Origin of the sequence: Flavobacterium sp. DG1-102-2 (assembly GCF_033042555.1) — a bacterium.
Taxonomy (GTDB): domain Bacteria; phylum Bacteroidota; class Bacteroidia; order Flavobacteriales; family Flavobacteriaceae; genus Flavobacterium.
Window position 1 is genome coordinate 1 of sequence record NZ_JAWLIK010000011.1, and the last position, 115,343, is coordinate 115,343.

Here is a 115,343-nt window from a genome sequence, read left to right on the forward strand (position 1 = left end):
CGATCCTGTTGCATTGCCAAAACAAAATACATCGACCTGAGAAGTATTTGGCGTTAAAGCCAATGGTGCGACAGGCTCTGTAATAATGAAGCTGTGCGATAATGTACATCCGTTAGCATCTGTTACACCAACAGTATATGTACCTGCCGTAACATTTGTAATTGAAGCTGTAGTCGATCCATTGTTCCAAACGTAAGTATATGGAGCAGTACCGCCATTTACAGCAACCGTTGCCGATCCCGTAGCATTACCATTACATAATACATTAACCTGCGTTGTATTTGGCGTTGTAGCCAATGGTGCTATAGGCTGCGTAATCGTGAAAGAATGTGGCAGTACACATGCGTTGGCATCGGTTACATCAACCGTATATGTACCTGCTGCAAGACCTGTGATTGAATTTGTAGTTGCTCCATTGTTCCAAAGATAAGTGTACGGGGCAGTACCGCCATTTACAGCGATTGTAGCTGATCCGGTTGTATTACCAAAACATAAAACGTTAACCTGGGTTGTATTTGGTGTTGTAGCTAAAGGCTGGGCAGGCTGTGTAATCGTAAAGTTTTTAATAAGCTCACACCCATTGCCATCTTTAATGGTTACACTATAAGTTCCCGCAGTAACGTTTGTTATTGCATCTGTAGTCTGGCCATTGCTCCACAGGTAAGTATAGGTTCCAATACCGGTACCTCCCGTAGCCAGAACTGAAGCCGCTCCCGTGGCACTACCGTTACACAGTACATCAGTTTGTGCAGTTGTTGCAGAAAGATCTGCATTGCGTGTAACCGTAAATGAACAGGTTGCAGTATTACCCGAAGCATCTGTTACTAAAAATGTGTTCAGGGTCTGCCCTATCGGGAAAACAGATCCTGAAGCCAGTCCTGCAGTTTGTGTAAGTACTGATGACGGACAGTTGTCGCTGAATACAGGCGCTGTAAACGTAAAAGTTCCATCGCAGTTTGTAGTCGTTGCATCTGGAATGCAAGTAATTACCGGATTCTCAGTATCGTTCACAATAACATCAAAAGAGAAAGTATGAACAACATTATTACTGTCTGTATACTCAAATGTATTTGTTGTTGTACCAACAGGAAATACAGATCCAGCCGGTAAGCCTGCTACCTGAACAGGTATACGTTTTGCCGACCATTTAAGCGCGTTAGCCATTATTTGAGCACCCTGCGTAGCCTGACCCCATCCGGCGGAAGTAACTGTCGTTGAAGGTGGAAAGAAGTTAAGGCTCACCCTTTTTGCAGCCGAAAGTCCTGTGTTTTCTTTTGCGATGATTAAAGGAAGGCTATTATCGTAACTCGCTATTATGTATGATGACGGCGATATTGTTGTAGAAGTAGATACATAACTCTCAGGACCGGCATTAAATGCTGTAATGCCTGCAATTATCGGGTGAGTAGGAAGCTGAACAGAACCCAATGACCTTACGGTTCCACTCGCCTGCGGTGCAGGCATTAAAACCCTATAAGCAGGGGTATTGAACCTTCCAAGAAAATTATCTGCTGCATTGTCAAATATGGCGTCTGTCAGTCCTCCGCCCAAATCAATATAATCTGCAAGAAGATCGCCAACTGCTGCCGGGTTACTGCTTACATTATTGTTCCACGCGAGGATAGCATCATATTGTTTTAGTTGAGCAATTGTTGGTGTAGTAACCGATAAATCTAAAATATCAACTGCATCAAATTGTGCTGAGGCCGTTAACTTAGCTTTTACGTCATTTGCCTCACCCGGTATTATTGTATCGTGAAAAAGTAGCAAAAGTTTAGGTTTTACTACATTGAATGTAGGCGTTGCATAATTTACAATCGTCCCGCACTGCCCTGTAGTATTGCTTACTGTTATATTGTCATAATCTGACGGAAGCACAGTAACAATAGCTGTTGTAATTGCGGTATTGCCGCTTGCGTCAGTAGCTGTAAGCGTAACTAAATTTGAACCGATATTTGTCTGGTCAAACGATGTTTTGTTAAGCGATAGAGTTGGCGTACCGCAATTGTCTGTAGAGCCATTATCAACATTAGCAGGAGCTACTGTAACTGTTCCTGCCGGGCTAAGTGTAACAGTAATATTTTTTGAAATGGCTACAGGTACCTGGGTATCTTTTACTACAACGTCAAAAGAACAAGTTTGCTGTACATTGCTGCTATCATAATACGTATAGGTATTTGTAGTTGTACCTACAGGAAAAATACTGCCACTTGGTAGCCCTGCAGTCTGAGTATAGGGGTTTGCAACCCATTTTAAAGCATTAGCCATAATTTTAGCACCATCAGTTGAACTGTTCCAAGAGTTATTAAGAACGTCCTTAGACGGAGGGCTAAAACAAAGTAATGCTCTTTTAGCTTTTGCCGGCCCCACATTTTCCATTGCAACCGCTAATCTGTAACTACTATAGGTGTAAGATGCTACCAAATAAGCTGTAGGAACTAATGAATAACTACTATGCACTGCTCCTGTATTTGTAAAACTATTAACATTATCCATTATTGGATGAGAAGGCAGTGCAATTGCTCCTAACGTTGCTGTTAGATAAGTATATCCGGCCGGAGCTGAACTAAAAAAATTATACCCGGCAGGAAGATTTACCGCTAAGGCATTGCTGTATGCGCCCTCTACTACACCACCTCCGTTATCTATATAGGATTTTATAACAGTTCCTATACTTGCAGAACCTGAATAAAAATTGTTTCCCCAAAACAAAATAGCATTATATCCGTTTAATTGAGCCAAAGTAGGAATCCCCTGCGTATTCAAATTGTGAGTATCAACAACTCCAAATTGATTAGTAGCCACAAGTTTTGCCTTAACATCATTAATATTAATATCTTGATCATGTGCTAATAATAATACTTTTGGTAATATTGGAGCAAAGTTTGTAGTTGGCAATGTATAATTAACTACCGCACCGCACTGCCCTGTTACGGGAATCTGTACATAAGGGATTCCAGATACAGCCATAATACTAATATGGTTGGGAAAATTGCTATCAGCAGTAAAAGTAACGCTGGCAACTAATTTTGTTTGATTGGCTGCCGAAATATCCAATGTTACTTTGTGCATATTAACAGCAGTAGTATACGAAACATAATCCGGCGATCTTAAGCTTCGTCCAAAACCTGATAATATAAAATCCGGAGCAACGTAATAATCCCAGTCAGGAAAATTAAATCCTGTTACAGTTTGAGAAGTTCCATCAGTAAAATTTACTACAGAAGTAAAACCTTTTGTACCATTAGAGCCGAAACCCACCACATTAAGCGTTGTATAAGCTTTTGGAGTATTAAAAGTTAGTGTACCGCTTTGGCTTCCCCCTAAGTAAAGAACATTATTCTGGTTATAAGGCGCAAATTGATAACTGTCAAAACACCTGTTTACAATTCCGTTGTCAGGCAGTCCGCCAGACATACCACCGCCGGTAGCGTATGATTTCGTGTAAACACAGTTATTGCTACCATCAAGTCCTGAATTGGTAGAACCCGCTGCAGGAGCGGTTTCAGCTACACCGTCAACGTTGAAACCGGCCACGGGCACAGGCTCAAAATACTGGCTATAGCCTACTGTTGAAAATAGCAAGAGTAAGGCTATGCTAAATTTAGATAAGTAGTTTTTCTTCATATTGGTAGTGGTTTATTTTTGGAAATGAAATATTGCGCGAATATATGCAGATTAATGCATATATTTTACTGTTAAATAAAATATAATTATTTGTTAAACTCAATCATAATCGATTGAATAGAAACCCATTGAAAAATAACCGAAAATAGCGCAAATATATTCATTAGTATGCTTTAAAAACCACGTAAAAACACCCGATTTTAACGTAGAGTTATATTTTCCCCAACTCAATATTCATTTTTTAAATAAAAAAAAAGCCTCTAAAAAGTGGCTTTATTATGGCATTTAGATTATTTTAAGCCGGTATGGCAGAGATTTGATGGATAAGCGTATCTATATCGAAATTAGAGTTGGCTTTAACAATGGTGCCTTCTTCAAGATAATACACATCACAAAAACCTATTTCAACCCAAGTGCCCTCAGCAATTATATCTTCATCCAGGCTCTCAAGAAAGCCTTTGTAAGTGCCTTTTTCTACACCCTGTACGATTACAAAATTATCATGGGCTATCAGGTTTTTAATTTCAAAGGCGGCATCAGGAAACATATTGAACCTATTTTGCCATGAGATCATCACAGATGTTTCACCTGTAACGGTTATATTAAACGGAATATCCAGCCATTCGCTCTTAGCACTGCTTAGAGCATTAAGGTATTCAAAGTTTCTTTCGTTAACGGCATTATACAATCCTTGTATAATTGCAGCATTTTGTTCGTTTTTCATAGTGCCTTGTTTAATGGTTAGACTCACTTTTTAACGATACAAAATTACTGGCTATTAAACACGGAATTATTGTACAAAACAAAGTATTGATTACAAAATACAAACAATTTTTTAAAAAAACAGCCGCTGTAAAAGCGGCTGTAAGTAGTATCGTAATTTTTATTTCTTCAGAAGTTCATCTACCGCTTTTTTAAGCTGCTGGTCTTCCCCGTTATTTGTTTTACCCGGTTCATTCTTAACCTTAACATCCGGCTCCAGCTGGAAGTTTTCCATAAGCCTGTTTTCTTTTACGGTACGCATACCTATTTGCGGAATCCCGAAAATAGTCTTGCCGTCAATCATTTTTTCCCACCATACAGCCGTTCCTGTACCCGGCACCGGCATACCTATAAGCTTGCCAATATCAAGCGCTTTGTAGGTGTAAGGAAACATATGTGCATCGGAATAATTCCCCTCACTTATCAGCACCGCCGACGGTTTCTGCCATTTAAACAATGGTTCAGAGCCCATCTTCTGCCCTCTTGGCTCAAAGCTCATGTAAGGCTTACCGCTTAAAAATGTTGCAAGGTCGTCGTGAAGCCATCCTCCGCCATTAAATCGGGTATCTACAATAAGCGCTTCCCGGTCGTTATATTTACCTAACGCTTTCTCAAATACCTGACGAAAACTTTCAGAATTCATACCGGTTACGTGAACATAACCAAGGCGCCCATTAGATAATCGCTCAACATCTTTTTCCCTGTTTTTAACCCAGCGCTCATAAGCAAGTTTGTTTTCCTTCGTAAGCGTTATAGGCTCTATAACTTCATTCCAGCGTTTGCCTGATTTTGGGTCATGTACAGCAATAAGTGTTTTTTTGTCAGCTCTTCTGTTTAATAAAGCATAGTAATTTTGTGCCGAAGTTATTTTCATATCTTCTATGGCTTCTATTATAAAGCCTGCTTGTATTTTTTGCTTTGCCTTTAATAGCGGACTTTTATCCATTACCTCAGCAATCTTTACTCCTTCGCCGTTATAATTATTATCAATATAAATTCCTAATGAAGCAGTTGCATCATTAGCTTTGTTTGGCTCAGGACGGTAACGCCCGCCTGTGTGGGAAGCATTGGCCTCTCCCAGCATTTCACCCAGCAAATCGGCAAAATCTACCGAGTTGTTAATGTACGGAAGGAATTTAGCATATTCTTTTTTGTAGTAATCCCAGTCGGTTCCGTGCAGGTCCTGCAGGTAAAATTTCTTTTTAAACTGTCTCCAGGCATGCTCAAACATATAGCTGCGTTCGGCAGTTTCGTTCAGGTTCATCTCGCTGGAAAAGTTTACCGTCTCTTTCTTGGCATCTTTAAGACTGATCTTTACTATTTTACCTTCTTTATCTATAAGGAAAAGATTCTCTTCTTTTTTATCAAGGGCGATCTTGGAGTCTTCACTATTAAGGTTCACAAACAGTTTGGTTTCTTTTTCCCTGAATTTTGTACGCCAAAGGTTTGTACCTTCTTCAAAACGGGTTAAATAATAAATATTCTCGCCGTCTTTGTCTACCACAAAGTCTGAGAGCCTTGACGAATGTATGGTCAATTTCTCTTTTCGATCCTGAAGCCCTTCAAAATCAATTTTAACAGGTCTTACAGGTTCTGCCTTGTCGTCGTCTTTTTTATCTTTTTCCTTGTCTTTTTTGTCCGATGATCTGTCTTTATCCTTATCCTCTTTTTTAGCTTCTTCCTGCTCTTTCCACAGTGCATATTCTGCTTTGTTAAGCTGGAATTTTTTATGCGCTGCCTCGGTTAGGAAAATGGCATAAACATCGCTTTCAGATCCCCAGCTTCCGTGAGAGCGGAAACCTTCCTTGTCAGACGCCCAATAAACCATCTCCCCATCCATACCAAATTTAGGCTGCTGGTTGTTATACCCGCTTTCGCTAAGGTTAACAGGCATTTTACCATCGTTAACGTTTAGAAGTCCAATATCTGTGTTCCAACGATCGTAAGCAAAATAGTTAACTAAAAGCCATTTACTATCCGGAGACCAGGTATAGTACTGGTCGCCATCGCTATATGAATAATTATATTTTCCGGCCAATACAGTCCTTACTTTTCCAGACGCTCTGTTGAGTATATTTATTGTTGTACGTTCTTCAAGGAAAGCTATTTCTTTTCCATCAGGTGAATACTGTGCCTGAAACGATTCTTTCCCTGAACTCACCACTGTCGTCTCTTTAAGCTGGGTAGCGTCAAAAAAGTATTTTTCCTCTTTGTTTACGAGCGCAGCCTCATAAATATTCCAGCAGCCATCACGCTCGCCGGCATACAACAGTTTTCTTCCGTCAGGGCTAAACTGCACGTCACGTTCCTGATCAGGCGTATTGGTAATCCTCTTGGTCTGGCCAAATTCAACCGAAGTAACAAATACTTCTCCATGTACCACAAAAGCAACTTCCTTACCATTAGGCGAAACAGAAAATTCAGTTGCATCCTCACGAACAGGCTGCATAACTTTTTCATTATACCTTTCATCGCTTTGCAGCACTATAGCCACTTTTTGAGGCTGACCTCCATCTATTTGGGTATAAATTTCCCCATCCCAGGTATAGCAAAGAATACCATTGTCAGCACGGCTTAAAAAACGTACCGGATTCTTAGCAAAATTGGTTACCTGCTGTGCATCGCCTTCTTTGTTATTGGCAAGGTTTGCCTTCCATACATTAAAGGTGCCATTCCTTTCACTTAAGAAAAAGTAAGTGCCGTTTGTACCGAAAACAGGGTTCCGTTCTTCAACATTACTTTCGGTTACAGGATAATATTGTTTTTCTTTTGTATTGTAAAGCCAGAGGTCCCGCGTTACCGATGATGTATGGTGTTTTCTCCATGGGTCTTCATATCCTTTTTTATCGTGAAAGAAAAGCCAGGTGCCGTCAGGGCTGTAATTTGCCATTTCTGCCGGGGTAGATAGTATGCGTTTCTCCTGCCCTCCTGCCGTACTAATTTCATACAGTTCAGACAGTACAGCTGTAGGGAATATAGACGAAGCTACATCGTCAAGCCTTGAGGAACTGAATAATACCTTGTCGCCCGATGGCGAGAAATCGGTTGGGATATCATCTGCCGAATGGTAAGTAAGCCTTTTTGCCACTCCACCTGTCGACGGAATTAAAAATACATCTTTGTTTCCATAACGCATAGATGAGAAAGCCAGCTGCTTTCCGTCGTTGCTCCATACAGGATCGGCATCATAGGCTTCATGAATGGTGAGCCTTACTGCTTCTCCACCTGCTGCGGGTACTTTAAAAATATCCCCCTGATAGGAAAATGCTATTTGGGCACCATCCGGAGATATGGCCGCGTTACGAAGCCATTTTGGGGCGGTATTAAGATTAGACTGGGCATATATGCTGCCTACAGTCATTAATGCGAAGTAAAATATGTTTTTACACATAGAAAAGATATTGATGATTGTATCACAAATATAAACCTTTTCTAAAAAGCTGTAAGCAAATGCTTTATTTTAAGACCAACTGTACATTACACCGTTTTAACTTCGGTAAAATGTTTGATGCCAAAATGAAGCAGCTGTAATGCAAGATTAGCCAGCAGGTAATCCTTGTATATATAAGTTGTGTTGATGTGCAGTGCTATCTTGTCAAAAAGGCATTTAAGATCGCATTGCTGAACCTCCTGCAACGGAAAAGGCCCATAGCCATTCTGATAAAATATAGGGAATTTTTTAAGGCTGTTTTTTACCTTTTTCGGGATTTGGTCCTCTTTGACAGAAAAAATAAGTCCGTCATCAATCCCGGCCGGAATTTGAGACGACGAAGGATCAAGCAGTAGAAGCGAGCTTTCGTTCTCTCTTGTAAAAAGGCAGAATGTATACCAGCCCGAATTGTGGATAGCAGCATGCTGTGGCATCCTGTATATTTGGTAATGAAGATTATACATAACACATAGTCCTAACAATTATTTTCATATCACATAATTTTGCTATAAGCCAAACTTATAGTACAAAAGTAGTACAGCATTACCTCAAAGCGTTTACCAACATCAAACTATTGATTACGGTATTCAAACAATTGTTTCGGTTTGAAGCAAGAGAATTGTTTGAATTATACAATCTTTCCTTTGCATTTTACATACCTTTATACTAACTATGAGCGTAATTTTGTAAAACGAAAAATAAATCCAACCCTTTCATAAATTATTATAAATCATGGGAAAGACAGAAACACTCGAAGATTTATACAAAGACAAATTTAACTGGATGCCTGAAGGCCTTCAAAAAGATTTGGGACACTTTAATGTTTTCAGGCATGAAGACTGCATGGGTCCCGGCAAAGAACCTGTAAAATATACAAGAAGAGATTATTATAAGATAGCGCTTATACGAGGTCATTATATTTACCATTATGCTGATAAAAGCTTAGAGGTAAATGGCAGCACATTGCTGTTCTTTAACCCTACCGTGCCTTACACCTTTGAAGCGCTTACACAAGATACCACAGGTTTCTTCTGTATCTTTAAAGAAGCTTTTTTTAGCGAACATATGCGCAGCAGCCTTAAAGACCTGCCTATGTATACTCCGGGAGCAAGCCCTGCTTATGTACTCGACGTTACACAGGATGAATACATAACAAATGTATTTACAAAAATGGCAGATGAAATGAAAGGCGATTATCAGTTTAAATTTGACCTGATACGTAACTATGTCATGGAAATGATTCATTATTCTATTAAAATGCGCCCAAGCGAAACGCTGTATACGCACATTGATGCTAACTCACGCATTACCTCTGTATTTACAGAGCTTTTAGAACGTCAGTTCCCTATAGAATCACCAGCCCAGCAATTTGCACTGCGCAGTGCAAAAGATTTTGCCAGCCAGCTCAATGTGCATGTTAACCACCTTAACCGTGCCATAAAGCTTACCACCGGCAAAACAACATCAGACCACATTTTTGAAAGGCTTCTTAGCGAAGCAAAGGCACTTCTACGCCATACCGACTGGAATATCTCTGAAATAAGTTATGCCCTTGGCTTTGATGAGTCGGCACATTTTAACCATTTTTTTAAGAAGTTTACCGATGCAACGCCATCTTCATTCAGAAGCTAACACGAATACAATTACAAAAAAAAAGGACGGCTCCATAACAGAGTCGTCCTTTTCCATTAAATACTGGTTGTCCTGCTTATGGCACCTGTGTGCCTGCAGGATTTTCTTTAGAGTCGCTTGCGCCTCCTGTATCTATAATCGTATCGTTATCTTTTACAACAGTATCAATCGGGCTTTCGCGGGTTTCTTCTGTTGTATCAATGGTTTCGGTATCTGTAGTTGTTTCTTCTTTATGCTTACATGACGTAAGGCTCAGCGAAGCCAGTAGCACCGAAGCCATAATTGTATTTCTTAGCAATGAAGTTTTCATAAGCCCTTTAATTTAAGTTAGTTATTCCTTTCAGGTAAAGTTAGGGCTTAATATGTTGCTGTTTTCTTAGCGCTATATTAAAAAAAGCATAATTATAGGCATTAAAAAAGGCAGCCTTAGCTGCCTTATACTTATGGTTTTTTAACCGTCACTGTATCTGTTTCAACAGAAATGGTGTCTTTTGCTCCATTTTCGTCAACCTGAGTTTCAGTTGTAGTGACCGTGTCACCGTCTACAGCAGTAGTTTCTGTTTCAGTAGTTGTTTCTGTTTCTTTTTTGCAAGATGTCATAGTAAGACCTCCTACAAGCACAGCTGCTAAAAGCAGGCTTTTCAGCGTAATTTTCATATCATTTGTTTTACTTGGTTACTCTTTATAAAAAAAGGCAGCTAAAAGCTGCCTTATTCATTATTGTACTTTCTTAACAGTATCTGTTACAGTAGTATCGTTTGCTGTTCCAGGAGCATCTACTTCAGTTTCAGTAGTTGTAGTAGCAGTATCGCCTTCAACTGTAGTTTCTGTTTCAGTAGTTGTTTCTGTTTCTTTGTCTTTACAAGATGTCATAGTAAGACCTCCTACAAGTACAGCTGCCATAAGGAAGCTTCTCAATGTGATTTTCATGATGTTTCTCTATTAAGTGATTAGTGATAATGGTCAAATATAGGTATTTAACACTTTAAAAATCTTAATGTTTTATTAAAAATTAACTATAACGTATGAAACTACCTCATAAACTCAAATTTATCTTTATTGCTATTATGTTCTCTTGCAAGGGTGTCTTTCATCCTCTTTAAATGATAATCTGATATCACCCAGCTCATTGGGAACGACATATCTTCTTTTTCACCTTTTTTTACAGCAGTTTTATAAAGACTATAATTTATATAGGACCGCAATGTGTCACTATTAAAATTTTCGCTGAAATATTCCCTTAGTACCTCGTCGCCAAATCCTGTACCTGTGTCAGATGTTTTTAATACCGTTAACAGCGGTGACGCAAGGTCGTTGGTTAAGGGGTGTATTCTTCCTGATGCCTTTTTCTTGGTATCAGAATTTGTAAGATGCAGGATGTGGAATGTAAACCTGTCATAAGCAGGATTGCCCTTTTTTAATGCCAGGTAAGCTTTTAGCTGCTTAAGGAACTCCAGCGTGGTACCTGCCCCGGAATTGTCATAGTAGCCGCCATCTACAAAATACCTGTCGTGTATCTTGCCGGCAGGTGATACAAACGGGAAACGCGAACTAAGCACCGCAGCTGTGCTGAATCTTATATCTGTCCTGCTATCCTTTTTTTTCAGGCTGTCAACGAGAGACAACACATCTGTCCTGTACCATTTCAGCTTGTCTTTTTTAGGGATTACAGGGCTTATCACTCCGGGATAGCTGTTATCTACCTGTGTTGTATTTATAAACAGGAGCGGCAGCCTGCCCGAAAAGTCATATACTTTAGATAATGGCCTGCCGTAATAATGCGGAATTACAGTATCATATTCGGGCGTTATATTATCCTCGGCGGGACTTTCAGAAAAGCTTCTTTCTAATACATCTGCCCTGTTATCCAAACCAAGCGGAATGATATACTGAAAAATATCGGGGCCTAAAAGCCTGCCAAGCGTAAAGGTTAAAAAGTCCTTTTGAAAAAAGCTGTCGCTGTATTTTCTATACTTTTTAATACCTTTTTCGTCATCGGCTTTAAGCAAGGCATAAAACGCCGTATTGCCTACACTCCCGCCGGAAGCCCCTGCAAGGCAAAGTATATGTTCCTTGAAAGAATTATTCGGATCTTTTGCCACGCTCTTATCCTGGAGGTCGCACATAACACTGCTTGACCACTGACCTGCCCTTGAGGCACCACCATCTGATAAAACAATATAGATATCAAATTTCTTATCAGGATTCTTTATATAAGTTCTGTTGGTTTTCATAAGATCCATGCGCCGCAGGAACCAGTCATTAAGATATTTATCGGTAGACGGGCGGTCTTTCATATAACTGAAGTCAGGGCTGGCGGCAATCGTTCGTACGCAGTATGGATCGTTTATGCCTCCCATAATAAATGCCCATATATACAGGAAAAGGAAAAAATTAATCCGCGTCCTGATATTAATCATGGTAATTATGTTAGACAGGCCGATGATGATTCCCATGGCAAGCAGTGCAAATGCCAGTGCCCCCATGAAGGCCGATACGTAAATAGAAAATATTCCGCTCAGGTACATGAAAATTGCTACCATAGCAAAACCGGTAAATAGCTTAAACCCCCACTGCTCAGCACCTATAAAATCTTCCCTGATCTTAAGGAAAGTCATGATTTTAGTTATGCTGTTTTGAGGGTAGCTGTCATCTTTAGCCCTCGACCTGTCTATACTTTCTCTTCTTTTAACGAAAAAGATAACAGCAAAGCATTGCAGCATAAAAAACACTAGCATATAGATGTTAAGCCAAAATATATGCCTGTTTGTGCCTACCTCAATATTGCCATCCTGCCATCGCACAATAAAAGTAATTATCGTTATGCTGTAAAGTGCAGCAAAGCCGATTGCAACAATACGCTTCCATAATTCAACATCCTTTTTAATGGCAGCATTCAAAAAGAAATAAAAACAGTTGTGCAGGGAAATAAACAATACCAGCCACCATCCGTCAAGCGTAGGCGATGCCGTGGGCAGGCTTATTATCGCTGCCTGGAGGCATACAAAACAGTTGTAGGCAATAAGCCTGGGCATGTGCTTTTGCAGTTGCGTGGTGTACATGATAAGCGCCCTTTGCTTTTGATCGACAGCATTCATGTCTACCGGGTTCTTGTCGTGTTTCTTTTGCTGTTTTATATAGCTCAGCATCCTGCCGCTATACCATAAGATTACCGCCCAAAGCACACAACCCGTAATTGTACAGAATGCAGGGAACAGGTTCTCCCCTGCCTGTATTACAACATCTATACCCTGGTCTACCACGATAAGCAGATAATATATGGCAATTACAGAAAGTATACTGCCTATATTAAGCCAGATGGATTTAAAGAGAATAGAAAGGTGTTTCATAATACTGTAGGTTGGGTTGGATAAGCCAAAAATAACCATTCTGTAAGAAAAAATAGTACGGGATAACCGTAAAATTACATTGCAACAAATCAAAAAAAGTCTTAGAATGGAACTATGTTGGGATTTATCTTTTTACAAGAACACGATTTTATAAAATCCCGGTTCTAAAACGAAATAGTTACATGGATTTAACGCTTACCTTTATAACATACTTATAACATATATGTGGTGTTATAGGGATTTATTGGTTATTAAGATCCCCCCATTTCCCGTGGGGGGATTTTTATTATATCACAATTAGTCCAATTACATGCCCTTGTTATGTAAAATTCAGTATCTTAGTAGAATCATTCAAATTAAAAAACAGATTATGACTATTGAAAACGTAATTGGCCTTGTCATCAGCGCTGCTGTAGTTATCGGTTCTATTCCTTTCTTACTTAGAAAAAAAGCGGGCAACTGTAACGAACGTAAGCTACAGCCTATTAAAGTTAAAAGCAAAGAGTAACAACGCTCATTTTATAAAACAAGAATCCTTCTGAAAAGAAGGATTTTTTTGTTACTACGCGAAGCATCTGAACCTGATTTTAAGAAAATTCTAACACAGGGATATTTACAATAAGCTTCACCGCACAAATTACCCTGTTTACCTCAATTTATTTTTTTTGTAGTTTTAGGGAAATACATTTGGGTATAACAATTTATAAAAAGGAAATGCCCATGAAAAATGCCCCCCACGCTATTTCGTTCAGGAGAAGCCTTAGTTTAGGATTTTCTACCATCGTGTATGCTATTTCGCACCTGGAAGAAATTATAAGGTTTTGAGCTGCATAAGGCAGGTACAACTAAGAAATGCCTGCCTTGATGTTTTTTTATTTTTTTAAATACAGAGTCTTCATTCCGCATAGCTCTGTTCAAAATGACGGCTATGTAAAGCTACGGCTTTACCGGCTTGAGTGTCTTTACAATAGCATCTGTATGATCCTGTAAAAGCAGGTCGCCATCTTTACACAGCAAATGGTAGTGCCCGTAACCTTCCACAAACTCAAAACGGTTTGTGTTGCCTTCAACCGCTTTAATTTCACGTAGTGTAAAACCAGGATAGTTTTCAATTTGTTTTATTAGATACATACTACCGTTATAAAGGCTGATGCTAAAAGTAGTTTTGGTATCGTGCTGTACAATTTCCCACTTCCCTATCTCAACTTTCATCTGTCTCTTTTGCTTTTCAAGCTTTAGCGCATCTTCGGTTAATTTTTTCAGCTCAGAAAGATCTATTTCATGCCTTCGCTCCTCCAGGCGGTACAAAAACCTACTTACCGGCGACACTCCATTGGTATGAAAATCCATATCATATACCATGTCAAGTCCGTAAATATGCAGCAGCAAACCGCTTACAAAATAGTCAGGGAAAAACCCTTCAGGTAATTGCTGCATATCCCTGCCCTTTAAAATAATGGGAAAAGCATACTGTGCCAATGCCGTTGACGGACAATGTACCCAAACCACCCACGGTGTAGTGTAAGCAGGATAACCATAAGCAGCATTTGTTGGGTAACCGTGATAATGCTCCATAAGCACCATAGTATAAAAGTTGATTATATCTGCTTCGGCGTTAAATTTTCCTTCTTCACGCAATTGCTGGTCGGCTTTATGCAGGGCAGTCCAGTATTTTTCGATATTGTCGCCTTTGAGGTTTTTGATGTTTTTTTCAATCTTTTTAAAATCCTGTCCCAGCATGGCAGCCGAAAAAAATATAAAAAAAGCAGTTGTAATTTGTCGCGGCATAATATTGTTTATTGGCTGTAAATTTAATACAAATCTTACAATACTATTAATGTGCCAAAGCTTTAAAGATCATATTTTTTTGAAAAACATAAAGCGTAACATTAATTTTTAGTTTTTTGATTTACAGCTATTTAGCACTTGGTAATTTTACACACAGAAACGACGTTTTGAGAACCAAATGCGTAATATTAAATTGCTGTTTTTAATCGGGTAAAATAGGTATCTTTACATTTATAAAAAGCTGAAAAAGCCTGTAAAATATGGAGAATGTACCCCATCTGCGTACGGTAAACGTTACGCGATACCTCACCCCTCTTCGCGAAGGCGGCTCATTGCCTGCCCTGGCCGAAGCTGATGACGATTATAAGTACGTATTAAAATTTAAAGGTGCCGGCCACGGAACCAAAGCACTCATAGCAGAACTCATTGGCGGAGAGATAGCCCGTGTACTTGGCCTTCCCGTACCTGAACTGGTCTTTGCCAATCTTGATGAGGCTTTTGGCCGCACTGAAGCCGATGAAGAGATTCAGGACTTATTGCAGCATTCACAAGGGCTTAACCTGGCATTGCATTACCTTTCGGGAGCTATAAATTTTGATCCTGTGGTTACTGCAGTTGACGCAAAAATGGCCTCGCAAATTGTTTGGTTAGATGCTTTTATTACCAATGTGGACAGGACTTTCCGTAATACCAACATGCTTATCTGGCACAAGGAATTATGGCTTATAGACCACGGTGCAAGCCTTTACTTTCATCATTCATTCAGCGATCCTATTGGCCATGCCAAGAGTCCGTTTGCATTGATAAAGGACCACGTATTGCTTCCTCAGGCCTCACTCCTTGACGAAACTGATGCCGAGTACAAAGCCATGCTTACCGAAGAAAAGATACGTGCTATCGTGGCGCTTATCCCTGACGAGTGGCTGCACTGGGAAGAACTGGAGAAAGAACCAGCAGAAATCAAAGATATATACGTTAGCTTCCTGCTGACCCGTTTAGAGAATTCAGAACTATTTGTAAATCAAGCTAAAGATGCAAGAAAAGCACTTATATGAGTATGCCGTGATTCGCGTAGTGCCAAGGGTAGAACGCGAAGAGTTTGTTAATGCAGGTGTAGTGGTGTTTTGCAAAAGAAAGCGTTATGTAAAAGTATTGTTTACTATAAACCAAGCCAAGTTAATCGCCATTGATCCTGAGATTGATGTGGATCAGATACGCCTGAATCTTGAATCATTTCAAAAAATAGGTGAAGGTGCAAAAAACGGCGGCCCTATTGCAACACTTGAAGCACCGGAGCGTTTTAGGTGGTTAACGGCAATAAGAAGTTCTGTGATACAAACATCAAGGCCTCACCCCGGCTTATGCGATGATATAGAAAATCTCGCACAAAAATTGTTTGACGATTATGTAGCTTAGAAGAAAATTGTCCTGAAACGCCCGTATTATTGTCGCATCTGCACATTGCGGCATCGTTGTTATCACTGTACTTTTGACATATAACATTAAACAACCAGACGATGACAGCTATTAAACAAATCTTTGTGAACCTGCCGGTTAAAAACCTTGACACAACAGTAAAGTTCTTTACGAAACTGGGTTTTACCTTTAATCCTGATTTTACAGATGAGAACGCAACCTGCATGATTATAGGTGAAAATATATTTGCCATGCTGCTGAAAGAAAACTTCTTTAGCACTTTTACAAAGAAGCCGCTTGCAGATGCTAAAACCACTACCGAAGTTATCAACGCCTTTTCATTAGGCAGCAGGCAGGAAGTGGATGATATGATTGAAAAAGCTATTGCCGCAGGCGCAAAGCAATACAAAGAAACTGAAGACCACGGATGGATGTACGGACGCAATTTTGAAGATCCGGATGGACATCAATGGGAATTTTTCTTTATGGATATGAATGCCATACCAAAGGAATAAAAGTTAAAAGATAAAGCCCGCATCAATTAAATGTTGCGGGTTTCTTATTTATAAGATAGATATACTGGAACATGCAAAAGGCAGCCACAGCGCCAAAGGTATGCCACAAGAAGTGTGTACCAAAGCTGGTTATATGCCAGGCATCTACTACTCTGGATGTAAGCGCAATTATGAAGGCAACCAATGCAAACCCAACCCACCTTCCATTAGAGAATTTCGTACTGATAAGAAATGCCAGTACAGGAAAAAGCACCATCCCGGCAAGTACAGCATAATTTATATTAATAAAGAGTTGCATATTGTCATCTTCAGCCATCTGCTGCCTTGCAAAAAGCTGGAAACATAAATACAGCACCACAAATAAAACTGCAAAATACCATCTGGTAACACGCCCTAAAAAATAGACTCCTGCGGCGACACATAGTAGCATTATAGGCAGCCAGTCCATCATTATGAAAAATCGCCATTGGCGGAGTCCGTGGTAAATGGTACCGCCAATACCTCCTATATACAGAAGTAATATGGCCGCCGATAAAAAAGAATGTTCCTTGTAGCAAGTACGAAGTTTTATCGTCCAGTAAACAGCAATGGCAAGAAAAAAAAAAGATGTAATGGCATTAAGGGGCTCAGGAAACAGATGCTGCATGTTTGTCTCTGCATAAAGCATCCCTCCATCGGGCGGATTTTGGTACAATAACATAAATGAAGGATTTCTGAGATTAAAATTATGGAAAATATTTTTTTACTCATAAACCTTTAATAAACAATTAGATATTCTATTTATATAGCATCATACTGTAATTTTTGTATTACATTTAAAAACACATATGTTACAATTTACTGCACACCCTGCCAAATGTTAAAAAAAATACTTTATTTTTACTCACTTTTTAGCAAGCACACTACATGGAGCTTTACATAAAATACAACATAGACATGATGTGCAAGGTCCTGCTGCAACAACAGCTGGATAAATATAATATTGATTGCAGGGTTACAGAACCGGGTTATGTTAAGTTTAGGGAAAATATCCCTATGGAAACCTATCACAAACTGGTTAAGTCGTTGAGTGAATTTGGCATTGAGATTGTTGACAACCAAAAAAGCATATTAGTACAAAAAATAAAAAATGCAATTATAGAAATGCTCTATGCAGATAAAGGCGTTCAGTCGCTTAAAATATCTACTTTTCTTTCTGAAAAACTTGGAGAAAGCTACCGAACGCTGTCACAGGTCTTTTCAGAGGTAACTTTTATTTCTATAGAAAATTTTATCATTTTGCATAAGATCGAAAGGGTAAAACAGTTATTGCTTACCGAAAATCTTTCGCTTACCGAAATCTCATTTATGATGAACTACAGCAGCGTAGCTTATCTTTCACAACAGTTTAAAAACATTACAGGTATAACACCCACAGCGTTTCAGAAGATAATGAAGCAGAAACGATACGCTTAAACATATAACAATAACTTAAGAACAAAATAAAATAGATGCGACCTACTAAATTGCACATAATGCTGGCCGATGACGACGAAGATGATCGTTTGTTCTTTAAAGAGGCTTTTGAAGAAGTGAAAATTGACTACACCATCTCTACTTTTAATGATGGTGAGCAGTTAATGGAACATCTTTATGATACCTCAAACCCACTACCGGATATTGTTTTCCTGGATCTTAACATGCCAAGGAAATCAGGTATAGAATGCCTTAAGGAAATAAGGGCTAATGAACGCCTACAGAGAATATCTGTCGCCATTTATTCCACTTCTTCGTCTGAACAGGATATAGAAGACACTTTTGTATCTGGTGCTAATGTATATATCAAAAAGCCTAACGATTTCAATATGCTTAAAAAGATATTGAGCGACGTTGTACATATCAACTGGCAGTATATTACTGACGGTTTAAACAAAGACAGTTTTATTTTAAGTCTATAAGACGAAAGTTTACAGCATAAAAAAAGGTATCTGCCCCCCAGCTCGATACCTTTTTTATTTTGTTTAAGCATTATTCAAAATCCTTGACGAATATGTTTAACGCTTCAGAAATACCATTGCCATTATTAATTTCTGAATAACAATGACAACACTACAAAAATAGCAGATTGACAAAGGACTTAGTTATATAATTTTACACATCCTGTTATACTTTAATACAATGCATTTGCAACATTATGCGAACACAGGAATTTATCATTCTGAAATTCAGTATATTCTTAAATTAGTCTTAAAAACATTATACAAGGGCTTTTGAAATCCTTATATTTGTTACACTGCATACTATGTGGTTTATTATATACCAATTTGAAATAATAATGGAAACAATTTCTACCCCATCGTTCTTAGAAAACCTTCGTAACGTAACTGCAAAATCTCACATTGCTCTTGAAGAGCTGCCAATATCAAAATCTATAGTAAATCCTGAAATCACAAAAGACGAGTATATATTGTATCTGGATTTAATGAAAGATGTTATCAACGATGCTGAAAATAATATTTTTCCACTTACAGCTAATATAATTACAGACAGTGCCGACAGGCTTAGAGATCATTTACTTGATAACGATTTTAAAGCACTTGGGCATACTAAAACCTATACAGATTCAAAACCTCTCAGCGCAGGCATCTCTAATCTGACTCCTGCTTTTGCATTAGGTATCTTTTATGTACTTGAAGGGTCTAACCTGGGCGGAAGGGTTATATTCAAAAATATCAACACTGCACTGGGATATGACGTAGAGAGCGGCGCATCTTATTTTTCCGGTTATGGCGGCACAACAGGCAGCCATTGGAGAACTTTCATTGAAATGCTCACAAAATATGAAGCTGCAAATGATAATGCTGACGAAATTATTGCAGGCGCAGATTATTGTTATAATGCCATAAGCAAGCATCTTGTAGAGAACAGCTCTAAATAAAAAGAGAATCACCCCTAATTAATTTTATGCAGATAAAAGATATTGTAAATCGTGACATAGTTAACCTTACTAACTGCGAACAGGAACCTATACACATACCCGGCAGCATACAGCCGCATGGTTTCCTGATTGGATTAAAAGAGAATTCATTTATTATAGACTATTGCAGTGCAAACACCCTTGAGTATATAGGCATAAGCCATACATCTCTTTTAGGGAAAAGCATGCAGGATGTTTTTGGAAGTACAGCTACAACTTGCTTACAGGAGTATATAGCAAACGAACAAATGCTTTCTTCATCGTTATTAAAACTTACGCTGGAAGGAAAAGATTATCTGTGCACCGTTCACAATAGCAGTAACATTTATATACTGGAGGCAGAGCCGGTAAACACAGACAATAAAAAGGTAAGTGACGTTTATAATCAAACGTCGCAGTTCCTTCTTTATATGCACGACACCCATACCCTAAAGCAATTATGCCAGCTGGTCGCAAACGGTGTTCGTGAAATTACCGGTTATGACAGGGTAATGGTATACCGCTTTGATAAGGACTACAATGGCGAGGTATTTGCCGAAGCTGTACGCGACGACCTTGAACCATTTTTAGGCCTTCATTATCCGCATACCGATATTCCGCCGCAGGCAAGAGAACTCTACATGAAAAACCTGCTTAGGCTTATTACAGATATTGATTATACTCCGGTACCCTTGTATACCGTAGACGATACTCAGGATAAAAACCTTGACCTTAGCCTTTCAATACTGCGAAGCACATCGCCTATCCATGTGCAATACCTGCACAATATGGGTGTTGGCGCAACACTTACCATATCGCTTATTTATAAAAAGAAATTATGGGGGCTTATAGCCTGTCACCATTATTCACCCAAGAACCTTACTCCCGAAATAAGGCTTGCGGCGCAATTGCAAGGTCATTTTATTACTTCTCAAATAGACTTGAGACAGGCTACGGAAGAATATGATGTAGCACGTAAAACCAATGAAGAACTTAAAAAGTTAGATACTTTTATACTTACCGGCAAAGAGTCAGGGACATTTAAAGATCTTTTAAAAACTGACGGATTACTTGAACTATGCAATGCTGCAGGAGCAGCAATTGTATATGGAGGTGCGGTGTACAGCCACGGAATTACGCCTACAGAAGACGAAATCCAGGATCTGGCCAACTGGCTCGCCACCCATACCAACAACGGTAGTTTTCATACCGATAAACTGTTAGACTACCTGCCCAACAGGCTTGAAATGTGCGGGCAGACATCGGGACTTATATATCATTCTCTTGACACCGAAAGCAATAACTGTATTATATGGTTCAGGCCGGAAACAAAAACAGAGGTTAACTGGGCAGGAGATCCTAATAAGGCGATTGTTAAAGATAAAAATGGGCTATATCCGCGTAACTCATTTAAACTCTGGAAAGAAATTGTAAGCTGCACCAGCAAACCATGGATTCAGCCTGAAATAACTACGGCTGCCAGCTACGCAAACAGCCTGCAACGCCAGATAAACCTGTTAATAATAAGCGAGGAAGAAGAAAAATACCGTAAACTAAGTGAACTGCTTAAAGAGACAAACTCTGAACTGCAAAACATAAACTGGATAAGCACGCACGATCTTCAGGAGCCGCTAAGAAAAATACAAATTATCTCGTCCAGAATATTAAGTAAGGAGAAAGACATCTCAGAAAATGTACAGGATTCTATAAATAGAATGAATCACTCAGCAGGCAGGATGCAGACGCTTCTTGCCGATATATTAAAGTATACCAAATTAAGAAATACAGATGGCGCTTTTGAACCAGTAGACGTGAACAAACTGATTGAGGAACTAAGGGACGAAATGGCAGAAACCCTTAACGAAAAAGGGACTGTTATTTATGATGAAGAACTGCCAAAAGTAAAAGGTGTACCATTCCTGTTAAAGCAGCTGCTATCTAACCTAATAGCAAATTCTATAAAATATGCCGCCTCCGACAGAAGCCCTGAGATTAAAATTACAGCCAGCCCTGTCCCTATGACATATAACGGTGTTGACAATGAATTTTATAACGTGATACACGTAACAGATAATGGCATTGGCTTTGAGCCGCAATTTGCAGAATCTATATTCAATATATTTACAAAACTCCATGCTTCGTCAGAATATAAAGGATCGGGCGTAGGCTTGGCGCTTTGCAAAAAAATAATGCAAAACCATAAAGGCTACATAACTGCAGTAAGCGAGTTTGGGAAAAGCACAACTATAAGCATGTATTTTCCTGTAAACAACGAGTAGGGAGTGCATTAAACATAAAAAAGCCCTGATAGTAATTATCAGGGCTTTTTTATGTAGAAGAAATACTACTATTCTTTATCTTTCTTGTTTGCTTTTCTTTCTTTATAAAGTTCGATAGCACCACCGGTTACCCAGTACATTACAAAAGGCACAAGGAACATCATTAACCAAAAACCTATAGAGATTATGGTTAGGAAAGCAAGAAAACCAAGGTATTGTGTAAATTCCATTTTTTTAGTATTTGAATTCAGCCCCAAATATAGGGCGAATATTTATTTTTACCAACAACTGCCCTTTAAAATCATTATAAATTATTTACGAAATCATTTTTTAAACCTGTGCATAATCCGTATTTTTGGCAGGCTTATAAACTACCGTAACACACGGTCAGGCACTTAGGCATCATTACTATCAACAAACAAATACAACAATAAAACATTCTGAAAATGGAATACAGGATTGAAAAAGACACCATGGGTGAAGTAAAAGTACCTGCAGACAAATACTGGGGTGCACAAACTGAACGTTCAAGAAACAACTTTAAGATAGGCCCATCAGGTTCTATGCCAAAAGAGATCGTTCAGGGTTTTGCTTACCTTAAAAAGGCTGCTGCTTACGCTAATCACGATCTTGGTGTGCTTTCTGCAGAAAAACGTGATGCTATCGCACAGGTTTGTGAAGAAATTCTTGAAGGTAAACTTGACAGCGAATTTCCGCTTGTAATATGGCAAACGGGTTCCGGAACACAGAGCAACATGAACGTAAACGAAGTTGTAGCTAACAGGGCTCAGGTGCTTGCCGGAGGTAAAATTGGTGAAGGCGAACCTGTTCTTAAAGCAAACGACGATGTAAATAAATCACAGTCTTCTAACGACACATACCCTACAGGCATGCACATTGCTGCTTACAAAGCTGTGGTAGAGGTTACTATCCCCGGAGTTGAAAAACTGCGCGATACGCTTAAAGCAAAATCTCAGGAGTTTATGAATGTGGTAAAAATAGGCCGCACACACCTTATGGATGCTACTCCCCTAACGCTTGGGCAGGAACTTTCAGGATATGTTGCACAGCTTAATTATGGCCTTAAAGCGGTTAAAAATACGCTTGCCCACCTTTCAGAAGTTGCCCTTGGCGGTACTGCTGTAGGTACAGGTCTTAACACACCGGATGGATATGATGTAAAAGTAGCAGAGTACATCGCTAAATTTACAGGACACCCATTTGTTACAGCAGAAAACAAATTTGAGGCACTTGCTGCCCACGATGCAATCGTAGAAACACACGGTGCGCTTAAACAGCTTGCAGTATCACTTAACAAGATAGCTAACGATATCCGTATGCTGGCTTCGGGTCCGCGTTCAGGAATTGGTGAGATATTTATCCCCGAGAATGAGCCTGGCTCATCTATTATGCCAGGTAAAGTAAATCCTACGCAATGTGAGGCACTTACTATGGTTTGCGCACAGGTTATGGGTAACGATGTGGCTATCACTATCGGAGGTACACAAGGCCACTACGAACTTAATGTATTCAAACCGTTAATGGCGGCTAACTTCCTTCAGTCGGCAAGGCTTCTTGGTGATGCATGTGTATCGTTTGACGAGCATTGCGCACAGGGAATTGAACCTAACCACACGCGTATTAACGAGCTTGTAAACAACTCGCTAATGCTTGTTACTGCACTTAATACGAAAATTGGGTATTACAAAGCTGCTGAAATCGCTCAGACAGCACACAAGAACGGAACAACGCTTAAAGACGAAGCTGTTCGCCTTGGCTATGTAACCCCTGAAGATTTTGACGCATGGGTTAAACCTGAAGAAATGGTAGGAAAAATTAATTAATTTTTTTCGATATATTTTAAAGGCCATCTGAAAAGGTGGCTTTTTTTATTTTCGGTCGTTTTTAACATAGCGCAGCGAAGTCGAAAAATCCATATTTATTATCCTGATATTTCTTCTTCGTCAAAGGGACAAAAAATGCATAAACTATTATCTTTGCTTTACAAAAATACATTATGCAAATAACGATACGCCCTGCTGAAACAAAAGACCTACCGGGAATACTGGAAATAATGAACCATAACATACTGCACAGTACCGCAGTATATGATTATGTACCTAAATCATTAGATGAAATCCAGGGTTGGTTTAACGAAAGGCAGCAGGATGGTTTCAAATTGATTGCAGCTGAATATAATGGCAGTGTAGCAGGATATGCTGGCTACGGAATTTTTAAGCCTAAAGCGGGCTACCGATTTACAGTAGAACATTCCGTTTATGTATCGGAAGAATTTCACGGAAAAGGTATCGGTAAGTTGTTGATGGCAGAACTTATTGCCATTGCAAAAAAAGAAGGAATACATAGCATGATAGGCGTAATTGATGCCGATAACGCGGCAAGCATAGCATTCCACAAACAGTTTGGATTTACCGAAACCGGCTTTCTTAAGCAGGCAGGCTTTAAATTTGGGCGCTGGCTAGATGTAACTTTTATGCAGCTACTATTTGATTAAACTTTCTTCTCGATTTTTTGAAGGATATCGTTCATCATCTCGGTCTGTATCTTTTGGATCTCTATAAGCGATTGCTCCTGGTGCATCACTAAGTGGTCTATCTTCTCGTGCAGCATACGTATTTCCAGCTCCGACTTAAGGTTTATCATATAGTCATTCTGTGCTTTTTCACGGTCTTTTTCGCCCTGGCGGTTCTGGCTCATCATAATAACCGGAGCCTGTAAAGCAGCCACACACGAAAGAATAAGGTTAAGCAATATGAACGGGTACGGATCAAAACCTTTGTTAGAAAGCAAAAATACATTTCCTGCAATCCAGCCTGCCAATATTGCTACAAAAATTATGATAAAGGTCCAGCTTCCGCCAAAAGAAGCGACCCTGTCGGCAACGCGCTGGCCAAAAGTACTTTTTGCATCATCATCCTCAGGATCATCTGCGAGCAGGGTTTTATTCTTAAGCGATTCGACAACCTTAGCTTCCGTTTCAGAGAGTTCGCCAAGTTCACGCTGTAAAAATTCGGTAATATACTTTTCACGGTATTGATTAAGTTCAGTTACAGAAAGATGGCAGCTATCGTCAAAATCAGGGTTATCCTGTTTTATAACCTCATAAATAGGCTGGCGCACCATTGTTGCCGCTACCTTTTCGTTACCCGGAAATTCTTTACCTGATATATCGCTCTTAAACTTTTCCATACAATTAAAACCAGTCTTTCTTTTTAAAATATATTGTCATACAGATGGCCGTAAAAACCATAACACCCAACACCCAATAATAGCCGTTTTGCGTATGGAGTTCGGGCATGTTATCAAAGTTCATCCCGTATACACCTACAATAAACGTTAACGGCATAAAGATAACCGAAAAAATGGTAAGGGTTTTCATGATCTGGTTCATTCGCTGGCTTTGCGACGAAAAATGAAAGTTTGAAGCACTCTCAAGCGAAGTGAGGTCATACTCCACCTGATCCAGCATTTCAAGGCATTTTTGATGCAGGCGGGCAAAGTAGGTGTGAGAAGATTTTCCTATAGTTTCATACTCATCATCCTCATCTTTGGAACTTTTAAGATTATAAAGCGCATCTCGCAGCGGGTTGATGGCACGCTTAATATAATTAAGTTCGTCACGGCTTTTTTCTATATCGTTTATAAAATCAGCTTTGCCGCTAATCTTCCCGTCATGAAGTTCCTCTACCCTGTCTTCAAAACGCTCAATGGTTATAAAGAAATTTTCCATGATGGCATCAAGCAGCAGGTACAGCAGGTAATCGTTCTTCTTTTTGCGCACTACGCCGCCGCCGGTACGAATGCGTTCACGGATATGCTCAAAATAATCACTTTTCTTTTCCTGAAACGAAACGATTACGTTATCTTTTAAAAGAAAGCTTATCTGCTCCGTTTTTATATTGCCATCTTTTTCTTCCGGCAGTACCGACTTTATGCTGAAAAACAAGACATCACCAAGTTCTTCAATACGGGTACGCCTTGAGGTATTTAGTACGTCTCCTGTAATAAAAGGTTCAACATGAAATAAGCCCGTAACTTTTTGTATAAGTTCCACGTCGTGCAAACCATGTATATTCAGCCATTTAACATCATTTACCTGAAGTTCATCTTTGCACTCAGCAACTACCCTGTCCAGCGACACATTCTTATACTCCTCGTAGCCTTCTTCGTCAAAAACAAAAAGTTGCATTGCTACCGGTTCGGTTTTATATTCGCCCGTATACTCAAAATTAAAAGGCTGTACCTTGCGTACCTTACTATATTTAATTCTTTTCACATTATCATTTTTCTACCTATAAATATAGGCGTTTTTTAAAAATCCATTCTATTTTTACAAAAAGTTTAATTCATGCAAACGCTCATCATAAATATAAAGGAACTGCTTCAGGTACGCGAAGCAGGAATAAATAAGGTATCCGGAAAGGAAATGGCGCATCTGCCGCTGCTTAATCATGCCTGGCTGCTTATTGAAGACAACCTTATAGCCGATTTTGGCACTATGGATACCTGCCCTGACACTGATGGCTTAACAATTATAGATGCTGCGGGAAAAGCGGTTTTACCTGCATGGTGCGACAGCCATACGCACATAGTATATGCAGGCAATCGGGTACAGGAGTTTGTAGACAGAATAAACGGGCTTACCTACGAAGAGATCTTTAACCGTGGCGGCGGCATACTGAATTCAGCTAGAAAACTTAATGAAACCAGCGAGGATGATATCTACGAACAATCAAAAAATCGCCTTGAAGAAGTTATGCAGCAGGGAACCGGTGCCGTGGAGATAAAATCGGGCTATGGCCTAACTGTAGAAGGCGAACTTAAGATGCTTCGCGTTATCAAACGCCTGAAAGAAGAATACCCTACTGCCATAAAAGCTACATTTCTGGGAGCGCACGCTTTTCCATCAGAATATAAAGAAAACCACAGCGGCTACATTGATGTTATTGTTAAGGAAATGCTGCCAAAGATTGCCGAAGAACAGCTTGCTGATTATATAGATGCCTTTTTGGAAACAGGCTATTTTTCTGTTGAAGAGACCGAGCGCATTATGGAAGCCGGGAGAAAATATGATATGCCGGCTAAAATACACGTAAACCAGTTTACTGCCATTAGCGGTATTGAAGCCTGCGTAAAGCACAACGCCATCAGCGTAGATCATCTTGAGATCGTTACCGATGAAGATATTGAAGCGCTGAAAAAAAGTGACACCATGCCGGTTGCACTGCCTACCTGTTCATTTTTCATAAGCATTCCCTACACACCTGCCCGCAAAATGATGGATGCAGGACTACCGTTAGCCCTTGCCACCGATTTTAATCCCGGTACTACCCCATCAGGTAACATGAACCTTGTAGTAGCTACAGCCTGTATTAAAATGAAAATGACACCGGAAGAAGCTATAAACGCTGCCACTATAAACGGTGCTTACGCAATGGGATTGAGTGAAACCCATGGAAGTATAACCAAGGGTAAACGAGCAAATCTTATCATTACAAAACCGGTAGCCTCTTATTATCAGCTACCTTATGCTTTTGGCACTAATCTTATAGAAAGTGTTATTATAGAAGGCAAAACGATATAAATCAAAAAAGGCTGTCTTTGTGGAGACAGCCTTTTTCTTACCTTATATTTTTTCCTTATTTAATCGTCTTATTTCAGATTAAATGTTGTTGATGCAGCCATCTGGCCTTTATCGAAAACATTTACATGATAAAGACCTTTAGCAAAATCCTGACCTGAAATGGTCTCGTTTACTTCCATTGTTTTGTTTTCGTAAATAGCGTTAGTTATAAAGCTGTATGTTAACGACTGATCGCCAAAAGCTTCGGTAGCCTTATCGCCAATTACATTGTTATTTGGGTCAATAACCTGTACGTAATACATTTTGTTACCTGCTTTAGCCACTTCATTAGCAGCAATGTTAAAGGTAACCCTTACTACATCTACACGTTTTGCTTTTTCTGTCTGAACAAGTTTACCAGAACTTTTCTCTTTATAAGGCTGTATGTGCAGGTTCAGGATCTGAAGTTTAGCTGCTTTTTCTACAGTTTTAGAAAGGTTTGCATTTTGGTTTACAAGGGTATCATTATACCTCTTCGTTTCTCCAAGCGCAGTCATGGTACTGTCCCTCTGTGTTGTAAGTGTACCGTTCTCTTCCTTAAGCCTTACGTTTTCAGCTAATAAAGCATCGTGCTCACGCTTAAGTTTACGGTAATCATTTTTGTAGCGCGATAAAGCAGCAACATCACCTTTAGATTTTTTTACTTCAGCAAGAAGTTCCTCAATCTTTGCACGCTCAGCTTCAAGGTCACCCTTAATGGCAGAGTTGTCGGCGATAGCAGCATCATAGCTTGCTTTAGTTTCTTCAAGCTCATGAATAAGCTTGTCTCTTTCAGACATTAATGTCTTCTCCGTTGTTTCGCTGTCTGTACTCATTTTGTACATGTACGCTAAACTTCCCACTAGTAATATCGATAATATTACTATGATAGCTTTTAAGCTAGAGTTACTTTTTTGGTTTTCCATTGTTAAAATATTTTTTTCAAATTTATATTAATTTTAATTTGCCGATATGATTTTAACGAAAAATTAGCGGAAAATAGTATTTTTGACCACAACAAAAACATCATGGAAAACATTATTAAGTTTACAGTAAACGATTTAACAAAGTATACTGCACAACGAAGCGGAGAGATAAAATTTGGCGAAAGGATACTAACTGTTCCCAAGGATGTTAGTATTACAGATTACCTTAAAACCTGCGAAGCAAAATTTGTTCTTTTAGGAATTCCCGAAGACATAGGGGTTCGCGCCAATTTTGGCCGCCCTGGTACGGCTTCTGCATGGGAGTCGGCCATCAAGAGCATCGTTAACCTTCAGCATAACAAATTTAACAAGGGCAGCAACCTGCTTATCCTTGGAAAAATTGATGTGACCGAAGCCATGAAGCAGGCTGATACCATTGATGCAAAAACGATAGAAGGACGTAAAGCCCTGTCTGAACTGGTTGAAAAAATAGATAAAGATGTTGCCCATATCGTATGCCTTATCATACAGGCCGGTAAATTCCCGATAATTATTGGCGGCGGTCATAACAATGCTTACGGCAATATAAAAGGAACTGCATTGGCAAAAGCTAAACCGGTAAATGTCATTAATTTTGATGCACATACCGACTTCAGGCAGCTCGAAGGACGCCATAGCGGTAATGGTTTTTCGTATGCTTTTGAAGAAGGTTTCCTTAAAAAATATTTCATTTTCGGACTCCATGAAAACTATACCTCAAAAGGTGTGATGGAAAACATAAAGAAACACAGCGATACCATTAAATTCAACACGTACGAACAAATATCGGTAAGGAAAGAAAAGAGTTTTTCTGAAGAGAAGGTATTTGCGTTATCATTTATAAGCGATGACCCTTTTGGTATCGAGATTGACCTTGATGCATTGCCAAATGTTGCGAGCAGCGCCATCACGCCAAGTGGTTTCAGCATTGAAAAAGCGAGGCAGTTTATCCACTATTTTGGCCAGCATAAACACGCAGCCTACCTGCATTTGTGCGAAGGTGCTCCCGAACTTGATAATGAAAAAACAAATCACGTTACCGGTAAGCTTATAGCTTATTTATTAAGCGATTTTATGAAAGCCAAAACAGAACATCATCATTGATAAAAGCATACGTATGAAGTCAATACTTACCATAACAATATTACTATCAACACTAATGCTTTTTTCACAAGAGGAAGCAAGATTTCGTATTATTAAAAATAATAAGGTTGGTTATATTGATAGTTGCGGAAAAACTGTTATTGAAGCCGAATTTGCCGGAGGAAATGATTTTTCTGAGGGTTTAGCATCTGTTAGAAAAGATGGTTTATATGGTTTTATTGATAGTAAAGGAAAGTACATCATTGAACCCCAATACGAATATGCTACAAGTTTTCAGAATGGCTATGCTGTAGTATTTAAGGAACGAAAAAAAAAGTTAATTAACCTAAAAGGAGATTTGATTAACAATGATCCTAATAAAGATTTGTCAAATCATTCTGAAAATTTGGTGCAGTCTGCTTTTTATGGGGCATCTACAGAATATAAAGATGGAAAGTGGGGTATTGTAGACAGTTTAGGTAAGTATCTCATTCCTGCTAAATTTGATACAATTAATGATTTTGACAGAAATGGCTTTACTAATGACTTACTTAAAATTGTAATTAGGAAAAAACTAACTTACATTAATCAAAAAGGTGATATTATCTGGCAGGAAACAAAACCAGATAAAAACAGTATTATACCTTTAAACATTGACTTTATGAACCGGGGATATTGCTACGCCTATTCAAATACTGAAGAGCGTAATGGCTGGGGAATATCTGACAATTATCCGAAAAAAATAGGGTCAAAGAAATTTCCGAAAAAACAATTATCTCTTTTTATAGATCAGAGTGATAAAGCAACCTTTGAAGGAAATTTTAAAGGCTGCAAACTTTATTTAGCAAACACAAGCGATAAAAAAATAACACTTAATGCAAGTGACAGCAGGCTTAATATTCTCCTGCAGGCAATGGATAGTAATGGTAAATGGCAATATATAGAATATGCCCCTTCAAGCTGGTGTGGGAATAGCTACCATAATTTATACTTAGAAACGGGAGAATATTGGGATTTTACAATACCTGAATATGAAGGATGCGTAAAAACAAAAATACGTGCTGTATTAGCTTACAGTGAAGGAAAAAAAGAAACATTTGTCTATAGTAACACTATTGTTGGAAGCATTAATCCGGCTCAATTCTTTAATAAAAGACATTATACAAGCACTGGCCTAATGGATCCTTATAACGATTAGGTTACACCTGATAATGCCCGTCAGGCTCAATATGTATCATTACCTCGATAAACTGGGGTAATGTCTCCTGTATATGGTCTTTAACAGCATGCGATATCGTATGCCCGTCAGTCACTGACAGGTTTCCATCAACCCATATATGCAGGTCGGCATGATTATGTACGCCCATTTTACGGGTATGGCATTTTTCTACATTGGTAACCCCTGTCACTTCGGCGGCAAGTTCGCGCACCCTTTCATTAAGTGACGGATCAAGGTCTTCGTCCAGCAGTTCGCCAATTGCAGGCCTTACGATATGATATACATTAATCAGTATGATTACACCTGCAAACAAGGCCGCATAGTCATCAGCTGCTTCATAGCCCTTACCTCCCAGTAACGAAATGCTTATCCCTATAAATGCGGCAGCTGATGTAATGGCATCGCTCCTGTGGTGAAAGGCATCGGCCTTGATGGCTTGGCTATTTAGCTCAACACCTGTTTTTTTCACATAGCGGTACAAGATCTCTTTAGTCGCTATAACCACAAGTAAGATAATCAGTGTATAGGCAGCAGGGCTTTTATGGGGCGTTATAATATTGTGGATACTTTCTTTGCCTATAACAACGGCAGCAATAGTAAGAGCCGCCCCGATTCCAATAGCAATTAAGGCTTCCGCCTTTCCATGCCCGTACGGGTGGTCTTCATCGGCAGGCCTGGATGCCCATTTTAGTCCGAGCCACAGCATACTTGACGTAAATATATCAGCAGTAGATTCTATGGCATCGGCGATAAGCGCATAGGAGTTCCCAAAGATACCCCCGGCGGCTTTGAGCACCGCAAGTATGGCACTTACCACAATCCCGACAAATGTAGATTTTAAGCCTTTATTTTGTGAAGCTGCCATAGGTGATCGTGATAAAGATAGATGATTTTTTGAGGCTGTAAAAATACGTATTTTAAAAGCCCGACGCCCAAAACAAACACTTAATTTTTTTAGACTATCTTTGTAGCCGAAAGCGTTTAACAGTGAACGCTTACTATATATTATTTATGACATTTCAGGATCTTAATTTACTAAAAAATATACAACAGGCCCTTGCCGATGAAGGGTACGAAAACCCTACTCCTATCCAGGAACAGGCCATACCCATCATTCTTGAGGGGACTGACCTTGTGGGCTGTGCACAAACAGGTACAGGTAAAACCGCTGCCTTTGCTATCCCTATACTTAACGCGCTGCACCACATCGTAGGTTCGGCTAAAAAGGTAAAGTACATTCGCACGCTGGTGATAACACCAACACGAGAACTTGCCCTGCAGATAGGCGAAAGCTTTGAGACGTATGGAAAATACACTAACATTCGCCAGCTTACAATTTTTGGTGGAGTAAACCAGGTATCGCAAACAGACCAGCTTAAAAAAGGTGTAGATATACTTATCGCGACGCCGGGAAGGCTGCTTGACCTGCACAAACAGGGATTCATTAACCTGGATCACCTGCATACGCTTGTTCTTGACGAGGCTGACCAGATGCTTGACATGGGTTTCATTAACGATGTAAAGAAAATCATCAAGCTTACACCTGATAACAGGCAGACGCTTTTATTCTCTGCCACTATGCCGATCGCCATCCGCGAATTGGCTGATACCTTCCTGACCAAGGCAAAGTATGTTTCGGTTGCCCCTATCTCATCAACTGCCGAGAGGGTTAAGCAACAGTTATACTATGTAGATAAAGGCGATAAGCGTAAACTGCTGTATCACCTTATCCGCAACGAGAACTTAAACAATGTACTTGTCTTTACCCGTACTAAACACGGTGCAGACAATGTTGTAAAAGCGCTTAAGAAAAACGGCGTTGAAGCCGGCGCCATCCACGGTGATAAATCGCAGGGTGCAAGACAACGTGTTTTGGAACAGTTCAAGAATAAAGAAATAGGCGTACTTGTTGCTACCGATATCGCAGCCCGTGGTATTGATATAGAAAGTCTGCCGTATGTGGTTAACTTTGACCTTCCTAACATCCCTGAGACGTATGTACACCGCATAGGCCGTACAGGGCGTGCAGGAAAAGAAGGTTTATCTATCTCATTTTGCAGTAAAGACGAACTTCCTTATCTTAAAGATATAGAAAAGCTAATACGCCTTCAGCTAAAAGTGATAGACGGGCATCCTTATCCTTACCCGGATGCATCTGAAGCAAAACCTGACGAACAGAAAAAACCTGATCTGAGGAACAAGAACAAGCAGGCTAACAATTCAAGAAAATCTGAAGCCTCTAAAAAAAATAAAAAGCGTTGGTACTAGCGCTAAATCATTAGTCGGGAGAGAAATCTTCCGACTTTTTTTATTCAGGATTCTTCATGACGTTAAATAAATCTCGTCTCATTTATATTTAAACGGCATTATTTGAGCTTATGGTACTGTCCTGTGAATATCCGTTAAACGAAAAAAGACAGCCTTGCGGGCTGTCTTCATCATAAGATACTAACGTTTTAATTATCCTTTAAAACCACCGTCTATATTAAGGCTTGCACCGGTAATAAATCCGGCATCAGGGCCTGCAAGGTATGCGACAAAACTTCCAATTTCATCTACATGGGCATAACGGCCTACAGGCATCTGTGTCCTTAAGAAATCGGCAAATGGGCCATCTTCAGGGTTAAGGTCGGTGTTTACAGGGCCGGGCTGTACGTTATTTATGGTAATACCCAGAGGGCCAAGATCTCGCGATAAACCTAACGTAAGTCCCTGTACTGCCGCTTTGCTGGCTGCATAAACACCACCGCCTTCAAACGGCATACGGGTAGCATTAGTACTGCCTATGGTAATTATCCTGCCGCCTGTCCCCATGTGTTTTACAGCTGCCTGGATTGCCACAAAAACCGACCTTACATTAATATCAAAAGTTTTGTCGAAATCTTCAAGCGGATAGGTATCTAATGGGCCAAAAGTTCCTACACCTGCATTGTTTACCAGTATATCTATTTTTCCAAACTGTGCTGCTGTAGTTTCTACCGATGCTATTACCGATGCGGCATTGGCGCTGTCTGCCTGAATGGCCACGGCCTTACGCCCCAAAGCTTCAATTTCTTTTACAAGATTTTCGGCGGCTTCTTTGCCCGATACATAGGTAAAGGCAACATCAGCACCTTCTTTTGCTAATTTCCTTACGATTCCTGCTCCTATTCCACGGCTTCCGCCTGTTACGAATGCTGTTTTATTTTCTAAAGTTGACATAATACTGAATATTAAAATTATTTATAAATTTTGTTTTTTAGAAGAACCATTTGGTTGGTTTTTCTGTTACAAAGTTGCAACAGAAGCACTTCTCAAAACATTGACCCATGTCAGAAAAAACTATTGACTTGGATCAATAAAATTTAGCGCATAAAAAAACTCCTTAGCATTTCAGGAGTTTTATATATAATTAAGAATTACTTTTTAGCGGAATGATTTCGAACCCTGCTCAGTGTTTCGGGCGAAAGCCCAAGAAAACCGGCTATCATGTGCTGGGGTATGCGGTTCAGGATATCAGGGTACATTTTAATGAACTCATTGTACTTTTCTTCGGCAGTATAACTATTACCCATATGGACACGGTTTTGAAAAACTACAATACTACGTTCCAATAAATTACGATGAAAGGTATTGTAGGCAGGTATTTCTTCAAGAAGGTTCTCAAAATCCCCTTTTGGAATCAGGATCACTTCACTGTCTTCCAGCGCCTCAATATTGAATTTGGCCGGTTCTTCAAATATATAACTATTACGGTCGCCTGCCCACCAGTTTTCAGGCGAAAACTGGATGATATGCTCCTGTCCTTTATCATCTACCCTAAAGGTACGCACAAGCCCTTTAGAAATAAAAGCATTATCCCGCCACATATCGCCTTCCTGAAGCAAATATTGTTTCCTGCGCAATTTCTTAAGACGGCATACGCTTTCCAGCCGCTCTATATCATGAGGCGTAAGCGTAATCTTGGCGGAAAGATACTTTATTAGGTTGTCAAACATATAGGATCATTATTTATGTAAAAATAGTAAATGTAAGTATACAGAGGTAACCTAACACAAATTGACGAAATATCGTAACCTCAATACTACCCAAATCAGCTTACAGGAACACAGGGGCTATTTCGACTATAAAGGAACAGTAATTGCAAATTGTCTGGCAGCTTTGTTTTCTTGTCCCAGTTCAATGCACAGGATAACGTATCAAAGTAATTTTACAGTATCAAATTAAAACATATATAACCATGGAAAATACAATTTTAGGCATCCACCATATTACTGCAATAGCAGGCGATGCAAAACGCAACTTTAATTTTTATTCCAATATCTTAGGATTACGCTTCATTAAAAAAACAGTGAACTTTGATGATCCGGGAACATACCACTTTTATTTTGGCGACGAGATAGGCAGCGCCGGCACCATACTTACATTCTTCCCGTGGGGCGATGGCATACCACAGGGCAGAAGAGGATCTGGCATGGCAACAGAAATTGGGTACTCCGTACCAAAAGGAAGCCTTGAATTCTGGATAGAGCGTTTCGAGAAATATAATGTTATCTATAATAAACCGGCTGAGAAATTTGGTGAACGATACCTTACCTTCCTTGACCCTGACGGATTGAAACTGGAACTTATTGAGCAAAATACGCCTGATATCCGCGAACCTTGGGAAACCGACGAAATTAAAGCAGAACACGCAACAAGAGGATTTCACAATGTTACCATTACTCTTAACGATATAAAAGGCACAGCAGGTGTATTGACAGATATATTTGGCTACAAGCTGATCTCTAAGGAGAGCAACCGCTACCGCTATGCTACCGACACTGTAGACCAGGCTGCAATTGTAGATTTAGTAGAACTGCCATCAGAAAAATTAGGACATGTAGCAAACGGCACTGTACACCACGTAGCTTTCAGGGTTAAAAACGATGAGATACTTATGCATTTCCGTGCTAAAGTTGCTGCTGCAGGATTAAGCATTACACCACAGATAGACAGGCAGTATTTCCACTCACTATACTTTAGGGAACCTGGAGGCGTATTGTTTGAAATTGCAACCGATAACCCTGGTTTTATGATTGATGAACCGCTTGAAGATCTTGGTAAAGGCCTTAAACTACCTGCACAATATGAATCACGCCGTTCCGAAATTGAAGCGCATTTAGTACCGATAAATTAATTTAAGATTATGGAATTTCAACCTTTAAAATATATTTATAAAGCATCGGGTGTTCCCGGTGCTTATACCCTGCTGCTGCTGCACGGCACAGGGGGCGATGAGAACGACCTTATTCCGCTGGCACAAAACTTTGGAGACAAGCTAAACATATTGAGTGTAAGGGGTAATGTCAGCGAAAATGGCATGCCGCGTTTCTTTAAGCGATTAGGTATGGGTGTTTTTGACGAAAAAGATCTTGATTTCAGGACTGATGAGCTAGTGGCTTTTATAAAAGCAGCAGCTGTTCAGGAAGGGTTTGACAGTACTAAAGTGATTGCGCTCGGCTACTCTAACGGTGCTAATATTGCAGGCGCGGCGCTAGTTAAATATCCCGACTTCTTAGCCGGAGCCATCCTGTACCGCCCAATGCAGCCCTTTACAGCTATTGGAGAGACAGAAAAAGCACAGATGTGCAAACCGGTATTTTTCAGTTCGGGCAAGGCAGATCCTACTATACAGCCACATGCAACACCTGTATACGTACAGCTGCTTAAAGACAGGGGCTACAAAGTAGACTTTCATAACCTGCCTACAGGCCACAACCTCATTAAAGACGATTTGGAGCTATCGGTAGCGTGGCTTGCAGAAAATTTTAAGTAATGGAAACATTTAATGTTACAAGGGTCTATGCCGATGCAAACGGAGAAAGCCACTTTGAGGATATAAAAATTCCGCTTAACAATGCTGGAGAGATAGGTTTTCTTTCTGAGGCCCAAAATGCTGGAACTGTAGTCTTCAGGAAGGTAGTTAGCCAGTATGATTACGATTTTCATAATGCTCCGGCTCGTCAGTATATAATACTTACAGATGGCATTATAGAGATAGAAACATCGCTGGGTGAAATACGCAGGTTTAATGCAGGAGAGGTATTACTCGTAGAAGATACTACAGGCAAAGGCCACAAGACAAAGAACATTACAACACAAATGCGTTCTTCAATATTTATAACGCTTTGATTATTATTTCTTTTTACGGGAAAAGGACAGTTGCAAAGCTGCCCTTTTTTTGATGATAAAAATCACTAACTTTAGCTATCAAAAAACTAACTAATATGTCAAACATTGGCCAGATAATAGAAGAACGCCCAAGCGATATAGGTAATTTTCTTGTGGGCAGGCTGCTTCCCTTCAGGGAAAGGCGCACAGTAGGCCCTTTTGCCTTTATAGACCATATGGGTCCTGTACAGCTTAATGACCACGAGAACCTGGATGTAGGTGTGCATCCTCACATAGGGCTTTCTACCCTTACCTATTTATTTGAGGGTAGCATAATGCACCGCGACAGCCTGGGTACAGAAATAGAAATTAAACCCGGACAGGTAAACTGGATGACCTCAGGTAAGGGGATCGTGCATTCTGAACGCACACCTGACTACCTGCGCCATTCGGAAAAATCACTTCACGGACTACAGATATGGGTGGCACTGCCAAAGCATTTAGAACAGATGGAACCGTCATTTGCCCACATTGAAGAAGATGGAATGCCGACATGGACCATCGGCAACGTCGAGGCTAAACTAATTGCCGGAGAGGCTTTCGGGAAAAAATCAGATGTACCTGTATACAGCCCATTATATTTTATTGAATTGAAAAGCACAGGCAAAGAAACACTTAAAATAGGTAATGACCTATATGGCGAAAGTGGCCTTTATATTCTTGAAGGCAGTATAGAAAACGATGGCAATACCTTTGAACCTAAACAATTACTTGTTGCCAAAGATGCCTCATTATGCGAGTTTACTATGAATGGAAATACTACAGTATACATTTTTGGCGGAGAGGCTTTTCCTGAACCAAGGCATATCTACTGGAACTTTGTTGCCACATCAACCGAACTTATAGAAGACGCAAAGCAACGATGGATTGACCAAACCTTTCCTAAAATAGAAGGAGAAACAGGCTTTGTGCCGCTGCCTCCGCAAAATCCTAACTTCAAAGTTAAAAACAATAATTCTTAAAACGCAATTATGAAATTTTTACCCATTACCGATGAAAATGACAATAAAATCGCAATCAATGTTGATCAGATAGTTACTTTAAAAGAATATGATGATAAAACTACTCTCATTGTGACAACTAACGATGCATATTATTATAATTATCCAATTGATGAAACGTTAGAGTTCCTCTCTAAACATTTTTAATAAACTAACAATCAAAAAAATGGAAATAAAACATTCTGACGACGGCGCTAAAGGCTATTTCAGCGCTAAGGAAGGCGATATAAAAGCAGGATTAATGACGTATGTATGGGCCGGAGAAGATAAATTTATTATAGACCACACCGAAGGCAACCCTGATTTTAAAGGCATTGGTAAAAAATTATTAGATGCTGCCGTGGCGTATGCCCGCGAAAACAACAAGACTATCATTCCGCTTTGTCCATTCGCTAAAAAAATGTTCGACAGGACACCGGAGATACATGATGTACTGGCGGCATAAGCATTTTGCTTTAGGTTTTAAATAACAGTACTTTAGTATATTATTACAAAAATCATCAGCGTGATTGGCTACCTTTAGGTCTAAACCAAATCCTGATGATTTTTTTAATACTTATAAACACTGTTATTTTTATAATGCTTTCTTTTGTCCACGTATACTGGACCATGATAGGCAATCGCGACCTTACCGCCGTATTGCCTACAAACAGCAAAGGAGAACAATTAAACCCCACTATAATAGGCACTTTTTTAGTGGCAGCGTTATTTGGCATTTTCGCTTTTATAACCGTAGGAAACCTTGGCCTTTACGATGACTTTGTTCCGCATAGCATTATAAAGTATGCCACTATTGCAATTGGTATAGTGTTTATTTTAAGGGCGATAGGAAATTTTTCTTCTGTAGGTTTTTTCAAGAAACCTAATGGAACTGTGTTTGCAGCACGCGATACACGTTATTACTCACCGCTTTGTGTCTTCCTAGGATTAAGCAGTATTGCAATTGCTTTATTGCATTAAAAAAGGGCAACCGAAACGATTGCCCTTCTTAAAAGGAGTCAGGAAGGTATATAACCTTTGAGATAACCCTTCCGTCTGCCTTTTAGTTTTTTAGCGAAGCTATGTCTATTACAAACCTGTACTTAACATCACTTTTGTTCATCCTGTCGTAAGCGGTATTGATATAATCCATATCGATAACTTCTACATCAGATGTTATGTTGTGTTCTGCACAGTAATCAAGCATTTCCTGTGTTTCTTTAATCCCTCCTATAAGGCTTCCCATAATGGCTCTTCGTTTGAAGATCAATGTAAATGCCTGTAATGGTTCTCCCGCCGGTGGTGCACCTACAATAACCATAGTACCGTTTTTCCTCAATAAGTTAAGGAAAGTATTGTAGTCATGTTTAGCCGATACCGTGTTTATTATAAAATCGAAGCTATTAGCAAGGGAAGCCATCTGGTCTGCATCTGTAATAAGTGCAAAGTTATGTGCTCCAAGATCTTTAGCGTCTTTTTCCTTAGATGGTGATGTACTTAGCATAGTAACTTCTGCACCAAAAGAAGCGGCAAATTTAACAGCCATGTGGCCTAATCCGCCAAGTCCAAGTACCGCCACTTTATGTCCTTTACCTACTTTCAGGTAGCGTAACGGCGAGTATGTAGTAATACCCGCGCATAATAACGGAGCAACTCCTTTAAGGTCAAGTTTTTCAGATACATGAAGTACGTAATCCTGGTCTACTGTGATGGTAGTAGAATAGCCTCCGTAAGTAGGTGTTGTAGTACCACGCTCATAGCTGTTGTAAGTACCTGTCATTCCTTCTTCGCAGAATTGCTCTTCGCCTTCAAGGCAGCTTGAGCATTTACGGCATGAGTCTACAAAACACCCAACACCTGCAAGTTCTCCTTCTTTGAACTTAGTAACATTTTCTCCTTTTTTTACAATTCTTCCCACAATTTCGTGCCCCGGAACAAGCGGGTATATAGCAGGTCCCCAGTCACCTTTAGCAGTGTGGATATCAGAGTGGCAAACGCCGCTGTATAATATCTCTATCTGCACCTGGTTAGGTCCTACTTCTTTACGTTCAAATTCAAACGGTTTTAATGGCGTCTCAGCATCATAGGCTGCAAAAGCTTTTACTGGAATCATTTCTAGTTGTTTTTGGTTATTTATTTAGTTTTTAATCAGGTGCTTTAATTTTTCCGCCAGCTCGCGGCGGTAAGTAATCCCTATAGGGATTGGGTTGCGTTTTATAACTACGTGGTCTTTCATCACTTCATCTACCTTATCCAGAGCCACGATATACGATTTATGCGCCCTCATAAAGTGTGATGACGGAAGCATCTTTTCGAGATCGTTTGTAGTTATGGTAGCAAGATAATTTTTCTTAACCGTAAATATCTTTACGTAGTTGCCATAACTCTGGGCATATAATATGCTGTTTACTTCTATGGGAATCGTATCGCTGTCTACCTTAACGTATATGGTGTCGGTTACCTCCTCGACTATAGCTTCAGTCTGTAAGTGTGTTGCCTCAAGTTCGAGAAAACGGTCTATTGCCTTAACAAACCGCGGATGATATATCGGCTTAAGCAAATAGTCCAGTACGCCATACTCATAGCTTTCTAACGCGAACTCGCTATAAGCTGTAGTAAGTATGGTACGCGGCGGGTTATCCAGTTTCTGGAGCATCTCTATGCCTGATATTTCGGGCATGTCGATATCAAGGAACATAAGGTCTACTTTATTATCCTTAAGATAATCCATAGCTTCCAGTCCGTTATATCCCTGAAAAACAAGTTCAAGCGACGGACTCTGCTCAATATACTTTGCAAGCACATAGTGAGCAGCAGGTTCATCATCTATGATGATACATTTTTTAACGCGCTGGCTCATATCGTTTTAACTGCAATTGTAAATTTACGCTATAAATATCAGTTTCCTCAATGTCAAGCGAATAATTGCTTCCGTATTGAAGCTTTAAACGCTCTGTAGTGTTCTTGATGCCTATTTTTGTAGATACGATCTCGGTTTTCTTTTCCGGCAGCGAATTGCGTACAATCATTTCGAGTTTGCCATCGGTTACCGTTACATCTACGTCAACAAAACATTTCTCTATGGTACAGGTACCGTGCTTAAAAGCATTTTCGATAAAGCATATCAGCAGCATTGGCGGTATCTTGTAGGCATTGGCATTGTCAATCTCGCTGTTAAAGCTGATGTTGCAGCGATAGCCTACGCGCTCTTTTTCAAGCTCTATGTAACTGCTTATAAAGCTCAGTTCATCTTCAAGCGCTACACACTGCCTTTCGTTGCTTTCCAGCTGATAACGCATCAGCTGAGAAACGTGCATGATAAGCTCTGGCGTACGTTCAGGATACTGAAGACTTATACCATATAGTGTGTTGAATGTATTAAAAAGGAAATGCGGGTTAAGCTGCTCCCTTAGCGAATTAAGCTGTGCCTGGTTGTACAGTAGTTTTTCCTGGTCAAGGTTTTTCCTGTCGCGGTAAAACTTGAGTATAAGCAGTACCGATAGAATGCAAATAAGCGTTGCCACCAGCGTTGCCGCCTGAAATACATAACTTTTTTGCTCAGACGATTTATAAAGAAAACAATTCTTGTAGATCCATAAAGTAGTAACCTCATACATTATTACAGAGAATACGGCTACCAGGAGTGTGCTTAGCATGATGTACAACAGTACTTTATGCTTTTTAAAAAGTATGGGCAGCAGGAAAAATCGGTTAAGCTGCGCGTGGCCATACAGCATAAGAAAATAGGCACAGCCCGACCATATGCCGCGCCATGACTTGATAAGTATCCAGTCGTTAAGGGTAAAAAGTATAAAAGAGAATGCCAGTATAAAAAACTCCTGCCACCATTTATTCTCAATTACGCTTTTAAAAAATTTATTCATTCAATCAATTTCATTTATTACTGCAAAGTAAGCACATATAACAGTAACTGTAATAAAATGTATGACGAATTCAATTCATCATTAAAAACCTACATTGCATGAATTGAGTAGTAAATTTGTATTCGATTTTTAAAATCATCTTACTCCATAAACTCACTCATTACAAATGCACTTAAAAAAAGTAACGCTGCTCTTATTGTTTAGTACACTGGGCGGTTTTAGCCAAACGCACCTCTCGCTTAAAGAAGCGGTAGAAACAGGTGCCGCCAATTATGGTGTGGTTAAAGCCAAAAACAGCTATGCTAAAGCAGCACAGGAAACTGTAAAACAGGCAAGGCGCGATTATCTGCCTAACCTGAACCTTTCTGCACAGCAGGATTACGGTACCGTAAACGGACAAAATGGCCCGCTGTACGGTTTTGGCGGCCTTGGGGTTGCCTCATCTGGGCTTCCGCTGGCAGAACAAAACTGGAATGCAGCCTTTGGCGCGCTGTACCTGGTTAACATGAACTGGGATTTCTTTACCTTCGGGAGGATGCAGCAGCGTATAAACATTGCTAAAGCCGATGCAGAACGACAACAAAAAGATTTTGAACAGGAACAATTCCAGCAAAAAGTAAAAATTGCCGGGGCTTACTTAAACCTGTTGGCAAGCCAGAGGCTGCAAATCTCGCAATTAAAAAACCTTAACCGATCGCAGGTAGTGCTTAACAATGCAGCCGTAAGGGTTAAGAACGGATTACTGCCAGGTGTGGACTCCACATTGGCATCGGCAGAAGTATCTCGCGCAAAAATTGCCCTTAACCAGATAAAAGAACAGGTTAAAGTTCAAAACAACAGGCTTGTAGAGCTTATGGGTGTTGAACCTAAAGATTATGTCGTCGACACCACGTTTGTGGCATCGGTGCCTAAAGCAATGGTTGCCGGAGAGCTTCAGGCCGACAGCATTAACAATCCTATACGCCAGTTCTACAAAAGCCGTATTGAGCTGAGCAAAAGCCAGCTTAGCCTTTATAAAAAAGAGTACTACCCTACTTTTAGCCTTTTTGGTGTTTACCAAACAAGAGGATCTGGGTTTAACAGCGACTATGCTACCAACCAGAATTCGTTTACCAAAAGTTATGCTGACGGTGTAGACCCTACGAGAAAAAACTATCTTTTAGGTGTAGGTATGACCTGGAACCTTACCACCATAGCGCGTTCATCTAAAAAAGTTAGCGCCCAAAAACTAATAGGGCAGGGATTAGAAGAGGAATATAAGGCTGTAGACCTTCAGCTTAAGTCACAGGAAGATGCCGCTAACGCCCGCCTTGGTTTTGCCATGGAAAATTACTCCGAAGCGCCGAGACAGGTACGTGCAGCGCAACAGGCTTACCTGCAGCGCACAACACTTTATAACAACGGGCTTACCACACTTGTAGATGTAACGCAGGCACTCTATACACTTAACCGTGCAGAAACCGACCGCGATATTATTTATACCAATGTATGGCAGGCACTGCTTATGAAGGCCGCTGCTACAGGCGACTTTAACCTTTTTATCAACGAATTTTAATACCTGTTAAATAATGAATTTAATACGTTTTGCACTCCGCAAGCCTATTTCGATATTGGTATTGGTAGCAGGTTTGTTCTTTTTCGGTATAGGTGCCGTAAAAGACATCAAGGTAGATATCCTGCCTAAAATGAACCTGCCGGTAATATACCTGGCACACCCTTTTGGAGGTTACACTCCTGATCAGATGGAATCTTACTTCGCCAAAAACTACATTAACATCATGTTGTTTGCCAACGGCGTAAAATCTATAGAAACAAAAAACATACAGGGGCTTACCCTGATGAAGGTTACCTATTATGAAGACACGAACATGGCTCAGGCCGCTGCCGAGCTGAGTGCACTTTCTAACAGGATACAGGCAGCATTCCCTCCGGGTTCACAACCGCCGTTCATTATCCGTTTTGATGCTTCTTCACTCCCGGTAGGACAGCTTGTATTAAGCAGTAAGACCCGTAACAATAATGAGCTTCAGGATTTGGCAAACGTTTATGTGCGTGCCTCCTTCACCTCTATTCCCGGACTGCTTTCGCCTCCGCCTTTTGGAGGAAGCCCGAGAACTATCGAAGTAAATGTAGATCCTGCACAGTTGCGTGCGCACAACCTTACGCCAGATCAGATCGTTGAGGCAATAAGGATAAACAACCAGACTGCACCATCGGGTAATGTTAGGATAGGCGATAAAAACTACCTTACCCCTACAAACAATACCGTTAAGGAAATTAAAGAATTTGAGAACATCCCTATCTTCAAGGGCGGTGTTCAGAACCTTTCTTTAAGAGATGTAGCCACTGTAAAAGATGGTGCCGACATTACTAACGGTTATGCACTTATCAACGGAAAACGTTCGGTATACGTAAGTATTGCCAAGGCAGGAGACGCATCTACTTGGGACGTTGTAAAAAATCTGAAAGCAAGCCTGCCAAAGATACAGAGCACACTTCCTGACGACGTTAAGATCTCTTATGAATTTGACCAGTCAGTTTATGTAATCAACTCGGTAAAAAGCCTTATTACAGAGGGTATAATTGGAGCGGTGTTAACCGGACTTATGGTTATACTTTTCTTAGGTGACAAAAGGGCTGCATTAATTGTAATCCTTACTATCCCTATCTCAATCATATCGGGCGTGCTGTTCCTTAAATTATTTGGGCAGACCATTAACTTAATGTCCCTGAGCGGACTGGCGCTTGCTATTGGTATCCTTGTAGATGAGAGTACTGTAACCATAGAAAATATTCACCAGCACCTTGATATGGGTAAACCCAAGGCGCTCGCCATTTGGGAAGCCTGTAAAGAGATCGCGTTGCCTAAGCTATTGATCTTATTATGTATCCTTGCCGTATTTGCACCTGCATTTACAATGGGCGGTATACCGGGGGCGTTATTCCTTCCGTTAGCACTGGCAATCGGTTTCTCAATGGTTATATCGTTCCTGCTTTCGCAGACGTTCGTACCGGTAATGGCTAACTGGCTGATGAAAAGTCATGCTTCTCACGATCATGCACATGCTACCCACGACAGGAAAGAATTCTCTGAAAGAGAAGATGCCGACGATGATGGTAAACTAAGCCGTTTTGAAAAATTCAGGGTTAAATTCATTAAAATGATAGACAGCCTTATGCCGAAGCGAAAGTTTGTTGGTTTACTATACCTGTTCGGAATTACTGCACTTGCTTTTGTGATGCTAAATGTTATTGGGCAGGATGTATTCCCTAAAGTAAACTCAAGCCAGTTCCAGGTAAGGATGCGCCTTGCCGATGGTACACGTTTAGAACGTACCGAAGAAAAGGCCCATGCTGTTCTTAGCGAGATAGAAAATATGGTAGGCAAGGAACACATAGGCATATCATCGGTTTATGTGGGTACACACCCGTCGCTGTTCTCGGTATCGCCTATCTATATGTTTATGGCAGGACCTCACGAAGCGGTGTTCCAGATAGCGCTTAAGGATTACCATAACGAAGACATGGACGAGTTTAAAGATAACCTTAGGGCAAGGGTAAAAAAAAGTGTTCCAGGCGTAAATATTTCGTTTGAGCCTATAGAACTTACCGACAAAGTATTAAGCCAGGGGTCTCCAACACCGGTTGAGATAAGGATTGCCGGTAAAAATAAAAAGCTGAACGAAGAATATGGCAACAAGATCATAGCGCAGCTTAAAAAGAAAGATTATTTTAGGGATGTGCAAATTGCACAGTCTATCCACTACCCAGCACTTAGCATAAATATAGACCGTACAAGGGCTGCACAGTTAGGCGTAGATATGAACGATATATCGCGTTCACTTGTTGCTGCAACATCGTCATCACGTTATACAGATAAAAACACCTGGATAGATGAAAAAGCAGGATTATCCTATAACGTTCAGGTTCAGGTACCGCTGGATAAGATGATGACTAGAAATGACATTGCTGAAATTCCGTTGCTAAAGAATTCTACAAGGCCGGTATTAGGTGATGTGGCTACTATAACACTTTCTGAAACACACGGCGAGAATGATAACCTTGGCGCCATGCCGTACATATCGGTTACAGCTAATATAGACCATACTGATCTTGGCTCGGCAACTAAAGATGTACAACATATTATTGCAGGACTGGGTGAACTGCCAAGAGGACTGTTTATAGAGCCTATAGGATTGAGCAAAGTACTTGTTGAAACCATGAAAAGCCTTGAAGTAGGATTATTGGTAGCCATTGTGGTTATTTTCCTTATGCTTTCGGCTAACTTCCAGTCGTTCAAGGTATCGCTTGTAGTACTGACTACCGTACCAGCGGTTGTACTTGGTGCGCTCCTTATGCTGCTGGCAACAGGCTCTACACTAAACCTTCAGTCATATATGGGTATCATCATGTCGGTAGGGGTTTCTATTGCTAATGCCGTGCTGCTCGTCACCAACGCAGAACAGCTGCGAAAGGTAAATGGCAATGCACTGGAGTCGGCCAGGGAAGCAGCATCACTGCGCCTTCGCCCTATCATCATGACATCTGTAGCGATGATTGCCGGTATGTTACCAATGGCTATAGGCCACGGCGAAGCAGGCGAACAGACCTCTCCGTTAGGAAGAGCGGTTATAGGCGGACTGCTGTTCTCAACATTTGCCGTACTTATTATCCTGCCGCTTATCTTTGCGTGGGCACAGGGCAAAGCCACTACACAATCGGTATCACTTGACCCGGAAGACGAAGAAAGTAAATTTTATGTACCTACTATAGAACACCAATAAAATGAAAAAGACATTAATCACATCAGCACTACTCCTGTCGGCACTTGTATTCAACAGCTGTGGCGAAGAAAAGAAAGAAGAGGCTCCTGTAGACGATACCCCGGCTATTGAAACATTTGACCTTACTAAAGAAAAACTTTCATCGCAGGTAAGCCTTCCGGCAGAATTATCAGGTTTCCGCCAGGTAGACCTTTATGCCAAAGTTTCGAGCTATGTAAAAGAGCTTAAGGTAGATATAGGCTCTAAAGTAACCGAAGGCCAAATCCTTATACAGCTTGAGGCACCAGAGATCAGTTCACAGCTAGCTGCGGCGCAGTCTAGGCTGCATTCTGTTGAGGCAGTATATACCGGCAGCAATGCCAACTATAACCGCATACTTGAAACAAGTAAGGTAGAAGGTACAATTTCTAAAAACGACCTTGATCAGGCATTGGCGCGCAAAAGCTCTGACTATGCACAGCTTCAGGCTGCAAGGGCAACAGTTCGTGAAATACAGGTAAACCAGGGTTATTTACAAATACGTGCGCCGTTTACAGGTATTGTAACTGCACGTAACATAAACACAGGTGCATATGTAGGCCCGCAGGGAAAAGGGTCTGACCTGCCATTGCTAACAGTTCAGGATCAGAAAAAACTGAGGCTTGCGGTATCTGTCCCTGAAATGTACACAGGCTATCTTAAAGATGGCGACGAAATGAGCTTTACGGTACGCTCAATGCTTAACGAAACGTTCAAGGCAAAAATTCAGCGTATGTCAGGGGCATTAGATTTAAGGCTACGCTCTGAGCGAGTAGAGATGGATGTTATCAATACAGATAACAAACTGCTTCCCGGAATGGTTGCCGAAGTATTGCTGCCGTTAAATTCTAAAGACAGTACGTTTGTAGTGTCAAAATCGGCTATTGTAAATACAGCAGAAGGTATATTTGTTATTCGCGTAAAAGATAACAAAACAGAGCGTGTAGCCATTAAAAAAGGCCGAGATGCCGAAGATAAGACAGAGATATTTGGTGATCTTTCCCCTAACGAAAAACTGGTTAAGAATGCCAGCGAAGAATTAAGGGACGGAACCCCTGTAAAAAACTAAAGAAGATTTTATTCTTAGTAATTTTGTTTGGTTAGAGCTCCCGGGAAACCTTATGGTCCCGGGAGTTCTTTTTTTATTTAAATACTATTTAGAAGCCGGCTTTTTCAAGAACTGCAATACGCCCACTTTCTTCGTCCATAAGGTTAAACTGGATCCAGACTTCCTTATCTTTTGTCCTGATAATATAGGTTTTAATATCGTCCAGCAAATTTACATCTATAGACTTTCCGTAACCGTTTTTAATAAGTTCTTCGTCTCCTACCCTTTTCCATTCTTCATTAGATACAGGAACGTTATTTACCTGAACACCGCCCAAAGCTTTAATATCCTTATCAAGGCTGTTAAGTACAGCCAGCCTGCTGAATCTTTTATTATCAGCATCCCTGTTCTTTTCTATCGTAACCTTATAGGTTTTCCCTTCAACAGGAATTAGTTTACCGTTTACTGCAAAGTATTCTTTATCAGTATCCTTAATGTCTTTTTCATTAGGCTTGCCGCTCCAGGATGAACAATATCCAAAACAATAATCTTTTGGCAGCTTCACAAACGGGAAATCACCTAAATCTGCTTCAGATACAGGAATTGCTGTTATATCAAATGTACCACCTGCAACGACGGGAATCGCCGGTTTAGCTTCCGTAGTAACAGGATCTGCCGGTTCAGAGCGCTGTTCCAGCCTCGTTTCTTTAGAGTTACAGGCAGTAAGCATAATACTTAAAGCTGCAAATGCAATAATCTTATTTTTCATATTTGTATATTGGTTGAATTTGGATTAAAACTATGTAAAATGTTGGCACAAGACATTTACAACAGTAATACTTAACAAATTTTTATAATCTTTTACCTTCACAAAAAAGGATAACGCTTCCGTTATCCTTTTCAACTTAACTAACTTTATTATTTATCTATATAAATTTATATCCTAATCCAAACGTCCATATTTGTTTGTCCTTATTGTCGTAGCCATAATAGGGCGTTATGAACATCCAATTATTATATTCAATGATTGGTGACACAGCTAAACGCGGTACGGCTTTATCATCTGCAATAATCAGTGATGGAAAAGCCCCAACCCCTACCTTAAACTTTTTAGTGAACTTATATTTAAGGCTTGGCCCTCCAACGTTTATGCCGAATGTACTACTGCCGTAAGACATGGCAAGCATCCCGTCAAAACCTGCCTCAACATTCTTAACCTTTTTAGGTGCAGCGTCTGGTTGTTGTGTAGTTTCCTGTGCAAAAGAACTCACTACGCTGAGCACTATGGCTGCCAGCGTAATCTTAAAAGTATCCATATAAACGTACTATTTTTTTATGATAAGCAGCGATGGCGTATTGTTAAGCCATATACTGCGTGATTCTATAAGTTTTTTCCAGCTGTCTACACTTATTATCATAAGGTCCTGCTCCTGAAGAAATTCTTTCTCGATAGTACGCTGGCTAAGCAGTTTTATATGGTTTGGCACATTATGCTCAATGCTCCTGATCGTTTCTTTTATCTCGGCGTTATTCTTAACAGAACCGTCAGCATCTAAAATAGTAACCTGAGAACCCACGCTGCTGATAAGCTTTTGCGCATATTCTATAAGGAAACTGTCTGCCGGGTCAAAGATGGTAACAAACACCCTGTCGGCATTTGTAAATTCTTTGTCTACCAATATACCTACAGGCGCCTCACTTTTAGAAAGGATATGCTGTGTACGCTCGTCAAACGGGGAGTTTTCAAATAGTTTCTCTTTACCGGTAAGCGTATTTACCAGGCTTTCAGGATTAATTATCCTTGTCGTAAATCCAAGTATTTTTCCCAGAAGTGTCCCTTCAAAAATGCTTTGTCCTATGGCTACCAGTACAAGGTCAAATTCGCCCTTATTGGCAACAGTAGCAATGTCGCTGTCAATATCGGTAGATGCTTTAAATAATGTGGTTACCTTTTGCCCAAGTTCATCGGCTTCAGCCAAAACAGGCTTAAAACTCTCTTTTTCGTATTCTTCAAGGTTAAAGGTATGTATCTCGCTGCTTGGTAAAATATGCATTGCCGTTACCATAGCATTGCTCTTCATCTTTTTAACGAAAGCGTTAGCCAGCTTTAGCAGCGATTTTCCGTTATCAGGACTGTCAAAAGACACCAATATCTTGAATTTGCTTTCCTGCCTTATCTCTGCCGGAATGTAGTTTTTCTTTCGGTTGTATATATACCCGATAAGGTCAAGTGCTGGCCCAGTCATGAATGTGGTGGCTAATGCCATGATAACCATCATAGAGAAGATCTCAGCAGAAAGTACTCCCAGATCAAAACCTATATTCAGTACAATAAGCTCCATCAGTCCGCGGGTATTCATAAGAGCCCCAATGGTAAAGCTGTCCCTCCAGTTTTGGCCTACAAAGCGTGCCGTAATTGTACTTCCTGCAAATTTACCTATTACAGCCACGGCTATAATAAGGCCGCATATCTGCCATGACTGCGCATCATTTAAAAGACCTATTTGCGTACGGAGGCCTGTAAAAACGAAGAACAGCGGTAATAGCATAACTTGCGATACGTCTTCTACCTTTTCGATAAAGATATTCCTGAAACGCATACTTTCCGGCATGATAGCACCAGCCATAAACGCTCCGAACAGGGCGTGGATGCCAATGATCTCTGTTGTATAAGAAGATATTAATAATGTAAGAAAAAATATTGCAATTACAGGTTTAGAGATTGTGTCTTTGTTGCTGTAAAGTTCGCCGATGCGTTTAAGGAATGGTTTTACTACCCAAAGCATAAGGAATACATAGGCAATTGAAAGGCCTATAACATACAGTGAACTTACAAAAGAACCTGCCTTAACAATTGCGATAACGGCAGCAAGTATACACCATGCGGTGATGTCATCAGCGGCTGCACAGGTAATTACCAAAGCGCCAATACGTGTACGGTGCAATCCGCGTTCCTGAACGATACGTGCCAATACCGGGAATGCCGTGATGCTCATTGCAATACCCATAAACAGTCCGAACGAAGCAAAAGCAACACCTTGGGGCGCCAAATCTTGGTATACAAAGTACGCTAATATTATTCCGAGTGTAAATGGTATTATGATACTTGCGTGGCTTATAACTACTGCATCTTTTGCCTTATTTTTAAGCACGGTAAGGTCGAGTTCCATACCTACTACATACATAAACAATATAAGCCCTATCTGGCTAAGAAACTGAAGGTTGCCTAACGAAGCCGCCGGGAAAAGCAGCGCAGAATATTCCGGGAAATAAGTACCTACTAATGATGGGCCTAATACAATACCCGCAATCATTTCGCCAATTACTGTTGGCTGGCCGATTTTACGGCATATCCACCCAAAGAAACGGGCAACAAATATGATCGTAATGATCTGAACCAGTAAAAGCGCTAAAGGATGCGTAAGGTTGTGGAAAAGCGAATCAAGAAAATCCTGCCACTGACCTTTACCGGATGCTTTTTCTACTATATTTTGTCCTGCCTCAAGGGTTTTTCCATTTTGAAGTGCCCAATAGATTATTGCCGAAAAAAAGACGATAACACCTATATAAAAGGCACTTGTTTTAAATTGTTTAATCATGTGTTTACCTGGCCTGTAGTTAATTTGGCGCAAAACTACAAGAAATTACCATGTAATCACCACATGAACAGTTACGTTACAGGGGTTTTGTAATAAAAGGGATTAATTATGTAATGAAAACGAGTAGTGAGAAGATGATGTATATAATACAAAAGATTTCACTCACTTCGTAATTACGAATTAGTGATTTTTTAGTTCTTTACCCTCTTCATAAAGTCGTTCCTGTATATTTCGCTTAGCGGAAAAGTATACGGTTTGCCATCGGTATAAATAAGGTCAGCCGTAATCTCATCATGGCTGTAAAACTGTACGTGCTTAAGAGCAATTATAGCTTTTTTGTTGATTCGGCTGAATTCATTTTCCGGCAATAGCTCAAGCAGTTTCTCAAATGAGCTGTTCTTAACCGTGATTTTCACGCCATCATTTAAAAACAGAATCTTATCACGGCTGTCTATGTTAGAAGTGACTGCGGCAAATATTTTTGCAGCGCTAATGAGTGCCTTGCCTTTGTCGGTATTCAGCTGTATTTGTTTTACAGGAGCTTCGGCTTTGGCCATGTGTGCGCTCACCTTCTCTATGGCGTGTTTAAGACGTTCCGGCTTTATAGGTTTTACCACATAGTCTATGGCATCCTTATCAAAAGCATCTACGGCAAAATTTTTATATGCAGTCGTAAAAATAATAGCCTTTCCTTTTATGGCATCGGCCACCTGAAGCCCATTTATTCCCGGCATTTCAATATCAGTAATAAGCAGGTCAAAATCCATACCTTCCCATTCCGCAAGCAGTTTTTCAGGGCTGTTATAAGCCTTAACCACTTCCAGCTCATCAATCTGTTCGCAAACCATTTTAAGAAATGTCAGTCCGGGAAGCTCATCATCAAGGAGTAAGCATTTGATTTTTGTATTCAAGCAGGTCTATTTTTAGTTTGGCAATATAAATATCTTCTTCCACATAGCGTTCCAGCTTAAAGCAGGATTTGTAAATAATCTTAAGGCGCTGCTCTAAGGTTGCAGAACCTATGCCGCTATGCTCTTTAAGAAATGTAGATTTTGGCGACATTTTGTTAGATACCATCATTGAGAAATGATTGTCCTTAAACTCTATAACCACTGTAATAAAAGCGTCGGCACTCTGCAGGTCGGCATGCTTAAAGGCATTTTCAATAAGGTCTATGGAGATGAGGGGCGCTACTATTTTTTGATCGTACAGTTCATCCAGCTCGTCTATCTTCTTTTTAACGGTAATAGAGAAAAGCGGACTTATCTTTATCTTGTTGATCTCGATAAGGTTTAGCGCAAACTCTATTTCCTCGCGCGGACTCACAAAACGGTTTTGGCTTTCATAAAGAATGTAATCCAATACATTAGACAGCTTATCCATCGCAAAATAAGTTTGGTAAGCGTGTGATTGTATCGAATTAAGTATGTTCTTAAAAAGATGCGGATTCAACCTCGCTTCCAGCGTTTGCAACTGTAACGTATTGGTTTTGTTCTCCATCTCTACAAAACGCGTTTCCAGCTCCTTTTTAACCTTCTCTGCCTTACGCATCCTTGTTATAACCGACATTAGTATTACGAAGAATACCGCAAGGATTATGATGAGTATTATATTTAAAGGAGTGATCATTTTTAGTGAGATGTGAGAATTTTTGACTTGAGATAACAGACTAAGGCACCTTATTATTGTGACATTATGACTTTCGATTTAACACTCAGCAGGTTATTGCTTAAGCGGTTTACCAGCTTCTGTCCAGGCATCTGTACCTCCATCAAGCTCAACAATATGCTGAAATCCGTTAAGTTTTAGCGACTCTACAGCATCGGCACTTCGGCCTCCAGCTTTGCAATACACATAAACTGTCTTTTTCTTATCAAGCTTATTGATTCGCTCGTTAAAATCCTGATCGTATAAATGTATATTAGCCGCGCCTTCAAGGTGGCCTGCATTATATTCTTTTGGCGTACGAACATCAATCAGCTGGCCTTTATCTTTAGCCATCGCTTCAGAGAATTGTTTTGGAGAAACAAGTTCTGTTCCTCTCTGCTGTGCTTCGCAGGAAATGATGGTCAAAGTAAGTAATAAGAGGCAGATCAGCTTTTTCATTGCATAAAAATTTATGTAAAAATAAGGGTTTTTACGCAACATGATTAAAAACAGGGCAGACAAACATTCAGAAATTTATTTCTTAATCGTAAATGTTTCTTTTACCACACCAAGTTGTGAAGCAGTAAGTTTAGATGTCTTTTTAAGCTTTGCAGTAAACTCAGCCACTTCTTCGGGAGTCGAAGGACAGCCCAGGTTTTCGCCTTTAGCATTATACGAATCAGCAAGCACATTACCTTTTGGGTCAAGTATTACCCAAAACGGAAGCCCGGCTTGCTCACCACCTTTAAATTTTTTAAGTATATCTTCGCCACCCGGATTTTCAAGAGCTTCATTTTTAGGCGATTCCATAACTGTAAGATGTGCTGTAACATAATTATCGCCAAACAATTTAGCACAGGCGTCACCCGTCATATTCTTATCCATTTTTTTGCACCAGCCGCACCATGAAGCATGAAACATTACAAAAACATTCTTTTTTTCTTTAGCAGCCTGCGTAGATGCCTTCTGTAAAATAACAGAAGCCTGCTCCTGAGCATTGGCAGTCACAATAGAAACTAAAAGAAAGAAACCGGCAATTATAGCTTTTGTCTTCATAATTGATGAGATTTATAGTTAGTGAAAGAAGCACAAATTTAAGGAAATTACTTATATAAAATAAAAACGGATAAAAAATATCTATTGCGAACCATAAAATTTTACGGAAAAACCGTAAGCAACATTCGCAAAAAGATGCTAATTTGCAACGAAATTAAAATTTGTCTGCCACCAAAATTTTATGTTATGAAAATGCACAGGGATATACTCATCATTGAAGATGATGAGGACGACAGGGATATGTTACAGGACATATTCAAGGATCTTGGCTATAAAAATAAAATTGTATTTTTTTCTGACAGCACCCAGGCGCTTGATTACATACGTCAGCCGGAGGTTACCCCTTTCATTATAATTTCCGATATCAATATGCCTAAACTCGGCGGCTTTGAACTCCGTAACATAATATTGGAAGAAGAAGTACTTGCCGATAAGGATATTCCTTATATATTTATTTCTAATGCGCAGGATGAGTATTCTATTAAGCAGGCCAACAAGCTATCAATACAGGGCTACATCCAAAAGGGCAACGATTATAACAAATACAAGGAAAAGATAAAGAACCTTGTTGATTACTGGAAAGAAAACATTAACACCTTCTCATCAAAAAAATAGTTTCTTACATCTGAATAAGCTGCCATTAGCCTGATAATCCTGAATAGTTTACGCAGGATTCTTTATATTTGGCTAAACAACTATTTTTATCATGAAACATCTTGCCGTACTCCTGTTTATCATTACAGGTTTTACATCTTTTGCCCAAAAAGCAGACTACACTACCGAAAACAACATTAAATACTATCCTGAAGCCGTTTACAAAAACGATGCTTATGCTGCCGAACGCTGTGTGCTTGACATATATTACCCAAAAAACGTAAAGAACTTTGCTACCATACTGTGGTTTCACGGCGGGGGACTTACAGGCGGAAGCAAAGAAATTCCGCAGGAGCTTAAAGATAAAGGCTATTGCATAATAGGTGTTGGCTACAGGCTAAGCCCGAAAGTAAAGGTTACCAACTGTATTGAAGACAGCTCAGCTGCCATTGCGTGGGTATTTAATAACATTGATAAATATGGTGGAAGTACCGATAAAATATTCATTTCGGGCCACTCTGCAGGAGGTTACTTAGGGCTGATGACTGTGCTCGATAAAAAATACCTTGCCAAATATAACATCGACGCTAATAAGGTTTCCGGGCTTATTCCTTTCAGCGGACAATGTATTACACATTTTACAGCACGCCAGGAAAAAGGCATACGCGAGGCCCAGCCTACAATAGATGACCTTGCCCCGCTTTACCACGTTCGCGGCGATGCTCCCCCCTTATTGCTTATTACTGGTGACAGGGAACTGGAAATGCTGGGCCGATACGACGAAAACGCCTATCTGGCCCGTATGATGAAACTTAACGGTCATAAAGAAACCAAGCTGTTTGAAATTGATGGCTACGGTCATAATATGGCATATCCTGCCTATCCATTATTACTTAACGAAGTAAAAAGGATAATGGAGAAGAAGTAATTTTTTAGTTCGTTGCAGCTTGTAGTTCACGCGCAAACAGCGCAGCTGAGTTCAAATGAACATTAAGGCTTAAATAAAAAATCGATTAGTAAATGAAAAATAACCTTATACTATTATTGTTAGCGATATTTTTTTGCAGCTGCCAAAGGAAGGAAAGCGCTTTTATTGCCAAAGATTTGCAAAATGGCGACCTGATCTTCCAGACGTCGCAATCGGCGCAAAGTCAGGCAATACAGCTCGCTACAAAGTCGAAGTATTCGCATTGTGGCATCATATACAAGGAAAATGGTAAATACTTTGTTTTTGAAGCGATACAGCCTGTACAAAAGACACCTCTTTACGACTGGATTGCACGTGGTAAAGACCATCGTTATGTAGTGAAACGCCTCAAAAATGCTGATGAAGTGCTTACCGAATCCAACCTGGCAAAGATGAAAGCCGTGGCACAAAGTATGGGTGGTAAAGATTATGACCTGTATTTTGAGTGGAGCGACGACAGGATTTATTGCTCTGAACTGATATGGAAAATATACAGAGAAGGTATCGGAATTGAAATAGGAAAACTTCAGGAATTAAAGGATTTTGACCTGACCAATCCTGCTGTAAAAGCCAAACTGAAAGAACGTTACGGCAACAATATACCACAACATGAAAAGGTAATATCGCCTGCAGCGATGTTTGATAGCGATTTATTAATTACTATAGAAAGCAATTAAAATGATACGAATTATTATATTCATCCTTATTGGATTTTTGTTGTTAACGTTTGCATTAATGACTGTTAGTTACGACACCTTTACGTCCATTCTTCCGGGTTGGCATACTACAGTACGAGATACAACAATCGTTAAACTATTATTTTATGCATGGATAGCCTTCATAGCCGCCTTATATTATACCTTGTACAAAAGAAAGATTTCTATATCTAAATCATTATTTACTTTGTTTATATTATGCACATTGCCAATACTAACAATAGCCATTACAATGAGCATTTCACAGTTTAATCAAAACAATATAGGGCAACTTATCAGCCTTACAAAATATTTATCTTTATCAATACCATTGTATTTCATAGGTCAGTTGTTATTTTTTATATCAATTGATTGAAATATTTAAAAAGCAAAAAGCCCAACTCAGATAGTTGGGCTTTTTACTTATAAACTCAAAGCTTCCTGCTTAGCTTTTTCAAAATCAGAGATAATCTCTTTTACTATATCGCCTGCGGGTTTAATGTCGTGGATTAGCCCTGCAATCTGGCCTATTTCAAGTTCACCTTCTTCAAGGTCGCCTTCAAACATACCTTTTTTAGCACGTGCACGGCCCAATAACGTCTTTAGGTCATCTACGGATGGCGTAGTAGCATAAAGTGCTACCACATCATGAAAGAACTTATTTTTAATAAGTCTTACCGGAGCCAGTTCTTTTAACGTTACATGTGTATCACCGTCCTGGGCATCTACTATAGCCTGTTTAAATTTCTCGTGTGAAGACGACTCCACCGAAGCTGCAAAACGGCTGCCTATCTGTACACCATCTGCACCAAGTACCATAGCGGCAAGCATGCCACGCCCCGTAGCAATACCACCTGCAGCTATTAGAGGTATGGTAAGCTGTTCCTTAACCATAGGGATAAGCGTTAAAGTTGTGGTCTCTTCACGACCGTTATGCCCTCCGGCTTCAAAGCCTTCTGCTACTACGGCATCTACTCCTGCTTCCTGCGACTTCAGGGCAAACTTAACGCTGCTTACCACGTGTACTACTGTAATGCCTTTTCCTTTTAAGAAGCCCGTCCATGTCTTAGGATTCCCCGCAGAAGTGAAGACGATCTTCACACCCTCTTCTACGATTATGTTCATAATCTCTCCAATATTCGGGTACAGCATGGGTACGTTTACAGCAAAAGGTTTGTCGGTTGCTTTTTTGCATTTCTGGATATGCTCACGAAGTACCTCAGGGTACATAGACCCTGCGCCTATCATGCCGAGTCCGCCTGCATTACTCACGGCACTTGCCAGTTTGTAGCCGCTCGCCCATATCATACCTGCCTGTATTACAGGGTACTGAATATTAAAAAGTTTAGTTATTCTGTTCATCATTTAATTCTTTGTTGTTTTCGTTTGCTGTTAAAAAATCGAATCCTATATCAATCGTATGCGTGGTACCATCTTTCAGATAGAATTTATAGTTACGTCCATCTGTTTTTACTTTTTCTACGAGTTTGTTGTAGTAATACATCTCATATTTTTCTTCAAAATTTTCATCAACTTCTCTACCCATTTCAAATAAGTAATAAAGATACTTAGCCTGATTACCTCCAGATAAAGGCTTAAATCGTGAAATGAAACACGGGGATGTTTCATTTCAAGATATACTTTTTGTTTAAATCTCTTTAGTTCAATCTGTTGTTCAAAATACTGCAACGGCCTGTAAGCCCAAACAAATTCCTTTGGGGCGGTGCCATCATCCTTAACAGTTTTTAAGATTTTTCCATTTTTAACAAACGTTAGAAATGTACTGGAGCCATGGGGGTATTTTAGAGGGTATTCTGATTTTAGATTAGAATAGTCTGCTTGTCTGAATCTCAATGAAAGCTTGTTGAAAGCTTCATTAGAAATTTTACCTTTATAAAGTCCTTTATTTTTAACATGATAGTATCCATCAAACAGAACGTTACCACCTCTGTCTATAACAATATCATTTCCCGGACAAGGACCAAAACAGCCTCCTGTAGATAAAATTACCGTATCAAAATCTGGAGATTCATCATCCGGATATCGCTTCTTTACAAATGCCGTTTTAAGTGTATCATCAATAAATAGAGAATCTGAAGTTAGTTTTTTAATCTTATATTGATCCCATTTCTTTTTTGAAGGGTTATATATTTTTAATATTTTATGCTCAAGCTTATATTTTGTTGCTGTACCCAGATATGGTACTACCCTATTCCATGTTTTGACAGTATCGTTCATGTAAGCTTCATGATCAAAATAAGCTAATTTAAAATCACACATACCGTTAGATTTAAACTCATAAGCAAGAGTGTCCTCGTCTGTAGGAATATAGATTTCGCCTTTTAAATGTTTCGGCACAACCTGAACCCAATTCCCCAATAGCATTTCCTGCGGCGTTTGAGATTTCTTTTCGCAGGAAACAGATAGCAAAACAACTAAAATAACTAAAAGATTTCGTATCATATTACTGCTTAATTATTTTACCCTTCTGGTCTTTACCAAATCCTTCCAGCCTATAATTGTAAATACCCGCAGCTAATTCGGATATCCAAAAAACAGGACTGCCCAGCATAACCTGCAGTTCTTTTACGCATTGCCCCAGGCTGTTAAAAATTGTAACAGTAACACTCGGTGTATCTTTAGGAAATTTAAGGTGTACAATATCATTTGCCGGATTAGGATATACTATAAATTTTTCATCTGTAAGGTTCATGCCTGTCTGCATAGCTTTGTAAAAATCAGGGATACCATATCCATACTGCGGTGTAGGCGCTGTATAACGATCGGCTGACTCTTTAATGAGTTTACGAAGTTCGGCGTTGGTCTTATCAGGCAGTGCCTGCCATAAACAGGCTACAAGCCCAGCAGTTATGGGGCTGGCAAAAGAGGTACCGCTTCCAGTAGTGATCTCACCATTCACATTAGAATTTGACGACTGGCTCCCCTTTGCCATGACATCGGGTTTTATCCTGTTATCCGCGGTCGGCCCTATAGAACTGAAACCTGCATAGTTTCGGTTTTGATCAACGGCGCCAACGGTAAGTACATCAAAAGCATCGGCAGGAACGCCTATATTTGGCGTTGTTGTGCTACCTGAATTTCCTGCAGAAACTACACAAAAAATACCTTTTGAAACGGCAATATCTGTACCCCTGCTTATAAATGCTCTCTTACCATTAATATCATCATACGAATAACTGTAACGAGAATCATCATACCTAAAATAGCCCAACGAAGTATTTATAACATCTACCCCCAGGCTGTCAGCGGCTTCGGCAGCTTCCACCCAATACGACTCTTCAACAGGATTTTCGCTACCGGTATCTTCTGTAACAAACAAATAATATGACGCATCGGGTGAGGTCCCTGTAAACAGCCCTTCTACATATCCGCCCATAGTAGACAGAACAAGCGTTCCATGAGTCCCCCCTGTGTAAAAATCGTCAGATCGGGTAACATAGTTGTAGCCACCCTTAATTTGTTTATTTGCTCTTAGTCGTTCAAACGGCAGGATAGTATTTACATTAGGAAAGCCGGCATCAAGCACAGCAATTGTAATTCCCTGTCCCGTAAAATGCTGCTGGTGCAGCAAATGCCCGTTAAGCATCTCAATCTGGTTTGCCGAAGCAGTAAAATCAAGCGATCCTTCCGATTCCAATACCTTATTTACAGCCTCATTCCTTTTAGGTTTAGCAGCCTTGCCTGCTGTATTAAGTGACCTGTCAGCAAAGTCAACATGATCTATAAACGCAAAGTTGGTAAGTGCCTGTATATCCTGCTGCGCCCCTCTTATGTGGAGCGCATTAAACCATTTAGATTTAGCCATAACGGTAATGCCTGCTGCATCGGTTATGCCCTGAATATAAGTTTGGGATATTGGCACGTCCCTGTCATCCACAGTAATGCCTTGTTTATTACGCCTGTCGAGTGCTTTCTGGCTGAGCATTTCTGTTGGGTTTGCAAGGTAATATGAGGCATCAGGCTTATCTTTAAAATATACCCATGCGTCTTCCTGGGCAAAGCCAAAAGCTGCCGTTAGCATAAAAAGAACAACCAGGATATTTTTCATTACTCTTCTGTTTTCTGTGCTAATTTAATCAGGTTGCTTATTTATTCCCACAAATAAGGATTTATCTATATCAAATATACAAAACAACTGCATAAATGTTAATTGGGAGTACAACAAAACACTATTTTTGTAAAGCCAAAATACTACACAGATGTTATTTTTACTACTAAGTATATGCTGCAGTGTAACTGTAGGAATAATTTTTAAATTATCCCGAAAATACAACGTTTGTCTGTCGCAGGTGGTGATGTGGAACTACGTAATAGCGCTAACGCTATGCTACCAGTTTTTTTCGCCCGACCTAAGTACAGTAAACAGTACAGCACCGTGGGCAATATACCTGCCATTAATGCTGTTACTGCCTTCTATATTTATGCTGCTGGCAATATCAATAAAACGTATGGGTATCGTAAAAACAGATGCAGCCCAGCGCCTGTCGCTTTTTATACCGATCCTGGCTGCATGGTTTATTTTTAAAGAAGATTTCAACGTCTTAAAACTTTGCGGGCTTGCGGTAGGATTTCCTGCCGTACTAATGATACTATCAAAAAAGGACAGTAATAAAAACAATAGTTGGCTCTATCCCGCGCTGGTGCTTTTAGGATTTGGTATTGTAGACATTTTATTTAAACAGATAGCCCTTAATACGACGCTTCCTTACACTACATCGCTATTTGTGGTTTTTGGGGGTGCGCTGGTAATGATTACACTCTTTGTTTTTTACGAGATGATTTTCAGGAAACAGAAATTCGGACTTATCAACTTAGCATTTGGCATAATGGTGGGCATATTTAACTTTGGCAACATTCTTTTTTACCTTAAAGCGCATAAGGCATTTGCTGAAAATCCATCAACTGTTTTTGCAGCAATGAACATTGGTGTAATCGTATTGGGAAGCCTTGCCGGAATAGTCATCTTTAAAGAAAAGCTTTCGAAGCTAAATTATTTCGGACTCTTTTTGGCATTGGGAGCGGTGATTCTGATCACACTTTCGCAGATTTACAAATAAAAAACCAGTAACGAAACCGTTGTAAATAAACGATTTAAAAAAAATGTAAATTTTTATTTGGAAATTACATTTCTTCTGCCATACCTTTGCTGCAAGTTCTTTAAAAAATTATTCTTATCCAGAAAGACTGAGGGAATTGACCCATTGACGTCTTGGCAACCTGTTACATATCGTGTAATAAGGTGCCACATTCAACCCCTGCTTTGCAGCGGAAAGATAAGCTTAGAAAATGTACATAATACTTCAAAATATTATATGCTCTTCTGACTTATCGGGGGAGCATTTTTTTATTTATGCTCTTTCGATAACTGGTTTTAGGATTTTTTTTAACTGACAGAAAAATTAACAAACTAAAATTAAAACAAGATGAAAGAGCAGACTTCAATTTTACACAGCATTCCGGTAGACCCATTAACAGGTTCAATCTCTACCCCAATTTACCAGACATCAACATTTGTACAAGACGCACCGGGCGTTCATAAAGGTTACGATTATGCAAGAAGCAATAATCCTACACGTAAGGTGCTTGAAGACCTTATCGCAAAACTTGAGAACGGTACTAACGGTTATGCTTTTGCCAGTGGACTTGCAGCTATAGATGCGGTTATTAAACTTCTTGAAGCAGGCGACGAGGTTATTGCAGTAGATGATATTTACGGAGGTGCATTCAGGTTATTTACACACATCTACCAGAAATTTGGCATCAGCATTAAATATGTGGACTCTACAAATGCACAAAACATTGCCGATGCCGTTACCGATAAAACAAAACTTATCTGGATAGAGTCACCTACAAACCCTACGCTTAAAATTTCTGACATAAGGGCTATTGCAGCTACTGCAAAAGCAAACAACATACTGCTTTGTGTAGATAATACCTTTGCATCGCCGGCAGCACAGAAACCTATTGACCTTGGTGCAGATATTGTTGTACACAGCGCTACAAAATACCTTTCAGGACACAGCGACATTATAGCAGGTTTAGTAGTTACTTCTACTCAGGAACTTGGCGACAAGATCAAATTTATCCAAAATGCATCTGGTGCTATCTTAGGCCCATTTGACAGCTGGTTAGCTATCCGTGGTATTGAAACACTTACGCTTCGTATCAAACAGCACGCTGAAAACGCACAAAAAATTGCAGAATTCCTTCTTGAGGAAAAACTGATCAAAAACGTATACTATCCGGGACTTCCATCGCACCACAACCATGAGATTGCAAAAAGCCAGCAGAAATACTTTGGCGGTGTAATTGCTTTTGACCTTGTGATAGATGATAAAGAAATCGCGACAGCAATCGTAAGCAATACAAAACTATTCAAGCTTGCAGAGAGCCTTGGAGGCGTTAAGAGTTTATGCTGCCTTCCATGCGAAATGACACATAAATCTATCCCGGCAGAAAAGAGATACAGCTCTGGAGTGACTGACAGCCTTATACGTCTGTCAGTTGGTTTAGAAGACGCTGATGATCTTATTGAAGACCTTAAACAGGCGATTGCAACAGCTGTTGCGCAAAGTACTAACAAAAATACTGCTGCTACAGTTTAATACTTTTTAAGTAATGTCAAGAAAAACTTTAAATATAGGCCTTTATGGTTTTGGCTGTGTAGGATTTGGGTTGTATGAAGTACTTCAGAAAACTCCGGGTCTTAAAGCCAATATCAAGAATATATGCGTGAAGGATAAGAACAAGCCAAGAGAAATTGGAATCGAAAATTTTACCTTCGATCAAAATGATATATTGAATGACGACGAGATAAATGTTGTTGTTGAACTTATTGACGATGCCGATGCAGCTTTCGAGATTGTATCTGCAGCATTAAAAAAAGGAAAGGCAGTAGTTTCTGCCAACAAAAAAATGATCGCCGAGCATTTTACAGAGTTGCTTGAGTTACAGGAAAAATACAATGTACCGCTTTTGTATGAAGCAGCAGCGTGTGCGAGTATGCCTATCATAAGAAACCTTGAAGAGTATTACGACAACGACCTTTTAGAATCTATAGAAGGCATCGTGAACGGCTCTACCAATTATATTCTTACAAAGACCTTTGCAGAAAATCTGTCGTATGACCAGGCACTGAAACAGGCACAGGATCTTGGCTTTGCCGAGAGCAACCCTATACTTGATACAGGCGGGTTTGACGCCAAATATAAACTGCTTATATTATTAGCACATGCTTTTGGCCACATTGCAAAACCGGCAGAACTTTACAATGTTGGCATAGACAACATTGGTACGCTTGAGCTTAAATATGCTAAGGAAAAAGGACTTAAGATAAAACTTATCGCCCAGGCGTTTAAAACAGAAGACGGAAAACTTTCGGCTTTTGTAATACCAAAGTTCGTTTCACCTGAAGAACGCCTGTATACAGTAGATGATGTATTTAATGGTGTACTTACCAAAACAAGCTTTGCAGATACGCAATTCTTTGTAGGTAAAGGTGCAGGAGCGCACCCTACGGCATCGGCAGTATTGTCTGATATTTCAGCCCTTAGCTATAATTACCGATACGAGTACAAGAAAATTAAACAACAGGAAGACCTTGTACTTTCTGACGATGTGAACCTTAATGTATTGCTGAGGCATAAAAAAGAGGACGCAGAAACATTTAAAGCCAAATTCCTTACTATAGATGAGGCGTATACAAACAATGAGTCAGGCTATATAACAGGAACCATTACATTGCAAAACCTGAAAGAAATACAGGATGGCAATACCGGCGACCGATCGTTTGTACTACAACACATTGTTACCGCAAAAGAAGCAGTACCATCAGAACCTGTTCTTACCGCTTAACATAAACCACTATTTTTCCGGCAAACTGCTATGAAAGACAAACCCCAGAGATGAAATATGCTTTGGGGTTTTGTTTTTTGGCCTCACAACTGATATCTCTCCAAAGAGAGGGGAACTTGGAGCTTGGAATTATTTTTTTGAAATTTGAATAGGTTAATGTTTATACTCCTTTACCCCCGCTTTTATTTCTACTTTAAGATCGTTTTGGGCAGGCGGTATTGGACATGAATAATCATGATTGTATGCGCAGTACGGATTATATGCCGTATTAAAGTCGATGGTCATTGTAGTGCCTTTAGGCTGTTTCAGGTCAACATACCTTCCTCCGCCATAACTTCCGTTACCCGATGTATAATCTGTAAAAGGCAGAAAAAGCGCGTCCTTATACTCTGCCTGTTTTATCAGATCCAGACTCTGAAAAACGTCAAGCCTGCACTCTTTGCCATTAACCTTAAAACTAACCTCGCCGTACTTAATATACATAGGTTTCCTTTCGGTTGTAGTTTTCATCTGGAATGGCTTTTCCTTTGGTGTACGCACAAATTTTGCCTCCACGCAATACGCCATATCTATAGGATAAAAATCAAGCGCCTTAAAGGCTTTGAGGTCTTTCTTAGTAAGTGGTGATTCTTTAGGATTAGCATATTCCTTGTTAAGCTGCTGCTGGTATTTAAGCGAATTTTCCTTGCTGCACTCCTGGGCAGCAAGTGTACATAATGACAGTAGTGCAGCAATTGTATAGATAAATTTCATTAAGATGTGTTTTCACAAAAATACTTATTTAAGCGAAATAAACAGCATACGTTTTTTCAGTACTTATTACATGCATGAGTACAATCCTTGTAAAAAGCTACCAATCATAAGAATGTCGCTATTGTTTTTCAAAAGCGACATTTATCACAAATAACGTATTAACATAGTAAGTGAACTATCGTGTTTTGTAATAGTTATCTAATCTACCACAATCATTTAACAATTAGTTTTTTTGAAACTATAAAGGCTTTAGAACTGACTGTTACGATATACACTCCTGCACTCAAATTATGGTCTATTTTTGCAGATCCTTTATGTTTGCTTACCAAAACTTCCCTGCCATTAATATCGGTTATCGTTACTGTAGCCGTATCGCCCGATTGTAATTCAGGTATAATAATATTGAATTCGTTATTTACAGAAGGGTTGGGATAAATAGTAACCAATAAATTATCTTCGCCTGTTATTTCTGCGTAACCCTGGATATTGCTTTTTGCGGCGACAGTTGTCTGAAACAGCCATTGTGCGCTTTCCCAACTGTTTTGCGCCCCTGCATATTGCGCCGATCCGTTCAGGTTTTCAATATGAATCATGTTAGCTGTCTGCCATCTATTCCTGATTCGTACCCATGTGCCATCCACATTTTCGTTAGACCATTGCGCACTCCACCATGTAGTTAATCCTGCCGTACACTGCACTGCTCCTGTAAGGTTTTCAATATGCATGATATCTCCTGTACCCACATTTTTTATAACATAGTATGTAGCATCAATGGCTACTTTTTCCCATCTGTAATTATTGTTTGCAACAGTAGATCCATACCCTACATTAGCACCTGCATCGTATAAATAATTATTAGTCCATCTGTTTTTAATGGTAAAGTAGTTACCTGTTGCAGCACTAACTGTAACTGCACAACTACTCGTTTTACCACCATTTACAGTCGTTACGGTAATTGTAGTATTCCCGGCAGCTATAGCAGTAACTAAACCTGTTGAATTTACTGTTGCTACGGTGGTATTATTTGAGGCATAGGTTATGGATTTGTTGGTTGCATTGGACGGAAGAACTGTTGGCGTTAATTGTAAAGTTGCGCCAACATTCAGTGAGGCTGTAGCCGGTGAAAGCGTCACTCCGGTAACAGCAACGGAACCTCCGCCTGAACAGCTCGCATTTTGTGTCCATGAAAATGTACCCATCCCGCTGGTATTTTCGTTAGTAGTGGCATTACCACCCCTGTTAGAATAATTCATGCTGCAATATGTTGCGTTACCATTAGGAGAACCTGCAATCAGCACAAAATAGCCTCTGCCCCAATCCCTGTTTAGTGCATTGTTATTTGGATATTCTTTACCCGTGCCGTTAACAGTTATATTATTAAAGCTAAGGTTATAAATTCCGTCTCCTGCTCTCTTGTTTATAGAAATAGCATCATTTCTTGAATCCAATATATCTATGTTATACAACTGTACGTTTTTAACTTGTGTCCCGGCATTACTGGCACTGAAAATATCCACTGCTGCAACAGGATTATTATAGGTATCATTAAAAGTACCACATGCGGTTACTGTAATATCATGTATTTCATGGACGCCGTCATTACTGAATGGCGCTCCGTCAAAATTATTACTGATACGGATTCCTGCTTCAAGATTATCCTTTATAATTAAGTTGTAAGCTTTGTTATTTCTTCCGCCATAAATAGCCAAACCTGAAGCACGCCAACAGTTTTCTGACGTGTTGTACCTAAACGTATTATTTATGCATTCCTGTCCGTTAGCAGGCCATATTGCCTGGTCATCATCGCCATTATTCCTGAAATTACAATGCTCCACAATTGCATTTGAAGTCCCTTTACAAAGATTGATACCATCTGCATAATTATTTCTAAAGCGACAGTGGGACAGTGTAAAACCATCGGCGATTGCCGGACCTCCAACATTATATTGCGCAATCCAGGCACCGCATTCAAAATGTTCTGCCCAGATATTTTTTACAATTGATGTAGATGTAAACACACCGTTTATAGCCTTATAAGAATTACTCCTTGAAGCTGAATTTGTTGTCAGGTAAAGATCACTGAATGAAATATTAGTGGCGTTAGCCCTTAATCCTCCATTACCGCTACTGGTATTCGTAAAATTGATCTGGGTATACCACATCCCGGCCCCCAATAGCGAAGTATTGGACGAACCGAAGTACAATTCCCTGTTTACGTTATACACGCCGCCAGGAATAAATATTTTTTTTCCGCTATTTTGATCAATAAATGTTTGAAGGTCACTGCCGTTCCCCGTATAGGTGACTGCTCCGGAAGGTGCTGTAAGGGCTGTGGAAACCGGTTCCATCTCTGCAAAATCCAAATGAATGTTACCTGTTTCCCTAACTAATTTCAACGTTCCTGATACAGCTATTTTATTAGGAAATTTATAACGCACTTCATCAAAGCGCATCCTTGGATTTTGGTTTGTTATACCATTATTGTTAGGATTTCCATTGTTCCAAAGATATTCCCAGGACCAGGCAGAAGTAAGGGTAAGCGTCGTAATTTTTGTATTGCCGTTATATATGCCTAAAGTTGCCGTTTGTCCGTCTGGGACGCTGTAACGGATTACAAGGCCATCAGCAGCTTCTGATACCGTCCATTGCACCGTAGCGTTGCTGGCAGACATATTTACACATTGCTGATCTGAAGCTTCTGACTGGAGGTCAGATTGGGTGTAGGATTTTGAAGTCACTGCAGCGCCGTTAGATAATTGCCCTGCGCTTGCTTCATATCTTTTGTATGCCGCATCATAATAGCCGCGTTGTGCATACAAATTAGATGTCAATAGAAAGGCTACAATAACTGCATGGCAATGTATCAGCCTTTTTAAATTTGCTACCTGTAATTGTTTAGTCATAAATTTACTTTTTTAGTTGGTTTTTTGTGGCTATAAAGTTTCTCACTAAACTAATCCTAAAAAAAAGTCTTTAAAAAATATGCACAAAAAATCAAGCAAACTACAACGATATAGATAAATTAACAACCTAAAAATCAATAATTTAAAAAACAAAGAGAAATCAAAAAATCAAGAAAAGATATAGTATGATATGCACTATATTTTATAAATGCAGTGCTCATTTTGTTCAAGTATAGTACTCCCTGACAGTACTTTTGAGTTTTGAGGCAACTCTATTTTAATTTCAGATCCAAAATTTATCATTACCGTAATGCTTTTACCTTCAAATTCCCTTGTAAAAATTATCATATCGCCTTTACGCTCTAGGCGTTTATATTTACCGTATTGAAGCACGGGTTCATTATTTCTTAACGCAATGAGTTTTTGATAAACGGAAAGGATTGAATTCTTCTGTTGTTTTAAAACAGCAGCGTTGTTTAACTTATAATCAGGATTTATTTTTATCCAGCTTTTCCTGGTTGAAAATCCCGAATTGGCTTCTGCATTCCACTGCATAGGGCTTCGCGATTTGTCGCGATTGTTATCATTCGCGATCTTTAAGGCTTCCACAGCGGTATTACCTTGTTCTAATGCAAGCCTGTAATGGGTTTTACCCTGTATGTCCTTAATTTCTTCCGGTATTTGCGCTATAATATTATGCATTCCTATTTCCTCACCATAATAGATAAAAGGTACGCCTTTAGCCGTAAGCAATAATACAGCAAGAGCTTCAGCCCTCTTAGTATCTCCATTGGCAAGCCTGTCTATCATTCTTGGCATATCATGGCTCCCAAAGAACAATGTAGGGTAATTGCTCATGTTCTTTTCCATGCTTTCCAATTCATTAAAAATACGCTCTGTTGAAAAAGCAGGAATACTTCCAAAATTAAAATTGAAAACCACGTCAAGCAGTTCGTTTGACTCGTATTGTTTCAGCACTTCAATTTTATCACTCCCTATTTCCCCAACTATAAACCTGTCATTATATTCATTGACGGTAGCACGTATAATTTTCATGGCATTCTTTATACCTTCCTGGTCAATGTCATTTATATGCTCCTGCTTTCCATCTTTTATAGGGTTATCGGCTGTAATACCATCGGTAGTAAGAAAGTTGATAACATCCAGCCTAAAACCATCAACACCCTTGTCCAGCCAAAACCTTAGTATTCTTTGTACCTCATCAACAACTTTGGGATTAGACCAATTAAGGTCGGCCATCCTTTCGTCAAACTTATGGTAGTAATATTGTTTCGTCTGCTTATCATACTGCCAGGCACTGCCACCAAAGAAAGACTCCCAGTTGTTAGGTTTATCTTTCCATATATAATAATCGCGGTATGGATTTTTTTTTGACTTTTTTGATTCCTGAAACCATTTGCAATCGGTGGAAGTATGGTTTAGCACCATATCCATAATTACTTTTATTCCCCTTTTGTGCGCTTCCTTAAGAAAGACATCAAAATCTGCATTGGTTCCATAAGTTGGGTCTACAGTGTAGTAGTCAGCAACATCATATCCGTTATCTACTTTTGGCGAAGTTAAAAATGGGGTTAGCCATATTCCTCTAACCCCCATTTCCTGCAAATATTCTAATTTACCGGCTATTCCCCCAAAGTCGCCGTAGCCATCGCCATTGCTGTCCGCATAGCTTGGCATATAAATTTGATAAAATACAGTTTCCTTCCACCATCTTTTTGAATCTGACGCGTTTTGAGCAAGCGCAGGAAAACAAATAAAAAGGCAGATGCTTTTTATAAAAGTTAACTTTGTTTTAATTGCCAACCGACTTATTTTTTCTGAAAGTTATAATCTACAACAACATCGTTGATAAGCATTTTAGAACCTGAATAAGATACTTTTCCTTTTACAGGAACCATAACCAGCACCGCCGAATTTTTAGCGCTAAGTTTTACTTTGGCCGATGAAATATTTTTAGCAACAAACGTTCCTGACACTATATCGTAAACATCTACTTTTTTTCCTTTTTGTGCATTTACGGTAATTATTTTACTTTCGTTAAAAGGATTATAGTATAAAAAAGAAGGGTATGCCCTGTCATGAAAGAAATCGGTCGCCAGCAGGTCTAACTGTAAAATACCTTCAATATTTGTTTTTTTTATGATACTGCCAAATATCCCCACGTGCCCGCTGCCATAAACGCTTAGCTGCGATTCCTGAGGATTTTTTCCAGGAACCCAAAGCGGTCCGTCACCCTGCGCGACGGGAGCCTCTACTTTTTGGTACTGGTCGTGATTAGACTTTTTGATTATCCCTTCGTAAGCGATTACATTTTTGCCTTCATCAGCAAGGTCTGGAATAACCTCATGTTCATCCGGCATATATTGAGGATAAAAAAATCGTGAAGCATTTGCGGCATTAAGCATCCATTTACCTATGCCATTAGCATACGATTGATTGTATCGTACCATTGGCACTAAGGGCCATGCAGCATCGTAGGTATTCATAAGGAATCCATAACCGCCGTGATCTACCGTACTGCCAACGATGCCTGATATGTCGTAACCATTCCAGTTTCCTACTAACACACCCCATCCTTCACGGCATATAGGTGTACCGTCAAAACTCCAGTGCAGCATCTTGTCCAAATCGTACGTTTTACCCTGCTCTGCATTTATACGTGCAGCCAGGTAAGCGCCAAAAGGCATAAGAAGTTCGTAGGTAGGATTTGTAGTTTGCGATTCCAAAGCTGATAGCGCCGATGCAGCGCCGTCAAGATACTTTTTATCGCCAAATTTCTTGTATGCCGAATACAATATCCATGCATGACCCGCTGCAGCGTCAGGCTGTGAGCAGATATTGTTTTTCATTGGCTTCATTTTGCCATAATCAAAATAAGAATAGTCATAATTGCCTTTTAGTATAACATCGGCTTCATAAAACTTATCTGCTATCTTTCTTGCTATCTCTTCAAATCCCGGTTCGTTAGGATATTTGTCATATATGGCATAAAACAAAAGATTAGGATATACATCATACCACCAGTCCCTGCCGTAGCCACCTCCTAAAAGGGCTACTTCAGGGCAGGTATTGTTCATCATTATGTCCCAGCCGGTTTCGCTATTAAAATAGTTTTTAAGCATAGCCACATAATTGCGGTGCTGCTGATCGGCTTTGTCTATCCCAACAAGCGTTGCACCTAACGTGGCGCCCATTGTAGCAAGCGCCTCATGAAACATGCCTTTATTGTTAGCCGGTCCCTGTCGCACATCGCCTATCGCGGTATACATACCTACAACATCCTGTGGATAGTTCTTTTGTGATGTATCAACCCATACCAATGGCCAAAATTTACCCTTCGCATTGAAATCATAAACTGTAGTGTCAAAATTATGCGCCAGCTTATAATAATCTATTATCTCAAAAGGTTTTGGCATATCTGCCATCTTATCTACACGGGGTATAGCCTGCTGCTTAACCTGTGCATTGATTGAAATTCCGGTAATTAAAAAACCAAACAGTAAGAATCTATAAAAAATATTCATGAATTATTGATTGTCGTGTTAAACTAAATTTGCTGCAGTCTCTTCCATTGCTTTTTCCTGTGGTATCTCTTTCATTTCAGGAGCAATCCTATTACCATGAGTGATAATTTTTTTGCTAATAAAAATAGAACATAGCTGAAGGACAGCAATAATACCTATCGCATAACGCAGGGCAAAATCTTCAGAAACCATAAAATAGAGTACCAAAAATGTTCCTGCTCCTAAAAGCCTGCCCAGATATAAGCCCGACTCGTGATTTAGTATATAGGTAAACTCACCCCTCTTTTCAATGCGGGATACTATATCTATAACACGCAGCTGTATTGGGTAATAAGCAAGATCCATTAAAGGTTTTGCTATCAACAACAGCAAAAGAAAAACAATTACCCCTGTCTGGTTATACAATAACCCGTTGAGACAGGCGCCAATGGCAAACAATATCAAACCGGCAGAAAATGTCTTGATCCTGTCAGAGGGTTTAGAAAAACGTCCTATAAAATAAATGATAACCGCCGCAAGTATAGCACCTACAGACAATGCATTACCCAGCGCTCCTTCTTCGCCCAATATCTTAAAAATAAGCATTGCGGGTGCAGTAACTAAAAAGCCCTGTGCCAACCCCTTAAACATTGCCAGCGAAAGCAACTTATACCATAGCGGATGAAACTTAAAAAAGATATACTTTTTTTGCACAGGATTTTCAAATCTGCCTCGAAAGCATACAACCGAAGCTAAAAAGGTAATCACAAATACAATACCTGTAATCACTACATAGGCACCGTGTTTTTGGTCATCTCCCGATTTAGATTGTATAAACCAGCCAATCGCTGCAGGCACCACAATAGCTATAATAGTGTAGATAAATGTTTCAAGCCCATAGTAATAGTTCCTGTTCTCATCGTTTGTAACTGATACCGCAAGATAATCCCTGTTAGACCAGTATAACCCAAATGAAAGCCCCATGGTAATCCCTGCAATCCCTATACCTATTAGATCGAGGTTTTTTAGCGACATCATGATAATCATAGATATTCCGCTAAGCATCATTCCTATAGAATACAGTTTTCTTATGTTGAAATACTTCAGTAGAAAACCATTTATTAAAAATGTAAGCGGAATCCCTGTATATATAGCCAGCTGATAAATTACCACTTTTGAGGTATCATTAGAGTTCCTCATAATATAAGCCGCAACAAAAATATCTATTACCGGTTGTACTAATGCGTAAACGAGATTAGTCCAAATCAGTATCTTAAAGTTATGTGTCTGACTTTTAAAATGGTTAACTTCAGATGTAAGTTTCTTTAGCATTAGTTATATTTTAAAAGTGAAAGTATTTCCTCAATAGAAAATTTAGCCCCGCAAACAAACTCATCTGATGCGCCATAATAAACTGTTACCGTATCGCCACCCGGCTCAACAATATGCCCGTTGGTAAATACAACGTTACCAAAGAAGCCGCTTATTTCATATTCGGCTGTTGGTATCATGATAGCTTCCTCTGTTCGCGCAAGCACTTTAGAAGGGTCATTAAGATCCAGAAGAAAAGCCCCTAAGCAATATTGATGATTTTCATTTGCACCGTGATAAATTTCAAGCCAGCCTTTTTTGGTCTTAATAGGAGCAGCTCCTGCTCCTACCCTTTTACTATCCCAGTGCCCTTTTCTTGTTTTTACAATACACTTATGATTTCCCCAGTGTACACCATCAGGAGATGATGCAATCCAGATGTAGTTACCGCCAATATCTACACTGCTCGGACGATGCAGAGCATAGTAAAGCCCATTTATTTTTTCTTCAAAAATGGCACAGTCCTTATTATGTGCAGGCAGTATCATGCCGTGTTTCTCAAAAGTTTTCCAGTCGGTTGTGGTACGAAGACCTACGCCTACGCCATTATCTGACACAGAAGTAAAGGTCAGGTAATATTTTCCATCAATTAGCGCGACCCTGCAATCTTCAATCCCAAAGGTTTCAAGTTCACCCTCTCCCATTAAGAGCGGGTAGCCTTCAGGCTCATAAAAATGTATACCGTCATCGCTGCATAACAATCGCAGGTGAGATAATGTGGTTAGATAATCACTTCCCTTATAATTAATCACCCTTGCATCTGTAGCAATCAGCTCAGGATGATTATTGTCAATTTCCATTATAGAAATTCCACCTGCATCTGTAAGTATCGGGAAAGAGATAATATCATCTTTTTGTTCAGGCCTTTCGGCAACACGTACAATAAGCCAGGTTTTATCCTGAAAGGTAAAAACGCCGGGATTAAGCAGGCAGGTAATTTCCAGCCCGGCAATACTTGCGGGCAGGTCTTTTGGAGATAATAACGGATTTTGTGAAAAGCGTTTTGCAATGTCTTTCATCAGTAGAATGTTTTTTTGGAAAGAAGTGGGTTCACCCGGGCCCGCGATAGCAGGTCCCGGATCAAACCCAAATTTAAATTTTAGTAACCTGAATTTTGTGTAAGCGTTCCTGCAGAAGCATCAATCTCTGCCTGAGGTATAGGATATAGCATGTGTCTGTCCTGGAAGTTCTTACCATGAGCCGTCATAACTTCTTTGGCAATACCCCACCTTTTGAGGTCAAGCATTCTTTGATTTTCAAAACCAAGTTCGGCCCTTCTTTCAGAAATAATCCATCCCTTCACGGTTGCTTTATCAGCAGATGCAGGCCTGTCTTCCAGTGTTCCGGCAGGTGGCATAGTTCCATCTACGTTAGGTGTAGTCCTGGCTCTCTCCCTTATCTGATTGATTATAGTAACTGCACCGCCCAGATCGCCTGTTTCCATAAAAGCCTCAGCTTTCCACAAAAGAGCGTCGGCATAACGCATGTATATTTTATTCGTTGGCGCATCGTCGTTACCTTTATTAGTGCCGTCTGTACTGCCAAGCATCTTATTAACGTTTTGTCCGTCTACATTAACTGTGTAAAGTTTTCTTGGATCATTAGCTTCAAAAGAGTCGAGAAAATCTGTGCTTGGAGCAAAGAATCCCCAGCCTAATGGCGCACAAATACCATTACCTCTTCTTGGAGTGGCGTTTGTTTGATGGTCAAAGGCAAAAATCACTTCATTATCGGTAAATTCAGTCCTGAAACTATCAAAATAATGACTGTTAAGGCTAAAGCCCAGTCCGGCAAGTTCATCTACCAATGCAGGAACTGCACTCCAGTTTTGTGTATACAGGTTAGATTTTGCCATTAACGCTACAACAGCACCTCTTGATACCCGCCATTTTTCAGTTTCAGAAGAATATTTGCTAACCGGAAGTAAATCTTTTGCAAGGGCAAGATCTTTCATAATCTGCGCCCAAACCTCTGCTTTGTCTTTTCTCACTGCAAAATCAAAAGCTTCCTGATACGTTTTTACCGGTGCAAGGATAAGCGGTACGTCTCCAAAATTTGTTACCAGTGCGAAATAGTAATATGATCTAAGGAAGTAGCCTTCACCCAAAAGCTGGTTTTTTCTTTCGGTTGTAATACCCGTTATAGTTTCTATATCAGGCTTTGTAAGTAGCTCAATAGCTATGTTTATCCTCTTAATACCTTCATAATTGTATTTCCATAATCCGTTAGGGCCTCCGTTTGTAGATGTAAATGTATAGTTGTTAATATCATCTATCCAGGGTTGGTCACCATCACCAACCCATTTTTTCTCCATATCGTCTGATGCTATATCCTGAAGGATGTAATCATTCTGGAATACCAAACCGCCCGGCCAATCCCATGTTGCCAAAATATTTAATCTGTTTGACAAAAGATCATATGATGATTTGACCGACGTTTCTATCGTGGCCAGTGTAGGGGTAGTGTTAGCCTGATCCTGCGTTGTTAATCCCACTGGATCCTGGTTAAGATCGTCCTCACAAGCCGTCAAGGATACTACACCAATTAATAAAGCTATGTTGAAATATTTTTTCATGTTAATTTTTTTAAAGTTGTATTCTTGCGCCCAGCATAAATGCTTTTGATTGCGGATAAGTGCCCTGATCTATAAGCGAAGTTGACTCAGGATCCAGGCCATTATATTTAGTGAAGGTTAAAAGGTTTTGGGCAGACACGTATATACGCGTACCAGACAATCCTTTTACCTGCTCACTAAAAGTATACCCTATTTCAATGTTCTTTAGCCTTAAATAAGAAGCGTCTTCAACGAACTTGCTTGAAATTTGAGACCCCCCATTATTATTAAATGTTAGTCTTGGAGTTGAATTGCTTGTGCCCTCCCCATTCCAGCTGTTCAACACAGCTGTTGTTGAGTTAAACGGCCTTGTATCGTAATCAAGAATCTGTTTCATATCGTTGTAGGTATCAACTCCTGAAACTCCCTGGAAAAGGAAAGAAAAGTCGACATTCTTATACGAAGCACGGAAGTTAAAACCGTAAGTAACCTTTGGTATATTATTACCTAAAAAAGTACGGTCATCAGCATTAATTTGCCCATCATTATTAAGATCTTTAAATTTCATATCTCCAGGCTGTGCACCATTAGCATTGGTATACAGGTATGAGTTTACTTCAGACTGGTTTTGATATATACCATCAAAAACATATCCGTAGTAAGAGCTTATCGCCTGCCCTACCTGAGTTCTCGTGCGTGTTGCATCATCGGGAATATTTTGTACATATTCCTGAAGTTTATTAACCTGATTTTTAAGCGTTGCCACATTGGCACTTATGCTGTACTTAAAATCATGGTCATCATTCCTGAAATTAAGGCCAAATTCAAAACCTTTATTTTCAACTTCGCCGGCATTTACAAAAGTTCTTTGTATTACCCCAACCGTTGTAGCTGGTAATGCCACGCTAAGTAATATATCCTCAGTAGTTTTTTGAAAATAGTCTACCGTAAGGTTTAATTTATCATTAAAAAAGCCAAGGTCAACACCAAAGTTTGTTTGGGTCGTGGTTTCCCATTTAAGATCAGGGTTACCATAACGAACAATATTTACAACGCCTCCGGTAGTAGATACAAGCGTTTCGTAAGCATTGTTAGGTATTTCCTGATTTCCTGCCTGCCCCCAGCTTGCTCTTAATTTTGCAAAAGACACCCATTTAGAATCGCGCATAAACCCTTCATTTGAAATTATCCAGTTACCGCTGACAGACGGGAAGTATCCCCATTTGTTGTTTGGTCCGAAACGCGACGAAGCATCTGCCCTTAAAGTAGCCGTAGCATAATATTTGTCATTGTATCCATAAGTACCCGACCCAAAGAATGACAGAAGGCTCCATTGTGTCATTCCCCCTGAACTGTAAGGATATGGGGTTGTATCACTTCCAAGGCCTCCAAAATCAAGGTAGCGGAAAGGATCGCTGGTATTGTCATAATTTGACCTTGCCCCACCTACAGCGGATGTCTTATTTTTGATAAATTCAGATCCGGCTAATAAATTAAGGCTGTGCAAGTCATTAAATGTCTTTACATAATTTAATGTGTTAGACCATGTAAACGTTACATCCTGTCCTCTGTTCTCGTTAAGGCTGTTAGGCCTGTTATTTCTTCCTAATCCGTAGTACACGTTAGTTGCATCGCTGATATTTGCATCTCCATAGTTTTGTGCAAAATTTTTATTATGCGAAAACTTAAGGTCTACACCAAGGTTTGTCTTGAATTTTAAAGAATGGTCGCTTAGAAATGCATATTCTCCAAACACATTTCCAAAGTTTTGGAATGTATTTCTTTTATCATCGGTATAATGAACTATTGCTAATGGGTTTGAAGTATATTCATAATTTTTACTCCATCCGTCATTAGGGCCTGTGTAGAAAGGAAGGTCGGTATACGGATCATTTTGGCTATAAGTAGGATCGGTTATACTTTTGTATACAGGAATTACAGGCGGACGTATCAGTACATGGCGTATTACTCCCGGTGCATCACCGCTTGACGACAGCTTATCCTGCGTTTGATAACTGATAAGAAAATTTGTGCCTACCTTAAACCTGTCTGAAACATCAGCAGTAAGGTTTGTCCTGAAATTAACACGCTTATACTGGTCATTGTTTTCGGTGACAATACCATTCATGCCATAATACCCACCTGACATATAATAGCGAACCTTATCTGTAGCGCCACTCGCAGATACGTGTAAATTTTGAGAAAATCCTGTTGTAAATAACTGATCCAGCCAGTCTGTGTTCGCAAGATCTGTTCTTGTCCTTCTGTCAAATGCATATGGGCTTTCGGCGCCTGCGGCGTTGCCAATTGTATTGTGCCATGCCCTGTCTTTTACAGTAAGATACTGATCAGAGTTTAAAAGATCAGGAAGGTTCGTTGCATTGTAAACACCAGTAAACATATTTGCCTCAAAAGTAGGCTTGCCTTCTTTACCAAGTTTTGTCGTTATAACTACAACACCTCCTGCAGCTCTGGATCCATATATTGCAGCAGAGGCAGCATCTTTTAAAACGGATATTGACTGTACATCACCCGGGTTAAGAGAAGTTACATCTCGCGTAGGGTTTCCATCTACCACATATAAAACATCGTTGTTACCAAGTGTACCCTCTCCACGTATCCTTATTTTTATACCATCTCCTGGAGCTCCTGTGTTTGCAGCTACAAAAACCCCTGCTATCTGCCCCTGCAGTGCTTGTGATACATCAGCTACCCTTGTTCTTTCCATGTTGGCGATACTGACTATCCCTACCGCTCCGGAAATAGAGTTTTTCTTTTGGCCTACGTAGCCTACAACCACTACCTCGCCAAGTTCACTTTTATCTTCTTCCAGTACAACATTTAATGTGCTGCCAGTAACAGTAACCTCTTTGCTTAGATAGCCGATGTAACTAAATACCAAAACCGAATTTGGCGCTACGCCTTCAAAGGTGTATTCTCCATTAATATCGGTAACGGTACTATTAGTTGTTCCTTTAATAAGAATCGTTGCCTGTGGTAAAGGTCCGGTTGCATCAGAAACTACACCTTTTACAGTTTGCGCATAAATGATATGGCCAAAAAACAGCGTACATATCAACAGTAAATTGAAAGTAATTTTTTGTCTCATGAGGTTAGTTCAGATTGATTAATAATTAGTTTGTTTTTTTTCATGTGTGTAAAATTTGGTTTAGTTTATTGCGATATTAATTACTATATCGTTTGCGTTATAAAATTAGCTAACGGCATAAAAAAACAGTGTACACTATTTCGTCAATAGTGTACACTGTAATTTAAAGCATTGATAATTAATTATTTGAAAAGTGTACACTTTTTACCCGGTACTGCAATTGGTAGTTTTTTGGAGTAGTGTCGTATACTTTTTTAAATTCCCTGTAAAAATAGGACCTATTATTAAAACCCGATTTATAGCATACTTCAGATACGGTGAACTTATCTTTTCGTAAAAGCTCTGCCGAATATTTAAGCTTTATTGTGCGTATCAGGTCGCCCGGAGATAAGCCAAAAACTTCTTTAGTCTTTCTGTAAAGCGTAGAGTTACTGATACCTAATTCTTTTTCGATAAGGGCACTATTAAGATTTTCATTTTCTATATTCAGGCGTATAATATCGATGACATTACGTATAAACGCCCTGTCTGTATTGTTAACAGGAATGTCTTTAGTATCGTTTATAACAGTATCCTGGGTAAAATGCTGAAGAATAAGTTCTTTTTCCTCAAGCAGCTTTTGTATGCGTATCAGTAAGTGTTCAGGATAAAACGGTTTTGGTATGTATGAATTGGCTCCTTTTTCAAGCCCTTCTATCCTGTGAAGCACCGAATTTTTAGCGGTAAGCATTATAAAAGGTATATGGCATGATCTTACATCAGTTTTTACCTTTGCACATAATTCTACGCCGTCCATTTGTGGCATCATCACGTCGCTTACAATAATATCGGGCAATTCGGTTTCCATAGTCTCTAAAGCTTCAATACCGTTGTAAGCAGATATAACCTTGTATTTCTCTGAAAGGAGGTCATTAAGAAAAAGATGGATCTCTTTTTCATCTTCGACGATCAAGACGCTTTTCTTAGCTGCCTCTACAACTTCAAACGCAGATATCTTTGCAGGAATCTCTTCAGTTTCCTCCTCGCTTGTGGTAGTAAGGATATTTTTTAGATGTTGAGAAACCAGCACAGCGGCGTTTTCCCTGTCTATCTCTTTTTCCGAAAATGATGACTCGTTACACGGAATTAAAATCGTAAAGCTCGTTTCTTCATCCGGTATGCTTTTTACCAGGATTTCACCTCGTAATACAGTAACCAATTTTTTAATAAAGGCCAGGCCAATCCCTGTACGAAAAAGCTCTGTATCAGAAGTCTGGTTTGTGTCCGAAAGAAAAAACCGGTCAAAAAGCGAATCCAGTTTGTCTTTAGGAATACCCTTTCCTGTGTTTGAAATGGTAACGTTAAGCCTCGCCATTTCCTCCCGTTTCTCAAGCCTGCAGGTTATTGTAATCTTTCCGTTAACAGGTGTATACTTAAAGGCGTTTGACATTAAGTTAAATACTATTTTTTCCAGCTTATCCTTATCAAACCAGCCATGCAGTTCTGAAGGAACATCAATAGTGTAATTAATATTTTTATCAAGTGCCCAGTCATCAAACAGCTCTGCAATCTGCTCAATCAGGTTTACAAGGTCAAACTTTTTAACTGTTACATCAAGATATTCATATTCTGCTTTTCTAAATTCTAGCAACTGCTGGGTTAGAAACAACAATCTGGAAGTATTCCGCTGTATCATACTGATGAACTTTCTGTTTCTACCATTAAGATCACCGGTCTCCGACATTTTTTGTGCCGGGCCCGCTATTAGCGTAAGTGGAGTAAGGAATTCATGGGCTATATTGGTAAAAAAAGTGAGCCTGTTTTCGTGTAATTCTTCTTCGTGCTTTATGAAAAGAAGATTTTGCTGTAATGATTTTCTTTTAAGATAATAACTGCGTACAAAAAGTATAAAAAGTACTGCAAGCAATGTATAAGCAAGAAGTGCGATGTTAGATTGCCACCACACAGGCTTAACAGTAATGTTTACTGCGTGTACTGCCTTACTCCATACGCCGTCTGCGTTAGACCATTTGAGCCACAATTCATAATTACCACGGGGTACGTTAGTAAACGAAATTATTTTACGGCTGCCTATAGTATTCCAGTATTTATCAAATCCTTTCAGCTGGTAGGAATAGCTGCATTTTTCGTTATTCGTAAAAGTAAGCGCTGTGAGATGGATGTCGAAAAAGTTCTGGTCATGTTTTAAGTTAATAGATGTATAGCTTGCGGCATACGGAGAGATCACCATTCCCTGAGCATAGGGTATCGACTGATTCTGCCCGCTTATCCTGTCAATAAAAAGATTAGGTATATCAACAGACTCTTTTATTTTTTGAGGAAGAAAATAATTTAGCCCTTTAATCCCGCCCATAAATATATAACCTGATAAATCATCATAATAATATGCTCCATCTGCAAATTCATTATTCTGCAAGCCCTCATTTTTAGAATAGTTGGTAAACTTATCCGGATTAAGTGAAACGTTAGACAGTCCGAAATTTGTGCTAACCCATAAATTTGAGGCTGAAAGTGGTACAATTCCATGAATTGTGTTATTAGGGAGGCCGTCCTTTACCGTAAAATTTTTAAAAACGGCATCGCCATTATCTCTAATTTTTTGCAGAAGATTGAGCCCATAACTTGTCCCTACCCATAGCTTATTATCAACTCCCTTTACAATACACAGAATATCGTTACTGGATAAACTCCCCGGATCACCCGGTATATTCTTGTAAACCGTAAAACTTCCATTTCTTTTATCAAAAAGATTTAATCCTCCTAAGCGGGTACCAATCCACAATTTGTCGTTGCCTTCAGGTATTATAGAAAATATTACATTGCTGCTAAGCTTCTTCATTCCTGAGGCATCGGCAGCATATCGTTTGAAATCGGTAATTTTTAATCTGCCGCCATCGCGGACTATTTTGCAGCTAATCATTCCATAACCATTGGTGCCAAGCCAAATACAACCGGCTGCATCCTGATAAATGGTGTAAACAGACCTAAAATAGTCGCAGCTTACACTGCCCAAAATTTCATTCCAACCTGTAATTTTAGAATTTTTCAAATCATAGATTGTGAGGCCTTGTCCATCAGTACCTATAAAAACAAGTCCGTCGTTGCCTTTTGAGAGTGCATATACAGAATTGTTTACGGGGCTGTTATCTTCATTATATTTTGTAAATGCAAGAGAAGGATCCTGACTAAGGTAAAAATTGCCAGAAAGGCGAAAAAGTCCCTTTCCTTTTGTACCTACAAAAAAAGAATTGTTATCTGCCTTTAAAAATGACCTTACAATGCCGCCTTCAAGTTCCGGTATCTGTGATTTGGAAATAAGGCTGAAAGATTTTTTTTGCGGATGCAGTTTAAAAATACCGTCACCATCTGTACCTGTCCATAAAATATTTTCGTTCCCTTGTAGCAGGGTGGTAATCTTTTGTCCAAATATGTACTTTAGCCATGGCATTGTCATTTCATTCCCATTGCGGTCTACGGCAGCATATCCGTTTCTTGTAGATAAGATTAGGCCCCCTTCAACACGCCCGGTAATGTTATCTATCGTTTTCCCGCCGAGAATTTCGTTGTACTGATGATTATTTTTTTTAAAATACCCTGCCTTTCCTGTTGTAAATATGCTACAGATAGTCCCGCTTGGCATTACTTCAAAAGTTTTTACCTTACTCTGAATTTGTTCAATTTTTGATATTTTTTTCTCTCCATTAACCGCAGTACTTATATGCAGAGAATACAGTTCATTATCATCAAAAAGAACGAGCATCTCTGCTTTATTTAAAAACTCTATTTTTTTTACCGTTTTATCTGGAAAAAAATCCCCTTTGAATCGTTTAAAAACATTTCCGTCATAATAGCCTATACCCCATCCTTTTACAGCACAATAGATATGATTTGAAGCGTCCAGAGCCATATTGAACTGCGATTCTGAAAGAGGTGTTTTATTGTCTCCCGAAAAATAGTAACGGTAAAATGTATCGGTATACTTGTCGTAACGATTAATACCATGAAGCGTAAGTATCCATATATTTCCGTTGGAATCCTCCCGTACTTTTAAAACAACCTGATTACTTAACGAATTCTTATTGTCAGGTTCGGGTCTGAATATTTTAAAACTGTTGCCGTCGTAACGGTTCAGCCCATCCCATGTGCCTACCCAAATAAGGTTTTCAGAATCTTGAAATATGCAATTCACAGAACTGTTAGATAGGCCTTTAGTATTATCTAACTGATCTGCAGAATATTTTTGATCTAGCGGCTGGGCATCGTTTTTAGCCCGGCGATGAGTGCGGGATATTTGACTGTCAGATTCTGAATTATTGCGATTATTGCAACTAAAAACAATCACAATAATAAAGATAATTGAAAAATATCTTGCTTTAGATAGCATAGTGGCGGTCTTAATTAAGTTTGTTGGGGTACTATGCTAATGTACAAAACATTTATAGATAAACTTATCAATCGGTTACCGTATGTAAACTGCACAGTATATGAACATTTAGATTAACAAATAAAAAATTCATGCAGCTTAACAGAAATGTATTTGAAAAGTAAATGCATTGAGATATTCTATTTCGAAAAAGGTTTGATAATGATGGAAGTGGTAAGGATAAAATTATGACATTTATAAGCGATTCCATGTGTTATAGCATAACTTTCCATAGAATACCAAGACATAAAAAATATAATGGGATTAACAGATAATAAAGACCTATTTTCAAACTATTTTTTACTCGGGCAGAAATAACGCAAAAAAAATGCATATATACTGTAGAGAATTAAAGGCGCTTTTATAATTCCATAACAAAAAATAAACCTGACCTGGATTATGTTTTCGATCTCAAATACAAATTTACGTATGCTAACAAAGCTCTACTTACAGTGTGGGGCAAAAGCACAGAAGATACACGCGATATTACCAATTTAAAACGTATTTAATAAAGATTACAGCACAGTGAAACACGTTTTTCGTAACATGATTGATCAGTGATTTAGCTAAAATTGACATAACTAAAAATGGCGCCATTGCTTTACAATGGCGCCATTTGGCTTTTGTGACCTCGACTGGATTCAAACCAGTAACCTTCTGAGCCGTAATCAGATGCGCTATTCAGTTGCGCCACGAGGCCGTTTAGCTTTCAGTTTGTAATTATCTGCGATATTTATCATCCTGATTGCGGGTGCAAATATAGATATTAATCATTAAATTGCAAGACTAAATGGATAAAAAAACGCAAAAAAATGACATTGAATCAGTATATACGTGACATTCAGGATTTTCCAAAAGAAGGAATTTTATTTAAAGACATCACTCCGTTGCTTGCAAACCCTAAAGCTGTAAAAGAATGTATGGCTTTACTACTAAATAATCTAAAGGACAGAAATATTGATACGGTGGTAGGTGTTGAAAGCCGGGGATTCTTTTTTGCTACACTATTAGCTTATGAGCTTGGAGCAGGTTTTGTGCCTGTGCGTAAACCGAAGAAGCTGCCATTTAAAACGATTTCAGCGACGTATGAGCTCGAATATGGAACAGATGTACTGGAAGTTCATACTGATGCAATAAAACCGGGAGACCGCGTCTTAATTCATGACGATGTACTGGCGACCGGCGGAACTGCCGCTGCAGTGTGTGAATTAGTAGAAAAACTTGGTGGCGAGATCGTGCAATGCAATTTCCTTATGGAATTATCTTTTCTTAACGGAAGGCAGAAATTAGGTGGTCAGGAAGTATATGCTCCATTAGTATATTAACCAAGCGAACGCGTTGTTACATAATATTTCCAGGCAACAATGGCTTTTTGCAATTTTGTCGCTTTAGAAAGGTCAAGTTGCTCTTTTGTATAATTTGGCAGCAGCCAATGGTTTAGTTTTGCTAAAATTTTAAACATGGCTAATTGTTTTGGTGTATTCAAATATAAGAAAAGGCTGCCTCAACCGGGCAGCCTTTAAGAATTTATTAGGTTTGCTTACTCTGAAGCTGCAGATACCGTCAGTTTATCTTTTATTTTACCGATGTAAATATCAGGTATGGTAGAATCCTTTTTTTTGATGTCCCACGATCCTGTAGCTTTTGAATTCGCATTCTTATCGGCTAGTTTTATTTTTATTGAAATTATTTTCCCTGTGTTGTTTCTCTTTATGTCTGAGTACTCAGTTTTTATCCCTGCTTTTTCAAGATCTTCTTTGTAACTATTTAGCTGAATGTTTGTAGTTGTGCTGTTTATCATAAAATAGATGTTTTCTCCATCATTCGCTATTATAGTTCCGTCATTATACCTTAGAGTCTGAACGGTAACAAAACGTGATGAGCCTGAATTCATTTGCCCTACATTTTCTGTTATGCTTGTATTGATACTTCTGTTCGTGACATTACCAGCATTTGAAGTAAATGAATACGGATCAGGAGCTGTTTTGTTTACAGAACTGCTTATAGGATTTTCAATTTTTGCTGTCGTTAGAACGATGGCACCATCTTTCGCTTTAACATTATATTTTTTAAGAGCGCTCGCCGCATCAATCTCCATTATAGTTTCAAATTTTTCGCCCGGAGGTGTGTCAATATATTTCGAATTTTGAATTTCGCCATTTACTATTACAACAACATCCCTGTTTTTTCTTCTCGAATTTATATATTCGGTTGGGCTATGAATCTCGTGCTTAAACTTTTCTTCGCTTAATGGAGATGTCGTTGTTTCCGCTTTTGCAACACTCACTTCAATTTTATTATAAGATATGATGTTCTTGCCATTTTTATTTTTTTTCTCAATGCTTAATGTAAAGGGCAAGATAGCTGTATTGTCGTCAGACGTTACTTCATATACAGGATAGTTCAACTTGTGGTCTTTGTCTTTTACCATTACTTTAATAGCAGTAATTTCACCTTTACTATTTCTACGGACGTTTTTAAAGAAAACATCTGCATCAAAAATGTCTTTAAACATTTTTTTTCTCTCATTCATAACCGCATCTGTAATATCTTTATCTATTCTTACTGTTGCATCTGCTGGGTAAGTCAGCTCGCTACCGTAAGCAACAGCTTCTTTTGGCTGTATTTCTTTCTGTGCAGTACTTATTTCTTTTTTTTGTGTTATTGTCCGTTCCTGAGCTACAACTTCTGTCTGAAAGAAATATATAAAGGCACCTACAACAGGTACTATAATAGCAAACTTTATAAAGTTCAGTTTTTTAGATTGTTTCTTATTCAGCATGATGATTCGTTTTTTGATTAATGATTGGTAAAAATGGTTAGTTATCGCGATGCATTGTGGCTGCAGGGTAATCTTAAGAAGTGTTTTTTGATATGCCTCACTATCAGCTACAGCTTTAATGGCTCCCGCATCTGCAATAAATTCAAGATTTTGTGCAATTTGTTTTTTGTAAAGCCAAATGAAAGGGTTAAACCACAATACGATACACGCCAGCTGACTTATTATCATATCCAGCGAATGTAGCTGGCTGCTGTGCACTTTTTCATGCGCAATAATGTTATTCAATTCCTCAGTACTGAGGGCAGATGACGTAAATACAATATACCTGAAAAATGAAAATGGCGAGATGTTTTTATCTGTGTCTATAAACTTAAATCCGTCAACTTTTTTTAGATTTTGGTTTTTAAGAATAGTGCTCACTCTGTATATATCTGCAATAAAGCGGAATAAAAAGAATAACGCTCCGATCAGGTAAATAATTCCTGCAACATACCACAAGTTCATCTCAAAAGACTCTTCGAGAGCCGGTGCCGGTGCCGGAATTACCGGAAGACTTTTGGTTGTAATTTGTTGAAGTATGGGAGAAGGATCGACCCAAATTATCTTTGTTATGGTAAATAAGGGGAGTATAAATGAAGTAGCTATTCCACTGATAAGAAAGAAACGTATGGAAGAGAAAAATGTATCCTTTTTAAGGAAGAAGTTATATGACAGTGAGAAAAGAGCTATCAATGCCGATACTTTTACGAGGTATAAAAACAGATTTTCCATACTATTGATTGTTCTTAAAGTACGGCGACCGTAAGGCCGCCGTACAGCTATAATAATTACTTATTAAAATTTATAACTAACTCAAAATTTTAATTCGATTTATTCTTTTCCCTGATTTTTTCCAGCTCTTTTTTGCTTTTTTCTATTTCGGCTTTCATTTTTTCGAGTTCAATTTTTGCCTTCATGATTTCCTTTTGTGTTGTAAGGAATTCCTTTTCGCTCTGGATTTTTTCTCTGTCAGCTCTTAGCCTTTCAGCGTTACTTGTTTCTCTACTCCTCTCATTTTTATTGCGTTCAGCACGGCTTATTTCCCTGTTCTTTTTCAGGTTTTCGCGTTCAGCTCCCATTGCCAGCCTATGCGCTTCTCTCATAGATTTTTGCACTTCAGGATCATTCATTGCTCTTTGGGCTTCTATACTAGCTCGCTTCATCTCCTCCTGAATTTGTTTCCTGTCTTCTTTAGACAATCCTTCAACATCCATTATTTCCTGCCAGTCTATTTCGCTAAGTGCCTTCATGCCTTCTTCTACGCCCATTTTTGCATATCCCATAATATCTTCCATTGGAGGCATTGGAGGCATCGGAGGCATTGGAGAAAGACCTGTAATCTGGCCATCTCCGGGGTTGTAAGTGTAGGCAAAACCGTTTGGCAGTCGCGGCATATTTAACGGAACTCTTTGAGTATTTATCTCTACAGCACCTTTTCTGGCTTCTTTACCATATTTCCTTTTGGCTTCTTTGGGCGAAAGCACGTTAATTCGGCTTATGGTTTGGCCATTAGGGAACTGTATGTTTGAAGCATCGGCATCTTTTTCCTGTTTTTTACCGTCTACAATAACCAGTGCTCCTTTATAGACATTTGTAACATTAGCTCCGCTTTTAAAATAGCCGATGCTGTCGTTTTCTACATCCTTTTCATTAACTGCAACACCATTAGAACAACCTGTACTGCCTGTTGAGGCATAACTAATGGAACCAGCGCTAAGACTTAAATTTTTGCCCGGATTGCCAAAAAAGAATTTGTTTTCGCCACTATGGCTATTTTTTTCTATTTCTATAGTAAACGCCCTGATGGGACCATTACCTTTCATAACAAAATCTTTTGAGTTCTTTTTGTCTTTTACATTTACTTTGATAGATGTGATCTCGCCTGAAGCATTTCTTTTAATCTCGCTAAAAGTCACATCTGCATCAAACTCCTTTTTAAAGACTTTTACTTCTTCGTTTAGCTCTTCCTCTTTAGCGTCTTTATCAACACTAATAGAGACTTTTGTGTCGTCAGTTAATGTACTGACAACTGTTGCTGCTTTTTCCTGTGCTATTACTTTTACCTGAAAGGCAAGCATAAAGGCTGCCAGCGCCGGGAGTACAATAGCATACTTCCAGGAATTTCGTCTCTTAGACTGTTTTTTGTTTAACATAACGATTCGTTTTTTGATTAATGATTGATAAAAATGATTAGTGATTGCAATACACTCCGGCTGAAGCGTAATTTTCAGCAGGGTTTTTTGATACGACTTTTTGTCGTCCAGCTGCCTGATTGCAACAGCATCTGCAATGAATTCAAGGTTCTGTGAAATTGATCTTCTATACAGCCACATTAAAGGATTAAACCAGAAGGCAATACAAAACAACTGGCTGATTATCATATCTACCGAATGTTTCTGCCTGCTGTGCACCTTTTCATGGCTTATAATACTTTCAAGTTCTTCACTTGCAAGCATCTTTGAATTATAGACGATATAATTAAAGAAGGAAAAGGGTGATGAGACCTTTATTGAATCTATAAGTTTATAGCGCCCGTCTTTAGTAATTTTATTGCCTTTTAATATACGTCTTATGGATGCGAAATCCATAACTAGACGAAGAATAAAGAATACCACTCCTAACAGGTATATAACAACTACCACGTTCCACCAACTTATTGTTAACGACTTTTCAATTGCTGCATCTGCCTGCAATTGCTGCTGCATTGCAAGTAGCTGATTGATATTTACCGTTTGCAGGGCTTGCTCTGTAACTTCTGCCTTAGGGGCAGGATCTACCCATATAACTTTAGTATATTCTGCAAATGGCAGCAGGGCAGCAGTAAACAGTCCCGCTAAAAGGAAACCACGGTTAGAGGTAAAAAAAGTCTCTTTTTTAAGCAGGGCGTGATATGCAATAAGAAAAAGTGCAATAAGACCCGATGCTTTGGCTGCATATATGATAAAGTTTTCCATATCATTCCTTTTTTTCTATCATCTCAAGAATTTCGCGAAGCTCTGTAGCGCTTATTTTTTCTTCTTTCGCAAAGAAAGATATCATGCTTTTATAAGAGTTGTTAAAGTAACTCTCTATAGCATTGCTCATAAAACCTTTTCTGTAGTCTTCCTTACTTACCACAGGATAGTATTGATGTGTATTACCATAAGCATTATGATTTACATATCCCTTTTCCTCAAGGTTCCTTATTATGGTAGAAAGGGTATTGTAATGAGGCTTTTCATCTTCAATTTCCATCAGCACATCTTTTACAAAAGCTTTTTCAAGCTTCCATAGTATGTGCATTATTTCTTCTTCTTTATTCGTTAACTTTTGCATGGTATCTTATTTAGTATTCCAAACTTAAAACTATTTTTTTAGTTACACAACTATATTTGTAGTTATATAACTAAAAAGTTCGTTTTTTATTGCAAATATTATTTTAGATTATTGTAAGAAATTTTAAAACAGCAAGTTGAAATTTTGTATTTCAAGAAAAAAGCGCCAATTGCTTTACAATTGGCGCTTTTTTATATAAAAATATTTAGATCAATAGATTCATAAGGCTTGGCCGCTCATTTAGATAATCAATAAAAAATCCCTGCGATTTCATATTGTCATTCAGGGATTTAAAATCGCCTGCATCTTTCAATTCTATACCCACTATCGCCGTACCCTTTTCTTTTGAATTCTTCTTGGTGTATTCAAAGTAGGTAATATCGTCATCGGGACCAACTACATTCATAACAAATTCCCGTAGTGCGCCAGGCCGCTGCGGAAATTTTACCAAAAAGTAATGTTTTAACCCTTTGTACAGCAACGCCTGCTCCTTGATCTCCTCCATCCGGGTAATATCGTTATTGCTGCCACTAATAATACAGACAACAGTTTTCCCTTTGATTTCTTCCCGGTAAATATCAAGGCCTGCTACCGAAAGGGCTCCTGCAGGTTCAGCTACAATTGCATCCCTGTTATAAAGCGAAAGGATCACTTCGCACACGCTGCCTTCATCTACCGTGATCATGTCATGTAAAGCCAGTTTACAAATATCAAATGTAAGATTACCCACCTGTTGCACAGCAGCACCATCAACAAATTTGTTAATGCGCGGCAGATATACGGGCTCTCCTTTTTCCATAGCCATTTTCATACTTGGGGCGCCGGAAGGCTCTACCCCTATAATTTTCGTTTCGGGAGAGAGTAAATGAAATACACCTGAAAGTCCGGCAGCCAGCCCGCCACCGCCTACCGGCACAAAAACATAATCAATCGGCTTTGCTGACTGCTCTAAAATTTCAAGGCCAACAGTTGCTTGCCCTTCTATTATATAAGCATCATCAAATGGGTGAATAAAAATGGTGCTATTTTCAGCGCTATATAGCAAAGCAGCTTCTTTCGCCTCATCAAAAGTATCACCTGACAGAACGATCTGAACGGCATCTGCACCAAACATCTTAACCTGTTCTACCTTTTGCATAGGCGTAGGAACAGGCATAAAGATTGTTCCCTTAATACGCATTTTATTGCAAGCCAGTGCAACCCCCTGTGCATGATTACCGGCACTGGCACATACTATACCCTGTTCCAATTCTGAATTAGAAAGTGATGCCATTTTATTATAAGCACCTCTTATCTTGTAAGAACGTACCTGTTGCAGGTCTTCCCTCTTAAATAATATATTGGCATCGTATTTTTCAGAAGCTGTCCTGTTGTACGCCAGTGGTGTTTCATTGATAATGCTTTTGAGCCTTTCTGCAGCGGTTCTTACATCATCAATACAGGGAAAATAGGTTAAGGGTTGTGTATCCATAGTGATGATTTAATTATTTTCAGGTCGTAAGCTGCGCACCGTTTTGCCTGCCTGCCACATTTCGCTCTCGCGCAACTCACGCAACTCAGCTTCGAGCTTAACGCGATAATCGGGTTTACTGTTACTGTCTATAGATAACTGTGCCTCGTTGCCTGCCGCGACATTTTCGTACAATTCTTCAAACAATGGCGACGTAGCATCGCGGAAACGTTTCCACCAGTCTAATGCCCCCCTTTGTGCTGTAGTGCTGCAATTGGCATACATCCAGTCCATCCCATTTTCTGCTACCAATGGCATAAGCGATTGCGTAAGTTCTTCAACCGTTTCATTAAATGCTTCAGACGGGCTGTGCCCTTTTTTACGCAACACATCATACTGTGCCGCAAATATGCCCTGTATAGCTCCCATTAACGTTCCACGCTCTCCCGTAAGATCGCTGTATACTTCTTTTTTGAAATCGGTCTCAAAAAGATAACCACTGCCTATAGCTACACCCAGTGCCACTACTCTGTCCCAGGCTTTACCAGTAGCGTCCTGATAGATGGCAAAGCTGCTATTAAGTCCCCGATCCTGTAAAAACATACGGCGCAGCGACGTTCCTGATCCTTTTGGGGCTACAAGAAACACATCAACATCTGCCGGAGGGACAATACCTGTGCGTTCGTTAAAAGTAATACCAAAACCATGGGAGAAGTATAATGCTTTACCCGGCGTAAGGTGTTTTTTTACCGTAGGCCAATACTCTATCTGTGCGGCATCACTCAACAGGTAACAAATGATTGACCCTTTTTCAAGCGCTTCCTCAATCTCAAAAAGCGTTTCTCCCGGAACGAATCCATCGGCTACTGCCTTATCCCATGATTTTGAGTTTTTACGCTGGCCAACGATAACGTTTATGCCATTGTCTTTCTGGTTCAGTGCCTGTCCCGGTCCCTGTACCCCATAGCCTATAACGGCAACAACCTCATCTTTAAGCACCTGCCTTGCTTTATTTAACGGAAATTCTTCTCTTGTTACTACGTTTTCTTCTGTTTCTCCAAAATTTAATTTTGCCATTTTAGTTTGTTTTTTATAGTATTGATTGTTTGATTTTAAAGTGTAAATTCTTTATTTGGTTTGCCAATTTTCTCATCATTAAAATGAGGTTTCGACGGATGTTTCTCTTCAAACTCCAGTAGTGTCTGATGCAAACCCTCGCTGGCTTTGATGATGGCTATACGCGCGCTTCTTACAAATTCTATAAGTCCCCACGGCGCAAGAGCATTTGCTAAGGCATCTATCTCTTCCCTGTGGCCTGTAGTTTCAAATACGGTATAATCATTACGGATCACAACTGTATTAGCGCCGTATTGCCTGAGTAATCGCTCTACTTTTACCTGTTCGGCGATAACTTTTGTAGGCACTTTATACATGGCCATTTCCTGCCATACAAGTTCTTCATCTTTGTTGTAAAATGCTCTTAACACCTCAACTAGTTTCGCTATCTGCAATGTTATTTTCTGCACCATATCTTCGCTATGGGTAAGCACTATAGTAAAGCGGTAAATGCCGCTTACTTCCGTTGGACCTGCGTTAATGCTGTCGATATTAACTTTCCTTCTCGAAAAAATGATGGCAATACGGTTTATCATACCAATATGATTTTCTGTATAAGCCGTTATTGTGAATTCCTGTTTCATGATTTGATTGTCTTAGATTAATTACATTTCTTCACGGCTTAATACAATCCCTGATACGCTTTTGCCTTGTGGTACCATTGGGAAGACATTGTTCTCCTTGCCTACCATAACTTCTAACAGATAACTGCCGTCGTTGTTCAGCATCTCCTCAAGAGCACTTTTCAGGCCTTCCCTTTTTGAAACACTTTGCCCTAGTATGCCATAACCTTTAGCTACCATTACAAAATCCGGACTCTGGATATCTACAAACGAATATCTTTTTTCGTGGAAAAGCTGCTGCCACTGGCGCACCATACCTAAAAAGCAATTGTTCAGGATTACGATTTTTACATTAGGTTTAAACTGCATAATAGTTCCCAGTTCCTGTATCGTCATCTGGATACCACCATCACCTATTATGGCTATTGTTGGCCTTGTAGGATCGCCGTAGGAAGCCCCAATAGCTGCCGGAAGCGCAAAGCCCATTGTACCCAATCCCCCACTTGTAACATTGCTTTTAGAATGGTTATACTCGGCATAACGACAGGTAACCATTTGGTGCTGGCCAACATCAGTTACTAAAATTGCGTTGCCTTCGGTAAGTTCGTTGATAAGACGTATTACCTCACCCATTGTCAAAACCTCATCGGTAGGATATACTTCGTTATGGATTACCTTATTCACTTCTTTCTCATAGCATTCTTTAAATTTATTATGCCATTCTTCGTGTGTTTTTTTGTCTACTAATTCAGTTAGTGAAGGCAGTATTGTTTTGCAATCGCCAAGTAGCGGAACATCGGCCTTTACATTTTTGTTGATCTCGGCGGCATCTATATCCATATGGATGATTTTTGTCTGCGAAGCATACTGGTCGAGCCTACCGGTAACGCGGTCGTCAAACCGCATACCTATAGCGATAAGCACATCGCATTCGTTAGTCAGGAGGTTCGGGCCATAATTACCATGCATCCCCACCATCCCAACACCTAACGGATGATTTGTAGGGATGGCACTCATACCCAAGATTGTCCACGCCGAAGGAAGCCCTGCTTTCTCGATAAAAGCTTTAAATTCAGCTTCTGCACCACCCAATATCACTCCTTGTCCAAAAACTACAAACGGACGCTTCGCATTATTGATCAGCTCAGCTGCTTCTGCAATCTTATCTTGTTTTACAGGCGGATACGGGCGGTAACTTCTTATAAAACTGCATTTCTTATATCCGTAAAAATCTACCTTTTGCAGTTGCGCATTTTTTGTGATATCAATAAGTACAGGCCCCGGCCTTCCTGAAGCGGCAATGTAAAAAGCTTTCGCTAGTACTTCTACAAGTTCTTCGGCATCAGTAACCTGATAGTTCCATTTTGTAACCGGCATCGTAATGTTGATCACATCAGTCTCCTGAAAGGCATCTGTACCTAAAAGGTGTGCAAATACCTGACCTGTAATGCATACAAGCGGTGTACTGTCTATCTGTGCATCGGCAAGGCCGGTAACGAGATTTGTAGCACCCGGTCCGCTCGTCGCGAATACAATTCCTGTTTTACCAGATACCCTTGCATACCCCTGTGCTGCATGTATGGCACCTTGCTCATGGCGGACCAATATATGCTCAAGCCTGTCGGTATAGTCATACAGCGCATCATAAATAGGCATAATAGCCCCACCGGGATACCCAAAAATGGTTTTTACCCCTTCCTGCAAAAAAGCTTCAAGCAATATCTGCCCCCCACTAAGGGATATGGGAGCCTCTTTTGCAACGGGTTGTGTTATTTGTTCTACAGAATTATCCATAATCAATTTTGGTTAGGCCTCGTCAGTAACACAGCCCTCTGCAGCCGATGATACCGTTTTAGCATATTTATACAACAGTCCTTTTTTTACTTTAAGTTCCGGCTGTATCCATACAGCTCTCCTTTTACTTATTTCTTCGTCGCTCACTTTGAGGTTAAGCGTGTTATTCACAGCGTCTATCTCTATAATGTCGTTATCCTCAACCAGCCCTATAACTCCGCCATCAAAGGCTTCAGGGGTAATGTGGCCTACTACAAAACCATGCGTACCTCCGCTAAAACGGCCATCGGTTATAAGGGCAACGCTGTTACCCAGTCCGGCGCCAATAAGGGCACTTGTAGGCTTAAGCATCTCAGGCATACCCGGTGCACCTTTAGGGCCTTCGTTCCTTATCACGATAACATCGCCCGGTTGCACTTTCCCCAGCGATATACCTTCTATCAGGTTTTTCTCGCCATCAAACACACGTGCAGGGCCGGTAAACTGTTCACCTTCCTTACCAGTAATTTTTGCCACGCTTCCTTTACTTGCGAGATTACCATACAGTATCCTTAAGTGGCCCGTAGCTTTTATAGGATCGGATAATGGCCTGATTATTTTTTGGGTATCAAAATCCAGCGATGGTACATTTTCGAGATTTTCAGCCAGTGTTTTTCCTGTAACTGTAAGACAGTCGCCATGCAGCAGCCCTTCCTGTAAAAGGTATTTCATTACAGCAGGTATGCCGCCTTTGTTATGCAGGTCCTGCATGAGGTATTTACCGCTGGGCTTAAAATCGGCCAATACCGGTGTAGTGTCACTCATTCTTTGAAAATCATCCTGGGTAACAACCACATCTACACTTTTTGCCATGGCAATAAAGTGAAGTACTGCATTAGTGCTTCCGCCAAGTATCACTACAATACGCATGGCATTTTCAAAAGCTTTGCGCGTCATGATGTCAGACGGTTTAATGTCTTTTTCTAAAAGTAATTTAATGTACCTGCCTGCCTCAAGGCATTCTTCCTGCTTTTGGGGGCTAAGTGCAGGGTTAGATGACGAATAAGGCAGGCTCATACCTAACGCTTCTATAGCCGCAGCCATAGTGTTTGCTGTATACATACCACCGCAGGCTCCGGCGCCCGGGCATGCATTGCGAATTATCGCCTGGTATTCTTCTTGGGGCAATGCACCCGCTATTTTTTGTCCGAGCGCTTCAAAGGCAGAAACTATATTCAGATCCTGGCCTTTATGACATCCCGGTGCAATTGTACCGCCATATACCATGATGGACGGTCGGTTCAGTCTTCCCATAGCTATAATGCTGCCTGGCATATTTTTATCGCATCCCGGGAGGGTTATGAGTCCGTCATAATATTGTGCACCGCAAATAGCTTCAATGCTGTCGGCGATAACATCACGGCTTACCAGCGAGTAACGCATGCCATCGGTTCCATTGCTCATGCCGTCGCTAACGCCAATGGTGTTGAATACAAGCCCCGCAAGTCCCTGCTCCCATGTACCTTTCTTGACTACTGCTGCCAACGAGTTGAGGTGCATATTGCATGTATTTCCGTCATATCCCATACTGGCAATACCTACCTGTGCTTTTTGCATATCGTCATCAGTAAAGCCTATCCCGTAGAGCATGGCTTTTGCTGCAGGCTGTGTATCATCTTGCGTAAAAATCTTTGAGTAACTATTTAATTCTGTTGCCATGGTTATCGTAGCTGAAGTTTAAATTCTTCAAGATTCTTACCCACAACAAGGTTTCTGTAAGCATTTTGAATAAGGCTGCTTACGCTATTATCCCAGTCTTTGGTAAATGCTACATCGTCTAATGATTCAAGCGCCACAACTTCAGCAGCTGTTCCACAAAAGAATGCAGCATCAGCCCCGCGCATCTCATTAGGCGTAAAAAACTTTTCATAGACAGGAATGTCCAGCTCTTTACAGATATCAAAAACCGTGGCTCGTGTAATTCCCGGTAGTATACTGCCTTTTGCAGGTGTATATAAGGCGCCTTCTTTTTCGTAAAACACATTAGCCCCTGAGCTTTCGGCTACGTAACCGTTAGAATCCAGCACCAGGGCCTCATCATACCCTTTATCTTTAGCCTCCTGGCATGCAAGTATAGAATTTACGTAGTGTCCGCTCACTTTTGCCTCAACGTGAAAAGCTTTAGGATTCGGACGTTCGTAAGACGAGGTCATGATACGCATCTTATTAGCCAGATAGCCATTGCTCCACTCCCACGCTTCTATAGCCAGATAACTCTCCTGTCCTTTGGACAATCCCATATTGGGCGAACAGATAAGCAACGGCCTTAGATAAGCATTACTAAAGTTGTTTATTTTAAGCAGTTCATATGACAGCTCTGTAAGCTGCTCTGTTGTATAGTTAAACGGGATGTGCATTGTCTCCGCCGATTTGCGAAGCCTGTCGTAATGCTCTTTCGGCTTAAAGATTTTGGTGCCGTTTTCTGTATGGTACGACTTGATGCCCTCAAATACCGCATACCCGTAATGGAGGGATTGCCCATAGAGATCGGTCTTTGCTTCGGCAGCTTTTACAAAGTTTCCGTTGAAATAAATTACTGTGTTATTGTCATAATACATATATAGATGTTTTAAAATTTGGTCATAAAAAAAACCCTCCTCAAATGAGAAGGGCTGCAAGGGTTATACTATACGAGTATGCCTTCCTTCTCACTTGGGTAAGGGAATAATGACAATAATCGCGATAATAATTGATATGTTCTGCATAGCTGTAAACAAAAAAAGCCGCTCCTTTAGGGAACGGCTCTGTATATTTATATTAAATTATTACACTACCATTCCTGCTTTATTGCTAATGACAATAATGCTGATAATTGATATTGTAATGATTGTATTTGTGTTCATATGTTTTGTAATAATACAAATGTAGAAAATATTTTAACCCGTGCAATCTTTTTCTTATTTATTTTAATACTAAAATAAAAGCCTCCTGTTCTTTGAACAGGAGGTCACTTTAATGTGTATTTTTTTTAATTCTAACGCCAACCAAGTGCCGGGGCTACATGTTCCATTATTGCAGACAATACATGCACATTGTAGTCAACGCCTAACGTGTTTGGTATAGTAAGCAACAACGTATCGGCTTCCTGAATAGCTTCGTCCTGAGCTAACTCTGCGATGAGCTTGTCCGGTTCAGCCGCGTAACTCTTCCCGAATATTGCACGCTTATCACTTTCTATATAGCCAAAACTATCAGCCCCCCTGCCCTGTTCTCCAAAGTAGTACCTGTCCTGGTCGTTGACCAGCGCAAATATCGATCGGCTCACTGAAACCCGCGGTTCCCGCTTATGTCCGGCTTTTTTCCAGGCTTCCTTATATAATCTGATCTGCTCCGCCTGTTGAATGTGGAAAGGTTTTCCGTTTTCATCATACTTAAGCGTAGAACTTTGCAAATGCATACCGTTTTCGGCTGCCCAGATAGCAGTGGCATTAGAGGCTGCTCCCCACCATATACGTTCCCGCAGCCCTTCTGAGTGTGGCTCAAGACGCAATAAACCGGGAGGATTCGGAAACATTGGCGATGGATTTGATTGAGCAAATCCTACACCATTAAGCCTTTCCAGAAATTCCATGGCTTTTTTTCGACCCATGTCTGCATCTGTCTCACCTTCCGACGGCTCATAACCAAAATAGCGCCAACCTTCAATTACCTGTTCCGGCGAACCTCTGCTGATTCCTAATTGCAAACGCCCTTCAGAAATTATATCTGCCGCGCCCGCATCTTCAACCATATATAATGGGTTTTCATACCTCATATCTATTACCCCGGTACCTATCTCTATCTGCTTCGTTTTGGCACCTATTGCGGAAAGCAAAGGAAAAGGCGATGCCAACTGCCTCGCAAAGTGATGCACCCGAAAATAAGCACCATCTAACCCTATTTCTTCTGCTGCTACAGCCAGATCAATGGACTGGAGTAGTGTATCGCTTGCCGTACGAGCCTGATAGGAAGGATGATTGGCCCAATGTCCAAAAGATAAAAATCCTATTTTCTTCATAGATAGCTTTATTAGTTACTATTCCCAAAGATACACATGATTACCGAGCGACAGTACAAACTTTAACCGGAAAATTTCCGTGTTTTAATAGGACTGATGTTTACCAATAAATTATTTTCTTAGGCTATAAGCCCAAATTTATAAGTAACGGAATGGTTACAGATTTGACCCGGACGTAATATTGTTTCCGGAAAATGTTTATGATTTGGGCTGTCAGGGTATAACTGGCATTCTAAACAAAGTCCGTCAAATGGTGTGTACGGTTTTCCGTGTGCCGAATCTACATCACCACCTAAAAAATCTCCCGTATAGAGCTGCACACCCGGATATGTCGTGAATGTTTCCATTTTTCTTCCTGAATTTCCTTCCCATAATGTACACATGGCTTCATCCCGTTTTATGTCCGAATCAAAAATGTAATAATTATTGATACCGCCGTCTTTCATAGCATCTCCCATTTGCTGTCCGTTAAAAAAATGGCTGCCCGCCGGAATAATCTTTCCTGTAGGGATATAATCGGGACTACTTTCAAGAATGTTAGATCCTTTGATTATAAGACGGTGTGCCTGTATCTTCTCGTCGCATCCTGAAAGATTAAAATAAGAATGATTGGTCGGGTTTACTGGAACAGGCTTATCTGTCATTACTTTGAAATCTATAATGAGTTCATTATCGTCCGTCCATTTATAGGTTACCCTGGTTTCTATACTGCCGGGAAAGCCTCCGGCACTATCTATGCTTTTATAGAAAAAGATTACTTCGCTATCAGAAATAGTAAAATCAAAAACCTTATTATGAAAACCCGCGCTGCCACTATGGTTGTTATTTACCCCGTCATTTGTATCAAGCGAATATATTTTACCATCAATCTCAAATTGCGCATTAGCGATCCTGTTAGCAAATGGCCCTACCGTTGCCCCCATGTATGAAGGATCTGTTATATAGCCTTCTGTCGTCGGATAACCTAAAACCACATTGGCCTTTTCTCCATACCTGTCCGGCACGACTATGGATTTTACTATGGCTCCGTAATTAATTAGATCAACATAATTACCATGATCATTCGTAATTCTGAATTCGAATAGACCTTTGCCACCATATTCTCCAACATTCTTGTATTCTATCATATAATATATAATGATTATAGCTATTTTTTAAATATGCCTTTTCAGTCCAATAAATTTTATGCAATTTACTTTACATCGCACATCAAACGTAATAGCAATTCAAAAATACTTTTGAATCTTTTTACTAAAATGGATATTCGTTTTAAAAATATGGATTAAATTACGCTTCATTAATTTAAATTAACGGTGATGGATACTTCAATAAAACAGGGTTTTCTTGGACAGCGAATGATCGTTCTGCCCAAAAATATCATATCCGGAATTAAGAAAAATCCACTTATTGCATCTTTATATTTTAGCGATATAGGCTTTTTTCCGAATGCCAGCCATCACGAAATACGACGTAAAAACGGAAGCAAGCAATATATACTTATATATTGTTACAAAGGAGAGGGAGTAATTTCTGTAGAGAACCGAGAGGTGATTGTTAAAGCCAACACCTATTATATAATACCACCCGGCGTAGCCCATTCTTATTATGCAAAAGAAAGTAATCCCTGGAGCATTTACTGGCTGCACTTTACAGGGGTGCAGGCGCCTTACTTTTACGAAAAATTTGCGGCACAGCATCCTGACGGCGTTCCATTACTGTCGTTAGAAGAACGCCGAATAAGCCTTTTCGATTCTCTTATAAGTGTAATGGAAAGCGGCTATAGTGAATCAAATCTTGAATATGCAAACCTGTCATTATGGCAATTGCTCAATGCATTTTTATACGACCGCTTTTTTGCTGACGAAGTCAGGAAAAATTCAGAGAATAATACAGTTGATGCCGTTATAGAGTATATGAAAAAAAATCTGGATTCAGTACTTAAAATTGATATTATAGCGGCACATTTCAATTACTCGCCATCACACTTTTTTACACTTTTTAAAAAACGTACCGGTTATTCGCCAATACATTATTTTAATTATCTAAAGATACAAAAAGCCTGTCAGTACCTTAGCTTCACAACCATGAGCGTAAAAGAGATAAGCTTTGCCCTTGGTTTTAACGACCCATTGTATTTTTCACGTTTATTCAAGAAAATAATGAGCACTCCACCATTGCAGTACCGCAAGGAATACCGCCATTAACGCAACCGTTTTCGATACATCGTCAAACCATACTACTTTATAATAGTATTGTCCATTTTTTTAAAAATAATATCCATAGCTAAAAGGTTATAGCCCGCTAAATTTACAACTGCTTTAAAAACCTTTTATGAAAAATTATAACTATACATTTTTACTGTCCATTAGCCTTGTAGCAGCACTGGGTGGTTTACTCTTTGGGTATGACTGGGTGGTTATTGGCGGTGCAAAACCTTTTTACGAAGTATTCTTTGGCATTGCCGACTCACCTGCCCTTCAGGGATGGGCAATGAGTAGCGCACTTGTGGGCTGTATGGCAGGAGCTGCAGTTGCCGGTTCGCTTGCCGATAAATATGGCCGACGCCCTCTACTTATAGTTGCTGCTATTTTGTTTAGCATCTCGATGTATGGCACTGGGGCTTCGCAAACTTTTGACGCTTTTATTACCTGGCGCATTATCAGTGGTGTTGGCATTGGTATAGCATCTACGATTTCGCCATTATACATTGCAGAAATTGCACCTCCCGAAACCAGGGGAATGTTTGTATCCATAAATCAGCTTACGGTAGTTATAGGTATACTTAGCGCTCAAATTACAAATATGCTTATTACTGAGGCAATCCCTGACGGATTTACTCCTGCCGATATACTGGCTTCATGGAACGGCCAAACCGGCTGGCGCTGGATGTTTTGGGCAGGTATGTTTCCATCGGTATTATTCTTTTTGCTGATGTTTTTGATACCTGAAAGTCCGCGCTACCATGCAAAAAAGGGCTTATTTGAAAAAGCAGGAGTAACGCTAACAAAAATTGGGAATGCGAATTATGCTTCAATTGCTATAACCCAAATCAGGGAAAATTTTATAGTTGAAGATCGTAAAGCCAACCTGAAATTACTTTTAGACAAACGAACACTTTCTATACTTCTTATAGGTATTGTTTTGGCTGCTTTTCAGCAATGGTGCGGCATCAATATCATTTTTAACTACGCCCAGGAAATATTTGTTTCGGCAGGATACAGCATCAACGACCTGTTTATGAATATCGTTATAACAGGAAGCATCAATCTTATCTTCACTATTGTGGCTATGGGTACAGTTGACAGGTTTGGCCGTAAAAAACTGATGCTGTTAGGCTCAGGCGGACTCGCAATAATCTATGCCATAATGGGGTATTTTTATTACGCCAATATTACAGGGCTTCCATTGCTTATACTGGTATTATTGGCAATTGCAATCTATGCCATGTCTCTTGCGCCAATAGTCTGGGTAATTCTTTCAGAGATTTTCCCTAACCGTATCCGTGGTATCGCGATGTCTATCTCCACCTTCGCTTTGTGGATAGCCTCTGCTCTCTTGGTACAAACATTCCCTTTGCTTAATAATACGCTTGGTACTTCGGGAACTTTTTGGATCTACGGCATGATATGCGCTGCAGGTTTTGTATTTGTATTACGTAATCTACCTGAAACCAGGAACAAGACCCTTGAAGAAATTGAAGAGGAACTTCTCTCTGACAGAAAGAATTCAGCCAAAAAATAAATCTATCTCCACGAATTATGAAAAAAGTAAATGTTTGGAAGGAAAAAATAATCCTTCCCACATATGAAGCGGGCAAACCTGAAAAAAACCCCGTATTTATTGAGAAAAGAGTTTATCAGGGAAGCAGCGGATCTGTTTATCCTTATCCTGTTATAGAGAAGATTGCCAACGAAAAGATTGATAAGGAATATCAGGCGGTTTTTCTTGAAAATGATTTTGTAAAAATAATGATACTGCCTGAACTTGGCGGACGTGTGCACATGGCCTATGACAAGACTAAGCAACGCCATTTTGTATATTACAACCAGGTTATTAAACCTGCACTGGTGGGGCTTACGGGTCCATGGATTTCAGGAGGTATAGAGTTCAACTGGCCGCAGCATCACCGTCCCAGCACTTTTGACGCTGTAGATTTTACGATAGAGGAATATCCTGACGGCAGTGCTACAGTATGGTGCAGCGAACTGGAACGTATGTTTCGTACCAAAGGCATGGCGGGCTTCACATTACATCCTGACAAATCGTATCTTGAAATACGTGCAAAGCTGTATAACCGTACTCCTTTTCCGCAAACGTTCCTTTGGTGGGCCAATCCTGCTGTTAAGGTAAACGATGATTACCAGTCGGTTTTCCCGCCCGATGTAAATGCAGTTTTTGACCACGGCAAACGCGATGTATCGTCTTTTCCCATTGCAAAAGGCACCTATTATAAAGTGGACTACTCTCCCGGAACCGATATTTCACGATACAAGAATATCCCGGTTCCAACCTCGTATATGGCAATTACCTCAAAATATAATTTTGTGGGAGGCTATGAAAATGATTCTAAGGGCGGACTTTTGCATGTGGCTAACCACCATGTATCGCCCGGTAAAAAACAATGGACCTGGGGGCATGGCGACTTTGGCCAGGCGTGGGACCATAACCTTACCGATGTAGATGGTCCGTACATTGAGTTAATGTGTGGTGTATATGCCGATAACCAGCCTGATTTTTCCTGGTTAATGCCGGGAGAACAAAAGGACTTTGTGCAGTATTTTATGCCTTACCGCGACTTAGGCATCGTTAAAAATGCTACACAAAATGCTATGGTTAACATAGAACCAGAAGGCGAAAATCTTATAATAAAGGCCTATACTACCGGAGTCTATCCAAATACAACTGTTACCGTAAAAAACAACGATACGACTATCCTTGAGGAAAAATACAATGCGTCTCCCGAAACATCATTTGAGAAGTCTGTAAGCTTTAAGAAAAATTCCCTTGAAGGATTATCTGTTACTGTGGCCGATGAAAAAGGAAATGTTTTAGTAGACTGGCAATGGGAAGGTGAAAACACCAATGAAATCCCCGAACCTGCAAAACCTGCACTGGCTCCTGCCGATATAGAACATAACGAACAATTATTCCTTACAGCACAGCATTTAGAACAATACCGTCACGCTACATATAGTCCAATCCCTTATTATGAAGAAGCATTACGACGCGATCCGGGCGATATTCGCAGTAATAATGCGATGGGACTTTGGCTAATGCGTCGCGCTAAATTTACAGAAGCAGAGTATTATTTCCGTACTGCAATAAAAACAATGACACAGCGCAACCCGAATCCGTATGATGGCGAACCGTTATACAATCTTGGTTTATGTCTTAAATTTCAGGGTAAGAATAATGATGCTTACGATGCTTTCTATAAATCGGCATGGAATGCAGCGTGGCAAAACCAGGCATACTTTACTATTGCACAATTGGATGCCATCAAAAGTGATTTTACCAGCGGGCTGACGCATGTAAACAAAGCGATATCAAAAAACACACAGGACCATAAGGCGCTTCATTTACAGGTAATATTGCTACGTAAATTGGGCAACGATAAGAAGGCGCTGCAACAGGCGGAAAATCATCTTGAAGAAGATCATTTTAATTATGGAGTGTTGTATGAAAAACACCTGATAACTAAAGATAGTAACACACTGGAAAAGCTGCAGGCACTGCTTCGTAATAACATTCATAACTATATTGAATATGCATTAGATTATGCAGCTGCCGGATTTTATGATGAAGCCATCAGCCTGCTTGAATTTGGCATAAATGCAAGCAACGAATATCCTCTTGCCTATTATTATCTTGCTTCCTTCTATCATAAAAAAGAGAATACCGATAAGGCAAAAACAGCTTGGAAAAAAGCTGCCATAGCCAATCCTGATTACTGTTTCCCAAATCAGGTGGAAGCAGTGCAGGCACTAACGCTGGCAATAGAAAATAACCCTGAAGATGCTAAGGCGCATTATTATTTAGGCAACTTCTGGTATTCAACAAGACAGTATGGCGACGCTGTTAATGCATGGGGAAAATCGGTAGGTATAGATGATAGCTTCCCAACAGCACACCGTAACTTGTCGTTAGCGTATTACAACAAACTGAATGATCCTGAAAGAGCACTGGCAAGCCTTGAAAGAGCATTTGCTTTAGATACACAGGATGCACGTATACTTATGGAACTTGACCAGCTCTACAAACGTCTTAACAAAGACCTTGTATTTCGTCTTGCCTTTATGGAAGAACATCTTGGATTGGTTATCCAACGTGACGATGTTTACCTCGAAAGGGTTACACTGTATAATCTGTTAGGTAAACACGAAAAAGCGCTTACATTATTACAAAACCGCCAGTTCCACCCTTGGGAAGGCGGTGAAGGGAAAGTATCGGGGCAATACATTATTAGCCTTACAGAAATAGCTAAGCAAGCCATTACAAACGGAGATTATGATACTGCCATCATCAACCTTGAGCTGGCACAGGTATATCCTGACAATTTAGGCGAAGGAAAATTACCCGGAGCGCAGGAAAACGACATCTATTACTTGCTGGGCGCAGCCTATGAAAAGAAAGGTTATACAAAAGAAGCTGATAACTGGTTTACAATGGCCAGCGAGGGCCTAAGCGAACCCGCAGCTGCCATTTTTTATAACGATCAGCAGCCGGACAAGATATTCTACCAGGGACTTGCATTACTTAAATTAAACAGGCCTGATGAAGCCAACAGCCAATTTAAAAAACTGGTTGCCTATGGCCAAACTCATAAAAACGATCATGTAACCATTGATTATTTTGCTGTATCCCTGCCTGATCTTATGATCTGGGAAGACGACCTTGACAAGCGAAATAAAATTCACTGCCTGTATATGCAGGGACTGGGGTATTTTGGTCTAGGAGATACTACTAAAGCTGAAAATAACTTTAAAGAAGTATTAGATGAAGAGAAAAGCCATTCGGGTGTGACAATACACACTGCGATGCTTAAAAGAGAAATGTCCGGTTGGGTTTAAAGTGCCGGGTTATTTGTATTTGGTGTAGAAAACCCCGCTTGTGCGGGGTTTTCTTTTATAATGACTAGTCCTAAAATAGGTTGACTAATAAATGTCAACATCAGGAAAAAGCAGGATTTAAAGGGGACAGGTTTATCCCCGAGTATTAGGTACAGCGAAGCCTTTAAACGAGCCGTTGTCAGGGAATATGAGCGGGGTATATTAAACAAAGATCAGATAAAAGCCAAATATGGTATTGGTGGTAAGTCAAGGGTTTTGGATTGGTGCCGTAAATATGGTAAATTAGTTTATCCAACAGGCAATAATGGTCGCCCTATGAAAGATCCACAAAAGCAGCGTATTAAAGATTTAGAAAAGCAATTAGAAGAAGCCAGGCTAAAGGTTTTGGCGTATGAGAAATTAATTTCTATAGCTGAAAAAGAAGAAGGTATTAGTATCTTAAAAAAAGACGTAGCCAAACAATTGACGAGCTTGCCAAAACCTACCCAAGAAGAGTAAGTATGTTTTGTGGGTTGTTTGGCTTTAGTAAACAGGCATATTATAAGCATCAAACTTATAAGGAAATATCTGATTCAAAAAATTTGAATACAAGGGAATCGGTTCTTGTTTTACGCAGGCAGATGCCGCGTCTAGGCACACGTAAGCTTTACTATTTACTTAAAGCGCAAGGCAGTATTCATATTGGAAGAGATAAACTGTTCTCTGTTTTAAGGCATGAAGGATTGTTGATTAACCGAAAACGCAAGTATACAGTTACAACCAACTCAAAACACTGGCTCAGAAAATATCCTAATTTAATCAAGGGTGTACATCTGGAACGACCGGAACAGTTATGGGTGGCTGATATAACCTACATTGACACACTTGATGGTAACGCTGATCTACACCTCATTACAGACGCCTACTCCAAACAGATCATGGGATATGAACTCTGTAATAACATGGAGGCAACTTCTACTCTTAAAGCTCTAAAAAGGGCGTTGGATAAACGTAAATATAAAACATCTAAACTTATACACCATTCTGACAGAGGGCTGCAATATTGCAGTAAGCTGTATACTGATTATTTAAAACAAAACAATGTTACTATTAGTATGACAGAAAATGGAGACCCCTATGAAAATGCAATTGCTGAAAGGGTCAATGGAATATTAAAAGATGAGTTTGGTCTCTCTGACAAACTTGAGGATATAATCCAGGCAAAGAAATTAACCTGTCAGAGCATTAAAACATACAATAACTTAAGGCCTCATCTGAGTTGTTCAATGTTAACGCCTAATCAGATGCATCAACAGGATAAAGTCAAACTAATATCTTTTAAAAAGAAAAAGTTCAGACAACTGGAAAATGTCTGAACTTTTATCAAATTTGTATAATCAAAAATAGTCAACTTTTTTCAGGACGAGACATAAAATTATTTGAAAAGTTACAGTTTGCTTGTAGTGACTTCCTGTAAAGTTCCATTAACCTTAACTTTAACCTTGCCTGTTTTTTTAGAAGCAATTCTATAATCTGTTATTTTACCGTTTTTCCAGGTAAAGCTAACTGCATAACCTCCCTGCGCCTTAAGACCTTTTACAACTCCCTCATTTTTCCATGCATCAGGAATTGCGGGCAGCAGCTCTATAAAACCGGCATGGCTTTGCAAAAGCATCTCACCTATGCCCGCTGCTGCACCAAAGTTACCATCTATCTGGAACGGAGGGCCTGCGGAAAGTAAGTTAGGATACACTCCGCCACCTGCACCATAATTAATGTTTGTAGCCAATGTAGGGCGGAGTATTGTTTTTAATAATTTATAAGCCCGGTTACCATCTTTAAGTCTCGCCCAAAACAATTGCTTATAAGCTATAGACCAGCTAGGGCCATCATCTCCCCTTACGTCAAGTGTTTTCTTTGCCGCTTCAGCCAATTCGGGCGTAGCCTCAGGTGTAATTAAAGATGCCGGATATAACCCATAAAGGTGCGAGATATGCCTGTGCTGTGCATCCGGCTCTCTGTAGGATTTCATCCACTCCATTATCCTGCCATCAGGTCCTACTACCCCGGCGGGAGGCAGTTGTTTCAGCTTTTGCACAAGGTCGATACGTAAATCTTCATCTGTCCCTAATGCCTCTGAAGCGGTAATAACATTATTGAATAACTCCCGAACGATCTGGTTGTCAATCGTTGGCCCTACACATACATGAGCCTCCTCACCGTTTGGGAGGTAAAATGAATTTTCGGGCGATACTGATGGCGACGTTACCAGCCAGCCAGATTCATTATCTTTTGTAAGCATACTGTTGTAAAACAACGCCGACCCTTTTATAATAGGATATATTTCTTTCAGGTAATTTTTGTCGTTTGAGTACAGATAATGATCCCATAGGTTATTGCACATCCAGCCGCTGCCTGCTTTTGCAATACCCCACGATGCGCTTTCGCCCGGTTCTGTAAAACCCCATACGTTAGTGATAACATGTGCTACCCAACCATCCGCATTATAATACGCCTTAGCTGTTTTTTCACCATACGGAACCATCTTTTTCATGAGGTCTTTTAATGGCAGGTTTAACTCGCCAAGGTTGGCCGTTTCCATTGGCCACAAGTTCATCTGGATATTCACATCAAGGTGATAATCGCCGTTCCAGGGTGTTTGTATCTGGTGTGCCCACAATCCCTGAAGATTTGGAGGCAACAATCCTTCACGTGTACTGCAAATGCCAAGATAGCGCCCGTATTGGTAAAACAACACCGGAAGCCCATTGTCGGCATCAGGATTTTTAACATAGGCATCAAGGCGTTGGTCTGTAGGTAATGATTTTTTTGAGTCACTACCCAAGCTCAGACTTACACGATTAAAAAATTTCTGAAAGTTTTTTGTATGCTCTTCTTTTTGCTTTTCATAACTCTTTTTCATGGCAGAAGCCAAAAGCTCATATATCGTTTTTTCATATGTTTTATCTATAAAATCGGTAGCCGCAGAAACATAAAGTATAACCTCAGTGGCGTCTTTAACCTGAAGTTTTCTATTGGCTCCTGTCAAAGTACCATCTTTAAGTAGTGCCCTTATGCGCACTTTGTAGTTCATTCCTTTTCCGTCGGTACCATTATTTAATTGCCCTTTCATCACAAGCGAGTTATCTTCGTTGTAAGTTTCAAAACGCTCCGGCCTGTCAAGGTTTATAACAAAATTAAGTGCTGCTTTTTTATTTGCCGATAGTTTTATAACAGCGACATCATCGCCAAAACTTGCAAAATATTCACGGGTGTACGTAAAACCATCTAATTCAAAAGTAGCTCTAGCAATAGCCGAATTGATATCCAGTTGGCGTTTATAATTTTTAGCCGATGCATTAGATTTATAGTCAAAATCCAGCTGCAGGCAGCCCAATACCTGGTAACAGCCAAACTGGACGTTTGCACCATCTCCGGACCCTGATCCCGGGCCTTTGCAAACAAAATTTTTGTTTATCAATGCTTCGGCTTCTTTGTTTTTGCCCTGCGATAGCAACTGCCTGATTTCCGGCAGGTATTTACTGGCTTCATAGTTATTGGCATCCTGAGGCGAACCGCTCCATAAGGTAATATCATTTAAAACTATTTTTTCGGTTTTGATGCCGCTATCAGGTGTCATTCCTAAACGGCCGTTTCCTAACGGCAGGGTTTGTTCCCATTGATCTGCAGGTTTATCGTACCACAGGGATAACGCCTTATCTTGGGCATGTGTAATACTTGATAATAAGAGTATGAATTTTAGAATAGTGAATTTTAGATGTTTCATGTAACAAATTTATTTAAGCGGTTTGTCATTTTTACCTGTACCCCATTTTTTATTTGGCTTATTGCTCATAACAAAATCGAGTTTGCCCCCGGCCGTAATATCATTGTGGGTTATGTAGGTCTTTGTATACGCCTTGCCATTTAATCTCGCACTCTGAATATAGATGTTTTCAGCCGAAGCATTTTTTGCGGTAACTGTAAAAGTCTTATTATTCTCAAGTTTTATCACCGCCTCTTTTAATGCCGGCGAACCTATGACGTATATTCCATTAGCCGGGTTAACAGGATAAAAACCTAGCGAGCTGAAAATATACCAGGCAGATAGTTCACCGCAATCATCATTACCTGCATAACCGGCCGATGTAGTGTTGTACATACTATGCATAATTTCGGCTGTATACTGCTGCGTTTTCCATGGCTGGCCTGCATAACTGTAGAGATAAGCAATATGGTGGCTTGGTTCATTACCATGTGCATATTGTCCAATAAAACCCGAAGCGTTATCGTTAACTTCTTCCGGCTTATCTTCAAGCGTAAAAAAAGTATCAAGCTTTTTGGCAAAAGATTTATTCCCTCCCACCAAAGTTACTAACTTAGCTATATCGTGCGGAACATACCAAAAATACTGCCATCCATTGCCTTCTGTAAATGGATACCCGCCATTGGCTCCATATTTTAAAGGATCAAAAGGATCAATCCATTTCCCGGTACTGTCTTTTGCGCGAAAGAAACCTATTTGAGCATCATACAGGTTTCTATAAAATTGTGAACGTCTGCTAAACCTTTCATAATCTTCTGTTTTATTTAGTTTCTTAGCAAGCTGAGCAACGCACCAGTCGTCATATGCCAGTTCTAAAGTGAGCGAAACCGACTGTGATTTAAGGTTTTCAGGTATATAGCCATACTTTTCCCAAATACCGAAAGGCGACCCGGGATGTTCTCTAATAGACGACTGCTTAACTGCATCAAAAGCATCTTCAGCGTTTATACCCGGCAGTCCTTTTAATATTGCATCTACAATTACTGGGATTGCGTGATTGCCTATCATGCAGTAATTCTCCTGTCCCCATAGCTGCCATATCGGCAAATAGCCAAAATCGTTATAATAACTAAGCATGCTATCTACAAAAAATGTGGTGCGTTCCGGTTGGAGGATCGTATACAACGGATGTGCTCCCCTAAACGTATCCCATAACGAAAATGTGGAGTAATAGGGTGTTACAGACGTTTTTATTGTATGATCAGATGCAGGATAGCTGCCATTCACATCTGATAAAATATTTGGCTGTAAAAAGGTATGGTATAAAGCAGTATAAAATATCTGTTTCTGTTCGGCCGTGCCCTCTATTTTTATCTTTCCGAGTTCATTTTCCCATTCTGTTTCAGCAGCTTTTAAAATACTGTCAAAATCCCAGTCGGGAATTTCTGAAGAAAGGTTCATTTTTGCGTTTTCCATGCTTGTTGCCGATAGCCCAACTTTTACAAGAAGCTCGCCGCCATCGTGCATATCAAAATCCAAAACTGACCAGATTGCATTTCCGTTAACCGTTCTCATATTATCGTAGCTGTTACTTCCATCTGTAACAGAATTATGAGTAATGGGTTTAGAAAACTGCATACTGAAATATACTTTTCGCATTGGTGCCCATCCGGTAATTATCCTGTAACCTTCAATTGTATGATCATCAATAAATGTGATTTGAGAAGCGATGATCTTAGTATTCCAGTCTGATTTTTTCATAGAATGCTCCAAATCCAATATGATATGAGCATCCTTTCCTTTTGGAAATGTGTAACGATGAAAACCTGCGTGTGCTGTTGCTGTAAGTTCGGCATTCACATTGTAATCCTTAAGCATTACGCTGTAATATCCCGGATGTGCTTTTTCTTCCTGATGTGAAAACGACGACTCGTAATGATTTTGCCCATCTTCTCTTTTTATGACTTCTCCCGTAAAAGGCATCAGCATAACATCAAAAAGTTCTGCAACGCCTGTACCGCTTAAATGAGTATGGCTAAATCCTGCAATGGCAGCATCATTATAATTATAACCGCACGCCACACTCCAGTCAGGCGCGTGACGGGTATCAGGGCTCAGCTGTACCATACCAAAAGGCGTTGTTGCACCGGGATAGTTATTTCCTGATAATGGCGAACCTGCAGCAGCACCCGTTCCAATAAAAGGATTGACGTTGTCAATTAACCTTTGCTGTGCAAGGCTACAAAAAGTCATGCCTATGCTAATAATTGATAGTAGATTTTTTTTCATAATTAAAATAAAAACCTGCAAGGTAAAGGCCCTGCAGGTTTATCATTTAGCTTAAATTAATGAGCACTTAAGCAATTTGCCAAGTTAAACGGAAGGCAATTATAAAACTCTCACACCTTATAAAGCTTCCATTTAATTTGACGATAACCCAAACAACTCTAAACACTTAAGGATTTGCCCCCAACTCCTTAAGATTTTCTATAAATAACACACTAACTCAATTTTAAAATTAATAACCGGGATTCTGGTTTTCAGGACCAATCTCATCGTTCAGTTTTATCTCTCTAATAGGAATAGGATATAGATTGTGGTGTTCAGATATAGTTCCGTTTTGTGCAGCCCATTTATTTCTGGCTTTTACATAATCCACAAGATGCCCTGTGCGGATAAGGTCCATTCTTCTCCACCCTTCAAAAGCAAGCTCACGCATACGCTCATCCAATATTCTTACCCTGAACTCGTCCTGAGAAAGTCCGCTCCACGCCATACCTGCAGGAAGGCTTCCGCCAAAGGCACGGGTCCTAACCTGGTTTACAAAACCTTCTGCTTCTCCTGTATTGCCTAATTCATTAAGTACTTCAGCATAATTAAGAAGTACATCTGCATATCGTATAAAAATTTTATTTTTACCTGAATTCCAAAAAGACTGCACTCCCTCTACACGAATATCTTCATATTTTTTGATGTGAGGATCGAGCTCATCTCCTCCAAGGCCTGCCGGCAGGGTTGGTACAACGCCTTTGTATGTAAAATCGTAACGGATACTTACATCTTTACGTGTATCTCCTGCTTCCCAAACACCGCCATCGGCCTGGTCTTTATAACAGTATTGGGTAGGCAGTATAAGGTCGTAACCGCCAAAATAACAATACTGGTCTACGTTAGCCAAAACCCTTGAGCCAGTCTGCCACTGTATTTGGTTGTTATCTGGATAAATATTGCTATACTGCCATTCGTACAATGATTCTGTTGAATTGGCAAAAGCAGGATCAAACAAATCGGCAAAATTTGGTAACAAGCTGTATTTCCCAGAATTAATTACTGCCTCAAACCATTGCTTTGCTTTGTTGTAGTCGCGGTATCCTGAAGCTGCAGGAGCATAAAGGTAAACTTTACCTAAGAGCGCCTGAGCTACACCTTTAGTAGGAAACGAAGGATTACTCTGAGTTTCAGGAAGTCTTTCTATCGACCTTTCTAAATCGGCAACTATGTAAGAATAAACCAGATCTAAAGGCTGCCTTTTTAGACCCAACTCCGCTGTACGCTCTTTATCATTAATAGGCACTTCACCCCAATATTGTGTAAGCTCAAACATTAGTGTTGCTCTTAAAAAACTGGCTTCGCCTAACAAAAGATCACGCTTTGCACTATCTTCCTCGGTGTTGGTAGCAAGTGCTTTGATAGACTGCGCGGCAACTTCAATTACCGGCCATCTGTCATTCCACAGCTGCCCAATTGGTTGGTTTTCCTGACTAAGGAAACCGTTATACAGGTCGAGCCCTGCCTGGTTTGCATCACCTATTACCTGGAAAGCGCCCTGCTGTGCCTCATCTGTACCAAGAGAAGTATAAAGTCCGGCACGGTCTTTCTGCATATTTCTCCATTTGGTCAAGGCTCCAAGGAGAACTGGCTCTATTTTGCCTAAACTACCATACGCCTGTTCAGCAGTAAGTGAACTTTGCGGATCCTCATCCAAAAAATCAGAACATGAAGATGATAGTATTGCTAAAGCCATAAAGGCTGTTATAATTTTTGCTTTCATAAATACTTTTTAAAAATTAAACCTATTAAAGAGTCACGTTTAACCCCATGGCAATCATTCTGGAGTTAGGATAAGAGTCGCCTCCTTCGGGGTCATATCCTTTATATTTAGTTATAAGGAATAAATTAGATCCTGTAACATATACTCTTACATTTTTAAGATATACATTTTCAGTAACATCAGCCGGTAATGTATACGATAATGTAAGCGCATTTAACCTCAGGAACGAAGCATCCTGTATAGATTTATCTGTTTCTCCTAAAGTATACCTTCCACCACCATAATAAGCCCTTGGCACATCAGTATTGGTGTTTTCAGGAGTCCATCTGTTTAAAAGATCTGTATGCGCTGCACTCATACCTCCAGAATTCATATAACTTTCATAAGTAGAACTTGGTCGCTTACCGCCTATTGAGTAGGCAAATACGGCATTCAACGCAAAACCTTTGTAATTAAAATCGGTAGAGAAACCTCCGTAATAATCAGGATTCAAATCACCTACCACATACCTGTCGTTATCGTTTATAACGCCGTCACCATTACGGTCTTTAATTTTAATATCACCTGGCTGCACTGTTCTGCTGCCGTAATCTATTGAAGTTAGATCGTCTCCCTGCTGAGCGATCCCATCATACTGAAATGCATAAACTGTGTTTACAGATTCGCCTAAGAAAAAATTACCCGTACGCTGAATTTCATTATTACTGTATCCGCCTAAATTGTAAATTTCTGTTGCATCATTAAAAAGTTTAGTAACCTTATTTTTTGCTGACGAAATATTAGCTGATACATTCCATTTAAAATCCTCATTTTTGATGATATCAGCACTAACCTGTAGTTCTATACCCTTATTGGTAGTAGCACCAATATTCTGCAATACATACATATATCCTGCCGTGACAGGCAAATTACGTATCATTAAAAGATTGTCATTCTTTATATTGAAATAATTAGCATTTATAGTCAGCCTATTGTTAAATAAACCAGCATCAAGGCCAACGTTAAACTGCTTTTGCCTCTCCCATTTAAGATTAAAATTATCAGCATAATTATCTGATTCATAAGTACCTGAGTTATTGCTAACCTGCGCATTGTACAGCGCAAAATATCTGTATGGAGGTACATTTTGATTACCTACAATACCGTAACCTACACGAACCTTAAGCTGGTTAAGTTTTTCAGAACCCGAAAGGAAGCTTTCTTTAGCTACATCCCAGCTTGCCGCTACTGATGGGAAAGTACCCCACTTGTCATTAGGTCCAAATTTAGATGAGCCGTCCCTCCTTACCGTTCCTGTAATATTGTATTTACCATTAAAGGTATAGTTAGCCCTTGCAAAATAAGATTTGGTCGTATAATCTGTAAAACCAGAGCCTAACTGAACATTGTCTTTTAGATAAGCACCTGATAATGCCATATACGTCATGTCGTCACTTACAAATCCACGTGCCCTTACGTCGGTATTGTTTTCTGAATTTTTCATAACAGTGATTCCACCTAATACGCTCACATCATGCTTTTCGGCAAAAACCTTACTATAGCTTACTGTATTGTCCCATTGATAATTAAGCTGTGCATATCTCCAGTGGTGTGCTTCACCATCATAAGAGTTTCTAATTGACTGGCCTGTATAACTCGGTGTGTAATCAAAATTTGCCTGATCTGTAATCTCTGTAGAAAAAGTAGTCCTTATGTCAAGCCCATTTATTGGCTTTGCACTTAAGTAGTTACTGCTCGTAAGCCTGTTTCTTTTACTTGAATTTATAATATCAAGACTTACCAAAGGGTTATAAAGGTTTTGATCAAACGACTCACCAAATCTAAGGTAAGTAACTTTTGGGTCTATAGGTAAAAGCGGGTTCGCTCCTAACGCCACACCAAATATGCTGCCATCCTGGTAAGTATTCTCGCTTCTTGAAAAAGTAGTATTAGTACCAAACTGGAGCCATGACTTCAAATCCTGCGTAAGGTTAATTTTTGCATTATACCTTTTAAAATCAGAATTTTTAACAAGACCGTCCTGGCCACTGTAACTAAAGCTTACAAAATAAGTCCCTTTTTCTCCACCACCGCTAAAGCTAAGGTTATGGTTTGTCTGAAAGCCTGAACGCGTTACCTGATCCAGCCAGTTGTAGCTTTTACCACTCCTGTACGTTTCAAGTTCATAAGGCGCAAATACAGTAGATCCGTCAGAAGTTATCTGGTTAATGTAAGCCTGGCGGTCAGCGCCCGGATTTTCATCCATGTAACGATTGGTAAAGGCATCTACCCTAAGGTCAAATAGCTGCTGGGCATTCATTAACGGGATAGTCTTTGCAAATTCAGATATACCGGTCCATGTGTCATACTGGATTTTTGCCTCGCCCGATCTTGAACCTTTTTTTGTTGTAATAACCACAACACCGTTAGCCGCCCTTGAACCATACAATGCAGTAGCCGAAGCGTCTTTAAGTACTTCCATGCTTGCAATATCGTTAGGGTTGATATTTTCAAAATTGCCATCGGTAATTAAACCGTCAATTACAAATATTGGGTTACCGCCAAAGTTAAGTGAGTTGTTACCCCTTATCCTTATTGTGCCTGACTGTCCCGGAGCCGGACTTTGCTGTACATATACCCCCGCAACACGTCCCTGCATAGCCTGAACTACGTTAGGCGTAGGTGTTTCTGTAAGTTTTGCTCCCGAAAGACTTCCTACCGCACCGGTAAGATCTCCTTTCTTTATAGAGGCCCCCACCACTATAATCTCATCAAGTTCTTTATTATCTTCTTTCAAAGAAAT

General features: G+C 39.8%; 91 protein-coding genes, 1 tRNA gene and 1 riboswitch (1 of these 93 running past the window's edge). Of the genes, 36 read left to right on the plus strand and 56 right to left on the minus strand.

All coding sequences use genetic code 11. The features are described from left to right. The 4 genes from R1T16_RS14730 to R1T16_RS14745 all read right to left on the minus strand — a co-directional run. The coding region (locus tag R1T16_RS14730; protein WP_317501885.1) for an HYR domain-containing protein at window positions 1-3,627 on the minus strand (3,627 nt) is incomplete at its 3' end. Window positions 3,628-3,922: 295 nt separating this feature from the next. Further along, window positions 3,923-4,351 carry a nuclear transport factor 2 family protein gene (locus tag R1T16_RS14735; RefSeq protein ID WP_317501886.1) on the minus strand — a complete coding sequence of 143 codons (429 nt, stop codon included), beginning with the start codon at window positions 4,349-4,351 and terminating at the stop codon, window positions 3,923-3,925. Between the two features lie 159 nt (window positions 4,352-4,510). Next, window positions 4,511-7,780, minus strand: coding sequence for a S41 family peptidase (locus R1T16_RS14740; RefSeq protein WP_317501887.1), 3,270 nt, complete (start codon window positions 7,778-7,780; stop codon window positions 4,511-4,513). Between the two features lie 86 nt (window positions 7,781-7,866). Then, on the minus strand, window positions 7,867-8,253 hold the full coding sequence (locus R1T16_RS14745; RefSeq protein ID WP_317501888.1) for a hypothetical protein: 387 nt from the start codon (window positions 8,251-8,253) through the stop codon (window positions 7,867-7,869). Between the two features lie 298 nt (window positions 8,254-8,551). Between R1T16_RS14745 and R1T16_RS14750 the strand changes: the two genes are divergently transcribed. Further along, window positions 8,552-9,451: a helix-turn-helix transcriptional regulator gene (locus R1T16_RS14750; RefSeq protein WP_317501889.1), complete on the plus strand. Its 900-nt coding sequence runs from the start codon at window positions 8,552-8,554 to the stop codon at window positions 9,449-9,451. Window positions 9,452-9,527: 76 nt separating this feature from the next. On the opposite strand, the gene R1T16_RS14755 is transcribed toward R1T16_RS14750, so the two are convergent. The 4 genes from R1T16_RS14755 to R1T16_RS14770 form a co-directional block, all read right to left on the minus strand. Then, window positions 9,528-9,761 carry a hypothetical protein gene (locus R1T16_RS14755; protein ID WP_317501890.1) on the minus strand — a complete coding sequence of 78 codons (234 nt, stop codon included), beginning with the start codon at window positions 9,759-9,761 and terminating at the stop codon, window positions 9,528-9,530. A gap of 131 nt (window positions 9,762-9,892) precedes the next feature. Next, on the minus strand, window positions 9,893-10,108 hold the full coding sequence (locus R1T16_RS14760; protein ID WP_317501891.1) for a hypothetical protein: 216 nt from the start codon (window positions 10,106-10,108) through the stop codon (window positions 9,893-9,895). Window positions 10,109-10,168: 60 nt separating this feature from the next. After that, window positions 10,169-10,381, minus strand: coding sequence for a hypothetical protein (locus tag R1T16_RS14765; RefSeq protein ID WP_317501892.1), 213 nt, complete (start codon window positions 10,379-10,381; stop codon window positions 10,169-10,171). A gap of 101 nt (window positions 10,382-10,482) precedes the next feature. Then, a complete protein-coding gene (locus tag R1T16_RS14770) occupies window positions 10,483-12,801 on the minus strand; it encodes a hypothetical protein (RefSeq protein ID WP_317501893.1) in 2,319 nt (772 codons plus the stop codon). Between the two features lie 370 nt (window positions 12,802-13,171). Between R1T16_RS14770 and R1T16_RS14775 the strand changes: the two genes are divergently transcribed. Next, window positions 13,172-13,309: a hypothetical protein gene (locus R1T16_RS14775; protein WP_317501894.1), complete on the plus strand. Its 138-nt coding sequence runs from the start codon at window positions 13,172-13,174 to the stop codon at window positions 13,307-13,309. A 428-nt stretch (window positions 13,310-13,737) separates the two neighbouring features. Here the strand turns inward: R1T16_RS14775 and R1T16_RS14780 are convergent, their stop codons facing one another. Then, complete coding sequence (locus R1T16_RS14780; RefSeq protein WP_317501895.1) at window positions 13,738-14,589, minus strand: hypothetical protein; 852 nt, start codon at window positions 14,587-14,589, stop codon at window positions 13,738-13,740. 260 nt (window positions 14,590-14,849) lie between these two features. Here R1T16_RS14780 and R1T16_RS14785 point away from each other — a divergent pair, with 260 nt between their 5' ends. From R1T16_RS14785 to R1T16_RS14795, 3 genes are all read left to right on the plus strand, one after another. Beyond that, window positions 14,850-15,644, plus strand: coding sequence for a HipA family kinase (locus tag R1T16_RS14785; protein ID WP_317501896.1), 795 nt, complete (start codon window positions 14,850-14,852; stop codon window positions 15,642-15,644). Beyond that, window positions 15,622-16,005, plus strand: coding sequence for a DUF3037 domain-containing protein (locus tag R1T16_RS14790; RefSeq protein WP_317501897.1), 384 nt, complete (start codon window positions 15,622-15,624; stop codon window positions 16,003-16,005). Before R1T16_RS14785 ends, R1T16_RS14790 begins: the two co-directional genes overlap by 23 nt. A 101-nt stretch (window positions 16,006-16,106) precedes the next feature. Next, complete coding sequence (locus R1T16_RS14795) at window positions 16,107-16,520, plus strand: VOC family protein (RefSeq protein WP_317501898.1); 414 nt, start codon at window positions 16,107-16,109, stop codon at window positions 16,518-16,520. A gap of 22 nt (window positions 16,521-16,542) precedes the next feature. On the opposite strand, the gene R1T16_RS14800 is transcribed toward R1T16_RS14795, so the two are convergent. Beyond that, on the minus strand, window positions 16,543-17,220 hold the full coding sequence (locus R1T16_RS14800) for a hypothetical protein (RefSeq protein ID WP_317501899.1): 678 nt from the start codon (window positions 17,218-17,220) through the stop codon (window positions 16,543-16,545). 206 nt (window positions 17,221-17,426) lie between these two features. Between R1T16_RS14800 and R1T16_RS14805 the strand changes: the two genes are divergently transcribed. The 4 genes from R1T16_RS14805 (at window position 17,427) to R1T16_RS14820 (ending at window position 21,734) form a co-directional block, all read left to right on the plus strand. Further along, complete coding sequence (locus R1T16_RS14805) at window positions 17,427-17,975, plus strand: AraC family transcriptional regulator (protein ID WP_317501900.1); 549 nt, start codon at window positions 17,427-17,429, stop codon at window positions 17,973-17,975. 35 nt (window positions 17,976-18,010) lie between these two features. Beyond that, window positions 18,011-18,457: a response regulator gene (locus R1T16_RS14810; RefSeq protein ID WP_317501901.1), complete on the plus strand. Its 447-nt coding sequence runs from the start codon at window positions 18,011-18,013 to the stop codon at window positions 18,455-18,457. 377 nt (window positions 18,458-18,834) lie between these two features. After that, the gene (locus tag R1T16_RS14815) at window positions 18,835-19,437 is read left to right on the plus strand and encodes a biliverdin-producing heme oxygenase (RefSeq protein WP_317501902.1); all 603 of its coding nucleotides are present in this window, start codon (window positions 18,835-18,837) and stop codon (window positions 19,435-19,437) included. Between the two features lie 26 nt (window positions 19,438-19,463). Further along, window positions 19,464-21,734, plus strand: a complete 2,271-nt coding sequence (locus R1T16_RS14820; protein ID WP_317501903.1) for an ATP-binding protein — start codon at window positions 19,464-19,466, stop codon at window positions 21,732-21,734. A gap of 68 nt (window positions 21,735-21,802) precedes the next feature. On the opposite strand, the gene R1T16_RS14825 is transcribed toward R1T16_RS14820, so the two are convergent. After that, window positions 21,803-21,964, minus strand: coding sequence for a hypothetical protein (locus tag R1T16_RS14825; protein ID WP_317501904.1), 162 nt, complete (start codon window positions 21,962-21,964; stop codon window positions 21,803-21,805). A gap of 216 nt (window positions 21,965-22,180) precedes the next feature. On the opposite strand from R1T16_RS14825, the gene fumC reads away from it, so the two are divergent. Both fumC and R1T16_RS14835 read left to right on the plus strand, forming a co-directional pair. After that, window positions 22,181-23,578 (plus strand): class II fumarate hydratase, encoded by a 1,398-nt coding sequence (fumC, locus tag R1T16_RS14830; protein WP_317501905.1) that lies wholly within the window; start codon window positions 22,181-22,183, stop codon window positions 23,576-23,578. 173 nt (window positions 23,579-23,751) lie between these two features. After that, a complete protein-coding gene (locus tag R1T16_RS14835) occupies window positions 23,752-24,249 on the plus strand; it encodes an N-acetyltransferase family protein (protein WP_317501906.1) in 498 nt (165 codons plus the stop codon). Here R1T16_RS14835 and R1T16_RS14840 read toward each other — a convergent pair. Both R1T16_RS14840 and corA read right to left on the minus strand, forming a co-directional pair. Next, on the minus strand, window positions 24,246-24,944 hold the full coding sequence (locus R1T16_RS14840; protein ID WP_317501907.1) for a DUF1003 domain-containing protein: 699 nt from the start codon (window positions 24,942-24,944) through the stop codon (window positions 24,246-24,248). The two genes, R1T16_RS14835 and R1T16_RS14840, sit on opposite strands and share 4 nt — an antisense overlap. A 4-nt stretch (window positions 24,945-24,948) precedes the next feature. After that, a complete protein-coding gene (gene corA, locus R1T16_RS14845; RefSeq protein ID WP_317501908.1) occupies window positions 24,949-26,031 on the minus strand; it encodes a magnesium/cobalt transporter CorA in 1,083 nt (360 codons plus the stop codon). Window positions 26,032-26,103: 72 nt separating this feature from the next. Here corA and hutI point away from each other — a divergent pair, with 72 nt between their 5' ends. Continuing rightward, window positions 26,104-27,339, plus strand: a complete 1,236-nt coding sequence (gene hutI / locus R1T16_RS14850) for an imidazolonepropionase (protein WP_317501909.1) — start codon at window positions 26,104-26,106, stop codon at window positions 27,337-27,339. A 68-nt stretch (window positions 27,340-27,407) separates the two neighbouring features. Here the strand turns inward: hutI and R1T16_RS14855 are convergent, their stop codons facing one another. Beyond that, window positions 27,408-28,193 (minus strand): hypothetical protein, encoded by a 786-nt coding sequence (locus R1T16_RS14855; protein ID WP_317501910.1) that lies wholly within the window; start codon window positions 28,191-28,193, stop codon window positions 27,408-27,410. A gap of 192 nt (window positions 28,194-28,385) precedes the next feature. Between R1T16_RS14855 and R1T16_RS14860 the strand changes: the two genes are divergently transcribed. Continuing rightward, on the plus strand, window positions 28,386-29,426 hold the full coding sequence (locus tag R1T16_RS14860) for a formimidoylglutamase (RefSeq protein WP_317501911.1): 1,041 nt from the start codon (window positions 28,386-28,388) through the stop codon (window positions 29,424-29,426). A gap of 13 nt (window positions 29,427-29,439) precedes the next feature. Next, complete coding sequence (locus R1T16_RS14865) at window positions 29,440-30,603, plus strand: WG repeat-containing protein (protein WP_317501912.1); 1,164 nt, start codon at window positions 29,440-29,442, stop codon at window positions 30,601-30,603. Between the two features lies 1 nt (window position 30,604). Here R1T16_RS14865 and R1T16_RS14870 read toward each other — a convergent pair whose 3' ends face one another. After that, window positions 30,605-31,489, minus strand: coding sequence for a cation diffusion facilitator family transporter (locus R1T16_RS14870; protein ID WP_317501913.1), 885 nt, complete (start codon window positions 31,487-31,489; stop codon window positions 30,605-30,607). A 146-nt stretch (window positions 31,490-31,635) separates the two neighbouring features. Here R1T16_RS14870 and R1T16_RS14875 point away from each other — a divergent pair, with 146 nt between their 5' ends. Beyond that, on the plus strand, window positions 31,636-32,892 hold the full coding sequence (locus R1T16_RS14875) for a DEAD/DEAH box helicase (RefSeq protein ID WP_317501914.1): 1,257 nt from the start codon (window positions 31,636-31,638) through the stop codon (window positions 32,890-32,892). 192 nt (window positions 32,893-33,084) lie between these two features. On the opposite strand, the gene R1T16_RS14880 is transcribed toward R1T16_RS14875, so the two are convergent. Then, complete coding sequence (locus R1T16_RS14880) at window positions 33,085-33,825, minus strand: SDR family oxidoreductase (protein WP_317501915.1); 741 nt, start codon at window positions 33,823-33,825, stop codon at window positions 33,085-33,087. Window positions 33,826-34,022: 197 nt separating this feature from the next. Continuing rightward, a complete protein-coding gene (locus R1T16_RS14885) occupies window positions 34,023-34,601 on the minus strand; it encodes a Crp/Fnr family transcriptional regulator (RefSeq protein ID WP_317501916.1) in 579 nt (192 codons plus the stop codon). 242 nt (window positions 34,602-34,843) lie between these two features. Between R1T16_RS14885 and R1T16_RS14890 the strand changes: the two genes are divergently transcribed. From R1T16_RS14890 to R1T16_RS14920, 7 genes are all read left to right on the plus strand, one after another. After that, entirely contained in the window at window positions 34,844-35,782 is a 939-nt protein-coding gene (locus tag R1T16_RS14890) for a ring-cleaving dioxygenase (protein ID WP_317501917.1), read from the plus strand. 9 nt (window positions 35,783-35,791) lie between these two features. Beyond that, on the plus strand, window positions 35,792-36,421 hold the full coding sequence (locus R1T16_RS14895) for an alpha/beta hydrolase (protein ID WP_317501918.1): 630 nt from the start codon (window positions 35,792-35,794) through the stop codon (window positions 36,419-36,421). Beyond that, window positions 36,421-36,777, plus strand: a complete 357-nt coding sequence (locus R1T16_RS14900; protein ID WP_317501919.1) for a hypothetical protein — start codon at window positions 36,421-36,423, stop codon at window positions 36,775-36,777. The genes R1T16_RS14895 and R1T16_RS14900 overlap by 1 nt, the downstream gene beginning before the upstream one ends. Window positions 36,778-36,872: 95 nt before the next feature. Then, window positions 36,873-37,778, plus strand: a complete 906-nt coding sequence (locus R1T16_RS14905) for a pirin family protein (protein ID WP_317501920.1) — start codon at window positions 36,873-36,875, stop codon at window positions 37,776-37,778. A gap of 9 nt (window positions 37,779-37,787) precedes the next feature. Next, on the plus strand, window positions 37,788-37,964 hold the full coding sequence (locus R1T16_RS14910; RefSeq protein ID WP_317501921.1) for a hypothetical protein: 177 nt from the start codon (window positions 37,788-37,790) through the stop codon (window positions 37,962-37,964). Between the two features lie 19 nt (window positions 37,965-37,983). After that, window positions 37,984-38,262, plus strand: coding sequence for a GNAT family N-acetyltransferase (locus R1T16_RS14915; RefSeq protein ID WP_317501922.1), 279 nt, complete (start codon window positions 37,984-37,986; stop codon window positions 38,260-38,262). Between the two features lie 95 nt (window positions 38,263-38,357). Further along, on the plus strand, window positions 38,358-38,777 hold the full coding sequence (locus tag R1T16_RS14920; RefSeq protein WP_317501923.1) for a DUF3995 domain-containing protein: 420 nt from the start codon (window positions 38,358-38,360) through the stop codon (window positions 38,775-38,777). An 82-nt stretch (window positions 38,778-38,859) separates the two neighbouring features. On the opposite strand, the gene R1T16_RS14925 is transcribed toward R1T16_RS14920, so the two are convergent. Genes R1T16_RS14925 through R1T16_RS14935 form a run of 3 tightly spaced genes read right to left on the minus strand, consistent with a single transcriptional unit; the run spans window position 38,860 to window position 41,680 of the window. After that, window positions 38,860-39,909, minus strand: a complete 1,050-nt coding sequence (locus R1T16_RS14925) for an NAD(P)-dependent alcohol dehydrogenase (RefSeq protein WP_317501924.1) — start codon at window positions 39,907-39,909, stop codon at window positions 38,860-38,862. Window positions 39,910-39,933: 24 nt separating this feature from the next. Then, window positions 39,934-40,656: a LytTR family DNA-binding domain-containing protein gene (locus R1T16_RS14930; protein ID WP_317501925.1), complete on the minus strand. Its 723-nt coding sequence runs from the start codon at window positions 40,654-40,656 to the stop codon at window positions 39,934-39,936. Beyond that, window positions 40,640-41,680: a sensor histidine kinase gene (locus tag R1T16_RS14935; protein ID WP_317501926.1), complete on the minus strand. Its 1,041-nt coding sequence runs from the start codon at window positions 41,678-41,680 to the stop codon at window positions 40,640-40,642. Before R1T16_RS14935 ends, R1T16_RS14930 begins: the two co-directional genes overlap by 17 nt. A gap of 166 nt (window positions 41,681-41,846) precedes the next feature. Between R1T16_RS14935 and R1T16_RS14940 the strand changes: the two genes are divergently transcribed. From R1T16_RS14940 to R1T16_RS14950, 3 genes are read left to right on the plus strand one after another with little or no spacing between them, the layout of a single operon-like run. Then, on the plus strand, window positions 41,847-43,235 hold the full coding sequence (locus tag R1T16_RS14940) for a TolC family protein (protein ID WP_317501927.1): 1,389 nt from the start codon (window positions 41,847-41,849) through the stop codon (window positions 43,233-43,235). A gap of 13 nt (window positions 43,236-43,248) precedes the next feature. Then, on the plus strand, window positions 43,249-46,464 hold the full coding sequence (locus R1T16_RS14945; RefSeq protein ID WP_317501928.1) for an efflux RND transporter permease subunit: 3,216 nt from the start codon (window positions 43,249-43,251) through the stop codon (window positions 46,462-46,464). A gap of 1 nt (window position 46,465) precedes the next feature. Continuing rightward, complete coding sequence (locus R1T16_RS14950) at window positions 46,466-47,551, plus strand: efflux RND transporter periplasmic adaptor subunit (protein ID WP_317501929.1); 1,086 nt, start codon at window positions 46,466-46,468, stop codon at window positions 47,549-47,551. 88 nt (window positions 47,552-47,639) lie between these two features. Here R1T16_RS14950 and R1T16_RS14955 read toward each other — a convergent pair whose 3' ends face one another. From R1T16_RS14955 to R1T16_RS14985, 7 genes are all read right to left on the minus strand, one after another. Continuing rightward, window positions 47,640-48,299 (minus strand): hypothetical protein, encoded by a 660-nt coding sequence (locus R1T16_RS14955; protein WP_317501930.1) that lies wholly within the window; start codon window positions 48,297-48,299, stop codon window positions 47,640-47,642. Between the two features lie 157 nt (window positions 48,300-48,456). Then, a complete protein-coding gene (locus R1T16_RS14960; RefSeq protein ID WP_317501931.1) occupies window positions 48,457-48,846 on the minus strand; it encodes a hypothetical protein in 390 nt (129 codons plus the stop codon). 9 nt (window positions 48,847-48,855) lie between these two features. Beyond that, window positions 48,856-51,126, minus strand: coding sequence for a cation:proton antiporter (locus R1T16_RS14965; RefSeq protein WP_317501988.1), 2,271 nt, complete (start codon window positions 51,124-51,126; stop codon window positions 48,856-48,858). Between the two features lie 194 nt (window positions 51,127-51,320). Continuing rightward, the gene (locus R1T16_RS14970) at window positions 51,321-52,040 is read right to left on the minus strand and encodes a response regulator transcription factor (RefSeq protein WP_317501932.1); all 720 of its coding nucleotides are present in this window, start codon (window positions 52,038-52,040) and stop codon (window positions 51,321-51,323) included. Further along, entirely contained in the window at window positions 52,009-52,758 is a 750-nt protein-coding gene (locus tag R1T16_RS14975; protein WP_317501933.1) for a sensor histidine kinase, read from the minus strand. The genes R1T16_RS14970 and R1T16_RS14975 overlap by 32 nt, the downstream gene beginning before the upstream one ends. Before the next feature lie 93 nt (window positions 52,759-52,851). After that, window positions 52,852-53,235, minus strand: coding sequence for a rhodanese-like domain-containing protein (locus R1T16_RS14980; RefSeq protein ID WP_317501934.1), 384 nt, complete (start codon window positions 53,233-53,235; stop codon window positions 52,852-52,854). Window positions 53,236-53,310: 75 nt separating this feature from the next. Continuing rightward, window positions 53,311-53,832, minus strand: coding sequence for a thioredoxin family protein (locus R1T16_RS14985; protein ID WP_317501935.1), 522 nt, complete (start codon window positions 53,830-53,832; stop codon window positions 53,311-53,313). A gap of 186 nt (window positions 53,833-54,018) precedes the next feature. Here R1T16_RS14985 and R1T16_RS14990 point away from each other — a divergent pair, with 186 nt between their 5' ends. From R1T16_RS14990 to R1T16_RS15000, 3 genes are all read left to right on the plus strand, one after another. After that, a complete protein-coding gene (locus R1T16_RS14990) occupies window positions 54,019-54,447 on the plus strand; it encodes a response regulator (protein ID WP_317501936.1) in 429 nt (142 codons plus the stop codon). Window positions 54,448-54,538: 91 nt separating this feature from the next. Further along, complete coding sequence (locus tag R1T16_RS14995) at window positions 54,539-55,354, plus strand: alpha/beta hydrolase (RefSeq protein ID WP_317501937.1); 816 nt, start codon at window positions 54,539-54,541, stop codon at window positions 55,352-55,354. Between the two features lie 92 nt (window positions 55,355-55,446). Continuing rightward, window positions 55,447-56,070 (plus strand): YiiX family permuted papain-like enzyme, encoded by a 624-nt coding sequence (locus R1T16_RS15000; RefSeq protein WP_317501938.1) that lies wholly within the window; start codon window positions 55,447-55,449, stop codon window positions 56,068-56,070. A 441-nt stretch (window positions 56,071-56,511) separates the two neighbouring features. Here the strand turns inward: R1T16_RS15000 and R1T16_RS15005 are convergent, their stop codons facing one another. The 3 genes from R1T16_RS15005 to R1T16_RS15015 all read right to left on the minus strand — a co-directional run bounded on the left by R1T16_RS15005 (window position 56,512) and on the right by R1T16_RS15015 (window position 60,157). Then, a complete protein-coding gene (locus tag R1T16_RS15005) occupies window positions 56,512-57,450 on the minus strand; it encodes an NAD(P)H-dependent flavin oxidoreductase (RefSeq protein ID WP_411162036.1) in 939 nt (312 codons plus the stop codon). A gap of 117 nt (window positions 57,451-57,567) precedes the next feature. Then, complete coding sequence (locus R1T16_RS15010) at window positions 57,568-58,551, minus strand: DUF6438 domain-containing protein (protein WP_317501940.1); 984 nt, start codon at window positions 58,549-58,551, stop codon at window positions 57,568-57,570. A 1-nt stretch (window position 58,552) separates the two neighbouring features. After that, window positions 58,553-60,157 (minus strand): S8 family serine peptidase, encoded by a 1,605-nt coding sequence (locus R1T16_RS15015; RefSeq protein ID WP_317501941.1) that lies wholly within the window; start codon window positions 60,155-60,157, stop codon window positions 58,553-58,555. A 151-nt stretch (window positions 60,158-60,308) separates the two neighbouring features. Here R1T16_RS15015 and R1T16_RS15020 point away from each other — a divergent pair, with 151 nt between their 5' ends. The 3 genes from R1T16_RS15020 (at window position 60,309) to R1T16_RS15030 (ending at window position 63,963) form a co-directional block, all read left to right on the plus strand. Next, a complete protein-coding gene (locus R1T16_RS15020; protein ID WP_317501942.1) occupies window positions 60,309-61,166 on the plus strand; it encodes a DMT family transporter in 858 nt (285 codons plus the stop codon). Window positions 61,167-61,277: 111 nt separating this feature from the next. After that, a riboswitch (SAM riboswitch) is annotated at window positions 61,278-61,389 on the plus strand. Window positions 61,390-61,532: 143 nt separating this feature from the next. Beyond that, window positions 61,533-62,714 carry a PLP-dependent aspartate aminotransferase family protein gene (locus R1T16_RS15025; protein ID WP_317501943.1) on the plus strand — a complete coding sequence of 394 codons (1,182 nt, stop codon included), beginning with the start codon at window positions 61,533-61,535 and terminating at the stop codon, window positions 62,712-62,714. Window positions 62,715-62,727: 13 nt separating this feature from the next. Next, window positions 62,728-63,963 (plus strand): homoserine dehydrogenase, encoded by a 1,236-nt coding sequence (locus R1T16_RS15030; protein WP_317501944.1) that lies wholly within the window; start codon window positions 62,728-62,730, stop codon window positions 63,961-63,963. 153 nt (window positions 63,964-64,116) lie between these two features. Here R1T16_RS15030 and R1T16_RS15035 read toward each other — a convergent pair whose 3' ends face one another. The 10 genes from R1T16_RS15035 to R1T16_RS15080 all read right to left on the minus strand — a co-directional run bounded on the left by R1T16_RS15035 (window position 64,117) and on the right by R1T16_RS15080 (window position 83,300). Continuing rightward, entirely contained in the window at window positions 64,117-64,716 is a 600-nt protein-coding gene (locus tag R1T16_RS15035; RefSeq protein ID WP_317501945.1) for a DUF1684 domain-containing protein, read from the minus strand. Between the two features lie 212 nt (window positions 64,717-64,928). Then, window positions 64,929-67,619: an Ig-like domain-containing protein gene (locus R1T16_RS15040; protein WP_317501946.1), complete on the minus strand. Its 2,691-nt coding sequence runs from the start codon at window positions 67,617-67,619 to the stop codon at window positions 64,929-64,931. Between the two features lie 195 nt (window positions 67,620-67,814). Continuing rightward, a complete protein-coding gene (locus tag R1T16_RS15045; protein ID WP_317501947.1) occupies window positions 67,815-69,317 on the minus strand; it encodes an alpha-glucosidase in 1,503 nt (500 codons plus the stop codon). A gap of 131 nt (window positions 69,318-69,448) precedes the next feature. Continuing rightward, window positions 69,449-71,164 (minus strand): hypothetical protein, encoded by a 1,716-nt coding sequence (locus R1T16_RS15050; RefSeq protein ID WP_317501948.1) that lies wholly within the window; start codon window positions 71,162-71,164, stop codon window positions 69,449-69,451. 18 nt (window positions 71,165-71,182) lie between these two features. Continuing rightward, window positions 71,183-72,475, minus strand: coding sequence for an MFS transporter (locus tag R1T16_RS15055; protein ID WP_317501949.1), 1,293 nt, complete (start codon window positions 72,473-72,475; stop codon window positions 71,183-71,185). Continuing rightward, window positions 72,475-73,533, minus strand: a complete 1,059-nt coding sequence (locus R1T16_RS15060) for a glycosidase (protein ID WP_317501950.1) — start codon at window positions 73,531-73,533, stop codon at window positions 72,475-72,477. The genes R1T16_RS15055 and R1T16_RS15060 overlap by 1 nt, the downstream gene beginning before the upstream one ends. An 80-nt stretch (window positions 73,534-73,613) precedes the next feature. Continuing rightward, a complete protein-coding gene (locus R1T16_RS15065; protein ID WP_317501951.1) occupies window positions 73,614-75,089 on the minus strand; it encodes a RagB/SusD family nutrient uptake outer membrane protein in 1,476 nt (491 codons plus the stop codon). 10 nt (window positions 75,090-75,099) lie between these two features. Continuing rightward, window positions 75,100-78,177 carry a TonB-dependent receptor gene (locus R1T16_RS15070; RefSeq protein WP_317501952.1) on the minus strand — a complete coding sequence of 1,026 codons (3,078 nt, stop codon included), beginning with the start codon at window positions 78,175-78,177 and terminating at the stop codon, window positions 75,100-75,102. Window positions 78,178-78,355: 178 nt separating this feature from the next. Continuing rightward, window positions 78,356-82,561, minus strand: a complete 4,206-nt coding sequence (locus tag R1T16_RS15075; RefSeq protein WP_317501953.1) for a two-component regulator propeller domain-containing protein — start codon at window positions 82,559-82,561, stop codon at window positions 78,356-78,358. A gap of 665 nt (window positions 82,562-83,226) precedes the next feature. Further along, a tRNA-Arg gene (locus R1T16_RS15080) sits at window positions 83,227-83,300 on the minus strand. A 112-nt stretch (window positions 83,301-83,412) separates the two neighbouring features. Between R1T16_RS15080 and R1T16_RS15085 the strand changes: the two genes are divergently transcribed. After that, entirely contained in the window at window positions 83,413-83,925 is a 513-nt protein-coding gene (locus R1T16_RS15085; protein ID WP_317501954.1) for an adenine phosphoribosyltransferase, read from the plus strand. Here the strand turns inward: R1T16_RS15085 and R1T16_RS15090 are convergent. From R1T16_RS15090 to R1T16_RS15145, 12 genes are all read right to left on the minus strand, one after another. Then, entirely contained in the window at window positions 83,922-84,062 is a 141-nt protein-coding gene (locus R1T16_RS15090) for an SsrA-binding protein (RefSeq protein ID WP_317501955.1), read from the minus strand. The two genes, R1T16_RS15085 and R1T16_RS15090, sit on opposite strands and share 4 nt — an antisense overlap. A gap of 78 nt (window positions 84,063-84,140) precedes the next feature. Continuing rightward, a complete protein-coding gene (locus R1T16_RS15095; protein ID WP_317501956.1) occupies window positions 84,141-86,153 on the minus strand; it encodes a M56 family metallopeptidase in 2,013 nt (670 codons plus the stop codon). 89 nt (window positions 86,154-86,242) lie between these two features. Further along, complete coding sequence (locus tag R1T16_RS15100; RefSeq protein WP_317501957.1) at window positions 86,243-88,375, minus strand: M56 family metallopeptidase; 2,133 nt, start codon at window positions 88,373-88,375, stop codon at window positions 86,243-86,245. Window position 88,376: 1 nt separating this feature from the next. Then, entirely contained in the window at window positions 88,377-88,736 is a 360-nt protein-coding gene (locus R1T16_RS15105; RefSeq protein ID WP_317501958.1) for a BlaI/MecI/CopY family transcriptional regulator, read from the minus strand. A 205-nt stretch (window positions 88,737-88,941) separates the two neighbouring features. Continuing rightward, window positions 88,942-90,207: a threonine ammonia-lyase IlvA gene (gene ilvA / locus R1T16_RS15110; protein ID WP_317501959.1), complete on the minus strand. Its 1,266-nt coding sequence runs from the start codon at window positions 90,205-90,207 to the stop codon at window positions 88,942-88,944. A gap of 9 nt (window positions 90,208-90,216) precedes the next feature. Continuing rightward, window positions 90,217-91,263: a ketol-acid reductoisomerase gene (gene ilvC / locus R1T16_RS15115; protein WP_317501960.1), complete on the minus strand. Its 1,047-nt coding sequence runs from the start codon at window positions 91,261-91,263 to the stop codon at window positions 90,217-90,219. 35 nt (window positions 91,264-91,298) lie between these two features. After that, window positions 91,299-91,886, minus strand: a complete 588-nt coding sequence (gene ilvN, locus R1T16_RS15120) for an acetolactate synthase small subunit (protein ID WP_317501961.1) — start codon at window positions 91,884-91,886, stop codon at window positions 91,299-91,301. Window positions 91,887-91,907: 21 nt separating this feature from the next. Beyond that, entirely contained in the window at window positions 91,908-93,659 is a 1,752-nt protein-coding gene (ilvB, locus tag R1T16_RS15125; RefSeq protein ID WP_317501962.1) for a biosynthetic-type acetolactate synthase large subunit, read from the minus strand. A gap of 12 nt (window positions 93,660-93,671) precedes the next feature. Further along, window positions 93,672-95,357, minus strand: coding sequence for a dihydroxy-acid dehydratase (gene ilvD, locus R1T16_RS15130; RefSeq protein WP_317501963.1), 1,686 nt, complete (start codon window positions 95,355-95,357; stop codon window positions 93,672-93,674). A gap of 2 nt (window positions 95,358-95,359) precedes the next feature. After that, the gene (locus tag R1T16_RS15135; RefSeq protein ID WP_317501964.1) at window positions 95,360-96,256 is read right to left on the minus strand and encodes a branched-chain amino acid transaminase; all 897 of its coding nucleotides are present in this window, start codon (window positions 96,254-96,256) and stop codon (window positions 95,360-95,362) included. Between the two features lie 416 nt (window positions 96,257-96,672). Further along, the gene (locus R1T16_RS15140) at window positions 96,673-97,695 is read right to left on the minus strand and encodes an LLM class flavin-dependent oxidoreductase (RefSeq protein WP_317501965.1); all 1,023 of its coding nucleotides are present in this window, start codon (window positions 97,693-97,695) and stop codon (window positions 96,673-96,675) included. Window positions 97,696-97,814: 119 nt separating this feature from the next. Beyond that, on the minus strand, window positions 97,815-98,822 hold the full coding sequence (locus R1T16_RS15145) for an aldose epimerase family protein (RefSeq protein ID WP_317501966.1): 1,008 nt from the start codon (window positions 98,820-98,822) through the stop codon (window positions 97,815-97,817). 189 nt (window positions 98,823-99,011) lie between these two features. On the opposite strand from R1T16_RS15145, the gene R1T16_RS15150 reads away from it, so the two are divergent. From R1T16_RS15150 to R1T16_RS15165, 4 genes are all read left to right on the plus strand, one after another. Beyond that, window positions 99,012-99,899, plus strand: coding sequence for an AraC family transcriptional regulator (locus R1T16_RS15150; protein ID WP_317501967.1), 888 nt, complete (start codon window positions 99,012-99,014; stop codon window positions 99,897-99,899). Window positions 99,900-100,026: 127 nt separating this feature from the next. Beyond that, entirely contained in the window at window positions 100,027-101,436 is a 1,410-nt protein-coding gene (locus tag R1T16_RS15155) for a sugar porter family MFS transporter (RefSeq protein ID WP_317501968.1), read from the plus strand. A 17-nt stretch (window positions 101,437-101,453) separates the two neighbouring features. Further along, window positions 101,454-104,765, plus strand: a complete 3,312-nt coding sequence (locus R1T16_RS15160; protein WP_317501969.1) for a DUF5107 domain-containing protein — start codon at window positions 101,454-101,456, stop codon at window positions 104,763-104,765. Between the two features lie 99 nt (window positions 104,766-104,864). Beyond that, a protein-coding gene (locus R1T16_RS15165; protein WP_411162037.1) for an IS3 family transposase occupies window positions 104,865-106,120 on the plus strand; the annotation gives its coding sequence in 2 pieces (ribosomal slippage) (window positions 104,865-105,213 and window positions 105,213-106,120; 1,257 coding nt in all). Between the two features lie 71 nt (window positions 106,121-106,191). Here R1T16_RS15165 and R1T16_RS15170 read toward each other — a convergent pair. The 4 genes from R1T16_RS15170 to R1T16_RS15185 all read right to left on the minus strand — a co-directional run. Then, window positions 106,192-108,531 (minus strand): glycoside hydrolase family 95 protein, encoded by a 2,340-nt coding sequence (locus R1T16_RS15170; RefSeq protein WP_317501970.1) that lies wholly within the window; start codon window positions 108,529-108,531, stop codon window positions 106,192-106,194. Between the two features lie 9 nt (window positions 108,532-108,540). Beyond that, window positions 108,541-110,799 (minus strand): GH92 family glycosyl hydrolase, encoded by a 2,259-nt coding sequence (locus tag R1T16_RS15175; protein WP_317501971.1) that lies wholly within the window; start codon window positions 110,797-110,799, stop codon window positions 108,541-108,543. A 229-nt stretch (window positions 110,800-111,028) separates the two neighbouring features. Next, entirely contained in the window at window positions 111,029-112,561 is a 1,533-nt protein-coding gene (locus R1T16_RS15180; protein ID WP_317501972.1) for a RagB/SusD family nutrient uptake outer membrane protein, read from the minus strand. Window positions 112,562-112,586: 25 nt separating this feature from the next. Continuing rightward, on the minus strand, window positions 112,587-115,343 hold the 3' portion of the coding sequence (locus R1T16_RS15185; protein WP_317501973.1) for a TonB-dependent receptor. 273 nt of this gene lie beyond the right edge of the window; only the last 2,757 of its 3,030 coding nucleotides appear in the window; its start codon lies beyond the right edge, outside the window; it ends in the stop codon at window positions 112,587-112,589.

Bases quoted from the DNA above. Each gene is read 5' to 3' on its own strand.
- R1T16_RS14735 (WP_317501886.1), bottom strand. From the start codon at position 4,351: ATGAAAAACGAACAAAATGCTGCAATTATACAAGGATTGTATAATGCC.
- R1T16_RS14740 (WP_317501887.1), bottom strand. From the start codon at position 7,780: ATGTGTAAAAACATATTTTACTTCGCATTAATGACTGTAGGCAGCATA.
- R1T16_RS14745 (WP_317501888.1), bottom strand. From the start codon at position 8,253: ATGCCACAGCATGCTGCTATCCACAATTCGGGCTGGTATACATTCTGC.
- R1T16_RS14750 (WP_317501889.1), top strand. From the start codon at position 8,552: ATGGGAAAGACAGAAACACTCGAAGATTTATACAAAGACAAATTTAAC.
- R1T16_RS14755 (WP_317501890.1), bottom strand. From the start codon at position 9,761: ATGAAAACTTCATTGCTAAGAAATACAATTATGGCTTCGGTGCTACTG.
- R1T16_RS14760 (WP_317501891.1), bottom strand. From the start codon at position 10,108: ATGAAAATTACGCTGAAAAGCCTGCTTTTAGCAGCTGTGCTTGTAGGA.
- R1T16_RS14765 (WP_317501892.1), bottom strand. From the start codon at position 10,381: ATGAAAATCACATTGAGAAGCTTCCTTATGGCAGCTGTACTTGTAGGA.
- R1T16_RS14770 (WP_317501893.1), bottom strand. From the start codon at position 12,801: ATGAAACACCTTTCTATTCTCTTTAAATCCATCTGGCTTAATATAGGC.
- R1T16_RS14775 (WP_317501894.1), top strand. From the start codon at position 13,172: ATGACTATTGAAAACGTAATTGGCCTTGTCATCAGCGCTGCTGTAGTT.
- R1T16_RS14780 (WP_317501895.1), bottom strand. From the start codon at position 14,589: ATGCCGCGACAAATTACAACTGCTTTTTTTATATTTTTTTCGGCTGCC.
- R1T16_RS14785 (WP_317501896.1), top strand. From the start codon at position 14,850: ATGGAGAATGTACCCCATCTGCGTACGGTAAACGTTACGCGATACCTC.
- R1T16_RS14790 (WP_317501897.1), top strand. From the start codon at position 15,622: ATGCAAGAAAAGCACTTATATGAGTATGCCGTGATTCGCGTAGTGCCA.
- R1T16_RS14795 (WP_317501898.1), top strand. From the start codon at position 16,107: ATGACAGCTATTAAACAAATCTTTGTGAACCTGCCGGTTAAAAACCTT.
- R1T16_RS14800 (WP_317501899.1), bottom strand. From the start codon at position 17,220: ATGTTATTGTACCAAAATCCGCCCGATGGAGGGATGCTTTATGCAGAG.
- R1T16_RS14805 (WP_317501900.1), top strand. From the start codon at position 17,427: ATGGAGCTTTACATAAAATACAACATAGACATGATGTGCAAGGTCCTG.
- R1T16_RS14810 (WP_317501901.1), top strand. From the start codon at position 18,011: ATGCGACCTACTAAATTGCACATAATGCTGGCCGATGACGACGAAGAT.
- R1T16_RS14815 (WP_317501902.1), top strand. From the start codon at position 18,835: ATGGAAACAATTTCTACCCCATCGTTCTTAGAAAACCTTCGTAACGTA.
- R1T16_RS14820 (WP_317501903.1), top strand. From the start codon at position 19,464: ATGCAGATAAAAGATATTGTAAATCGTGACATAGTTAACCTTACTAAC.
- R1T16_RS14825 (WP_317501904.1), bottom strand. From the start codon at position 21,964: ATGGAATTTACACAATACCTTGGTTTTCTTGCTTTCCTAACCATAATC.
- fumC (WP_317501905.1), top strand. From the start codon at position 22,181: ATGGAATACAGGATTGAAAAAGACACCATGGGTGAAGTAAAAGTACCT.
- R1T16_RS14835 (WP_317501906.1), top strand. From the start codon at position 23,752: ATGCAAATAACGATACGCCCTGCTGAAACAAAAGACCTACCGGGAATA.
- R1T16_RS14840 (WP_317501907.1), bottom strand. From the start codon at position 24,944: ATGGAAAAGTTTAAGAGCGATATATCAGGTAAAGAATTTCCGGGTAAC.
- hutI (WP_317501909.1), top strand. From the start codon at position 26,104: ATGCAAACGCTCATCATAAATATAAAGGAACTGCTTCAGGTACGCGAA.
- R1T16_RS14855 (WP_317501910.1), bottom strand. From the start codon at position 28,193: ATGAGTACAGACAGCGAAACAACGGAGAAGACATTAATGTCTGAAAGA.
- R1T16_RS14860 (WP_317501911.1), top strand. From the start codon at position 28,386: ATGGAAAACATTATTAAGTTTACAGTAAACGATTTAACAAAGTATACT.
- R1T16_RS14865 (WP_317501912.1), top strand. From the start codon at position 29,440: ATGAAGTCAATACTTACCATAACAATATTACTATCAACACTAATGCTT.
- R1T16_RS14870 (WP_317501913.1), bottom strand. From the start codon at position 31,489: ATGGCAGCTTCACAAAATAAAGGCTTAAAATCTACATTTGTCGGGATT.
- R1T16_RS14875 (WP_317501914.1), top strand. From the start codon at position 31,636: ATGACATTTCAGGATCTTAATTTACTAAAAAATATACAACAGGCCCTT.
- R1T16_RS14880 (WP_317501915.1), bottom strand. From the start codon at position 33,825: ATGTCAACTTTAGAAAATAAAACAGCATTCGTAACAGGCGGAAGCCGT.
- R1T16_RS14885 (WP_317501916.1), bottom strand. From the start codon at position 34,601: ATGTTTGACAACCTAATAAAGTATCTTTCCGCCAAGATTACGCTTACG.
- R1T16_RS14890 (WP_317501917.1), top strand. From the start codon at position 34,844: ATGGAAAATACAATTTTAGGCATCCACCATATTACTGCAATAGCAGGC.
- R1T16_RS14895 (WP_317501918.1), top strand. From the start codon at position 35,792: ATGGAATTTCAACCTTTAAAATATATTTATAAAGCATCGGGTGTTCCC.
- R1T16_RS14900 (WP_317501919.1), top strand. From the start codon at position 36,421: ATGGAAACATTTAATGTTACAAGGGTCTATGCCGATGCAAACGGAGAA.
- R1T16_RS14905 (WP_317501920.1), top strand. From the start codon at position 36,873: ATGTCAAACATTGGCCAGATAATAGAAGAACGCCCAAGCGATATAGGT.
- R1T16_RS14910 (WP_317501921.1), top strand. From the start codon at position 37,788: ATGAAATTTTTACCCATTACCGATGAAAATGACAATAAAATCGCAATC.
- R1T16_RS14915 (WP_317501922.1), top strand. From the start codon at position 37,984: ATGGAAATAAAACATTCTGACGACGGCGCTAAAGGCTATTTCAGCGCT.
- R1T16_RS14920 (WP_317501923.1), top strand. From the start codon at position 38,358: ATGATTTTTTTAATACTTATAAACACTGTTATTTTTATAATGCTTTCT.
- R1T16_RS14925 (WP_317501924.1), bottom strand. From the start codon at position 39,909: ATGATTCCAGTAAAAGCTTTTGCAGCCTATGATGCTGAGACGCCATTA.
- R1T16_RS14930 (WP_317501925.1), bottom strand. From the start codon at position 40,656: ATGAGCCAGCGCGTTAAAAAATGTATCATCATAGATGATGAACCTGCT.
- R1T16_RS14935 (WP_317501926.1), bottom strand. From the start codon at position 41,680: ATGAATAAATTTTTTAAAAGCGTAATTGAGAATAAATGGTGGCAGGAG.
- R1T16_RS14940 (WP_317501927.1), top strand. From the start codon at position 41,847: ATGCACTTAAAAAAAGTAACGCTGCTCTTATTGTTTAGTACACTGGGC.
- R1T16_RS14945 (WP_317501928.1), top strand. From the start codon at position 43,249: ATGAATTTAATACGTTTTGCACTCCGCAAGCCTATTTCGATATTGGTA.
- R1T16_RS14950 (WP_317501929.1), top strand. From the start codon at position 46,466: ATGAAAAAGACATTAATCACATCAGCACTACTCCTGTCGGCACTTGTA.
- R1T16_RS14955 (WP_317501930.1), bottom strand. From the start codon at position 48,299: ATGAAAAATAAGATTATTGCATTTGCAGCTTTAAGTATTATGCTTACT.
- R1T16_RS14960 (WP_317501931.1), bottom strand. From the start codon at position 48,846: ATGGATACTTTTAAGATTACGCTGGCAGCCATAGTGCTCAGCGTAGTG.
- R1T16_RS14975 (WP_317501933.1), bottom strand. From the start codon at position 52,758: ATGATCACTCCTTTAAATATAATACTCATCATAATCCTTGCGGTATTC.
- R1T16_RS14980 (WP_317501934.1), bottom strand. From the start codon at position 53,235: ATGAAAAAGCTGATCTGCCTCTTATTACTTACTTTGACCATCATTTCC.
- R1T16_RS14985 (WP_317501935.1), bottom strand. From the start codon at position 53,832: ATGAAGACAAAAGCTATAATTGCCGGTTTCTTTCTTTTAGTTTCTATT.
- R1T16_RS14990 (WP_317501936.1), top strand. From the start codon at position 54,019: ATGAAAATGCACAGGGATATACTCATCATTGAAGATGATGAGGACGAC.
- R1T16_RS14995 (WP_317501937.1), top strand. From the start codon at position 54,539: ATGAAACATCTTGCCGTACTCCTGTTTATCATTACAGGTTTTACATCT.
- R1T16_RS15000 (WP_317501938.1), top strand. From the start codon at position 55,447: ATGAAAAATAACCTTATACTATTATTGTTAGCGATATTTTTTTGCAGC.
- R1T16_RS15005 (WP_411162036.1), bottom strand. From the start codon at position 57,450: ATGAACAGAATAACTAAACTTTTTAATATTCAGTACCCTGTAATACAG.
- R1T16_RS15010 (WP_317501940.1), bottom strand. From the start codon at position 58,551: ATGATACGAAATCTTTTAGTTATTTTAGTTGTTTTGCTATCTGTTTCC.
- R1T16_RS15015 (WP_317501941.1), bottom strand. From the start codon at position 60,157: ATGAAAAATATCCTGGTTGTTCTTTTTATGCTAACGGCAGCTTTTGGC.
- R1T16_RS15020 (WP_317501942.1), top strand. From the start codon at position 60,309: ATGTTATTTTTACTACTAAGTATATGCTGCAGTGTAACTGTAGGAATA.
- R1T16_RS15025 (WP_317501943.1), top strand. From the start codon at position 61,533: ATGAAAGAGCAGACTTCAATTTTACACAGCATTCCGGTAGACCCATTA.
- R1T16_RS15030 (WP_317501944.1), top strand. From the start codon at position 62,728: ATGTCAAGAAAAACTTTAAATATAGGCCTTTATGGTTTTGGCTGTGTA.
- R1T16_RS15035 (WP_317501945.1), bottom strand. From the start codon at position 64,716: ATGAAATTTATCTATACAATTGCTGCACTACTGTCATTATGTACACTT.
- R1T16_RS15040 (WP_317501946.1), bottom strand. From the start codon at position 67,619: ATGACTAAACAATTACAGGTAGCAAATTTAAAAAGGCTGATACATTGC.
- R1T16_RS15045 (WP_317501947.1), bottom strand. From the start codon at position 69,317: ATGCCAAGCTATGCGGACAGCAATGGCGATGGCTACGGCGACTTTGGG.
- R1T16_RS15050 (WP_317501948.1), bottom strand. From the start codon at position 71,164: ATGAATATTTTTTATAGATTCTTACTGTTTGGTTTTTTAATTACCGGA.
- R1T16_RS15055 (WP_317501949.1), bottom strand. From the start codon at position 72,475: ATGCTAAAGAAACTTACATCTGAAGTTAACCATTTTAAAAGTCAGACA.
- R1T16_RS15060 (WP_317501950.1), bottom strand. From the start codon at position 73,533: ATGAAAGACATTGCAAAACGCTTTTCACAAAATCCGTTATTATCTCCA.
- R1T16_RS15065 (WP_317501951.1), bottom strand. From the start codon at position 75,089: ATGAAAAAATATTTCAACATAGCTTTATTAATTGGTGTAGTATCCTTG.
- R1T16_RS15070 (WP_317501952.1), bottom strand. From the start codon at position 78,177: ATGAGACAAAAAATTACTTTCAATTTACTGTTGATATGTACGCTGTTT.
- R1T16_RS15075 (WP_317501953.1), bottom strand. From the start codon at position 82,561: ATGCTATCTAAAGCAAGATATTTTTCAATTATCTTTATTATTGTGATT.
- R1T16_RS15085 (WP_317501954.1), top strand. From the start codon at position 83,413: ATGACATTGAATCAGTATATACGTGACATTCAGGATTTTCCAAAAGAA.
- R1T16_RS15090 (WP_317501955.1), bottom strand. From the start codon at position 84,062: ATGTTTAAAATTTTAGCAAAACTAAACCATTGGCTGCTGCCAAATTAT.
- R1T16_RS15095 (WP_317501956.1), bottom strand. From the start codon at position 86,153: ATGGAAAATCTGTTTTTATACCTCGTAAAAGTATCGGCATTGATAGCT.
- R1T16_RS15100 (WP_317501957.1), bottom strand. From the start codon at position 88,375: ATGGAAAACTTTATCATATATGCAGCCAAAGCATCGGGTCTTATTGCA.
- R1T16_RS15105 (WP_317501958.1), bottom strand. From the start codon at position 88,736: ATGCAAAAGTTAACGAATAAAGAAGAAGAAATAATGCACATACTATGG.
- ilvA (WP_317501959.1), bottom strand. From the start codon at position 90,207: ATGGATACACAACCCTTAACCTATTTTCCCTGTATTGATGATGTAAGA.
- ilvC (WP_317501960.1), bottom strand. From the start codon at position 91,263: ATGGCAAAATTAAATTTTGGAGAAACAGAAGAAAACGTAGTAACAAGA.
- ilvN (WP_317501961.1), bottom strand. From the start codon at position 91,886: ATGAAACAGGAATTCACAATAACGGCTTATACAGAAAATCATATTGGT.
- ilvB (WP_317501962.1), bottom strand. From the start codon at position 93,659: ATGGATAATTCTGTAGAACAAATAACACAACCCGTTGCAAAAGAGGCT.
- ilvD (WP_317501963.1), bottom strand. From the start codon at position 95,357: ATGGCAACAGAATTAAATAGTTACTCAAAGATTTTTACGCAAGATGAT.
- R1T16_RS15135 (WP_317501964.1), bottom strand. From the start codon at position 96,256: ATGTATTATGACAATAACACAGTAATTTATTTCAACGGAAACTTTGTA.
- R1T16_RS15140 (WP_317501965.1), bottom strand. From the start codon at position 97,695: ATGAAGAAAATAGGATTTTTATCTTTTGGACATTGGGCCAATCATCCT.
- R1T16_RS15145 (WP_317501966.1), bottom strand. From the start codon at position 98,822: ATGATAGAATACAAGAATGTTGGAGAATATGGTGGCAAAGGTCTATTC.
- R1T16_RS15150 (WP_317501967.1), top strand. From the start codon at position 99,012: ATGGATACTTCAATAAAACAGGGTTTTCTTGGACAGCGAATGATCGTT.
- R1T16_RS15155 (WP_317501968.1), top strand. From the start codon at position 100,027: ATGAAAAATTATAACTATACATTTTTACTGTCCATTAGCCTTGTAGCA.
- R1T16_RS15160 (WP_317501969.1), top strand. From the start codon at position 101,454: ATGAAAAAAGTAAATGTTTGGAAGGAAAAAATAATCCTTCCCACATAT.
- R1T16_RS15170 (WP_317501970.1), bottom strand. From the start codon at position 108,531: ATGAAACATCTAAAATTCACTATTCTAAAATTCATACTCTTATTATCA.
- R1T16_RS15175 (WP_317501971.1), bottom strand. From the start codon at position 110,799: ATGAAAAAAAATCTACTATCAATTATTAGCATAGGCATGACTTTTTGT.
- R1T16_RS15180 (WP_317501972.1), bottom strand. From the start codon at position 112,561: ATGAAAGCAAAAATTATAACAGCCTTTATGGCTTTAGCAATACTATCA.